Origin of the sequence: Chlorogloeopsis sp. ULAP02 (assembly GCF_038404745.2) — a bacterium.
Taxonomy (GTDB): domain Bacteria; phylum Cyanobacteriota; class Cyanobacteriia; order Cyanobacteriales; family Nostocaceae; genus Chlorogloeopsis.
In genome coordinates this window covers 1-100,537 of record NZ_JAYKTT020000077.1, presented here as the reverse complement: position 1 = coordinate 100,537, position 100,537 = coordinate 1, and the positions used below count along the sequence as shown (strand labels likewise).

Here is a 100,537-nt window from a genome sequence, read left to right as displayed (position 1 = left end):
ATTAAAAACACAGATTCCTGACTTCTGATCACAAGTCGGGGATCTTACAGGACGCATTTTACGCTTAACTTATACCAATTCTCTAAAATCTGGCAACACATTCAAACCTTGAAACTCACACCAGATCTGACTTTCTTAATTACGTAGACGCGGTAGCGGCTTCCCGGAGGATATTACGAATTGGTATAACTTCTATGTATAGTTATACTTTTGCCATTGTAGAATCTCACTAATTCGGCTCTTCTGAAACTTTAACAACCAGTTTCCCCTTCTTATTACCATCGAATAGTTTTAGGATAGCTGATGGTGCATTTTCTAAACCATCGACAATCTCAAGAGCGTACTTAAGTTTACCTTCATCGAGCCATTGTCCAATATCAGTTATGGCTTCAGATATTCGAGAAAAATAATCGAGAATAATAAACCCTTGTACACGAGCGCGCTTCATCAAAATCTGGCTGTAATTATACGGCCCAGGCACAGGCTTGGTAGCATTGTAAGTTGAGATTAAACCGCACAAGGGAATACGTGCATACAAATTAATCTTCGTTAACACGGCATCAAGGATAGAACCGCCAACATTATCAAAATACACATCAATACCATTGGGACATGATTGAGCGATCGCACTGTCTAAATCAGCAGTTTTATAGTTAATAGCTGCATCAAAACCAAGTTCTTGTGTTAGCCACTGGCATTTTTCATCACTACCAGTGATACCAACTACACGACAACCCTTGATTTTGGCAATTTGTCCGGCAATGGTACCAACTGCTCCTGCGGCTGCGGAAACAACCACAGTTTCACCTTCTTGAGGCTGCCCTATATCCAAAAGTCCAAAATAAGCTGTCCAACCAGTAGCTCCAAGTGGCCCAACAAATGCGGAGAGCGGATAAGGTGAAGGATTAGGTAGTCGTGTCAGAGAAGAGATGTTGTTTTGTGCAACAATTGTGTAATCTTGCCAACCGAGCATACCGGAAACTAAATCCCCCGATTGGAAATTAGGATTTTTAGATTCTTCTACCACACCAGCAACAATACCACGCATGACTTGTCCAATTTCGACTGGAGGCATATACTGCGGCATATCGCTCATCCAGATGCGATTAGTTGGATCTAGCGAAAGATATATAGTGCGTACTAGCACCTCACCGTTAGCAAGGTTAGGAAGAGGCTCTTTTCGGTACTCAAAATCGCTTTCTTTAATATCGCCAACAGGACGAGATACTAGGCGAAACTGTCTATTTAATCTTGTTTCCATTGGTTTCGTCTTTGCAGTTAAGTTTGCTTTAATCGAATAAATTTAAAGTTTTTCTGAACGTAAACTAGATGGAACTTCCTGCCAAAATAGTGGAATTGCGATCAGACCAGAAATTAACTGAATGCCGCCAAAAATGGCAAGAGATAGTCCAAATCCAAAGTGCAATAATTCTCCAAATATAAGGCTGCCAACGCCAAATCCAGTAAACAGGGTAAACACTTTGAGTCCCATAGTTTGACCTAAATTATTGCCATCCCCCAAGTCTGTGACAATACCCACAAACAAAGGTTGTGTAAGGTCGTACCCTAAAGACAGGACGAGAACTGCAATCGTTGTTACATAGGCGGGAATCTCAAAAATCATAACAATCCCAGCTAGGGCTGCCATCACTAATCCTGACGGAATTAACCAACGACGTCCCCAACAATCCACGGCTTTACCAATCAGGGAACTCAGTAATAATCCAGGAATACCATAGCCAAGAATAGTCAAACCAATACTCAATGCATCCATGTTGTAACGCTGCGATAAGTACAGCCCCAACCATGTATATACACCAGAGTGATAGATGCCGTTCCACAAAACATAAGCATAGGTTCGTTGTCCTCTAAAGTTGGCTAATATCTGGCTGTATCCCCTAAATATCTGGCGAATGTTGGGTAGTCTTTCGACCATAGGTGTATCAAAAAGAGCACCGTAACGTTGGAGCCGCCAAAGTACCAAAGCAGCAAGAATAGCAGTACCGACAAACAGCGATCGCCAACCCACAAACGGTTCCAGAATTGCACCACCCGCAGAACCTGCCGCCATTCCTCCTTCCATCGCTGCAAACACCAATCCTAGTTTGCTGCCTCGCTGATCGAACGGGAACAAATCACCAATCAAGGCAAAGGTGAGTGGAATGACTCCACTGGCTCCAATTCCAGTCAACAGACGCCAAGTCGCCATTTGGGAAGCCGTCTGAGCCGTTGCAGTCAACGCGGTGCAAATGACAAAAATGAAGAGCGAGATGCGAATTACAGACCATCGTCCAAATCGATCTGACAGCACACCGTAGAATAATGCCATCAGCGCGTAGGATAACATATAGGCTGGAACAATGAATCCAATTTCCTGAACTGGAACATTGAACACTTCAGCCAAACGCGGAATCAGGGGCGCGATCATGTATCCCTGAAGAAAAATTAAACCGGCAGCAATAGACAGTAAAGCAAACAAGTTTCTATGCTGCTTGAGGCGAATCGTGCGATCAGCTACTTCCGCATGAGGTAGATGCTCAAGATGCTCTTTGCGCTTTGGCATTGATTTTGGATCTCCCAACTCAATTCCCACTCTACAAGTCTGGATGCTCAAAACTTAGCAACTAGGCATCAAAAGCCAAGGTTAAAAACCAGTAGAGCAATCACTTGATAAAAGTCAAAAATTCATGACAATTATATTAACATTGATTGCTTGTGTAAAAAACTTGTTACAGAAAGGAATCTGGAATATCAGTGTAAATAACCTGCAAAGGGGATTTGGAATTAGTGACTAGAGATTAGGAACAAGCAGCGGTTTTTCTATAACTCTGCTTCCATTTAGCTGCTTGGTTTCATCAAATATCTGTTTTAAAGACAAAACTTTAATAAATATTTCAGCAGCCAGTAAATTTTATTGGCTTTTCTTAATTCTCTCATTGACCTTAGTCTGATTGAGAGCGCCCATTCCATAATTTATCTGCTTTAAACCCAATCCCCAGTACCTTTTATGAATCGCTTGTTGCGAATCTGCACAGTCATTCTTTAACAAATTGCTCGGCAGCAAGTTCTGCTCTTTGCTTTTGCTGTTTATATTCAACTTCTAATTCTTTACCTAAGAAGTAGTTCAGGAAAGTTCGGATCACAGCAATCAGTGCCAACTTAACCAATTCTTCTAAGGTTGGAGCAATCGTGGTGGCTAGGATATCAGCCCCAAGCTGGAATTCTAGTGCTAGAGCTAACCAGACGCCAAAGCGGAGTCTCAGGAGATTGAATGGGAAGGGATGATTGCGTTGGTGGCTGCGACTTAGAGCGATCGCTAGTTGTATTGTTTTTAGCAATCCCACCACTACACAGACTACGGAGATAGTTTCTAAACAAAATTGAACTAGCGTTGCAACCTTATCTAAGTTGCTTTCCAAGAGTTTAAACCATTCCATTCATTATTTCCTCTGACACAAAGGTTTCCAGCTAATGTCGTTTGAATTGGCTAAAAAGTGTGAAAGCAATTTGCACTTGGTGACAGCACAGCCTCTACGAATGCGCCATCACTGTGTATCTCTGAGCGGATAACTCTTTTCGCACGATGATATGAGAATACTTAATCTTTAAAATTAAAATCAAAAAATAAGAAATTTGTAAGCAAGCGAAGCCCAAAGCCAGGGCGATCGCTGTTCTTTATGATTGGTTCTGTTGACGTTGCCTAAGTTTCAGCAAAATTTCGGCATGCATTTCGCGAGTCATAGGATAAAAAAATGTTAAAAATAGTCCGCAAATTAAAAAAATAGCAGGTAAAGGTGCGGTGGCAATACGGATAGCAAATAAGGCTGACTCCGGTTGTGTAGGTAGTGCACTTTGCCCTGGAGTTGCCTCTATAAAACCAGATGCTTCTAGTGCTATGCCGACTACAAATAATCCAAATGCTAAACCGAACTTTTGCAGCAACACCATAAAGCCATAAAAAATTCCTTCACGGCGTTGTCCAGTTTGAAGTTCATCCAATTCAATCACATCTGGCATCATTGACCAAGGAACAAGATAAGCAGTGGAAACCCCAAATCCTGCCATCACTGCCAAAGTATACATCAAACCAATTTGACCTGGTTGTAAAAAAAAGAGTCCCGCTTGTGCTAAGATCCACAAACTCATGCCCATAAAATATACAGCTTTTTTCCCTACTCGTTGACTAAGAGCGCTCCAGACAAATAGCATCAACAAAGCAGTACCTTGCACTGCAATCAATACCGTCGGAACATCTGATTCTCTAAGGCGCATATAGTTGACAGCAAAGTAAGGAATAATACTTGCGGTTACTTGTACAGCTAACCAGGAAAAAAGATAGATACCAATAACGAACAAAAAAGGTCGATTGCTAAAGACAATTTTGAACTGTTCTTGATAAGGGATGGATGCGGGCTCTTGGGTTTGAGTGCGTTTTGCTTCAAAAGCCAAAATGCGATCGCGCACACCCCAAACGCACCAATATAATGCCAAGACGGAAATTATTCCACAAATTGCCGCTAAGACAATATACTGTTGCTCTCGGTTGGGAATTTGCTCAAAAATAATTTTTGCCAAAATTAATGACAAAATACTGCCACCAATGGAAAAAGCAAAGCGAAAGCTATTGAGACTAGTGCGTTCGTCATAGTTTTGAGTGAGTTCGGGAGTCATTGCCGTATAAGGCAAATTGACAACAGTATAAAAAACCTGAGATATTACTCCAATCGCCACATAATACCAAAACAACCACCAAACATTTGCACTCTCACTAGCACTAAATCGAGGTACAATCCACTGCAAAAAGAAGAAAATTCCAAACGGAATTGCCCCATAAAACAGCCAAGGTAAGCGGCGTCCCCAACGAGATTGAGTTTTATCTGTTAACACCCCTACAATTGGGTCATTCACTGCATCCCAAATCTTCCCTATCATTAAAATACTGCCAGCCAACCCCGCCGGAATTCCAGCTACATTAGTAAAGAAAATCATCAGAAAAAATATGGCAATATTAGCAGTAATTGCTGGGCCTAAATCACCTGCACCATAAGCTAGTTTTGTTTTTAAATCTAGTTTGTCATCATCGGTACTTAGTTGCGGATCGCCTGAAGGGGCAGAATTGCTCATATTGCCTCGCACTCATATTAAAATAAAAAGCTTGGTTGCCATCCAGTATTAGCTATAAATATTTTCCTATGTCAGACCTTTACATTTCTTGGTCAGATTACCACCACAAGATTGAACTACTAGCAGCGCAAATATATAAATCCGGTTGGAAATTTAACCAAATAGTTTGTCTTGCTAGAGGAGGGTTGCGAGTAGGAGATATTATTTCACGTATTTACAAGCAGCCACTAGCAATATTAGCAACGTCATCTTACAGCGGCTCTGGTAAACAAGAAAGAGGGAAACTCATCTTTTCCCAGCATATGACAATGACCACCGAAAACTTAGGTTCGCGTATTCTCTTAGTAGATGACTTAGTAGACTCTGGAGTAACGCTCAAAGAGACGATACCTTGGCTTCAGACTTATTCTGATTTTCCCATCGAAGAAATTCGCACTGCTGTACTTTGGTATAAAGCTTGTTCAGTCATAGCACCTGATTACTACGTTGATTATCTACCTGACAATCCTTGGATTCATCAACCTTTTGAACCTTACGAGTTAATGAATCCAGCCGAACTGTTAGAGAAAGTGAGTCAGCCATGCTAGTGGAGATGTAGCACTTTACTCATAGTTGTAGTGTGAGGACTGTATGCTTAATACTGAGTAAGAATAAGGTATGAGGAAAGTTAGGCAGTGCCTACCCTACAAACATTGCTTCTTTCTGCCTACTGCCTTATTTTTAAAATAACCATAACCATAAGGGCAGAGTAAACAATAACATCATAGACCCCATCGCCAAGGCAGTTACTGCTAGGTTGCGATCAAGATTAAAAGTCTCAGCAATGATGAGCGTAGCGAAAGCAGGAGGCATTGCCATTTGTAGAACTATTACTCGTGCTGCCGCTCCTGTTATCCCAAAAAGTGGTAGAGCGCTACCCAAAATTAAGGGAACTAACAGCATTTTAATTCCCAAGCCAAACCCTGCTTGTGGTAGGCTGTGCCAAGAATTGAGTTTGCTCAAACGCATTCCAATTAACAGCAGCGATAATGCTACAGCAGTCCAAGCTAATGTTTCCAAACCCTGGCTAATACTAGTAGGAATTGTTACTTGCCTTAACAACAAGCCAAAGCCAAAACTCCATAAAGCCGGATTAATTAAAATTGCCTTCAAAATTTGTCTAGGGTTGTAAATCCCGCTGCTGAAACGCGCTGCTAATGCTACACCTAAGCCATAAGCACCCAATGTTGTACCCAACAGATCGTAAAATAAAGCCCAAGCGAAGTACTGGGAATCAACCATTGTCAAAATCACAGGATAACCCAAATAGCCAGTGTTACCTACCATTGCCGCGAGGATAATACTAGCTTTAGTCGCTTGCTGGGGAGTTGTTTTTGCGAAAAGGGCTTGCCATTTCACCCCAATCCAAGCTAAAAATGCCCCTAGTAAAATAGCTAAATGAGCAACCAGAGGTGCAATCCAAATCTGTCCCGATAAGTCAGCTTTTTGTAAAAAAGTTACTATACTTAACGGTACTCCTACCCAGAATAGAAACTGACCTAAATGGGTGGGAATAGTGGCAGGTAGTTTGAGTCCAAGAAAGAACCCCACCGATACTAAGCCGACTAGCTTGACGTATAGTTCTAAGAGGTTTGTCAAAAGTACACCCTGAACTAATTATGTAAAATGATACTAACTAGCTTTATTTCCCTCCAGTTTACAATCTGTTATAAATCTTTTGACAAAGCAGGAGTTAACCATTGAATAACGCTGAGTTTTCTGGAAAACCGCGAAACTCATCGCCTGCCTCTGGAGAAGAGATTCCGGTAGCTTTACGCGAAGCTCCAGATGCAGAATCCAAGATGGGTTTTCGCCTTTTGGTTGTAGTGATTGGGGGATTAGTGGGAGTTATTCTGCTGGCGATAATTAGCGGTTTTTTCTTTGCCTTGACTGCACCGAAAAAAGATTCTCTATCCTCCACAAATTTAACTCCTGCTAGCCCACAGTCTGGAAATTCCTCTGCCAACCAAGTATTAGGGCATTTGGCATACCCCCAAGCACCTGAGTCAGAACTTGTACCGATCGCTGCAAATAGACGGATCAGGATGCGAAAAGCAGCCGCCCAGAAATTTCAAGAGATGGTAGCAGTAGCGCAAAGTCAGGGTGTAAATTTAGTAGCAATTTCGGGTTTTCGTTCTATCGAAGAACAGGAACAGTTATTTTTTAATGTTGGTGCTCAACGTAATCAAACACCAGCACAACGAGCTGCTTTGAGTGCTCCTCCCGGACATAGTGAGCATCATACAGGTTATGCAGTAGATATTGGGGATGGTGCGGCACCGGCGACTAATCTAGTTCCCAGTTTTGAAAATACCAGGGCTTTTCAGTGGCTACAAGCAAATGCTGCTCGTTTTGGCTTTGAAATGTCCTTTCCCCAAGAGAATGTGCAGGGTGTGAGTTATGAACCTTGGCACTGGCGTTTTGTTGGCGATCGCGAAAGCTTGGAAACTTTCTATAAGGCCAAAAATATTAAGCCTCAGCAAAATCCGTAGTTAGTAGAAGGCAGATGACAGAGGAGCCAGTGCGGTGAAGCAGCCCCCGTCTTGGCGGTTTCCGGCGATGGGGGACTGCTGAACCCGAAGGGTGGACGGGTTCCCCGGCATAAAGCACCTGGCGTCAACTGGCGTGGCAGAAGTCGCTCCACGCAAGAGCGCAGGTAGGGAAGACTTGGACAAGGAGAAGGGGGAGACGCGGGGACAAGGAAAGAAGGAGAAAACCAACTACTAACCACTGTAGGGGCAGCTTTAGAAGATAAGTTGTCTGTTTGTGCCGAAAGATCATCTACAAAACCCGCCCCTACTAACCAATGACTAATGACTAATGACTAATGACCATTGACTAATCACCATTACCCAATATTTTCTTCTGTTTAGGTAGATAATCAGGGCAGTCAATTGCCTCTGGATTAAGAACTTTAGTAGGGTGTACCGCACATTGGAGATAGCGGTTGTTTTTAAAATACTTACATTTATTACAGGGAATTAGAGAATTATGCTTAACAGTAAAAATACGGTCAATTACAGCCTTTCTTAAGTTGGGATGCCAAAAAATTGTCACCAAAGCAACAAAGATAAAACTTAAGTAAGCTAATAACACACCTCCTACTGGTATATTTGACTGATTTACAAATGTTACATCACCAGGGGTTTGATTTGAGGGTTGCTCGATGAAAACTTCTTGCTGCTGCATTTTAACTTCAAACATTACTTACCTACCTGCACACCCTGCATAAAATTGCCATTTTGTTATAACTTTCCCTGGGCAAGTAGTTTTATTCGCTGCAAACGAGGAATATGTCCTACTTGGACTTAGTTGGTAGAAAACCAACTTTAAAGTATCTTTTTTAACTATTTAAAAATATTTAGCCAAGGCGAATTAAAGACAAGCAATACTAAATCGAAACAGGGCTAATATAAATAACTAACTTCTTGGCGATAACCAATTTATCTATCTGGAGTTATGTTTACAATTGAAAAACTATACCTTGTGGACAGATGAAATTGAAATCAAAAATCGCGGAGGTTTTCTCTGCCGCGATGATACAAAATTAGTTTCTAACTATTCTTAAATTTTTTAACTTTGTCTGTTTACTAGAGTGGTGCTAGCTTGATCAACTGGCATCAGGATGACTTCATTAATATTCACGTGTATTGGTCGAGTCACGCAGAAAAATATAACATCAGCCACATCATCAGCAGTTAGAGGAGTTAATCCTTGGTAAACTTTCGTGGCACGTTGTGTATCACCATGAAAGCGTACTTCGCTAAATTCCGTTTCTACCATACCAGGATCAACAGAAGTTACCCGAATAGGTGTTCCCAGCAAATCTTGCTTTAAACCTTCCGAGATGGCTTTGACTGCTGCTTTTGTGCCACAGTAGACATTACCACCCGGATAAGTTTGATGACCGGCGATCGAACCAATATTTACCACATGACCGCGATCGCGCTTCACCATACCAGGAACAATATAGCGGGTGAGATAGAGCAAACCCTTAATATTGGTATCAATCATTTCTTCCCAGTCTTGGAAACTGCCTTCATGGAGTTTGTCTAAACCCCGACTTAAACCTGCATTATTGATGAGAATATCAATGTCAGACCAAGCAGAAGGCAGGTTGGTTACAGCAGATTCTACAGCCTTAGCGTCACGTACATCTAACTGTAACAAATGGATATCAATAGCGAACTCTTTGTTGAGTGCATCTGCCAAATTTTGCAAACGTTCCCAACGTCGTGCCGCTAAAATTAATTTTGCACCAGCACCAGCGAAGAGTTTGGCACAAGCAGCACCAATTCCACTGCTGGCACCTGTAATGAAAATAATTTTGTCTTGCACAGAAAGCATTGTTAGTTATTTGTCATTTGTCATTAGTCATTTGTCACTTGTCAGAATCCGATGACAAAAAACAAAGGGCATATGAATAAGAGCTAATAACTACTTATTCACTACTTGCATACGCTGAGTAATCATTGTCATACCATCTCCCCGCATGATCACCGCAGAAACCCATTGACTACCTGGTTTAGCAGGTGCGTTGCCAACTTTAAAAAGTCCACCAGTTGTAAGTAATTCTAAATTTACAGGTGTGGGGTTGAGATACTTGGTTGCTTGAATGGGTTCTTCCAAAGCTGCACCTAAAAGATAATCCTCTCCCAGGGGTTCTTGGACGATCGCATCAAAATTATACTTTTGACCAACTTTTACCTGTTGTGGCAATTTGACATCAACTTGGGGTGGTTTGGCTCCAGAGGTAATTTGAGTACGTTCTGACAAAATGTCTTGACGAATAACTTTTCCGCCTGCAATGCGCTGACGCGATGTGATGGTAGTTGACAGAGCTAAATTGTCATTGTTAGCGGCAGGTAAGCCAGTAATTTTGGTAACGGTGTCAGCGACAATCAGGTTCCCTTGAGGCTGCCAAGATTGCAGTTGGGTGGTGTATTTCAGCTTGGGATATCTCTTCCAAAACCCAGTTAAGGCTTGTTCCATCGTTTGGCGATTTAATCCATCTCCATGCACAAAATTGGGGCTGTAGAACTGCATTACTGCTTTAACATCACCCCGACTGGCAGCTGAATCAATTTGCGTTAAGAGATTTTTTAATTGAGCAGGTGCATTGCTAGGTGGATTGACGGCTTGAGCGGATTTCCAACTCGTTGTCAAACCAAATGTCAGCATGAATAAAATTAGCCAACGAGAGGACGAAAAGCGTGATTGGCGTTTCAATAGCAAGGCGATTAGTTTACTCATAGGTAATTAGTTAGCTTGGTTTACAAAAAATATTCCCTGTTCTCAAGTAAAACGCATACAGTAGAAACCGTAGTAAATTAATTTCTAAAACAGCCTACAAGAAAATAGGGAAATTGCTTTATCTTAGTTAAGCTAAGGGCTGACATGGTAATAGGTAGATGGCAAAAGCACCAATACGATTATTAATTGCTGCAAGCGGGACTGGTGGGCATTTATTTCCAGCGATCGCACTGGCACAGCAGTTGCCAGATTATCAAATTGAGTGGCTAGGCGTTCCCAACCGTCTGGAAACTCAACTAGTTCCCCAACAGTATAAATTGAATGTTATTTCTGTTGAAGGGTTTCAAAAAGGATTAGGAATTTCATCGCTGTTGACTTTAGGTAAACTGATCGGTTCGGTTCTCCAAGTCAGGAAAATATTAAAACAAGGTAAATTTCAAGGAGTATTCACCACGGGAGGTTATATTGCTGGGCCTAGTGTAATAGCCGCGCGATCGCTGGGCATACCAGTAATTCTTCACGAATCGAATGCTTTACCAGGAAAGGTAACACGCTTTTTTGGCCCTTGGTGTAGTGCGGTGGCACTAGGATTTGAAGTCGCAGCCAAGTATTTACCGCGTGCCAAAACTATTTATACAAGTACTCCAGTACGTTCTCAATTTTTAGAATCGGGTATTGAAGCAACATTGGATTTACCTATTCCTGAGAATGTGCCTTTAATCGTCGTTTTTGGTGGTAGCCAAGGTGCTGTAGGGATTAATAAATTTGTGCGTCAGTGTGTAAAAGTTTGGTTTGATGCTGGTGCTTGGGTTGTGCATTTAACTGGTGATCACGATCCCGAAGCGGATAGTTTACAGCATCCGCAGTATATTTCTTTGCCATTCTACAACAATATGGCAGCGTTGCTGCGAAGAGCAAATTTAGCCATTAGTCGTTCTGGTGCCGGCAGTTTAACAGAATTGGCAGTGTGCGGTACACCTGCGATTTTGATTCCTTACCCCTTTGCTGCTGAAGATCATCAAACATATAATGCCAAGGTCTTTACTTCAGTTGATGCGGCATTGATGTTTCAACAATCAGAATTAACTGCCGAGGTGTTGCAAACAGAAGTTCTGCGGTTGTTGAAGTCACCCCAAGAGTTGAAAGCGATGGGCGAAAAAGCAAAGGCGATCGCTATTCCTGACAGTGCCGAAAAATTAGCACAGTTGGTGCGTGAGGTAGTTGAGAGGTAAAGTTATATTACAAACTAAAATTTGGAACTCTCGATCGCAAGCAAACAACTATGCCAATGACTAGGACTGTCAAACAATTGGTAACTTACCCATTTATGGCTATATCGCTAATGGGATTAGTAAATTATTCAGCTATTGCTCAGACTCATAATCATCAAGTTCCGAGAGTTCTATCTTCCTCTACAATTTCTCAAGCTCCTAAAGAAATTGATGAGAAAACTGCCTTGAATTTAGTATGGAAATTGCCACAAGTGCAAAGCAAAGCAAAAACTATTGAACGGCTTTCTAAAGGAACAATACGTGTCGCCGCAGCCATTGGTAGTTATCCTACACCAGAAGAACCTTACTACACAATTCAAGTGTTTGAAAATCATATAGACTACACTGACACAATTTACTGGTTTCGTGTCTTGAGTCCAAGCGGTGATATCCAAGTTCTAGATATTTTGCAGGGCGAATATGTATCTCCAGAAAAGTGGAAACCTAACTAACCATTTGTAAATTTGTCAAATTAAATCAATGTCAGAACAAAAGCCTGTAAGCCCGTGGAAATACAAACCTTGGTGGTGTCAACCTTGGTCTATTTTGCTCACGGGTTTGACGCTAATTGGTGGTAGCTGGGTATTATTTAGAATTATTTGGCTTACAATTCTTGTCTCTATCCCTATACTCATATGGATGTGTTTTTTCTTGTTAATTTGGCCGCAATTAATCATTCGTAGCGGTATTTTGGAATCGTACCAATTATCAGAAAATGAATCTATAAATGAATAACGAAGCTATTTTTGTCTTAGTTTAAATAGGAATTTATACACTAAATACCAAATTCGTAGGGTGTGTTACGGCTATGCAAAGACTTGAAATTTTGAGAGCATCAGACTAGCCGTAACGCACCAAAAAACGCTGTGTTTATATGTAAACTTGAATAGAAGAGTATGCGCCGCTTTGCTCAAACAAATTTCTATTTAGAATAGAAACTTATGAATACTTCAACAACTTTATTAGAAGATTACTTCGAGTTTTTGTCCCCTGATGACATCCGTATTAAAGGACATCGCATTGGCATTGACAATGTGATTGATTATTACCAGCAAGGATATACACCGGAGCAAATTCAAGAACATTTCCCCTCACTTTCCTTAGAAAAGATTTACGCGACTATCACCTACTACCTGCACAACAAACAAGATATCGATGCATACATGGAGCGATTAAATACTTGGCGTTCCCAACGCTACGATGAATGGCGTTCTGCTGAACCATCGCCTACGATCCAGCGATTAAGAGCAATCCGAGACTCTAGAACTAGAGAGTAGGTAAACTGAGCGTGAAGATCCGTTTCCTGCTTGATGAAAATTTACTATTTATTGACTTGTCGTAGCCGAATGCTTTCAACAGTATAGAAAGTGATAACTACTACTAATAGAAGTTGACCTAACTGCAAAATTGGATCGAGACGCCACCCTTGATATATGAGAATCAAACCACATAGTAACCACATGGCTGCCAAAAAAGTGTCATGACCTCGTGTTAAATCTGGATTCACAAAGCGGATAAAATAGAGTGCTGACCCAGCCACAATTATGAAAATTCCTAAAAAACTTGCTGAGTTAGCCCCAAAATTTACCTGAGCCAGAATATTGGTTAAGCTCAATCCCAAGTTGACCATCTTATCCTCCAAGTTAGATTGTGGCTAGACACGATGTTTTTGTTCAAGCCTATTACCTGATTCTGCGTAGGCGGATACTTTCAATTACAGAGAACGTTCCTGTTCCGACTAATAAGAGTTGACCAAACTGTAAAATTGGATCTAGTCTCCATCCTTGGAAAATAAGAACCAAACTACAGATCAACAAAAATTGGGCAAAAAGGATGTCGTAATATCGGGCAAGGTTTGGACGAAATAAGGCCAGAGAACAAAGAGCGGCTCCAGCAAAATAAAGAAAAATACCGAGCAATGATGCCGAGTTCGCACCAATATTGAGTTGAGCTATTACACCAGTCAAATTTAATCCTAAATTGACCATATCACCTTACCAATTATCTTTAGCATTATCTTGCCAATAACAACAAGCTCACAATCAACAAAATTGGAATCAGAATAAAAGGAATAAGCCCAATTACTGCTACTAATTTTTTACGCCTATAGGATGAAGTATTGGATGGTGATTTAGTTTTTAGTATTTTTTGTGGAAGCAGATTTTGAGGGTGATTTGTCTTTTGACCCCAAATATCTTCAGAATTAAGTGGTTGAGTGGGTAGCAAAGGACTTACCAATTGTTGAAGTGCTTGTAGTACTTCACCTGCTGACTGATAGCGATCTCTTCTATAGTCGTAGCGCACCATCTGATTTAGGATGTTTGCCAAGCGATCGCTAACTTGAGCATATTGTTGCCAGAGAATTTCTCCTGTGTGTCGGTCTTCTTGTAATTGAGTAGGATATAGGCCAGTCAATGCTTGTATACCAATCATCCCCAATGCATAAATATCACTGTTAAGCTGTGGTTTACCTTGCGCCTGTTCAGCTGGCATATAACCAGGAGTGCCAATAGCAACAGTAGCAGTTATCTGAGTCTGGCCTGTTGCTATTTGTGTTCGCACTTGCTTAACAGCACCAAAGTCAATTAATACCAATCTGTCATCTTTGTACCGTCTAATTAAGTTATCGGGCTTGATATCTCGATGAATCACCCCGTAGCCGTGAACAAATTCTAAGATACCTAAAACATCTTGTAACATTTTAATAACTTGGCTTTCGCTCCAGCGTTGGCTGAGTTGCATTTCTGTACTGAGTGGATTGCCTTCAATAAAATCTTGTACCAAGTAAAACTCTTGATCTTCTTCAAAGTAAGCTAAAAGTCTGGGAATCTGGTTATGATGGTCACCCAAATTTTGTAACGTCTCCGCTTCACTATAAAATAGGCGTCTAGAGATTTGCAGATAACTAGGATCGTTACTAGCAGGCTTGAGTTGCTTGACAACACATCTGGGGTTATTTATTCGTCGGGTATCTTCAGCAATATAGGTTTCACCAAATCCTCCTGCTCTCAAAACTTGGACTATTCTGTAGCGCCCGTCTAGTAACTTTCCTAACATAGTGAACTACTAACAGATTCTACCCAATTATTTTGACACACCATGATTTGACAGCAGCCTTAGTCAAGCTATTCTAATAAATCACAACAGATGAATAATAGATAATCTGTGTTCTCACGACTTTATCCGTCGTTTTCCCAAACTTAAGGAGTTTAAGTAGCAAAGAAAACGAAACTCATCCCATTGGATGAACCGAGTGCATGAAGCGATCGCACTCTCATTAGCCGATTCTATAGCAATATTAGGTTCATATGTCCTATCCTCAATATTTTGAATTTGGTATAGAGTTAAATCAATGCCTTGCCATTGAAAATTAAGATAGAAGCTACAAGAAATAGATGTAGAAATAAGCGAAAATACTTATTAATAGCAACTTTCACTTCTGCTTCACACATAACTAACCACTTCTTAGCCAACAGGCAGTTACCGTGTTGAAGCGTGCGGATTTTTAGGTTTGCTCTTGAAAAAAACCTCACACCATGAGTACTATTACAATCGCCTGGATTGGACTACCCTTTTTTTTTGGATTCGTAATTTATCTATTTCCAAAACTTGCTAAATATCTAGCATTGGGAATAAGCCTGGTTTCTACTGGATATGCGTTACAGCTACTTTTCAACCAGTCATCACTAACACTAACATTACTAGATAATTTTGGTGTCACATTAGTCATCGATCAGTTGAGCGGCTACTTTATATTGACAAATGCGCTAGTAACTGCTGCGGTTATTCTCTACTGTTGGCACACCGATAAGACGGCTTTCTTTTATATGCAAACCGTTATTTTGCATGGTAGCGTTAATGCCGCCTTTGTCTGTGCAGATTTCATCAGTTTATATGTGGCGCTAGAAGTGATCAGTATTGCCGCATTTCTGTTGATTGCCTATCCTAGAAACGATCGCTCCATTTGGGTTGCCTTGCGTTATCTGTTTATCAGCAACACGGCAATGCTATTTTATTTGGTAGGTGCGGTGTTGGTCTACCAAGTGAATCACTCCTTTGCGTTTGCAGGTTTGCACAAAGCACCAACCGAAGCGATTGCTCTCATCTTTTTGGGACTCTTGACAAAAGGTGGAGTTTTTGTATCAGGATTATGGTTACCATTGACCCATTCCGAATCAGATACGCCAGTGTCAGCTTTACTATCGGGAATCGTGGTTAAAACTGGCGTTTTTCCCTTGGTGCGTTGCGCTTTGATTGTGGAAGAGATTGATCCTATCGTTAGGATATTTGCAGTTGGGACAGTGTATTTGGGAGTAATCTATGCTGTCTTGGAAAAAGATACCAAGCGGACGCTAGCCTTGAGTACAGTTTCACAACTAGGCTGGATTCTGGCTGCACCAATCGCGGGAGGCTTTTATGCGTTGGCGCATGGATTGGCAAAATCGGCACTGTTCATGATCGCGGGGAACTTACCCAGTCGAGACTTCAAGGAATTGCGAAAGACGCAGATCAGTACCACACTCTGGGTTGTTCTGGTTATAGCCAGCCTTTCAATTTCCGGGTTTCCCTTGTTGATCGGCTTTGGAGCGAAGATGTTAACACTAAAGAATGTACTATCCTGGCAAGCGATCGCCATGAATGTTGGGGCGGTAGGAACAGCAATAGTATATGCCAAATTCATATTTCTGCCGCATGGAGGGAGAGAAATTGTACGTTCCGGTTTCTGGCAACCGATAATACTATTAATTGCTGCGCTGATTGTCACAAGTGGGTTATATTACCAGGCGTATACAATGGCAAACATCATCAAAGCAGTCGCAATCATTGGTGTTGGTTGGTTAGCGTATTTTTTAATTTTTCAACGCTCATTACTTAGTCTGCCACGCATACTTGAACAGTTTGAGCATCTAATCGGTTTTATGAGTCTGATGTTGATTTTGCTGTTCTGGATGGTATTGACTTGATTGTGTTGTGAACTACCTGAGCGTGATGCTTGGCATAGACAGTAGGCTTCCTACCCAAAGAACCGCTTATTACTCCGTAGAATAATAAGTCTTACGTTCTGGCAATAGGCTTTACCCCTTGTTCCGAAGGTCAGAATATTTAATTACTGTACTTTTTAGCGTAGTTTAGCCCACTACGGAGGGTCAGGTTCGGCAAGTTACATCCTTCTTTCCTCTATCACTCGAATCATTAGCCCAGGTCATTACCCTGTAGACCTATCAAGTGATGTTCTTAATTTTATCGTAGAATTGTTCGTTTCCGACTTCCTTCTCTCGCCTCCGGCATTGGTCTTTTAACTGTCGTCAACTGAAGCACAATTCATCTTACCTCCTCTTCGGGTGAGACGTGAGATGAATTGCGGAACTAGCTAAATCTGGCATATTCCCAAAGTTAACTCGAATATCGAATCTACTCGCAACAATTCTAGCCTGCGGAGGCAGGCTTTGTTCTTTTAGCCCCAGGCTTCCAGCCTGAGGGGCTTTGATTTCTTACCGTTTCGCTAACTTTTTCGCCATCTTCCGCAGACGAATTGACTGGGGAGTAACTTCCACCAATTCATCAGGGCCGATGTATTCCAAAGCACGCTCCAAGCTCATTTCTACTGGTGCTTGTAACTGCACTAGTTCATCACCACTAGCTGCACGATGGTTGGTAAGCTGCTTGGTTTTGCAGACATTCAATTCCAAGTCTTGGGGACGATTGTGTTCGCCCACAATCATGCCTTTGTAGACCTTGGTGCCAGGAGTGATAAAGAATACACCTCTATCTTCGGCATTCTTCATGGCGTAGAAGGTGGAAACACCCTCTTCAAAAGCGATTAAAACGCCTTTATTACGGGCTTCAATGTCACCTGTAATCGGACGGTAATCGAGGAAGCTGTGGTTCATTATACCTTCGCCCCGTGTCATCCGCATGAATTCACCCCGGAAACCAATTAATCCACGGGCGGGGATGACGAATTCTAACTGGGTGCGTCCGTTACCACCAACTTGCATATCTTGCATTTCGCCGCGACGTTGTCCGAGGCGTTCTATACAACTGCCAACTGCTTCTTCAGGTATATCCAATACCAGGAGTTCATAAGGTTCGCAGGGTTGTCCGTTAACTTCCCGGTAAATTACTTGGGGTTGGGATACTTGAAACTCGTAACCTTCCCGACGCATGGTTTCGATTAAAATACCTAAGTGTAGTTCGCCACGACCGGAAACCAAGAATTTGTCTGGAGAGTCGGTTTCTTCGACACGTAAGGCAACGTTAGTTTCTAGTTCGCGCAAAAGGCGATCGCGCACTTGTCTGGATGTTACCAATTTACCTTCTTGACCAGCAAAGGGTGAATCGTTCACCCAAAAGGTCATTTGCAATGTTGGTTCATCCACTTTAATCAGTGGTAGAGCTTGAGGTTCATTCGGATCGGTGATTGTTTCACCAATATTTGCATCAGCGAAACCAGCTACAGCTACGATATAACCGGCAGAAGCTTCTTCCATATCCACCCGCTTCAAGCCTTCAAAGCCCATTAACTTGGTAATTTTGGCTTTGACAATGTCACCTTTTTCTGTCACCAAAGCCGCTTGTTGTCCCATGCGGATGATGCCGTTGTGAATTCTGCCAATCACAATCCGCCCCAGATATTCAGAATAATCTAGGGTTGTGACTTGCAGTTGCAGTGGTTTGTTGGGATCGCCCACTGGTGGCGGTACATGACGCAAAATGGCATCAAATAATGGCTGCATATCCTTGGGTTCATCATCCAAGTCTACTTTGGCGTAGCCTGACAACCCGGAGGCGAACAAATAGGGGAAATCACACTGATCTTCATCAGCGCCTAGTTCGAGGAATAAGTCTAATACTTTGTCAATTGCACCGTAGGGATCTGCTTGCGGGCGATCAATTTTGTTGACTACAACAATGGGGCGCAATCCTTTTTCTAGTGCCTTTTTTAACACGAAACGAGTTTGGGGCATAGGGCCTTCGTTGGCATCAACAATGAGGATGCAACCATCCACCATGCCAAGTACCCGTTCTACTTCACCGCCAAAGTCAGCGTGTCCAGGAGTATCAACAATATTGATCAGCGTCTCTTTATACTTAACCGCTGTATTTTTAGAAAGAATAGTAATTCCCCGCTCCCGTTCAAGGGCGTTGGAGTCCATAACGCAATCCGGAACGTCTTCCCCTTCACGGAAAATGCCGGATTGTTTGAGGAGAGCATCAACGAGGGTTGTTTTGCCGTGATCTACGTGGGCGATAATAGCGACGTTACGGATTGGGAGCGTCATAATAAGCGCGTTCCAGTACTCTAGTGGGGATTTTATATATAGTGGTGAACTGCTCTAACAGAATTTGGGGGGAACTGCAAATTCTGTAAATAAGCCTTAACAATTCTATCTTAATGTAAATTGACTTAGGAAAACTTCAAAACGCTGGAAATACCCAGGCAAGGGCTTCCATTCATGTAAACATCAAGAGTTTAGTTAAGTCCGGAATGAATGCTGGGCTGAGAGAGATTCATTCCGCAATCACTCTAGCATTTTTTATAAAGATGTAAATTTAATTACATTTGTGTAGATTATGATAAAAACAGTTTACAGAACATAACTCGTGGTTATGAATGGAATTTTGTCTATATACGCTATTATTGCATCAGTACATATCCTAGTTTTAATTCAATCATTTGTGCCAAAATTAACATGAATTTTATTAATTAATGAGCAATGACTTGGGCAGTTGGACATAAGTTACAGGATAGCAAGTACATCATTGAAAAAGAACTAGGCGAAGGTAGCTTTGGTATTACCTATCGCGCTAGAGATAATAATAGACGCTGCGTTGTTATTAAAACCCTAAATGATAATCTGCAAATTCGTCCTGACTTTGCCAAATTTCAGCAAGATTTTTTGAACGAAGCGATAAAATTAGCTAAATGCACTCACCCTCATATTGTCCAAATTCATGAACTAATTCAAGAGGGGGAATTATGGTGCATGGTAATGGAATATATCGATGGAGAAGATTTATACAATCTGGTTGAAAATCAAGGCGTTTTATCTGAAGTAAAAGCATTAAATTATATTCAACAAATTGGAGAAGCACTAACTATAGTTCACAATAATGGCTTACTGCATAGGGATATTAAGCCACACAATATTATGGTGCGTTCTGGTAAGTTGGAAGCTGTGTTAATTGATTTTGGCATTGCACGCGAGTTCACCCAAAATTTAACTGAGACGCATACACAAATTTTATCTGATGGTTATGCACCCATTGAGCAGTATGACAGAAGGGCAAGAAGGGGTGCTTATACTGATATTTATGCTTTAGCAGCAACGCTGTACTTTCTATTAACTGGAGAATTACCAATAATGGCTCCACTCAGAGCAATTGGTACATCAATGATACAAGCAAAGGATATTAATTCTAATATTACTGATCGAGTTAATCAGGCGATTCTTAAGGGGATGGAAATAAAGCCAGAAAATCGCCCCCAGTCCATAAAGAAGTGGTTGAAATTACTTCAATATAATCATGATTTTTGTGCTTATATTCCACAAATAGTGGGAACTTGGCATGGTGAGTTTGGTAGTGGCAAGGCTACTCTCTCTATCACTCACCAGTCTGAGAATTCGTTTGATGGAATTTTAATCCATGAACATTGGTGGAATGGTACAGCAAAAGTTGCCATTAATGGCAGCCTTAACTACAAAAATAATACAGTAAAAATACGAGAAATTAGAATAATCTCAGGTTACTGGCGGTTGGGAGAAAATCAAGGAAAATTATCATCGGATTGCAGGCAACTATCTGGCACAGGAAAAGACATAAAAGGTTCCTACTCATGGTCTTTTAAAAAAGTAGGTTAGAACAGAGTAGTATTCTGACAGAATATAAAATCCTATAAACTCATATACAAATACTCACTTTTAAAGAGAATGATTGAGCAATCGCTATTAATCAACGAGAATTCTACGTCTATAATCAAGTCATGCAGGCACAAACGAGAGTAATTAAATTACGTTAAAATGACAGAAAAAGGTGAGGTAGCGTGCGAAAAATAGAAGTTCAACTTGATACTCAAACCCTTGAGCTTGCTGAACAGTTGGCAAAGTCTCGCCAATGTACATTACCAGAACTTATTACAGAAGTAATCAAACTTTTAGCAGCGACAAAAGTGACACAAGATCCTTGGGTAGGACTATTTGCAGACGAGTCTGAGTTAGTAGATGAGATAATTGAAGAAGCTATCAAAAATCGGGCTTCCTACTCATTCAATCAAAAAATTGAACAAGGCATTACTTGACACAGACATTTTGTCTGAAATTTTCAAAGGTATAAATCAACAAGTTATAGTTAAAGCTACTGCTTATCGCGCAGTTTTTGGCTGCTATACAACTTCGGTAATCACAGTTATGGAAGTTGTCCAAGGTTGGCACAAGCGTCAACGAGAAGATAAAGTTCAAGCATTTTTAGCTACACTTGCCACTGAAGATATTTTGATACTGGAACTGCCAGATGCAGAATTGGCAGGGCGCATTTATGCTGATTTGGAACGAACAGGGCAACCTATTGGTTATCCGGATTCAATGATTGCTGCCATAGCTTTACAACGTAATTTAACCTTGGTAACTGGTAATTTGGCTCACTATAGTCGTATACAAGCATTGGGTTACCCTTTAAGACTGGATAACTGGCGAACCTAAATGACTGGAAAATATTGTTTGAGGCTACCATAGCCAAGACAAAACTATTGTTGAGCTAGCGATCGCACTCATGGCAACAAGTGATAGCTACCATCCCTACTTAATTTCACATCTCAAAGATCCCAGTCATACTGCTTTATATATCGAGGCTCTTTTAGAAGAAGAAGATCCTGAGCCGGAATTACTCCAAATGGCACTAAGTAATGTAGCTGAGGCTCTTTGTGAAGGCAGGATGACACCAGAGCAGGCTAAATATCATCAAGAAAAACTCAAAGAAATCTTATCTCAGCGCGGGAGTGAAGCAATTTATCATCTGGGAACCTGGCTCAATGCTTTGGGATTAAAACTTACTGTGGCTGTTGCAGAAAATGTAAATGAAAATAGCACAAATCTTGTCGATGAGGCGGAAATTACTGTTTCGCAATGACGGATCGCTGGTAAAATTTTTTTGTTAGCAAAGAAAATAATTAAAAAGCACATTGGAAAAGGGAGCTTCCAGAGCTGCAATTACAATACCCAATCACCAGCGTGCACCATCTAAACTTGACTCAAAAATGCTCTCACAACGCTTTATCGAAGCTCTTACCTACGCCACGCAACTCCACGCTAACCAAGTTCGCAAAGGTTCGGGTGTTCCCTACGTTGCTCACTTATTAGGTGTTGCTAGTATTGCCCTAGAATACGGAGCGAATGAAGATGAAGCCATAGCAGCACTGTTGCATGATGCCATAGAAGATCAGGGCGGTGCTGCCACAAGGGAAGAAATTCGCCGTCGCTTTGGAGATCATGTCACTGCTATTGTGGATGGCTGTACAGATGCTGACACTACGCCTAAACCACCTTGGCGAGAGCGCAAAGAAAAATATATTGCCCACCTTGCTACTGCTTCACCTTCAGTACTACTCGTGAGTGCGGCTGATAAACTCTACAATGCCCAATCTATTCTCCGAGATTACCGCGTTTTAGGCGAATCAGTTTGGCAGCGCTTTCAGGGAGGCAAAGAAGGTACGCTTTGGTATTATCGAGCCTTGGTAATTGCCTTCCAAAAAATAGGATCTAATCCTCTTTTTGACGAATTAGAACAGATAGTAGCAGAACTAGAAGTTTTGACTTCTTTGTATTCTTAAATTTGGTTAGACAGGTGCATCTTCAAATAAATAAATTAGGTTGCGCAGGCTATTTTTGCCTGCGACATTTTGCATTAAAGTAGCGGTGATGACAGTATTTTCTCGGTTTAGCGGAACATACTACTTACAGAGCTATCTTCATGAATCCGCCAGATTGTTTCCCCCAAGAGGTTAGCTACCGAAAGCACCTGTAATTGTGGGAAGCGATCGCTTTCTTTGATCGGAATTGTATTAGTGACAATTACTTCCTCAAATAAACCGCTCGATAACCGCTCTACCGCAGGTGGAGAGAATACTGCATGGGTGGCGCAGGCATATACCTGACGCGCTCCTTCTTCACGCAGCAATCTTGCTCCTTCCGAAATTGTGCCACCAGTGTCAATCATGTCATCCACTAGCACCGCTGTTTTACCTTTGACATCACCGATCACATTCAAAACTTCGGCGACGTTGTGAGCCTGACGGCGTTTATCAATAATCGCTAAGGGAGCATCATTAAGCTTTTTCGCAAATGCTCTGGCTCGTGCTACACCGCCAACATCTGGCGAGACAACCACAATGTCAGACAATTGCTTACTTACTAAATAATCTAGTATTACTGGCGAACCATATACATGATCTAGAGGTATATCGAAATATCCTTGTATTTGCGCTGAATGCAAATCCATTGCCAGAATTCTGTTGGCACCTGCTTGAGTAATTAGGTTAGCAACTAGTTTGGCAGTTATTGATTCCCGCCCTGCCGTTTTGCGATCGGCGCGGGCATAACCATAATAAGGAATTACTGCTGTTACCTGTCGGGCTGACGCTCGCCGACAGGCATCAATCATAATTAGTAACTCCATTAAATGATCATTCACGGGTTGACAGCAAGGCTGGATTAAATAGACATCACAACCCCGAATTGATTCCTGGATTTGAATATAAAGTTCTCCATCCGCAAATCGCTTGCGGATCATTGGCCCCAAGTCCATGCCCAGGTATCGAGCTACTTCTTGAGACAGCGATAAATTGGCAGAGCCAGAGAAAAGCCGCAAGCGGTGATTTTCAGTTAGTCCTGTTGCAGCTGGCAGTTTGAAAGTTGCAGTACTGAGCACAGCAGTTCCTCGATGTGCATTCATGGCAATCTTATCATCAGATATTTAGATATTTAAGAGAAATAGCCCTAAAAAAGCTTTGTGAGTTTTGTTGAAGCTTTCATAAAAACTTTAAACATACCTCCATGAAACTACAACTTCTTTATTTTCTTGTTTCTGTAGCAAATACACTCGTAATAGTTTAACTGGCATTGAAATCGTTAACTACACTTAATAGTTGAGATTTTTGCGTTGAGATAAAATACCTACACTGAGTGAGTTGCTTGATTACTTGCTTGTGGGCAAGTAATTTATAACAGGAAACAAACAATTTTGATTTTTCAGTGATATTCAAGTTGACAACTCGTGCAAGTAAAAATCAATGAAAGAATTAATCAGCAGTAGCTGAATACTTGATGATACTAGTGACAAAATAATACTTTAGCAGACTTGCTTTCTATTTTTCCATCAGACAAGAAGGCAGAGGGCAGCGTCTTACGGCGAACGCGTCTAGTGCCGACTTGTAGGCGCCGAAGGCGATTCCCGTAGGGTAGCATGTGGCGTGGCAGAGGGCAGAAGGTAAAAGATTGGTTTCGCCTGCTGTCTAGAAGATGACATTTTACATTTAATTATGTCCACCTACTTAATCAGCTTTGCTTGATATGAAAGTACAGAACAACAGCGTTCCATGTTCCTTAACTAGCAAAAAAGCTGATTCTTTTTGGAACCTCGATTTGTAAGTTGCCGTCACAAGGCTGATGCCCACTTTGAATTTGGTATGTCTGTGGTAATTGCTAGAGAATGTTTATGATCCTAAAAAGTTAATATTTCATGTTTTTTTACTTCTCGGTACTGAGAAAAGAGTGTGAGAATAGAATGGTCGAAGTCTGTAAAGGCTTGCTCTTACTATCCATTAAGTATGGCGATTGACCATATGCTGCTAGAAGTGTTGTTTGTGGGTAAATTCCTCCGAGTAATGCTATTACACTCAATTAATTAAAAGATGCAACCACCAATTTCAGTTGGCACTGTTCTGCAAAATCGTTATCGGCTAATTCAAATTCTCGGTCAAGGGGGGTTTGGTAGAACTTATCTGGCAGAAGATCAAAGGCGTTTTAATGAACTTTGTGCCATCAAAGAATTGATTCCCAACACCACAGATCCTGTCGCTTGGCAGAAGGCGCAAGAACTTTTTCTACGAGAGGCGACAACTCTATATCAAATCCAACATCCCCAAGTACCGCAATTCCGAGAAAGGTTTGAACAAGAACAGCGCTTATTTTTGGTGCAAGACTACGTTGCCGGGAAAACTTATCGCGATTTGTTAGAAGAACGCAAAATCTCTGGAGGTGCATTCACAGAACAAGAAGTCTGGCAATTGTTGTGTTCGCTGTTACCAGTATTAGACTATATTCACCATCAAGGCATTATTCACCGGGACATCTCACCAGATAATATTATTTTGCGAGAGCTTGACAACAAACCAGTTTTAATTGATTTTGGGGTAGTCAAAGAACTAGCAACACGATTCCAATCTCCTAATTCATCCTCGGCAACCTATGTAGGAAAATTAGGCTATTCTCCCAGCGAACAAATGCAAACGGGGCAAGCATATCCCAGTAGTGACTTGTATGCACTGGCAGTTACAGCGATAGTTTTGCTCACTGGCAAAGAACCCCAAGAACTATTTGATGAAAATCAACTGATTTGGAATTGGCAACAATGGGTGAGAGTGAGTCCGCGATTTACCCAAATTTTAAATCGGATGTTGAGTTATAGACCGGGCGATCGCTTCCAAAGTGCAAGGGAAGTCTTACAAGTCTTAGAATCTCCAGAACAAGCAACACTACCAGTTCAACTTCCACTATTATCTAACGTCCAAACAGTTCCCATCGGTCGTCCCGATCAAGTATCACCACCAACACCCAATAAATCTGCTCGCGTAATTCCAGAACCTAATACTAGATCGGTTTTAGATAATCCTTTGGCGATCGCAGCAATTGGCATCGCTGTAATTATTCTGGCGGGTTTTGGTTCTTGGGCATTAGTTCGTTCTCTGCGCAGTCAATCACCACCACCAGAGGCACCACCGCAAACTTTCCCTTCACCAGTTGTGACTGGTGGCGAAACAAATTCACCCACACCTACAGAAGCACCTACAGAAGTTCCCACAGAAATTCCCACTACTGCACCACCTGCAACACCTGTCATCAAAATCAAACGCCTCAACTTTGATGCATCTAACACATTTAAGGTTGACGATACAATCAAAGCAAATGAGATTGTTCGGTATACTTTTAGAGGTCAAAAGGATCAGCTACTAACTGTCCTGTTAGCACAAGAAAGCGGCGTTTTGCTTACAGTCTCAAGTTCAAATGGGGAGCCACTTGACAACAGTGCTAAAGCAGTCACTTTCTATCAAGGAAGATTACCACTTACTGATACGTATACTATTGAATTAAATTTAAGCGAAGGAATTGCCGAGAGTGATTATAGCCTCAATGCTAAATTAGAAAACCCAATCGAACCAACACCTATACAAACTCCTACAGAAGTTCCTACCCAAACTCCTCCCCCAATTCCTACAGAAACTCCTACAGAAGTTCCCACCCAAACCCCTATAGAAACTCCAATCCAAATCCCCACAGATTTTCCCACAACAACGCCAATATTTCCTGAGCCAAATCAAAACAATCCTTCTGGTGATGACACAAGCTCCACAGGCAATATAAACCCTGCCAAATTCGGAGACAATCAAGTATGAAAAGTATAAGGCAGAGGGCAGAGGAGGCAGAGCGTCTCCGGCTCCGCTCCGTTGTAGCACCTGCCGTGGCAGAAAGCAAAAGTTTTTATCAGTTGACAGTTACCTTATTTCTCTGTATCCTGTGGCAAACCGATACGCAGCTACACTAATTACTGTCCCCAGTCACCTGTTCCGTACTTTCAAATGAATTTGCGGACAAAGTATGTATTACATTGGTAGTAGTTAATTGCTAACCACTATACGGGCGGGTTTAAAAGATAAATTATCTGTTTCAACCCAAAGATGATCAGTAAAACCCGCACGGCAGTCGCTACAACCGGGGGAACCCGCGCAACGCGCTGCCTCCCCTACTAACTACTAACCCTCCGGGTTCGCCAGTCACCTGCGGAGGGAAACCCTCCCGCAGTGCTGGCTCACCACTAACTACTAACTAATACTATTGAACGCATTACTAATTACTGGAACAGATACAGAAGCTGGCAAAACTGTTTTGACAACAGCATTAGCAGCTTACTGGCAAAAATATTGCTCTGCCCGCAGCTTAGGAATCATGAAACCACTGCAATCGGGTGTTGGCGATCGCGAATGGTACCAAAAGCTTTTTTCTCTGGAACAATCTCCAGAAGAAATTACGCCTTTATACTTTCAAGCACCTTTAGCACCTCCTATTGCCGCAGCCAAGGAAAATCGCCAAGTAGATTTAGCGGTTGTCTGGCAAGCTTTGACAAATTTGCGCCAACGTCGAGATTTTATTCTCGTAGAAGCATTAGGAGGATTAGGTTCACCCGTAACAAATGAATTAACAGTAGCAGATTTAGCAGGTGAATGGCGCTTACCCACAGTCTTGGTAGTACCAGTAAGATTAGGTGCGATCACTCAAGCCGTGGCAAATATGGCATTAGCGAGGCTAAGACGAGTGCAACTTGTGGGAATTGTTCTTAACTGCGTACAACCACGTACTGATACCGAAATTACTGACTGGGCGTCAGCAGATTTAATTCAATCTTTAACAAATATTCCTGTTTTAGGCTGCTTGCCTTTTTTGGAAAATCCCACAGATTTAAACAAACTTGCAGAATTAGCATCAAATTTGGATCTAGAACGCTTGTTACCTTTTACTAAAGTTTGACGAGTCACAATGAAAATACCCGAATAGTAATTTAAAAATGTGAGCAATGGTTTCGACATTTCCCAACTCAACTACTGTTGATTTATCTCGCGTGCGACTCTCGATTCGCTCATTACAGCCATTACTTGTGGAGTGGCGGCGACGATTTCACCAAAAACCTGAACTGAGTTTTCAAGAAAACCTGACTGCTGAGTTTGTCTCCCAGAAATTGCAAGAATGGGGAATTGAGCATCAGACTGGTATTGCCAAAACTGGTATTGTTGCCATTATCAAAGGGAAAAAGCCTGGCTTAGAGAGAGTTCTAGCAATTCGGGCAGATATGGATGCTTTACCAATTCAAGAACTCAACGAAGTACCGTATCGTTCCCAGCATGATGGAGTAATGCATGCTTGTGGACATGATGGACATACAGCGATCGCTCTTGGCACAGCTTATTATCTCCAACAACATCGCGAAGAATTTCCTGGCACTGTAAAAATTATCTTCCAACCAGCCGAAGAAGGGCCGGGAGGCGCAAAGCCAATGATTGAAGCTGGCGCACTCAAAAATCCTGATGTTGATGCGATCGTTGGTTTGCATCTGTGGAATAATCTGCCTTTGGGAACAGTGGGTGTGCGTGCAGGTGCATTAATGGCAGCTGTAGAGTTATTCGACTGCACAATTTTTGGTAAAGGTGGGCATGGAGCAATACCTCATCAAACTGTAGATTCTGTTGTCGTTGCTGCCCAAATAGTTACTGCCTTACAAACTATTGTTGCTCGTAATGTCAATCCCATTGATTCGGCAGTGGTAACTGTTGGCGCACTCCATGCTGGTACTACACATAATGTGATTGCTGATACAGCAATTATGAAAGGTACTGTTCGATATTTTAATCCTTCTTTAGAAGGCTTTTTTAAGCAGCGAATCCAACAGGTTATTGCTGGTATTTGTCAGAGTTATGGTGCAAATTATGACTTTAAATACTGCGAACTTTACCCAGCAACAATTAATGATGCCGGTATGGCAGAATTAGTGCGATCAGTAGCCCAAGAAGTAGTAGAAACACCCGTGGGTATTGTGCCAGAGTGTCAAACTATGGGCGGGGAAGATATGTCCTACTTCTTGCAGGAGGTGCCTGGTTGCTATTTCTTCCTTGGTTCTGCTAACCCAGCGAAAAACTTGGCATATCCCCATCATCATCCCCGCTTTGATTTTGATGAAACTGTGTTGGCGATGGGTGTAGAAATGTTTGTTCGATGTGTAGAGAAGTTTTTGAGTTGAAAAAGACAGAACAGATAGACTTTCTGTAAGGAGTGGTTAAACGCTATCTTTATTTAGCTTCTGAATTGAAATTTATACCATTTCTCTAAAATCCGGCAATACATTAATCTCCGCGTCTTCCTGTCTGGTGTGTCCCCGCGTCCTCATCTGTTGCTTCCTTGATGAGAATTGGTATTATCTCACCCTTTCCTACTATAGGACTCAGATTTGATTTTTGAAAAACACGTAGGGTGTGTTGTCGCGAAGCGTAACGCACCGTTTTCAAGGGTTGGGTACGTTAGACTAAACTCCTAACACAACGGCAGTTTTGCGGGAAGAAAATCTACACCGTAAACTGCTTCCCCTACAAATACTTAATTTTTTCAATAATCAAACCGGATTTCTACTAGATACTTCCATCATTAACTAAAAAAGAGGAAAGAGGTGAAGTTTCTTTATGCTTGGTTTAAGTTTTTTATTGAGACTGTTTCTGTCTACTATCTAATTATTCTCAGCCATTTTCCGATTAAGTTCTAAACATTTAGCCTCAGCTTCCTGATAAGCTTTTAAGTAATCTTTACCACCTAACATCACGTCACCGTAATATTCATATGGTGCTTCACCATATACTGGCAGAGGATCATCTTCTGGATAATCTTCCTTAGATTCTTCAATAATCGCTTTCAGTTGCTTTACCGTTAAGTGTTGTGCCGGAAAGTACCAAATTTCCTCTGTATTTTTATGAAGGTGCGGTAGTGTTGGATCGACAATGCGATCGCCTACTTCAATCCAACTATGTTCAACAGGTTGGTAGGGTACACCTTTGCTAGCCAAAAACCCTTGGACGTAAATAGCTCCCTCCGTCGCTAATGCTGCTTTGTAAGCATTGTCAAACGGTTTTTTAGCTTTACTTTTTATACGAGTGGCAATGTCAATAGAAAGGGCTTCATCCAATGATTTATTCATTAATAGCAAGGACTACAGCAGCTACTAGAAGATCCTAGCATTTGTATTTACCGTAAACAGCATTGACTGAGTATCTATTAGATTTGTTTAACTACACACTAAAAATTACTCTGATCAGTTTCAGTTATTTAAGACTGTTGACTCTACCATCTCAAAATAAAGCAGCAGCATAACTCAAACATTGCAGCAAATATGGTTTGTGATCAAAACTAAAACGAGACACTAATACTTGTCGCAAATCATTCAGAGGACTATTCGCTAAAACTCCTACACCAAAAAGGGCGAATGCTATCAATTGAGAATCATCTTCTGTGGTGGTAAAAGAGTTGGTAGCACGAAGGTTTTTGAGAATGCGATCGCCTTCTAAACTTCGATGTATGGGTATAGATAGAAAGCAAAAACCAAGGGTAATAGCAATTGTACATAGCAGCACTAACAAACTAACTGGTCGTCCTTGAGAAATATCTAAAATAATCATACCCATGCCCACAATTGACAGGACAAATATTGGTAGCACAGACAAAAACTGTAAGCTTTTTGCTTGATCTATAGACATCAATAGACCAAGATTAATTAAGCGTCTATAGATTGGAAATGTAGCATGGGTAACGGATGTTGTAATTTGACTGATGCTACCATTGAATCTAACAAGATGTGATATCTCTGTTTCCAAGACAAAGCAATCTTTAGGTAAAGTAGCTTTCAATTTTAAGGCTCGTGTTTCTGGATACGCTTGTAAATACCCATGCTGTACCAAGCTTACGATGGCAGTATCTATTGCTCGCTGTTGACCACCAGCTAGATAAGCAATTTCGTAGGCATTCAGAGAAGGCAATTCATACTCATAACTGTTATGAGTTCTTCGCAGATTAGTACGTAAAATGTAAGCAATTATATTTGTAGCAGCTGCTAACAAAATAAAAATATATAAATTTAAATAATTAAATGTTAACATCAGCGAGTTAGAAACCATAAATATACTGTTGGCAAAAAACAAGATAAAAAGCCGTACTATTTCAATACAATCTTGCCTTAGCAAGACTTCCTAAAACTTTACTGAGTATTTAAATCTACAAAATACACAATAAATAGACAACATATATCTGCATTTGACCAAAGAACTGGCCTTGCTTGTAATTCATGAGCGCTACTCCTGATAAAGATTATCCAGTTGTAATATTTATATTCCTTCTCATTGCACTAATGTATAAAATTTTATTCAGGTAAATAAGTTTGACTGCTCTAGTACCTTCAATCGTATAAGTAGAAATAGAAAATGGATAAATTGATTACAAATTTTAGTCTCTTGGTATTGATTATCCGTTACTGGCGGCTAAAGATACTTACCTAAGGGTAGAAATAAGTTGTCTTCATGAAAAATTTAAAACCGATACTAAATTTGTTCAGAAATTTATAAAAGTAGATACAAAAATGTATTAGCAAAATAATTAAATAAAAATTTTATTTGTACTAAAACCAATCTACAGTAATTTTTGAATAAGAAAATTTATCCTTAGTAAATTTCTTTATTTCTATTTTCTTTTAACATTAATCTACAAGTCTAGATAGTACACAGCGCAAAACTATTGTTTTTTACAAAACTGCCTAAATTCTAATGATTAATAGTAATTTTCACAGCCTAAGCGATTTTCAATGTTTACAAACAAACATATAATTGCTCAATCTTAAGTGGCAACAAAACACATGGCTTGAAAATAAGGCAGAGAGCAGGAGGTGAGGCAGCCCCCCTCTTGGACGCCACGTGCTACCCTACGGAAAGTCGCCTTCGGCGCCTACAAGTCGGCACTAGACGCGTTCGCCGTCAAGCGTTGCGTTAGCTAGCGGCTTCCCGCCAGGGCAGGGTACCCGTTCGGCGAAGCCGTTCCCGAAGGGTAGGGCAGAAGGCAGAAGGAAAGACAGTTTTCATTCCTCGTTGTGTGATTTAATCACATGGGCGTCTGTCTTGAAAATGGGTGTGGGGGTGTAAGAGTGTAAGAACACGTTCCTTCCCTTTGTCTCCCCACGCCAGTCGCTGCGCTCGTGTTACCCGTCAGCACAGCCGATTCACCACAGCGCTGGCTCCTTGTCCTCTTTAAGTAAGCAGTTTAGCAATGTCTACTTTAGACTTACCTCAGAGCAGTTATTTTTATGCAATTTATCCAAGCTTCTATTTTTGTTAGTCAGAATAAGCTCTAAAATTTTTGGCAATCCAATATAAGGTAAACACCGACAATACACAAAAAACCTTAAAATAGGTCAGAAAGTAAATTTATGAAATTCTGTAACAAATATATATGCCTCCTCGTTGGCCTCGTCAACCCGATCGCAATGATCCTGCTTACCGTAAACTAGATGACCGAATGAATTTTGCTGTACACGTGGCAATATTTGCGGCATCTAACTCTGGCTTATGGTTTTTTCATAACTTCCTCAAAGCTAATTGGGAGTGGCTACCTTGGCTAACAACAGTCTGGTTGGTAATACTGTTGACACATCTAATTTACATTGCTGCGATCGCCAACTATTCACAGACACCACCGAAATCCACCTGAAGACTGAGCAATCGAATTTAAAAGATTGTAACTTGCGACGGTAGAGTTAACTCGATTACTTAAGCGATAATTCTTATCAAAATAGAAACTGATTCCAGTTAATCAGGGTATTACTATGGCCAAAACTAACACCTCAGAACTACTGGAAAACTTAGCAGCTGAAATAGGCGAAAACATTTACATAGACATTGCTAAATGGCATCTGTATTTATCGGATGCCAAGATGCATACTGTTGTTGCAGAACAGATGTACGCTTTAATTACTGGGAGTAAGCCAATAGATGAAGAAGATGTCATCCAGGTACTAGAATCCATTCCAGTCAAGCTGGGCGGTGGTAGGAAAGAACTTCCTCTAATTGATTTATTACCTCTGCAATGTCAGGTCAATTTAGTAGACATATTAGAGAAGTATCAGCGCGAAATATAATTTTCCCCCGAAGTTAGCTATCTTTTTAACTCGGTGTTTGGGGGCGTTAGAGCTGCATCTAGCTAGTCATTCTCACAGTCGCTGAGAATGAAAATTAAAGATGCCTTATTTTTATTTTTCTGATTTTGACAAGCCAGTAAAATTACGGAGACAGCTTTAGATGTTACTACAAATTAAAGACAGTGGTGAACTAATCAAAATTGTCAATGTTCAAGAATTAATTGATCCTACTGTAGAAAGTATTCAAGCCCAGGAACAAAGAGGGCAAGAAGAACAATCTCCAGAATCTTATCAAAAAGAAAGCCTTGTTTTTCCTTCTGGTGAAAATCTACCCCGCTGTTGGGTAGATGCAAACTATAGAAATGCGAAAGCCTCTTAGAAAGTTGACTAGAAACTAGCAATTAGTTTTCTTGCCTAGAGTAAATACTAGTTATTGCTGTGTCATTTCCATAAACAAAGCCTGGGCAGAGCGTTCAGGCTCATCTTTGTTAGGACGACGTTGCATATAGGAACCATCAGATTGAAGTTCCCATGCATGGCGGTTATCTTGAAGTAAGATCTGCAAAATATTTTGTAACTCTTGAATAATCTCAAGCTCTTCAACAGGAGTAACAGCTTCAACTCTTCGATCTAAATTGCGAGGCATCCAATCGGCACTACCAATGAACACTTCATTTTCGCCATGATTGTGGAAGTAAAAAATACGGGAGTGTTCTAAGAAACGACCAACAATACTAATTACTTGAATCTTCTCACTAACTTGTGCCACCTGAGGACGCAAACAGCAGATACCCCTCACAATCAAATCAATTTCTACCCCAGCTTGAGATGCTTGATAGAGAGTAGCAATAATTTGAGGGTCAACCAACGAATTCATCTTGGCAATAATATGCCCCTTGTGACCATTTTTACAATGTTCGATTTCTCTTTCAATCAGCGCAATGATGCGATCGCGCATATTTACTGGAGAAACTAGTAGCTTGCGATAAGAACTTTGACAGGAATAGCCCGTCAAATAATTGAATAAATCAGTTAAATCTGCACCTAACTCTTCTCGACAGCTCAACAGCCCTAAGTCAGTGTATAATTTTGCTGTTTTGGAATTGTAGTTACCAGTACCAATGTGGACGTAACGACGAATATTCTCTCCTTGTCTGCGTACTACCAGCGCAGTCTTAGTGTGAGTTTTCAATCCTACCAAACCATAAATTACATGAATACCAGATTTTTCTAGCTTTTGCGCCCAAGTAATATTGTTTTCTTCATCAAAACGAGCTTTTAACTCTACAAGTACAGCTACTTGCTTGCCACTTTCGGCAGCGGCAATCAGAGAATGAACAATTTCAGAATCGCCAGAGGTACGGTATAGTGTCATTTTTATTGCTAGTACATCTGGATCACGGGCGGCTTGAGCAATAAATTCTTCTACAGAGGCACTGAAGGATTCGTAAGGATGATGTACCAGCAAATCTTTTTGCTCAATGACTGAGAATATGCTTTTTTCTTCGTCATCTAAGTTGGCAATTTTACTCGGTTGATGAAAGTGACGCAGACGGGGTGGTATGACTGATGAGAAAGGTGGATCTTTCAACTCAGGTAATGGCAGCGCCATTAATGACATCAAATCTTTTAAATTCAAAAGTCCTTCAATTTCGTATACATCGAACTCGCTCAATTCCATTTCTGCCATTAGCATTTGTCGCACTGATTGTGGCATTGATGGTTGAATTTCTAAGCGCACTACTGAACCGCCAAAGTGGCGTTTACGCAGCTCTTGCTGAATTGCTAAGAGTAAGTCATCGGCTTCTTGTTCTGCTACTTCTAAATCTGCATCACGAGTGAGTCGAAACAAGTGATATTCCTTGATGATCATCCCTGGAAATAAGGCTTCTAGGTTATGAGCGATCGCCTGTTCTATTGGTACGCCACTCCAGTGATTTGATTTGTTGTTATCTGTGGGTGACTTTTGGGGTAAGGGTATAAATCGAGGTAAGATGTTGGGTACTTTGACTCTGGCAAATTTTTCTTCTTTGGTATTTGGCTGTTGGACTACGACTGCTAAATTCAGACTCAGATTTGCCATTAAAGGAAATGGATGGCTCGGATCTACTGCTAGGGGAGTCAGAACTGGAAAAATTTTCTGTTGAAATATTTGTTTGAGATAACTACGTTCTTGAGTGGTGATATCGCTGTAATTGAGAATGTGAATGCCATTTACTGCCAACTCCGGGCATAGGACTTGCTGAAAGTGGCGATGCTGTTCAATTACCATTGGACGAAGTTGTTGAGCGATCGCTTCTAGCTGTTGTTGTGGTGTACGTCCATCTGGGCTGCGCTGACTCAGTTGTGCATTGACTTGTTCTTTGAGCAGTGCTACCCTCACCATAAAAAATTCATCTAGATTGGAACTAAATATGGCACTAAATTTTAGTCTTTCTAGTAATGGTGTGCGTACATCTAGTGCTTCGTGCAATACTCGTCGATTAAATTCCAACCAGCTCAGTTCTCTATTCAAGTAATATTGAGAATCACTGAGATTTATTACTTTGTTAACATCTTTGGTTTTGGTCATAAATTTTATGAATTAATTACCATTAAACAAGAGTTTAGGCAGTAGTGAACCATATCAGAATAAATTCAAATTTCTCATAAGAAATATTGCTAATTAATCAGATTAAATTGATAAATATTTAAACAAAAATTAGTACTTAAAGAACGTGTAATGTTTTTATTTATCTTATTTTTATAATGACTAATTGCAAAGTAAGCTCGCTATAAATTTTCGGCAACCATACTGATAGGCGGTTTATAAGCAGCACTTTTAAATAAAATAATCATTCTTTTTCACTATCTCTCTAATCTCATTATTTTGTAATTAAAGAATATTAAACATTAGGTTAACAGTAGTTTAAATAATTTCAATCTTATTAAAATACCCATCTAGAAGTTCTCTAGATGGGACTTTCAGGTATTGAGTCTTTAAACCCATCAAATATCCTAGCTAAAGGTCACATGATTGCGATCATAAAGCACCCTTGCCATATGACTTAGCTTTCCTTGAATTGGGTTCCAGTAATTAGCTATTTCAGCAGGCATACCAAGTTCTTGTCCTGTACGTCCAAGCATTGATTGTTGACGATGCTTGACCTGTTGATAATGACGCTGCATTAAGGCACGAGCCTTCTCTTGAGTAGACATATTAAAGTTTTCCTATTGTTTAAGTTCTGTCTTGTCTGTTGCCCAATTACAAAGATATCCAAAAATTCTGTATTCAAAGTTACGAAATAGTTAAGATAAAGCTGATTTTTATAAAATTTTCTTCCCTTCTGAATTGAGAGAGGGTGTAGGGGTGTAGGGAAACCTTCTGACTCCTACCTTCTGCTACAGACTAACTATTCCCCGCTTGAACGCCATAATTACTGCTTGTGTGCGATCGCTAACTCCTAACTTGCCCAAAATATTATTGACATGAAATTTAACTGTACCTTCTGCTATGGACAAAGTAATACCAATCTCTTGGTTGCTCTTGCCATTTGCCATTAGCTGGAGCACTTGCAACTCTCGTTGACTTAATTGTGGCGCACCCATCCGCTCTAGCAGCTTTGCTCCCACTATAGGCGGAATATACTTTTGACCGTTGTAAACAACTCGGATTGCTTCCAAAAGTTCATCTGGTTCAGCCTCTTTGAGTAGATAGCCTTTCGCACCAGCTTGTAATCCACGATAGATGTCTTCATCACCGTCGTAGGATGTAAGAACAATAATCCGCGCGTTTTCAAACTCTGTTTTGATCGCAAAAATTGCCTCAACTCCTCCTATTTCTGGCATCCGCAAATCCATTAGCGTTACATCAGGCTGAAGTTGACGGAAAGCTTCTAGCACTTCACGTCCATTATGAGCCTGACCGATAATACTCATGTCCTGCTCAGACTCAATAATTGCCATCAATCCCTGGCGTACAACAGGATGATCGTCCGCAATCAGGATGCGAATGAGATTTGACTGATTCATGATGAAGTTAATTTCGTTTTACCGAAACCATGACTTGTGTTCCCTTTCCAGGCAAACTCTGAATTGTCAGTTGTGCTCCGATTTGCTTGGCACGCTCCTTCATTCCTAAAATGCCAAAGCCTTGCTCAAAAGAAATATCGTTTATTTCAAATCCTTGACCATTATCTTTAATGCGCAAGACAAACAATGCTTTTTTATACATTACATCAATCTGAATTTTGTCAGCATTAGCATGCTTAATAGCATTAGTCAGTGCTTCTTGAGCGATTCGTAACAAGTTACTTTCTACATCTGACGGCAGAGGATATGCCATACCAGTTACCTTACAAACAGCAGGATGATCTAGATCTGAAACCATCTGCTTTGTAATGTGTTTGAGTGCGCTGCATAAATCGCTCTGTGCTAGCAATTGTGGACGTAGTGCTTCCACCGAACGGCGAGTTTCAACAAGTCCACAACGAGCTAAATCACGTACTTGAATAATGTGCACTTGTGCTGTTTGTGAATTATGCATCATTAATCGGGAGGCTGCTCCCGAATGTACTAAGATACCTGTGAAGGTTTGGGCGAGGGTATCGTGGATTTCCCTTGCCATACGAGTACGTTCTTCCAAAACAACAGTTTGCAAGAGTTCTTGGTGCTGGTGTAATATCTCTTCTACTCGCTTACGTTCTTCAATCTCCTTCAAAAGCTGTTTATTTTGCTCTCGCATCTGTTTAGATAACCGACTAAGACGTAATTGATTCTCGATGCGAGCTAATAGCTCTGATGGCTCAAAGGGTTTAGTAATATAATCTACTCCACCCACAGAAAAGGCTTTTGCTTTATCAAAATCTTCATTGAAGTCGCTAATAAAAATAATTGGAATTTCTTTAGTTTGTTCGGCGGCTTTTAGCTTTTGACAAACTTCATAGCCATCCATTTCTGGCATCATGATATCCAGCAAAATTAAGTCAGGTATATTTGACTGAATAGATTTAAACACCATTTTCCCGCTTAAGGCAGGTAAGACTCCATATCCATTTTCAGACAATAAAGAAACTAAAAGGTTTAAAGTTTCCAGTTTATCATCAACAATCAAGATATTCCCTTTACTGAGATGTGTTTGCTTTATACTCATGATTCCTCGGTTGATAATTGTGTCAAATTTAAAAAGCGAGTCACTTATTCAGCACAATTTCACCAGAAATCGCTTATTATCAAGCTAATATTGACGATAAATTACCTTGACAAACAGTCATGGTTTCTTGTTGAGTGATCGCTTTTCACCATTCACTTTCAAGGCATAGCATAATGTCACTCATTCCCTGCTAGCTACATCAGACAGCATACAACTCTGTGTCTTGACGTTTTAGACTATCTCTAATTTAAGCTTACAACTAAATCAATTGGTAACCATAGAGCGATCGCCTCAATTAGCTGGCTTGAAATCCAATTGTTAATGTGCTAGCTATCCGAAAATTTTTATCTATTTCCATAACCGCTATTAAAGAAAGCTTATACAGACAACAAAAAGCCAAAACTTGTATATGATGAAACCACAAGAGGCTCTGTTTTTCGTAGATTGACTTTTAATAGAAAAAATACTGACAAAGCTAAAGTTTACAATTTTACCTTAATATCAATTTATTTAAGCTATCACAAAAATATAAGAAAGAAATAAGATATAACAATAAATCTATCAATATTCTAAAATTTTATTATCTATCCTCAAAACGTTAAGATCATGAGGCTTTATGAGCCTAACATTAGGCTAAAAATAGTTTATAAAATTATGATTATTTAACAATTGCTTATATATTTTTACAGATTGATACAAGTATTTCTCTTAAAACAGTGTTGAGATAAAAAATCTTCCTTTTGGAAGAAATCTTCCTCTATCTAATGGCATAACTATAGATTTTATTTTCAAGGTATTTTACTTTCAGCTAATAACTAGATGGACTTACTCTGTTTGTCTGTTTGTGACAAGTACTATTCAATTAGCTTGTTTTAAACAGTTATATCACTTTTATTTTTTCTAATTTTAGTGAGAGAAACTAAGGTATGCCACAACTAAATCAGATTAAAATTTGGCTGGTAGGAGGAGTGACTTTGGTAGCAAGTTTAACCGTACCAGTCTTAGCTCAAAAACCACCTACCCCCAAGCTACCCACTCAGCAAAAACTACCTACTCAAAATCCACCTGCACGCACTTACAATCCTGGCTACTGGCAACCGATCGCACGGGTGAATCCAAAACAAGCAGTAACCGTTATCCTCATTAATGAAACTAATTCACCTTTGAAATACAATTTCCTAGACGGACGTGCAGATAATGACTTACCTGTAGGGGGTAATGCAAAACTTAACAATGTTACTCTACCTGTCAACATTGCTATTTATAATCCCTCACAAGAAGCTGCTGCTGGAAAAGCTGGTGGTTTAAGGTATGAAACTTCTGCCCAAGATAATACGATTGAGGTCAGGGTTAGACCTGTTGATGCTGCTGGTTACCGTGTACTAAATATTTCTAAAGCGGGTGGTGTTTACGCTTATTAGCATGATGAATTACATCAACCACATTGGTATTTGAGCAACTGAGCAACTTTAGTACCATTGTTAATATTTTCTGTATGGATAATAAAAACATCACCCCACTACATATAATGGGTTGCTACCAACTTGTGGTGGGGATTTAATGTCTTACAAATTTCCAAAACCCACTTGAAATTCTCTGGTTGAGAGTAACTCATTAGATATAAAGAGGTGGACTGTGAAGCAGTGGAAACGATGTGCAGCTGGTATCGGAGTAAGTCTTCTAGCTGTGTGTTTAGCTAGCACTCCCAGCCGAGCAGACAGAAAAACGACAGGAGCGCTGATTAGTGGTGCAGCTGGAGCCATTTTTGGTGATGGATTAGGTGATGCGCTTGAAGGGGCTGCAATTGGAGCTGGTACTGCTGCGGTGACTGAGGGAGGAAAACGTGGTGAACGAGCACGTGAAACTGCCGCAACAGGTGCAGCAGTGGGAGCCGGGATTGGATTACTCACGGATGGATTGGATGGAGCCATCAGAGGCGGAATCTATGGTGGTGCGGCTGGCGGGATTGTCGGTGGTAGCGGTAGAAATAAATAACTAGTAAGTAGTTAGGCAAAATTAAATTTACGGCTGGAGGCAGGCAACAGGGAACAGCACAGAGAATGTGTAACTAATTTTGTTTAGGTACTTAACTCAAAAGATTGCAGAAATGAGGAGGAAATGAAGATGAAGTCGCTAATTAGCCGGATGGTGGTCATATCTGCTCTTACTGCCACATCAAGTGCAGGGATATTCTCAACAAGTTTGAAAGCAAATGCAAATTCGCCTCAGCAACTAGTCCAAAATCAGACTACTCAACAAACGTGGAACAACAACGAACTTACCACCATAACGGTAAAAGAAGCTTGGCAGAAGAGCGGGAAGAACTACGACTCCTTTGTCCGTATGGTTCAGCAACTTGTGGCGTTATCAGTAGAGAAGCGAGGATATCAACTGCGTCCCTCTAAAGAAACGGGTAAAGAAATTGGGCAGATGATCAGAAAAAAGGCAGAAAACGACCCGGATCAACTCCTCTACGCCGTTGTGGACTCATCAGTTCGCGAATATGCGAAAAAATACAAGCTGTAAGGTAAATGCTACAGATGAGCTTGATAGTACTAAGATTTACAAAACAGACATGAGAATATAACCATGTCCACAACTGATGTCAATCAACTTTGGGAATTATTGGCAGGAGTATTTAGCTTTAATGCAGAGGTCTTCCAGCAAATTAGCATCTTACCCAATGGGTTTACCCTAGCGCTTTTGATTGTCCTCATCTCTGGTTTATCTCAGGCGATCGCCGAGAGCATCATTCTTTTTATCAATCGTGTTCAGCCTGTACGCTTCATTTTTAGCCTGTTAATAAACGCAGTTTTATATACATTTGGGTATCTATTTCTAGTATTTAGCTCTTGGCTGATTTGTCTGATCTCTTCGTCTATCAATTTTCCCTTCAATACCTTAGCAAGGGTGCTAGGGCTAAGTTATGCGCCCCTGATGTTCAGCTTTTTGGGAGCACTACCCTACCTGGGAGTTCCGATTTTATGGCTGTTGTCAGTCTGGCACTTGCTGGCAATGGTTGTTGGCTTTGGAGCTGTTGCTCAGGTATCGGCAGGAACTGCTTTTTGGTATGTTGCATTTGGGTGGGCAATGCTGCAAATATTACAGCAAACTATTGGTCAACCGATCGCTAACTTGGGGCGTTGGTTAGCCAATAAGGTGGCTGGAGTTGAGTTAGTAACCCATCGGCAGGAAGTAACTGAATTAGTTGGCACTGGCTTGAATCGAACTTCTTCGCCAACAACAGCTCCAGATATTCAGCAGTTAATTGCCTCAGCTAGACCAAGGGTAGAGGAGGAAAATTTAACACCACGAGTTAGTGATTATACGACAAGTGGTACTAGGGCTGAAACTTCTGCTGTGGCTAATAATACATTCAACAAACAGCAGCTAATACTATTTCTCCGTCTACTGGGCATGGTAGTTCTTGCCTTTGTAGTAGCAATTCTGCTCAGGCCTGTCCGTGAAGGATTATTTGGATGGTATACCCGACTGCCAGGGATGTTTCGATTTGTTTTTGATTTAGTATGGATTGGCATTGTCGGACTCATCTTTGCAGGGCTTTTAGCTCCCCTAGAAACTTTAGGATGGTGGGCAGGATGGTATAACGATGAAGTCAATACAACCATTAACACGGGAACCTTGGTGGAACCTGTTGCAGACTCCCGAAACATTTCTCGTTACATCATTTATCTGGACGGCATTTGTCAATCTACTTCTGAATATCTTCCCGACATTGAAGATTTTTTAGATGCCTTAGTTCCTGCCCTACCTAATGATGTAGCACTGATTCGAGGGTTAATGGTATATTCCGTCTTTAACAAACCTCTTGTTGAAGACCGTCCTCTTGGCTTTCTCTGGCGACTTGCTGATAGACTACGCTTTGCCAACCCTACTAACTTACTGGGTTATTTGGTTAATCTTCGGAACGTCTTAATCGTGTGCGTTTCAGCTGATCGACGTTACGGCCCTCTCTACAACCAAGGCATAGCTCAGGTCATGTACAATGCGCTAATTAACAATGGTTACCAGCCTGGCAGTAGTGTTCCTGTCACCTTAATTGGCTATAGTGGTGGAGGGCAAATGTCTGCCGCATCTGCGCATTTCCTCAGACGAGCAACTGGTGCTCCTATTGATGTAATTTCCTTAGGTGGAGTTATCAGTGGTAACTGCAATATTCTCAAGCTTGAACACCTCTACCATTTAGTTGGTGAAAAAGACACAGTCGAACAACTTGGGCCGATTCTTTTTCCCGGACGGTGGAAACTACTTCCGCTCTCTTACTGGAACCGAGGCAAACGACTCGGTAAAATTAGCTTTATTTCTCTTGGGCCTGTCGGTCATCAGGTTCCTGGTGGAATGTTAGATCCAAAAGAATATCTACCAGATGGACGCAGCCATTTGGAACAGACTGTAGACTATATTATCCAAATTCTGCGCGGTAAATTATTGGTTGCTGAACAACACATCACCAGAAAACCGAGTAACTACGGACTTTACCAGGAAGCTGACTTTAATCACCCTGATTATTATCCACTCCACCAAACGGTTGATTTGAACTGGTATCGTCCGCTCGGACGCTGGATAGGTCGTTTAATTTTGCCACAGAAACAAGAACGACACACCGTTCGAGGATGTCTGTTTGAAGTTCATTATGCTGATGCAGGTTATGAACACTTAGTAGGACAAGTTGTAAACTTGCGTTGGGTGGATGACCAAAATGTACAGAACTGGGTGCGGGCAGTGACACACGATGTTCACTTCAGCGCTGATGCAGAGTACACCAGTAAATATGGGGGATCGATTCATCCGGTGCGCTTAAATCATTGGCGACAGGTCGATCCGCTCGAATCTCTTGCAGGTTCACGTCCAAATGATGATGTGATTGTGATGCTAAATGACGATATTATTATCGAAGCAGTAGCAGCAAATATTACACTTCGCATCCGCACTCAACCAGTGCAAATCACCGGGCGATACTACGGTTTAATTCAGTTTTTCCAGCCTGTTAAAGGAACTGATCAGTTTCGAGTGGTGCATTTCAATCCTAGCTCTCGACAATTTGATGGTATAGAGGAAATTGTCCGCCTACCGCCACCAGTTGCCGATCGCAATGACTGTTTTCCCTCCACCAGCCGCCACATAGAAAAATCTCTACTTAATGAAACAGGTTGGTATATCTATGGTGCTAAAGATGCATCGGGGTATTTTGTGGTACAGTCCCTTGCTCCACGCGCCCTGATGCGACTCCAACCAGAGCGAGTGATTTTCGGCCGCAAGCCAGCGTATAAATACATTCGCAAACAAGCTTGGGCTGATATTCTAGCTCAGAAAGGCAAAATTAGTTCGGTGTTGCTGAGTTGCCAAAATCAATCAATTCAAGATGCGCTCGCCGAGTGGCAAGAAGGTGAGCGCGCCTTATTATTGCATACCTATGGTGGCATTGGAGGTAACAAGAAAGAACCCGCTGCTGCTAGTCCCATATTTTTTGGTCACTTTGCCTACGGATTAGCCCAAGTCGTGCGCGAACCGCTCGCAGATGAACTCCAGTTTGATATAAACTACTATCAGATTTACACCCATAACACGGATGGATTAATCGCAGGAACCTTGCACTGGTCACGTTACATGGGCGATCGCCAATTTGGTTGGACAGGTATTCGTCCTGTGTGCGATATTCTGGTGAAGCTTGATGCGTTCACCGGAGACTTTGAGTTCAATGGCATGAAACGCTCTGTCTTAGATATCATGCTAACCCAACTTCAAGCCATGACCGCTCGTTATCGGATTGGTGATGGTACTGGTGGAACCTATGTTGGGCCAGCATATAACTGCGCCCAAGACTCCAACAAGGCATTGTTTGCCAGTCTTCGTAGCTTACAGCGAGCAATTCAATCAAATGCCTCTTTATTGGAAAACTGGCTATTACATAATCCTGAGCAAGCTAGACAATATCAACAGTTATTGGAACTGGACGAAGCTTTGAAACGTGAACTTCAGCCATTTGGCACTGTGCGTTCCGACTGGGAAAAAAATGAATACAATTTAGGCAGTACTTTAGAAGATGACCCCTTACAAAACTTGCTAACTGGACTGGCAAGCTGGAAAACTCTGTTGCCTCGCCTAGCAAGTGATACGATTGTGCACGTTTTTCTCAAACATAATGCTTATGTGTGGGTACTTCGTACAAATCAAATTGGTGGCAATGATCTTGATATTGAACCGATTGCACCGATGACACTCTAAAATCTATGCCGATGCCCGAATCATACCAATTGCTTATCTTTTAGCTCAAATCTTTGTAAATCTGTTAACCTTAGTTAAAGCTCTTGACTATGTTCCCAAATCGGAAAACTAAAGCAGGCATTGGAACTCAAGACTAAGTGATTGCAAATATCAAGTTACCTTTGTCCATTTTTCATATTTGAGGCATGAAAAGATGACTGGCTTTCTCATTTCTATCGTAGTGATAGCCATTAGTTTATTAATCATATCTAAGCTACCTTTAGGTGTTGAAGTTGACAATCCTTGGATCGCTCTGATTGCTGGAGCAATAATTGGTGCCTTCAATGGATTTTGGAGTTTGTTTCCAGGGTGGTTTAGGACAACAAGTGCAGTTGTGAGTTTAGGATTGATTCCCTTGATTGGGAGTATCATTGTGTTTGGTTTAGCTGCTTGGCTAGTTGAAGGATTTCGGTTGCGATGGGGAATTGGAAGTGCAATTATTGGGGCTATTGCACTCAGCATCGTGAACTCTATTCTCTTATTTATCTTGCGGCAAATTGGATTAATTCCAGTTTATTAATCAGAGCAAAGATACATAATGTTTTGGTCGCAGATGTCATCATTTAGTGACATTTTGTAGAGTATTTTAACTACATTTATCAATATTTTCTTACCAGCGCTTCTAGAGTAACTTAGTTATTCAAAAGTATGCGGTGGTTTTTTGTTGCTCATAGCAAATTTCATGTATTTCAAGCACAATTTTTGTCGGGGGCGGGTTTAGCCGCCCTTTCTAAAAATGGCTGTAAATTTACAGCAGAATACCCCGCTAAGGCGCAGTTTCCGTCACGTTGACATGGTAGACGGCTTCGCGTAAGGGTAGGGGACTAGTCACACCTATTCCCTTTCTTACCACTCATACGACTTTGAGACTAAAGTTTTGTATCTCACCAACTTTAAATCCGGTGCATATATAATTTTTATTATTTTTTCTTATTATTTACTGATTTTTCTGATTCTGAACTTTTTTACAATTATTCTTATTTATTTCTTATTTGTTTCTTATTTCCTTTTTATATTTTAAAATTATGCTAGCTCAGATAACTCAATTGCAGTAAAATGAAAAATAAAAAAATTTATGAATTTTTTATTTATAAGTGATTATAAAGATGGTCTTTATCAATATAAAATAATCCACAGTTAGTATGTTGTTACTTTACGCTTCTTTCAACTGTGGGGTAGTAAATAATGGTGCATTACCACTTGTCGGACAGTGAATTGTCCATCCTCATGCAGGCTCCTTTACAAGCCATCATGGCACTAACCCTATCTGACAAGATTGATCCGGTTTCTTTTTTTAAAGAAGTACAAGCCGGAATTCAAATTATTGCAGCAGAACAACAACGCCAAGACATATCAAATGACTTGGTAGAATTTTTAGTTGCTTCTTTCAATGCAGTTGACGACAAAAAAATTGTTAAAGATGAAAAGTCAGTATACAAAAAGGAGATTGAATTACTAAGATTAATACAAAACCTTGATAATCCGGCACAGGGACGTCAGCAAGCGATCGCTCATTTTGAGAAAGTTGCGTTGATTATGGCAAATAAGCTTACTGCTGCACAGGCATCTGAGTTTAAGACTTGGCTAATGTCGATTGCGCGTAAAGTTGCAAAAACTGTTGAGGAGAAAGAAGCTATTCTCTGTGTTGGTGGTGAGCGAGTTAATTATGTAGAAGCATTCATGATCAAAAAATTAGAGCATGCTTTGACATTGTAGGCATAATTATTTTTTGATTTTGCACTTTTATTAAGCACAGCAGCAGATAAACAAAGAAAAAAGATTCTGCTGTTTGTTGTCTTGGGTGCTATACCAAATGAATGCAACTTCATCAGTTAATTTTTGCTAACCGTTCAATTGCATCTGAAACATAGGAGAAAAGTCATGGCTGATTTGATTGCGATCACTCATTAAATTTTTATCTTTGTAAGTTTAAGCATATTGATGAGACAGAATTATATCTCTACAAATAATAAGTTCCAAGAGTTTAATTTCATCTATCTTTGTAGAGATTTAGCAATATTAATACCAATTCTCCAAATTAAGACTACACATAGTTTGTAGTAACGCTTAAGCGCAATTACAAACCTTTTTCCATCTGTAGCCACAATTTAGGGAAATTGTATAAGTTCATGATGACAACTAAAGGAGTAGAATATCTACAATGGAAGCTGCAAAGCGTAATGTAGAAAAGCTGAGACTGCAAGAGGCTCGTGAACAAAATATACTTTGGAGAAAGTGGGGGCCTTATCTAAGTGAACGGCAATGGGGAACGGTGCGCGAAGATTATAGTCAAGCGGGAAACGCTTGGGATTATTTTAGCCACGATCAGTCTCGTTCTCGTGCATATCGTTGGGGTGAAGATGGGTTGGCAGGTATTTGTGATGATCGCCAACAACTATGTTTTGCAATAGCTTTGTGGAATGGCGTCGATCCGATCTTAAAAGAACGATTATTTGGACTGACAAACAGTGAAGGAAATCATGGCGAAGATGTCAAAGAATATTACTTCTATCTTGACAGTACGCCTACCCATTCCTACATGAAGTATCTGTACAAGTATCCTCAACTAGCCTACCCTTATGCAGATCTAGTAAATACGAATCGGCGAAGACATCGCTTGGAATGGGAATACGAATTACTTGATACAGGGGTATTTGACGATAATCGCTACTTTGATGTGTTTGTAGAGTATGCCAAAGCATCCCCAGAAGAGATTTTAATTAAAATTAGCATCTGGAATCGAGGGCCACAAACAGCATCACTTCATATTTTACCAACCTTATGGTTTCGCAATACCTGGTCATGGTTTGGTAAACAACCACCCAAGCCTTTTATCAAACAACTAAATGATCAAACTATAGCTGCCTCTCATTCCGAACTTGGTGAACGGTATTTATTGTATTGCGATCGCACGATTCCGTTTTTGTTCACCGAGAATGAAACTAATCGGGAACGGATATTTAACCTTCCAAATCAATCTCCTTATGTCAAAGATGGAATTAACAACTACGTTGTGCATGGCAAGCATGAAGCTGTCAACCCCGAAAAAATCGGGACAAAAGCCGCAGCCCATTATTTACTAGAAATTCCTGCCAACGGTGTAGAAGAAATTCAGCTATGTCTAAGCAATCGCTTATTAGATGCTGCTTCTTTTGGCGATAAGTTTGAGGCAATGCTGCAAACTCGTTCTTCGGAAGCAGATGAGTTTTACAACGCCATTATTCCTGTGAATGTTTCAGAAGATGAGCGCAATGTCATGCGACAGGCATTGGCTGGAATGTTATGGACAAAACAGTTTTATTACTATCCAGTCTATGATTGGCTCAAAGATGAGATTTTGCCACCAGATTGCCAACAGCGCTACCCAAGTCGAAACAAAGAGTGGTTTCATCTTGAGAGTGCTGATATCCTCTCAATGCCAGACAAGTGGGAATATCCTTGGTTTGCTGCCTGGGATTTAGCATTTCACTGTGGTGTTTTGGCGCTCGTGGATATAGACTTTGCCAAAGATCAGCTCAGACTGATGACTAATCAAGTCTACCTCCACCCGAATGGACAAATTCCTGCCTACGAGTGGAATTTTAGCGATGTTAATCCCCCTGTTCATTGCACAGCGACTTGGCAAGTTTATTTAATAGACAAAGCAATGCGGGGTGGAGTGGGCGATCGCCTGTTTCTCGAAAGTATGTTCCACAAACTACTAATGAATTTTACCTGGTGGGTAAATCGTAAAGATGCACACGGTAACAATATATTTGAAGGCGGTTTTTTGGGCTTAGATAATATTGGTGTTTTTGATCGCAGTGCACCCTTGCCAACTGGTGGAACGCTCGAACAGGCAGATGGTACAAGTTGGATGGCGATGTTCTGTTTGGATATGTTGGCGATCGCCCTGGAGTTAGCACTGTTGAATCCGGCTTATGAAGAACTCGCCTGTAAATTCTACGAACACTTCATGTATATTGCCGCAGCGATGGATCGGATTGGCGAGAATGAAGATGAATTGTGGGATGAGGAAGACGGCTTCTTCTACGACGTATTGTGCTTTCCCAATGGCTCGTCTCGGCGCATCAAAGTGCGATCAATGGTAGGACTAATTCCGTTATTTGCCTCAGCAGTTTTCGACACGGATGTGCTAGAGAAATTACCTACCTTTAGAAAACGAATTACTTATTTCACGCAAAAATTTGCTCCACACTTGCACAATATCAGCAATCCAGCGCAACCCGGCGTTGCTGGCAGGCGTTTACTCTCCCCCGTGAACCAGGAAAAACTACGCCGGATCTTAGAAAAGATGCTGGATGAATCGGAGTTTTTAAGTGATTACGGCATCCGCGCCCTCTCTCGCTATCACAAAGATAATCCTTACATTTTTACAGTGGGTAGTAACGTTTACCGTGTCGATTATGAACCCGCAGAATCATCAACGGGACTATTTGGTGGTAATTCTAACTGGCGCGGGCCGATTTGGATGCCAGTAAATGCCTTGTTGATTCAATCCTTGAGGAAAATGTATTCCTACTATGGTGATGACTTCAAGGTTGAATGTCCGACTGGATCTGGTAATCAAATGACACTGTGGGAAGTTGCTAATGAAATTAGTAACCGCTTAACTAAAATCTTTCTCCGTGATCAACAAAATCGCCGTGCTGTTTATGGGCATACCAAGAAATTTCAGAACGACTTACACTGGAAGGATTTAATACTATTTTATGAGTATTTTCACGGTGACAATGGTGCGGGAATTGGTGCTAGCCATCAAACAGGATGGACAGGTATTGTGGCACGGTTGATCCAGGCTAATGCCAATTTGAATCCACAAGATGTTCTGGAAAAAGGATTTCTGTCTGTTTCCTCCTCAAGTTTTGTGCGATCGTAAAGCATGAAATTGTTAAAATTGGAAAAAGTAAGTTCTAACACCTTCCTCCAGTGGCAGGAAATACTGAACATTAAAGAGAATCACGATAGTTTCTTTCTCTGAAGTGAAAGATATTTCCATCAAATACTTGGGTTGATTTCTAGACCATGTTTATAAAACTAGGTCAAGTAACGAGAGAGTGACACTTTCAAATTGCTGGAGGAAATGCCTCAAAGGTAAAGCAGTAGCCTGAACAAACTGTCCTTGCAATGTTGAGATGAATCTCTCAAGTAATTGCCACAATTGGTGAGGAAAAAGTGAAAAGAACAAAAAATGCGCTATTTTATCTGGTACTTATTTCAGTATCTAGCTGTTTAATAGCTTGTAATCGAGTTCGCAATAACAGTAGTGCTCCAGTGCCTGATACTGGTAATGCTACTAATAATTCTGCAACCACTCCTAGTACTAGGATTACACCCAATCCCGAAAGAACATCTAGTAAATTTGAAACTATTCCAGATACCGTAAATATACCAAGTGGATATCCTATAGATCCACCAGTTGACCTAGAATTTCCTAATATGCCACCGATCGCTCCTGGTAGTCAGAATATTCCAGGTGTATCTCCCAATACTACTGGTAGAGCGATCGCGCCTGGTGGAGCAGTTCCTAACCAAACTTCCATTCTTCCTAGAATGCCAACTACACCTAACCAGGCTTACACTACTCCCAACACTCAAATTATCCCACGTCTACCTTCCAGTAATATAAATAGGGCGAGTGTGCCTAGTCGGACTGTAATTCCTAGCCAGCCCTCACCTCCTGTGTTGCCAAATCTACCCAGCCAGGCTACCCGTACTGTTGCGAGGACACCAGTATCTAGTGCAACTACAGTTCCTCCCGTGATCCCAACCACATCTAGCAGAGCTTTCACCCCGCCCAGTAGTACCATCCCATCTAGACAGATTTATACTACCCCCAAAATACCTACTGCTAGGGTGCAACCAAAACGTACTTCAACTACCGCCAAATCATCTCCAAGCCAAGAAGTTCAGTACTCACAAGAGTCGATTAGTGATGCTAATGCGGTTGTTCGCGGGTTGGTGGTAGCAAGGCGTGAAGGTAAAATCAAGCCCCATACTAGAACGTGGAGACAAACTCAAGATGCAATTATTTTATTGCGTCGAGGCAAAACCAGACAGGAAGCTGCCACTAGAGCTAAAGTTCCTATGTCTTTACTCACGCAATTAATTGAGTGGGGACAAAATCAACCAAACATCGGCAGTGTCATGAATTTACAAAATTCTCAGCCCTTAAGTGAACAAGTAAGATAACAATTAGAAGGCAGTAGACGAGGTACGGCGTATTCGTTGGTAGGCAGATGGCAGAGAGCAGCGCACCCTTGTGGGTTAAGCGCGTTGTAGCAACTGCAAAGAGGCAGAAGGACACGGGGAATATTTTTGATAAATTCTCCGCGTCGCCCCCTCTTTGTGTCACCGCGTTTTCATGTCCTCTTTACCTATCCCCTTTTTCCAAGTAAGCGATCGCACAGATCGAAAGAACACTTGTAGTCGAGCCACTGCAAAGCGATAATTGACGAGAATAAAACGGCTTTAGCAACTTGTCGTAAGTATTGGCTATTGTTTTTGGGACAAAAGGGGAGAAAACTTATGGAGCAAAACTTTAAAGAACTCGCTGAACTTTACAAAAATGCGCTCCTCAATGACGTACTAATCTTTTGGGAAAAACACTCGCTTGACTGGCAGCAAGGCGGCTATTTCACCTGTCTTGATCGCCAGGGTAAAGTTTATGACACAGACAAATTTATCTGGTTGCAAAATCGCCAAGTGTGGACTTTTTCCATGCTTTGTAACCAATTAGAAAAGCGCGAAAATTGGCTGAAAATTGCGAGCAACGGTGCTAATTTTCTTGCCCAACATGGCAGAGATACCGATGGTAACTGGTACTTTGCCCTCACCCGTGAAGGCAAGCCATTGGTTCAGCCCTACAATATCTTTTCTGATTGTTTTGCAGCCATGGCATTTAGCCAGTACGCTCTTGCTTGTGGCGAAGAGTGGGCAAAAGACGTAGCAATGCAAGCTTACGACAACGTTTTGCGCCGCAAGGACAACCCCAAGGGCAAATATAACAAAACTTATCCTGGTACGCGCCCGATGAAATCGTTGGCAGTGCCGATGATTTTAGCCAATTTGACTTTAGAAATGGAATGGCTGCTGCCGGGTGAGACTCTTGAGCAAGTCTTAGCTGCGACAGTTCAGGAAGTAATGAGCGATTTTCTCGATCCACAACGAGGATTGATGTACGAAAATGTTGCTCCCGACGGTTCTGATGTTGATTGTTTTGAAGGAAGACTGATTAATCCTGGGCATGGCATCGAAGCGATGTGGTTTATTATGGACATTGCCCGTCGCAAAAATGATACCAAAACAATTAACCAAGCCGTTGATGTGGTGTTAAATATTCTCAATTTTGCCTGGGATAGTGAATACGGCGGATTGTATTACTTTATGGATGCAGACGGACATCCCCCACAACAACTGGAATGGGATCAAAAGTTGTGGTGGGTACACTTAGAATCTTTAGTTGCATTAGCAATGGGCTATCACTTGACGGGGCGTGAGGCGTGTTGGGAATGGTATAAAAAGATGCACGATTATGCTTGGCAGCACTTTGCCGATCCAGAATACGGTGAGTGGTTTGGCTACCTCAATCGTCGTGGCGAAGTTTTATTGAATCTTAAAGGTGGTAAATGGAAAGGCTGTTTTCACGTGCCACGGGCGTTGTATCTTTGTTGGCAGCAGTTTGAGGCGTTGAGTGTAAAGTCAAGATAATCTCTGCTAGCTTACAAGTAAAAGATGTCTCATGAATATTGTCACCCCGAAGCGATTCACAATTGACGAATATCATCGGCTGATTGAACTCGGATTTTTGACGGAGGGCGATCGCATTGAATTGATTCGAGGAGAACTGATTCAGATGACTGCAAAGGGAACGCCCCATACCGTCTGTGGTTCAATTCTGTGCCGTCAACTGGATCGGCTTTTAGAGGATAGCGCAGTCATCCGTGGGCAAGATCCCATCACCCTTCCCAATCACAGCGAGCCTGAGCCAGATGTCGTGATTGCACGTGGGAAGGATGAAGATTATCTAGCTCATCATCCTTATCCCGAAGATATTTTGTTGGTAATCGAAATTTCGGATACTACTGTAGATTACGACCAAAACACAAAACTAGAATTGTACGCAGAAGCTGGAATTTTGGATTATTGGATTGTGAATTTAAATTCTCGCCAATTAGAGCGTTACAATCAGCCGTATCAAAATGCTCAAGGTGAGTTTAACTATCTGAGCAAACAAATTTCTCTCCCTCATCAATCAGTGGTTATTCCTGGGTTTGAAGATGTTTCATTGCACTTAAATCGGATTTTTCCAATAAGTGAGTAAGTTGTGCAATTTTGGATTAAGAAGTGCTTGATTTACACTTTGTTTTACCCGAAATAAGAAACTTAATAGACTGAAAATTATAGATTAAAGTCAGCAATTATAACTCACAAGGGTTTTAATTACTCTGGCAACAGCAGCGCGATCGCTATCTTGTCTAAACTCAAATAACCTTTCAGCTTGTTCAAGATGCGTAACTGCCTCTTTTCGATACAGCCGATTGTTCAGGTAGTACAGCGAAATTCCCAAGTCTTGATGAATGTCTGCATCATCCTGATTTTGCTCCAATTGTTGCCGTAAACGCTCAACTTTATTCTCTAGGTATTGCCAAGAAAATTGCCAAGGTTCTAAGTTTTCCCAAATTTCTTTATCAATTGTTGAGGTAGGTGCTTTCGATTTATTAGAAAAATAAGGAATGTCTAGAAATTGTGCAATGGTTTTGGCAACTTTGACAGCACTTTCATAACAACCATCAGACTTGAGAGGAATGCGCCAGTAGATTGATGCCAGAATTAATCTGGGATAAAAGGCTATTCCACCTTCGGAATTACTCACATCTTCGATTTCAATGCCACAAATAAGATGACAAGGAAACTCAACAGACTTTGTGTGTAACTTTCTTAGCCAATTTTGTCTCTCCCAAATAATGGAATCTTTGGTTTTATCAAAGGTGTAAGTGGTAATTTCTGTATCTGTGATTATAGTGTATAAACCACCTGCAACCATCACGCATCCGCTGACTACGGCTATAATTCCAGGATGGTAATTAACACGCTGGAGTGCCAGCCCAAGCAAATCAAGGAAAAGACCAAAGTAAATTAAAGTTATGCTAATAAGTAATACACTCCAAAGTGATTTTTGAAAGCGCAAAGTAAGTCTATCCTGATTTTGTTCAACAATCGTCATATTTGAGTCATAGGGCTGGAGAAGCGAAACTTATCGAACATCCTACAATGGATATGAATATAGGGTAAAAACCACAGTTGGTTTATCAAGAAAACTATGACTTTAGCTGTATTTGGAAGTGGAGCAGTAGTTGGAAGTTTTGTTGTAATTTTGACTGTAACTTTAATTTGGTTTTTAGTTATTACCAAAAAAACAGATTGGTACGTGCCTGCGAGTTGGTTTTTAGTTTGTCTAACACTGGGAACATTGTTTACGCTTTCATACTTGCGTGGGCTTGGAGCCGCAGCTGGTTTTTTGACGGCTTACGTAGCTTTATCCTGGATTCCTCCATTCATGGGTTTCCATGTGGGAATGGAAGCTTTATCAATTTTGATTGTAACTTCAGTGATTGCCGCAATTGAATTTATTATTTTGGTTCTATTTCAGATTTTCTTGACATTTAAAATTTCTACAATATTCTCTCCTTGCGATCGCTAGCTGTCGTCTCTAGCAATTATCACTGTGGTTAAAATGATGGAGTCTTTGCCAGAAGATGTACAATAAACCTCTTACGCTCATTCTATTTTCAAATAAATCGACCACAGATGGACACAGATAAACACAGATAAAATCTCTGTTTATGTGTGTTTATCTGTAGTTGTAATTAACCTAGATCCTGATTTTGCAAGAAGTCTAATACTAACTTCTCACTAATTGTTTAGCAGGCTTGGCTCTACTCCAAACAGATTGCCCTGTAATTAGTTCAGCAACATCCATCCCATTACCAATTACGCCCGGTACGCTAGGATAACCTGCACTAGCTCCGACAAAAAACAAGTTCGGTAGTTCGGTTGTGTAGCCCAAGCGATTTAAACCAACCTGACGCGGCACCAGTTTAGCACCGTAAATATTACCTTGTGGTTGCCCTAAATAAAATTCGCTTGTAGTTGGCGTTCCGTAAACTTTCATGCGGGCATAAGCATCCACATCCGGAATTAAATGCCGCACGCTAGCCATAAGTGCTTGATAAACTTCTCGCTTCTTGGCTTTGTAAGCTTTGGGATCAGTTTCGTGCAATTGTTTAAACGGCTCATAGGGGCAGACAGTGGCAATTTCTAACACGTGATGTCCTTCTGGAGCCATTCCCGGTTCGCGAGATTTCATAGTTGGGCAAGACAAAAAGATCCAGGGATTTTGGAAGTTGCCTTGTAGTTGTTGCTGATATTCGTGATTGAGATCGCCTGTTGGATAATACCAGATATTCCAGTTGCCAATGCCATAGCGTTGCGGCTCGAAGCGACTGTCTAATCCCAAATATATGTTGAAGGCGCTAGCTGAGTATTCGTAACTGGTGAGGCGATCGCGCTCTTTTGCACTTAAGGCGTTGGCATCATGCATTAACTGAACTGTTAATTTTGGATCTAGATCGCTGATATAGGCTTTTTTCGCTGCATAGGATGTTCCCAAAGCAGTGACAAATTGTACGGTGCGATCGCGTACTTCAATGTGTTCTACTGGGGTTGAGAACTGAACTACACCCCCACCAGCAGTAATAGCTTCGACAATTGTGTCCACGAAATGCTTAAAGTGATGCTTGGGATAGTAAGCACCTTCGGAATAATCCCAAACCAGAGAAGTGTGGGTAAGCAAGGCAATTTCATTTGGAGGTAGGGCATAATCACCGCTTTGCCCTGCTAGAAGTGCTTGCAATTTAAGTGATAAGCCAATGCGATCATAAAGATCTTGCAACGTCCAGTTGCGTCTCAAGAACATATGCCAGTATTTTGGCAATTTTAACCAGTCACTCCATTTCTGATCGTACCAGCGCACCTCTCGTACCAAGTCATGAATCTGTCGATGCAAATGCTTAATTTCGTCACAATATAAATTAATGGCTTCTGCCTCATCTGGAAAAGTTATCAAGAGGCGATCGCGAAAAGCTTCCCATCCTAAAGGAATACGAAAATCAACTTCAGGTGTAACGATGCGATCAATGCAGTCTGGATCAAGAGAGTTAAAGGGTACATTCCGTTCTATATAATTGAGAAATTGCCCAATAGTTTCCCCAGAACCACATTGAGAAATGTAGTGAACATCCGCACAGAAACGATAGTCACCATAGTCAAAGGTGTGGCAACATCCACCCGGTAAATAATGTTTTTCTAAAACAGCAACTCGATAGCCTTGTCGCGTTAGACAAGCTGCTGCCGCAAGTCCACCTAATCCTGCCCCTAAAATCACATAATCAAAGCTTTCCATATGCAGTCTCCTTCAAGACAAATATCTAAGAGACTTGTATGGCAGGCACTGCTTGGAATTGATTATTGATGATACAGTCGATACTGGTAGAAAATGCCCACCCTACAACCTAATCGTAATTAGATGTATGCAGTTGTGCCTTACACCTTATGCATAGTTTTTTTTATTTTATTTGGATTCCGGGAAAATTTTTAGATTCACAAGGCATAGGATACTGGCAAGAGTTATCTTTGTGGTTGCCCTCATCACTGCAGAATACCTTTCCTTGCTTGAACAACAGTAAAGCGATCGCAGATTGTTTGAGTTTCCGCCCCTTAGCCAAAACTGTTTATGATATTTGGCAATGGGATCAACTTGAACAACCAGAATATCCTAGTAGATTGTCGCCAGAGAAAGAAAAGAATGTTCTGCAAGCATGGCGTAGAACGGCTGAATAAGGCATACATCACTCATTATGAAAAACGTAAATTGGTTAATTGAAAAAAATATTTATGATGCCGAAGAACAGTTTTTAGAAGAATTGAGAAAACAAGGATACATTTACAAAGAGACAAAATATCTTCACTTTCGTCCCCAAGAGGCAAATAAATATTTCCCAGATCATGATTGTGTTTTATTCAGAGGAACTCTAAATTTAGGACGAGATATATTCCAAAGTTATAGCAGTCCCAATGGAATTGTGAGAAAATATATTTTCAGGATTTACTTGCATCTTAAGGATGCTCAAATATTTCTTATATAAAAATCAAATTTGGATAAATATTTTATATGAACTTTACTCTTTTGCTGTTTCAAATTAAACATAAAATCGGCACATTCATCAATCCTAAACCGCGGATTTCACTGCTAGGATTTTTTTTGAGTATTTGTTTACTCTTATTTGGTTGTCAAGCTGCGCATAATGATAGTGGAGTAATTCATCTCACATTATGGCAGGGAATTAATCCTCCTACAAATCGTGATGTATTTCAAAAACTAGTAGACCGCTTCAATCAAACTCATCCTAAGATTGAAATTGAATCAATTTATGCTGGACAACTCGAACAACAAATACCTAAAGTATTAACTGCGGTTGTTGGCAACGTTCCGCCAGATATCTTGTTTTTTAACCCACAACTTACAGGGCAACTTGTAGAGCTTGGGGCAATTTTACCCCTAGAAAATTGGTTGGACAAATCGCCACTGAAATCAGAAATTATTCCGAATTGCTTTGGCGAAATGCAATTAGGTGGTCATATTTGGTCAATTCCCTTATGGACTGGTAATATTGGTATATTTTACAGACCGGATTTATTTAAAGCTGCTGGAATTACTGAGTTACCAAAAACTTGGGAAGAGTTACGGCAAGTTGCAAAAAAACTAACAATAGATCGTAATGGGGATCGCCGCCCCGATCAGTATGGGATGTTAATGCCTCTAGGAAAAGGAGAATGGACTGTCTTTACTTGGTTTCCTTTTTTATTAGCTAGTGACGGGACAGTTGTTAAAAATAATCGTCCCGATCTAGTTAATCCAGGTGCGATCGCTGCTTTGCAATTTTGGCAAGACTTGATTAAAGACGGCTCTACTAAATTCTCTGCGCCGGAAAGGGGATTTGAAGAAGATGATTTTCTTAGCGATCGTGTTGCTATGCAGCTCACGGGGCCTTGGACATTTATCATGAAAAGTAAGGTTGATTATAATGTACTTCCTATTCCTGCCAATATTCACCCAGCGAGTGTAATTGCTGGCGGCAATCTGTTTGTGATGAAAACTACACCCCAAAAAGAACAGGCGGCGCTGAAATTTTTAGAATACGTTATCAGTGAAGAATTTCAAACCGAATGGAGTATTGGCTCAGGTTTTTTGCCCATCAACATCAAATCAGCCCAGAGCCAAGCTTATCAAGAATTTATTCAACAAAAGCCTGTAATGAAAGTTTTTCTGGATCAAATGTCTGTGTCAGGGACTCGACCGATTATTCCTGGTTATAATCGTCTATCCGATAGTCTTGGGCGAGCAATTGAGGCAACTATGTTGGGAGAATCTCCCCAAAAAGCCCTCCAAACAGCACAAAAGCGTTTAGATTTGATTTGGGATGAATAGGGGATGGTGATAGGTTAAAGGGAACAGGGATTAGAAAGAAGACAAAGGGACACAAAGATAAGGAGAGGAATTGTACCAGACGCGATTAATCGCGTCTCTACCCAATCCCCAATCCCCAATCACCTAACAGGTAACGTAAACCAAAAAGTTGCCCCTGCTTCCGAATTATTTTTCACGCCTATTTCTCCACCGTGAGCGTTAACTATTCGCTTGCACAAATATAATCCCAATCCCAAACTTACAGAATTACGATTGTTAGTACCTCGGAAGTAAAGCTCGAACAGCTTTTCACTCTGTTGTGGATTCAAGCCTACACCATTATCAGAGACAGTGCAGTATATTTTATCACTTTCAATTTTAGCGCTAATAATAATGTTCAATCCTGGTGGATTGTGTTTGACAGCATTGACAATTAAGTTAGAGAATACTCGCCATAGTTGCGTTGGATCGGCGTTAACTAACGGTAAATCTGCTGTGACTAAATTTGTTAAATGAGCTTGATTTTCTGTAAGTATGGGTTGTAAGTCTGCGATCGCATCTTCTACTATTGTGTGCAGTTCCACTGGTTGAAGTTGTAAGCCAACGCCTTGAACTTCGCTGACATGAGCTTCCATTAACGAATTAATTAAATTTAGCTGGCGTTCGCTGCTTTGCACCATTCGCTCTAAGATGGAGCGAGCAATAGTGATTTTCTCTTCTGAGCGTGAGAGTAAATTCTTTAGCACCATTAACGTCCCCAGTACCGGATTGCGTAAATCATGGGAAACCGCATGGAAAAAGACTCGCAGTGCTTCCTCCGTGCGCTTGCGATCGCTAATGTCCAAAATTACTCCAACTAACCCACCAAGGGAACCATCTGCTTTTGAAAATATTGCCTTATAAAAAATCACATCATGCTTCTTGCCATCCTTATAGACTAAGGAACCTTCATAACTTTGAACGCCACGCTGCTCAAACAGTTCAATATCTGCTTGATGATATTGCTCGGCAAGTTCCTGAGGTGCTAAATCATATACAGTCTTACCCAGAATCTGTTCTTTTCTCAAACCTAATGCTTCCTCAAAAGCTTGGTTACAGCCGATATACAAACCTTGAGTATTTTTATAGAAAACTGGAGCAGGAATAGTATCAATTAAAACTTGTAAAAAATCCAACTGTTCTTGTAAAGCTGCCTCTGCTTGCTTGCGTTTGGTGATATCTTCAATCAGTCCTTCGTAGTACAGCAGTTTTCCGTTTTCGTCACGCACTGCATAAGCCTTCTCCGAAATCCAAACAATGCTGCCGTCTCGGCGATAAATCTGAGACTCAAATTCTGACACGCTACCGTACTGTTCGATTAAGCGCACAAACTCTGCACGCCGCCGAGGATCTACATAAAGTTGATGTTCAATATCAGTAAAATTCTCTGTTACCTCTTCCGGTAAAGAGTATCCATAAATACGTGCCAATGCAGGATTCGCAGTGATATAACGTCCGTCGGGAGAGCTTTGGAAAATACCTTCCACTGCATTTTCAAATATACTGCGATATTTAACCTCTGCTACTCTGAGTTTCTGATATGCAAACTCTAATTCTTTGCGAGCGTAAAACTCAGAGCGCTGCAAGCGATCGTACAAGAAGACACTAATGTCGCATATAGCACATAACCAGAATAAGTATAAAATCAAGGTAACATTGTATAATTCTGGATGTTCTGGAACTGGCAATTGTAAACCAAGTGCTGTATTAACACCAAAATAGTAAAGTAACAAACCTAGCTGAGACAAAAAATGAAGAACCCAGCATACTGGCATAAATGTAGCTTGGCTGAGAAATAAAAGTGACCAAGCTAGGGTATCGGGGAGTGCAAAACCTTTGAGAGTAGTGAAAATCTGCGGTACTATACCGATCGCCCAAGATGATCCCAAAAATAATATTCCTGGATAGGAACGACCAAACTTAGTTTTGCGTAAAGCCAAGCAGATCGCAAGACTCAGCAGCATGGCAAAATCCATGACAATAACCTGAGTTCTTAGTGTCTCTGGTAGGTTTTGAAATTCCTTCAGTGGGAAGAAAAAGTTGTAAATATCACGTAAGCTAAACGTAAAAACACATATCAACGCTAGCCACAACCATAAGCGCAGCCTCTGCCACAAAAAGCCATTACGCCAATTTTGGTATTCATTGGCAATGTCATTTGTTGTCAGATTTGTATCACCGTAAACAGCTTTTCTGAGCCAATTCTTTGCTATTTTCAACACGGTCTTCATTAGCTTCTGACCAAATCTTCCCATCATAGAGAAGATGCTTGACTCTTCACGATCGCAAATACACTCTTAAGTTTAATTGTGGATTCTCCATGATACAAATAGTGCTCTTCCTAAAGGAGGAGGAGAATGTTGATTTTTATTGCTGAATAGGTAATGTTAGGCAAATTAAAGATTCATTACAGGCGATCGCCGATGACGGTAAATTCTATTTTTCAGTATGTTTTTAGCAAAGACTTTACAGCTAGTAGCAGCTGCTGAGTCTTGATTTTTACTGCCTTGTACTTAACTTAGGATAGTTAAAGTGACTAGGTAGTTAATTATCTCAACTAACCAAGTGCGTTCACGCTGCGATCAATTGTTTTGTGTTTGTTGGCTGAGTTGACTTTTAAAGCCAAGTTACACATTTACAGAAAGTAAGGGAATACTCTCAGCCAGAGCATCGTGAATACTGGTACCTTGTTTTTTTGCCCAATATTGACTCAGAAAATGAATTTGTCTCAATCCAACAATCAAATTTAAACCTGGTACAAGAAGCCACCAAACTACAAGTGGTTCTTTCATACCTGCTTGTACATACAATTCGTTTAATGTTCTATAAAGCCTAAACTGGACAATATAAATCCAAACTATTCCCAGCAAAGAAAACCAGCCAAACCAGCCTGGAACATCTGGATCGAAGATTCGCAATGCTTGGGGAACTACCACACCCAAAACAAAAGGTGCTAAACACATTATTCCTGTCCAACCATAACCATTGTAGCGGCGTAGTTCCTCTTGAATAATATATTTGTACCAGCCGTAGTACAGCATCCCTGTCGCCACAGATAAAAGAATTACTCGCCCTAGAGGGCGGGGTTTACCCAGAGATTGATCGGACATATTTATGCCTGAGATGTCAAAGATATTTTGTTTACATTTCTTAATCTAAGGCATCTCAGACAAAATTAACTAAGCTTGTTCTTGAGGAACTTGTGTGATTTGTGCTAATTGCTTCTCTTGATCGAGTCTGCGCTTTCTGGCATAAAGCTGAATAGTCACAGCCATGAAAATAATCAAGCCAAAAACTACCCAGACTGTTAGATCTGTAGGCAAATTATTCTTGAATACCGCTAGCATGACAATTACTACTAGCAGCACAGTCGGAGCTTCATTCATGGCACGCATTTGTTTGCTATTCCATTTACATCTATCTTCTGCCAACTGTTTCATCAAACGAGCGCAGTAATGATGATAAACAAGTAAAAGCGCTACAAATCCGAGTTTGAAGTGTAACCAACCCTGCTTTAAATAATCAGGTACAGTTACCAGCAAGCCAATAGCACACACCACTGTCACTAACATTCCCGGAGTAGTGATAATGTTGTAGAGGCGTTTTTCCATGATTTGATACTGATTTTTGAGTATCGTCTTGGCTGGTTCAGATTCTTGATTGGCTTCTATGTGATAGATGAAAAGACGTACTAGATAAAATAACCCGGCAAACCAAACGACAACGCCGATGATATGAAATGCTTTAAACCAGGAGTAAGCCATGTAATGATACCTGCCTTTGTTAACTTATGCTAAAGCAGCGATCGCCTCTGTCGCTACCAATCCCCTCAAATAACAGGTTACGGCAAAACTTTGTATCCCAATTACTAGCTAGGCGGTGCAATGATAAAGAAGTGTGAAGCCTACTGATCAGGCACTTGCTCAAAATTTTACATAGTAAATCCCAGAACTACATTTACCGCTATACGAATTTCTTCCCAGTATTCTTCTTCTAAAACACCCACTCAAACCAAAATACGGCTTTGAGCCACAGCACGAATTTGTCCGACATCAATAAAACGGTCTTGGTTTAATCCATGAGTAGGTGTTGGTTTTACATCTACAATGATGGTAAGGGGCTAGAAGCGATCGCTTTTCCCTAAACAACTTTACAGCGCACATCTGTGATTTCTCATCAACTACCTAACTAAGTAGTTTTCTATACCTGCAAACTGTTAACGAGACTCCGCACAACGCACAAAAGGCAACAAGTCTAACAAGATAGTCTCATGATGATGTTCTTGAGGATAATGCCCGACATCATTAAGTTTAATTAATTCTCCATCTGGTACAGTAGTGGCAAATTTTTCTGCCATATCTAAACTCAGCCAAGGATCATTTTTTCCCCATTGAATCAGAAGAGGCTTTTGCCACTGTTGAAAACCAGATTCTATTTCTTGCATTGCTTTTAACAATTGTAAATTGCGAATGCTTGCCAGCAAAGCGCGTCCGGCAGATGAACTTTTCAAATAGGGTTTACGATAAACATCCAAATCGGCATCAGAAATAACATAACGACTACCACCTTCTAAGGTTCTATCTACCAACAGGGGATCTTGAGTCATGATCTCACCTGCTAAAGGTAAACCCATTTGTTGAATTTTCCAAGGTAGCTTTGCAGTCGTAGAAATTGGTGTATTGAGAATAGCAATATTGGCGATTTGTTCTGGGTGACGTAAGGCGTATTGTAGTCCTACAGAACCTAAAAATCCTTGTACAACTAAGGAAAAACGCTCTAACTCTAAGGCTTTAACAAATCCTTCTAAAGCGGTAATAAATGCCTCAGGAGTGTAAGCAAAATCTCTTTTTTCCGGTTTGGAGGAAAAGCCAAAACCAATCCAATCGGGTGCGATCGCTCTTGTTCCTTGTTGTCCTAAAGCAGGCATAATTTTACGCCAGCTGTAACTTTGCGATACTAAACCATGTAAAAAAACGACAGGTAGCAAGTCAGTTCTACCGATAGGTTCAGCTATTCGATAAAACCACTCTAGGGAATTTACTGTTATTTTATGTTCGGATAGTGACATTTTTATTTTAAAATTTGTACAAAGATGCGAAAAAATCAAGTAGGCGGGTGAATGAAGCTTGTGTAGCAGCAATCTTTATCACTCGGTTAAAAAGATATTAAAAATCTAAGTTTGATTAAGAAATAATCATCTCACGAATTGCGTGAGCTGTGGCAGGTGCAAGTAAAACGCCATTGCGATAGTGTCCAGTTGCAAGGAGAATGTTGCTAAACCCTGGCAGTTTGCTAATAATTGGTGCTGTACTTCCTTCGGGGCGAGGGCGTAACCCATGCCAAGTACGGATGGTAGTTGCATTTGCTAACTCTGGGCAAAAAGCGATCGCTTGCTGTTTTAAAGACTTCAAAAGTTCTTTATCCGCCAGTATCTCTTCACTACGTTCTTTAGTAAACTCAAGCGTTGCACCCACCCAGTAGTCTCCACCACCAATAGGAACAATATGGACATCATTACCAGTAATCACCGGCTGAAATTGTGGATCGCCTAAAGGATGCTCCAACCGTAGATGCCACGCTTGCCCCAGTACAGGACGAATCGTAATCAACTGGTTCAATTGTGCTGAGAGTGGTGACGAACCCAGCCCTGCTGCGAGGATAAACCAGTCACTTGCTATTGTGCCTTCTGTTGTTTCTAGTTGGTGGCAAAAATTGGCAGTAGTATCTTTCGCCTTCCCATTTAAGGAGAGGGGATAGGGGAATGAGGACATCCCTAAAACTTTTACTCCAAATTTAAAAGTCACACCATTCTGACTTGCTGCCTCAACTAAAGCTAACGTTAGTGCTGTCGGATCGAGTTGACGATCTTGAGGAGAATAGATAGCACCTATTAATTGTTTATCTTCTATCTGAGGACAGAATTTTTTGAGTTTCGCCATGTCCCAAATTTCCAACTCATAACCTTGAGAGTGGCGAACTTTTACCAGCTTTTCCCAACTCTTAAGTTCATCATTTTCTGGGGCTTCTGTGTTGGAGATTTCTAAACTCTCAGGCAAAAGCATGAGAATTCCCTGCTTATTAAAGGGAATTTTGCGAGTGGTAATTTTCTCTAATTCTGGAATTAAGGTTTCATAGCGCTGCATACTAGTTTGGCGCATCTGCCAAGCTTTGCCCTTAGTTTTGCGGCTAATGACACCCATCAAGACACCTAAGGCTGCTCCTGTGGAAGCTTGTGCAGGTAGTTGTTTATCTAGGACAGTGATTTTTAAATTTTTGAGTTGGCTGAGTTCATAAGCGATCGCTGCACCAACAACACCACAACCGATAATGACTACGTTCATAGCTTTTGAGAAGGGACTAGAAGAGGGGGAGGGGAGGAGTGGGAGAGAGGGGGAGTGGGAGAGGGGGGAGTGGGAGAAATTATCATTTACATTCCCCTTGTCTTTTTGTCCCCTTGTCACCTGTACCCTATCCCTTGTCCCCCAGTTTTCCTAACTAGCCTTTGCTTGAGTACTATTTTCAGGAAGTAAGTTGAGGAAATTGTCAATATCTGCAAATGCAGCGTTGGCATTACTCAAGGCTTTAAGAGTATTGCCAGAGTCAGCGGCTTGATCAATTTTAATTAAATGATCAAACAATTCCCGTGCTATTTGACGTGCTTTGGGTTGATCGCTAGGCAGGAGGTTGGGAACGACGTAGTTCATATGCAACCTTGCTTCTGCCATAGGGCCGTGTATAAAATTACCAACGTTGATCCAATCATTTTTTTGGATCAAATCTTGTAATTCTTGTGAGCGATCGCGCACAATCTCTATTTCAGGTAAGTATCCCTGAATTTTTTGAACCTGTGCGTAGGTATAAGTTGGAGGTGCTGTGGCGACGGAAGGACTACCACAACTAATCAGAAATGTTGCTAAAAGAACAAGGAGTAATGATAAGAAAGAGCGTTGACGCGCCATAAACCAAGCTTATGTGTTGCCGATTACAGTGTCATTTTAGATCGGAGTGTGTAACTTCTTGTTCCGATTAACAAGGGATTTTGTTGAAATTCTTCAATCGTTACTTGGTATCTTCCAATATAGACAGAGATTACCCGCTTTTTCTTGACATTTTGAGTATATTTACTTAAGATTTTCTTTTCAAAGCTAATATTCATTAATTGTCAGAAAAGCTTGATTTAAAGTTGCTAAATTCAAAAGATATTGATAGGGTAAAATTCCAATACAAAGTGCCTTCTGGCGGTTTTTATGTAATCCCATCATTCATTAGCAGACACCACTTGAGGGGAGTGTTTTCCGTGAACGCAGCTGAGATGGCAACAAATCTGGAATTCGCCAGCAAGATTGCAGCAGTGGTGAATTTATTTAAATTCGAGTTTCCCGACGCCAGATCGGATCTTAAACCCTGGACAAATGATCCACAAACCAGAGAGTTAGTCGATCCGGATTCCATAGATATCGGTTTTCACTTCCCTGGAATCAGTAAATCTTGGCACAGTCGCAGTATTTTGATTCAAATCCGTTTTTATCAAGATCCTGTTAACGGCTCACATCGAGCAATTGGCGTCGAGATAGCAGGATTTACTCATCTTGGCGAACAGTGGCGACTGTCTACGGTGGAAAATTGGAATTTTGTCGGTGCAACTCAACCTTCAGAAGAAGTGAGAGACAAGCTCAAGAATTTTTGTCGGCAGATTTTGGAGTTGTTTAATAAACTGAGTGAATAGGGACTAGGAAGAGGACACTCAAACGCGAGGACACAAAGACACGGGGAATATTGTTGATAAACTCTCCCCCTCTCCCCTCTTCTAAGTACAGCTTTGGTAGGATGCGTTAGAACTACCGTTCGTAACGCACCGAAAATCTAGGTTGGTGCGTTGCGCTTGGCGACAACATACCTTACAAAACGAAGAAAGAGCATAAATTCACACTTTGCACCCACCTTCTTCACAGTACACAGATTTATAGGTGTTGGAACGCTTGCCAAACAGAGTGTAACGATTGTCGCGAATTTGTTCGTAGACGCGATCGCCTACCCATTTCACACCCGGTAAAGCACGATAAGCATCCACAAATACACTGCCCAAAGGTAACAATCGCCCAATTTCTTCAGCTGCTGCACTGCCTTGCCAGCGTTTTTCTGGCACATTGGCATCAATTAAAATCATACCTAACTCACAATCCTGGGGCGTAATTTCCCACTGTTGCAGCCTCTGAGAGTCTTGCATGGGAATGTAGCGAAATAGCTTCCCTTGATCTAAAGTTTCTAGTAGTTGCACTAAAGTAACGCAGAGATTGCAATTACCATCGTAGACGACGTAGTATTGTATGCTCACAACAGATGTAGGATAAAAAATTAGTGTATATTATTACTATTTGTAAATCTAATTATCTACTTTTGACAAATAACATCAGTGCTGTTTAGTCGAGTCAGCATGGGCTAATACCCAAAACCCAATTTTTTCTAAGGCTAGAACAATGGCAGAAGAGAAAATATTTAGTGTTGATTTTGCACAAGAGAATCCTTATACAAACATTCTGCCGCGATCGCCTGTGATTTCTAGCTACAAAGCCAGATGGAATGGTATACGTCTAGACTTTCATCGCCAGCCTGGGAGCGAGACTCCAGAACATAGTCCTACACAGCACGCGCTTAGTATTAGTCTTGCAAATAGCCCGATCAAAGCTGAACGAGTTTTGGATGGACGGATTCAAACTGAGAACATCAAGTATGGTGACATAGTTGTCGTCCCAGCTAATATCAATCATAAATTATGTTGGGAATCGGAAGCAGAATTTTTGGTCATTAGCTTAGATGCTGAACTGTTTGATCGTGTTAGTTACGACACTATTGATTTACAACGCTACGAGATTATTCCTCATTTTGCTTCTCCCGATCCTTTGATACAGCATATTGGATTAGCACTTAAGTCGGAACTTGAATCAGTAAATATGGGAAGTATTTTATATATAGATTCTTTGGCTGTAACCCTATGCCTTCATCTGCTGAAAAAGTATTCTAAATTCTTGGCAGCAATTCCCACGTATTCTGAAGGACTTCCTCAGATGAGGTTACGAAAAGCAATTGAATATATTGATGAGAATCTCGATCAAGATTTATCACTCGTAGAAATTGCTGATGTAGTGCAAATGAGTATGTATCATTTTTCACGGCTTTTTAAACAGTCAACGGGGTTGTCACCTCATCAGTACGTCACAAATTGTAGAATTGAGAAGGCTAAAAGATTACTAGCACGAACAGAGGAAGCAATCAATCAAATTAGCCAGCAAGTTGGATTTCAAAATCAGAGCCACTTCACTAACGTTTTTCGCAAGCATATCGGCATAACACCAAAAGCCTACAGAGAACAAGTAAAAATTTAGGTAATTGTTGTGATTAGGTTGTTAGAAAGTGAATGTTTAGCTCTTAGGAAATAAGGCAGTCGCTATAAAACAAGTTTTATTACCAGGCATAAAAATGGGCATTGGGCATTGGTATAAAAAATTTTTCCCCTACACCCCACAACGCACTTCTATATGCGGAGGAAGCCTCCGCATCCAGCGCTCCCCTACACCCTCTACAAAAAAGACGTGATTCACACAAGCAAGATAAAAAGCGATCGCCCTCATGCATACCCTTGCCAAAATGCGATCGCTTAAGCTGTCTTGATTGACGCCATTGGTTTTCAAGGGCTTTGTATTTGTTGTTGAGGAGGAATTTGTCCTTGTGGTTGAATTGGTGTTTGTTGTTGAGGGGGAACTTGTTGTTGAATTGGTGTTTGTTGTTGTGGATTAAGTAAAGTTTGTGGAAGCTTCAGTAATGGATCGGTGACTAAATTCAACACAGAGCCAAAGTTAGATAGTAACGGACTTGATTCCCCAGATGATAACTGCCTAGCTGTATGCTGGAAACCTGTACCAATGGCATCCAAAGCCAAGGCAGCAACTAAACGCACAGACTTATCTGGATCTTGCAAATTACCTAATAAGTTAGGAACCGCAGATGTGGCTCCTTCTCCGATACAGGCAAGAGCAGAAGCAGCAAAGAAGCGAACAATTTCGTCTTGATTGCTTAATCCTTGAATTAGCCCAGGTACGATAGACGCTGGATTTGTTACTACACAATTTCCTGCTACTTTTGTCCTTGGTTTAGGTTGTGATTGAGGTTGCACTTGAGCTTGAGGTTGAGCTTGTGGTTGAGCTGGTGAATTTTCACCCTGCAACGCTTTAATTATTCCAGGCATCGCAGAAATAGCTTGTGTGCGCACATCTGGACTACCACCCTGTAACCCCTGAATTAACACAGGTATTGCAGAACTAGCATCAAAGCCCGCCTGCGGTTGCCTGCCTTGCAAAACCTGAAGTAAAACTGGTATTGCAGGAGAAACTTTATCAGGAGCAACACTAATAGAAGGCTGAGAATTATTACCCTGTAGAGGTACAGATATTTTAACGTCAGGAGAATTTGTGAGTGGTACTTCCGATGCCTGCTGCGCCCAACTAGCGCTAGTTACAACGAAAGGCGATGAAAAGAATAATAAACCCACTGCTATTCGAGAAGTAATTGCACTCAAACGAGATTTAGTCGGGAATTTTTGGTTCGTAAATTGAGTCATAAATATATGGGTGAATAAATTTATCTTTAAGATGAATACACAACTCACCATCTCAATTACGAACGTCACGCAAACAATTCAACTAAAAAGTTTTAACCAAAATTTTTTCATCACTGTACAGAGGTATGGTAATTGAGAACTGTAATTTCACAGCGATCGCGCAGATACATTTACCTGATTGAAAGTCAGGGGAAAATCCTGTATACTTATTGAAAATTATTATTATTTGTCTTGCAAAACTTTTGTTACTTCTGTTTTGCTAATTTTCCATGTCAAACACCATTTTACAGCCAGATAATACAAATCCATTTCCCCCAGTGGCAGAAAATCCAATTCTTAATGCAGGTAATTATTTTTCAGAAAACCTCATAGAGTATCCCCATGAATTAGCTCATGGTTATATTAAAGATATTAAACTACATCAGGGATTTTCTCTCATCATTGGAGATTATCAAATTCACGGAGATGTGACTGAATATTCTCCAGAAGAACCAGAGCATCCTTTACAGTTTTATTTTCAGCTAGTAGGTGATAGTGTTAGTAATTTTGAATATGCCTCGCAAAAGGCTGGTGAAACGGCTTTATGCGGTTGTGGAATGTCTCCGAGGAAATTATATTATACTTCTTCACCACAAAAAAAACAGGACATTGATATTCACATTCAACCAGAATTATTTAAAACATTATTTGGTATTCACAATGACACGATTCCACATCTGTTGAAGCATCTATTTCGCCAACCAGATGAGGAATATTCTGTACGTACTGGTACAATTACTACTCAAATGCAGGTGAGTTTGCAGCAAATTTGGCAATGTCCCTTTCAAGGTTTGGTTAAACAGATTTATTTAGAATCTAAAGCGCTGGAACTAATCGCTTTACGATTGCAACAGGATATAACGGGAGAAGCTATCCAATGTCACCCACACAAACCAAAGCGAACTGTAATTGAGAGAATTTATCAAGCCAAGGAGCTTTTAGAAAGCCGGATGGAAAATCCTCCATCTATGATGGAATTAGCAGAAAATGTTGGACTCAGCCCTTATCAGTTAAAACAGGGTTTTCAGAAAGTTTTTGGGAAAAGTGCTTTTCAATATTTACATCAATACCGCATGGAACAAGCACGTCTTTTGCTGTATGAAGGTAATATGCGCGTAGCTGATGTGGCAAATTGTGTAGGATATTCCCACTTGGGGCAATTTTCGGCAGCATTTAAACGGATGTTTGGAATTAGTCCCCGTGATTGTCTCAAGGGCAAGGTGTGAGTAATCTAGACTTTGTGATTTGCTTGTAGCCAGTTGAGTAAGTCAGCGATCGTCCTAAAATCTAATAAAGCCTCTCCCAGTGCTTCCAACTGTTCTAGCGAAAGACTGTGAATCTGTTGTTGAACTTCTTGGGGTAAATCTCCCACTCGTTTTTGCAGTAACCGTAGGACAAGTGCTTGCTCACCTTCGAGTTTGCCTTCGAGTTTGCCTTCGAGTTTACCCTCTTCCTTACCCCGCTCGTAGCCAATGCGCTCACCTGTTGTTATGTAACTCATACGAAGCTCCTGCTCAAATTGTTTAAACTCTTGCCAAAATTCTGCTTCTAATGCTTTTGGTAAAATCATAACCCAATCAATAAATCGATAGAGGTTACGAATCTCCCTTTCTTGCAATCCTTGTTCATACAATCGTCGAATTAAGCTAAACTTCCAAGCCTTGCGTTCTAAGAGCTGTTTGGTGGTTTGCTGCGTCTTCAGATGCGCCATTACCACTGTTGCAAACACATTATCACTATCTTGTAATTCACTCCATCGATTTTGATAATCCAGCAGTTTGACTGTTCCAAATCGAAAGTGCAGTCCACAATCAGGGTAATTGTAACTGTATTGATTTGGTCGCCATTTCAAGTCTGCATCGCACAAAATTGCTAGGCTAATGGCTGGTTTGGCAAATTTATCAAAAATTCGCAGGTTGTAGGAAAACATCCTTTGTGCAAAATTATCTTCTGGTGTGGCTTGGATTTCGACATGAATTAACAGCCAAATCTCCTCTCCTTGAAGTTGCCAAACTTTGACTAACTTATCTGCATATCTTCTACCGAGTTCGGCTTCGCGGGCAATTTGTTGAAATTCTTTATCGAGAAACTCGTAGGGACTTTCCCAATCAATCAGTGCAGATGTTTGAGGAAAGAAAAAATGCATGGCTTGGGGAAAGTAGGCTTCTAGGATTTCTTTCCACGGCGAATCATTATCGGCTCTTTGGAGTTCCTCAGTCATGAGTTGATTGGTAGAGATTCAATCATAGGGGATGGTGCGCTGCCCGTCGCCCACTGTCAAAAAAAATTATAGCCAAATGTCACCAGAGATAGATTTTGGAACTAAAACTACTTTTTTGGGATAATTAACCGCCATTTTTAGATAGACTCGCAGCCTGAAAAAACTCTAAACTCACCTTAATTTCTACTTGAGAAGATTTCTCTATAGCAATAGTCTTCCTAAAATACAGGTGTGAGAGTCATCAATGAAGTTACAAAAGTTACTATCAATATTATTTGTCTCTGGATCGGCTTGGGTGGTGGCTATCAATGTTGCGATCGCTGAAAATGCCCAAATATCTAGCAATAAGATTCCATATCTCAATCAAGTAGAATTTTTTAGTAACAGCGCGTATCAGTTAGTACAAACTCCAAATCTAGAGACTGTAACCATTACCGCTGTGAAAGCAAATCCCACAGATAAAGGTGTGGAGGTAATTTTAGAAACAGCACAAGGGGAGAAACTGCAAGTTACAAATCGCAGTGCAGGTAATAATTTTATTGCAGATATATCTAATGCTCAGTTACGTTTACCATCGGGAGAAGCTTTCACATTCCGTTCCGAAAAACTAAATAGTGAAATTACTAAGATAACAGTTACAAATCTTGATGCAAATACTGTGCGGGTAGTTGTGGCTAGTGAGAAGGCTTTACCTACAGTTGAGTTATTTGATGATAATGCAGGGCTGGTTTTTGAGATTACTTCTGCTGCAACAGCAACGCAGCCACCACAGCAGCCGGAAACACCACAATCAGAGGAATCGGCAGCACAGCAAGATGAGCCAATTGAGTTGGTGGTGACGGGAGAGCAAGACAACTATCGCATACCAGATACCTCAGTGGGAACAAGAACCGATACACCTTTGCGAGATATTCCCCAATCGATTCAAGTTGTGCCGCAACAAGTGCTGCGAGACCGTCAAGCTAGAAGTATCACAGATGGATTGGAAAACATCAGCGGTGTAACCTCAATTAGTCCTGGTTCTGCTGGAAGCAGAGATAATTTTTCCATCCGAGGCTTTGAAAATTACGGCAACAGTCTTGTAAACGGTATACCCGATGACATATTTAGCGATGGTGGCTTTGTCAATGTAGAACGACTAGAAGTGTTGAAGGGTCCAGCCTCCGTTTTGTATGGCGAAACTGGATTCAGTGCTCTTGGTGGAATTATTAACTTTGTGACCAAACAACCACTGCGCGATCCGTTGTATGAAATCAGTGCAACGATTGGGAGCTTTAATGATTATCAGGGGACAATCGATCTCACTGGGCCGTTGAATGATTCTAAAACTGCTCTCTACCGCTTTATTGCTGGTTATCGGAGTGCTGAAACGTTTGTTGACTTTAATGAATTTACAAAACTTTCCATTGCGCCTAGTTTAAGCTTTCGTCTGGGGCAAAATACAGACCTAGTGCTAGAGGGTGATGTCAATATTCAGGAAAGAAATAACCAGCAACCTAATGGACTGCCAGCTGTAGGTACTGTGCTACCAAATCCGAATGGAGAAGTACGCCGTAGTTTTAATTCAGTAGGACCAGTAGAAGATAAGGTAACCGCCGTTGGCAGAGTTGGCTATCGCTTTGAGCATCGATTCAATGAAAACTTGAGGCTGCGAAATGCCTTCCGTTATAGGTTTTACGATGCTGATGATCGCGGTGTGACTATCATTCCCACTAGTCTAGCGGCTGATAATCGCACGCTGAATAGAAGGGCGATTATTGGCAGTCAATTTTACGATAGCTATTATCTAGATACCAACTTATTGGGTAAATTCAACACTGGTTCAATCAATCATCAACTGCTATTTGGCTTTAGTTTGAGTCGAAATACAAGTGATTTAAGCTTTGAAAATAACATTTTTTCTGTTGCCCCAGTAGACATCTTCGATCCAGTCTATAACAACACCATTGCTCCAACTGGTGTTCGTAACTCAGACAGCTTCACAACTAGAGATACGCTTAGTATTTACCTCCAAGATCAAATCACTCTTGCTGAAAACTTGAAACTTCTGCTAGGCGGACGGGTGGATATATTTAAGGAGCGCACAACGGATCGACTAACAAATGTAGAAACCAGCCAATCGGACACTGCATTTAGCCCACGAGTGGGGATTGTTTATCAGCCGATCCAGCCCATTTCTTTGTATGCCAGTTTTGCTCGATCATTTGCTCCTACAATCGGTATATCTGCCACGGGAGAAGCGTTCCAGCCAGAGCGCGGAACCCAGTATGAAGTCGGGATCAAAGCTGACTTGACTAGCAAACTTTCTACCACCCTCGCCTTCTATGATTTAACCCGCTCCAATGTGACGACAACTGATCCAAATAATCCTGATTTTTCAGTTCAAACTGGAGAACAAAACAGTCGAGGAATTGAATTGGATATCAGTGGCGAAATTTTACCAGGATGGAACATTATTGGCGGTTATGCCTACAACGATGCCAGAGTCACGAAAGATAATACAATTCCAGAGGGTAATCGATTATTTGCTGCTCCCGAACACTCATTCAACCTATGGACAACTTACAGAATTCAACAAGGTGATTTGCAAGGACTGGGGTTTGGTTTAGGCTTCTATTATTTTGGAGAGAGAGCAGCAGATTTGGCTAATACCTTAGAGCTACCCAGTTACTTCCGTACCGATGCTGCCATTTTCTATGAGCGTGACCAATTCCGCGCTGCCATCAATTTCCGCAATCTCTTTAATGTAGATTACTATAACAGTCGATTTGGATCTGGAACACTTGTTGCTCCAGGTGAACCTTTCACCGTTCAAGGTACGATTTCCTGGAAGTTTTAGGGTGTTAGATGTTGACAAGTATCTCTTTGCGTCGCCTCACTCATCTGATGCTTTTGAGTATCTTAACAGTCATACTGGTTTCGGCTTGCAACACAACTAACGATACCAGTATTACTAGCTATAAACAGCCTGTTGAGGATTGCCGAATCGTGCAACACGTAATGGGTAGCACTTGCATTCCTCGCAACCCTCAACGAGTCGTGACCCTTAGACAAGATACTTTAGCCAATAGTTTGGCACTGGGTATACGACCTATCGCCGCAGCGTATGTTCCAGGTTTTCCCCTTCCAAGGTATCTTCAAGGTAAAGTAGACCAAGTAGAGTCTGTAGGAGGCTTAAATTCCCCTGATATCGAAAAAATATTACGACTGAAACCTGACTTAATTATATCTAGCTCTGGTTTGAAAGGTATCTACAAACAGCTATCATACATTGCACCTACAGTTGTATTAAACATACCTTTTCCTCCCCCAACCTGGAAGGAGCAATTGGAGGAACTTGCTACTGTTTTGGGGAAACAAGAGGTTAATAAACAATTAATGGATGAGTATTGGCAACGGGTGGAAAACCTGAAGCAAGCTTTGGGGAACCGCCTCAAAACTGTGGAGGTATCCATTGCAAATACATCTTCAGAATACGGCATTTGGTCTTATGGAGAAAAGCATTTCTCTGGATCAGTTTTGCAGGATATTAGTCTACAACGTCCCAAATCACAGAGAAGGGATATATTCTATATCGAAAATATATCTAAGGAAAAAATATTTGATATTGATGGGGACGTTCTCTTCTTTGTATCTTGGGAAAGGGAAGATGATAAGAAGACGTTAGAGAAACTCAAACAAAGTCCTTTATGGTCACAACTCGAAGTTTTTCAAAAAAATAAAGTTTATTTTGTAGGCGGACATTGGCATAGTTCAGATATTTTTGCGATTAACGCTATCCTTGATGATCTGGAGAAATATCTTGTCAACACTCCTTAATTCTCATAAATAAACACATCTTATTCACCTGTAAATCCTACCACCGTTAATCTGAAGAACAACCAGAAAACCTACCTCTAGATGACACGACTTTACCTATTCATTAGCATCATACTAATTATCACCTCCAGAACCAAACTTCCATGCATCAACCCAGCGATGCCAATAGTATTTAGTAGTGTTGGGTAAATTATTTTCCCAAGGTTCTAACTTTTTGCTCAATCGAAACAACAGAGAATAAATCCCTAAATTCCCATAATGAATCATCCAATCTAGCAAAGCTGCTAAACCTACTTGTGGAATAATTTTGACAACTATTTCCGGATGTGCAAAATTCGTCTTTAATAATGTTTGCGTTAGTCCCGAAAAGTTGACTACATCTTGCAAAAATGGTTTTAATACGGGTTCGCCCAAGCTTTGCATTTCTGCAAATACTGCTGAGAGCAATTGATTAATTTGATCGGGAGCAATTTTTTGCTCTACACCAACACTCATTGCTTTTTGAAATAGCCAAGTAACACTTAAATTCGGTTGATATGGTTGTAGTAATCTTAGCGCCTTAGCAGATAATTGATTGGTTTGCAGTGCTTCATAAATGCCCTGAGTTAAACGCTGCAAGTGACGTATCATTGCACCAAAACCCCCAAAACTCAGAGGTGATTGACTGCCGCTGCTATCTCCTACTGGTAAAATGCGGCTCCAAGGGGTTTGAAGTGGGCTTTGGCGATAGGAAGGAAAGAAGCCAAATAGCGCTCTTTGAAATGTTAGCTGGTTTAATTTTACACCTTGATATTTCGGCATTAAATGCAGATAATCCTCAAATAGAGCTTCTAAACCCAAGCGTTGTGGATCTGCATCCATGTAGGTAAACATATACGTAGTTCTGCCATCTCTAGCAGGAAAAGCTTCCCAAAAGTATTGGCATTGATTTTGTATAGGTGTAAACGACAACAATAAATCACCTGTGCTGTTGTTAGGAAAGCCTTGAGCGCAACTTCCGACAACTAAGCATATGGCATCTGGTTTTTGTCCTTGTCGTGCTTGTTGAGCGATCGCTGAAAGATGCCCCATCGCATCAATTAATAATCTGGCTTTGTATTGGTTGTTGACAATTACTCCGTCTGGGTGAACTACTACCTCATCAAAGGGCGTGTTTTCAAATAACTTGCCACCAGCAGCAAGAAATCTTTGTTTTAAAGTTTCCAGTAAATACACTGGATCTACACCAATATTCAAGACATCTTGCACCCAAACTTCTATGCCATTGTGAAAGCCCACTCTAGCGGGATTGTATTCTGTGGCGATCGCTGTTTCTAATTCTGCGTCTGTTAACAAGCCCAATTGCACAAAAACTTGTAATTCATGGCGAGAAATATTCCATTCTTGCTCTCTTCCCCGCAAAATTCCCCGCTCAATTAATCCTACTCGCACCCCTTGCAAAGCTAAGGCACAACCAATGAAAATCCCCAAAGTACCACCGCAAACTAAAACATCCCAATCTACAGCACCTAAATTTTGCTGACTTTCTTTAACTACCATTGGCACTGGTGCGGTTCCTGACTTGATGGATGATAAAACTTTATCTGCGCGACGCAAACCTCCTAAAACATCACCCGGTAGTTGAGAAAGAATTCCTTCAGTCAAAGACATAGAGATTAACCAAGAATACACACAACACTATTAACAAGTATCGCGTTCCTGTCGCCTAAATAGACTTTTTTATACCAAATCCGGTTGTTCAACCCTTTTTCTGTGTAGCCCGCGTAGGCGGGCTTTATTTGTGTAGCCACACCCTTCCAGGGTGTAGGGTAAAAGGAGATATTAGATTTGGATGTAATATTACTCTAGAGGAGCATAGTTGCAAGCAAACAAAACTAATCAAGAAGACTGAGGCACTTGTCGGAACGAGTCATGTTTTGGACAAAGACTTGTATAAATCATTGAATAAATATAAATTTGTCACCATCACATCAGTAGGATTGCATATTATGCGATCACGTCTGAAAGTTACATTGGTAAAATTTTAACTTTGTACTTTTGTAACCAAAATATTTACCGATGTACTAATCACCCTAAACAGGGAGGTATCAAATGTCTAAGATCCAGCTTTATACTGCAAAGAAAACTAAATCCTCTGCATTGTCATCAGGAAAACTGTATATAATAATTGCGTCTGTAGTTTGCTTAGGGCTACTAAGTTCTACTGATCCAGTTTTAGCCCATCACGCCTTAAGTGGTAAAGTTCCGTCTAACTTCTTTGAAGGATTCATATCTGGTTTAGCGCACCCAGTTATTGGACTAGACCATTTTGCTTTTGTTGTAGCTATAGGTTTACTTAGCATCGGTCAGCAGAATAGTTTTTTAATTCCCGCAGCTTTTGTATTAACTGCAATGACAGGAACAGGTATTCACGTTCTCAACTATGATTTACCATTTCCTGAAATTATTATTGCTTTTTCTGTAGTTGCCTTTGGAGTGATGCTGCTATTGTCTCGCAAACCCAACTGGTTAGTACTAGCAGGATTAGGTGCGATCGCAGGTTTATTCCACGGCTACGCTTACGGCGAATCCATCGTTGGTGCTCAAATGACACCTTTGATTGCTTACTTAGCAGGCTTTAGTGTGATTCAGTACGTAGTTGCAATTGGTGCTTTACTGATTGGTACTGCTATTAGTAACAAATTTAGTGGTATAAAAATGTTACGGTTTGCTGGCTTGGCTATCGCTGCTATTGGTACTGTCTTCTTAACTACAGCTATTATCGGTTAATCTCAACGTACAAATTCGCCAAATTAATTTCCTGCTATTCCCAGCCCAGAAATACCAGCCAGAGCAATCATCAACATACCTCCCATGTGTTGGAGTTGTACTAGTTGCTACTTTCTGTGACTGGGTTACTTTTTTGAATAAATATTTTTCTGAAGCCACAGCAAGTTTCTCAGAATGAGTAGACAAACAAACGCGCTCAGGCGGAGAATACTATTGATTGTTAACTTTGATAAACTATTAAAAGTAAGTTAGTAAACACTAAATGAAACGCTCAAAAATTGTTGCCATTATTACAGGTGCTATCTCAATTATTTTAGCGATCGCCTACCTTCTGCTTGTCCAAATACTAGACTTTCGTGGGGAAATGAAACCTGCTCCTATCAGTGAGGTTGAGCAACCAGTATCGATAGTGACTCAGTACTATCCTATTAGTTGATGCAAAATTAAGCTGTTACTAAATTATTGAGCTGCGATTCACACTGTTGGAAGACATAATTAACAGCAGCAAAGAGTTTTTCTAGCTCATAAATTGTGTATGGAGCAATATTTCTAGTAAATGAATTACCTTCAAGTTTGCCAAACTGCCATAAGCCTCCATTAGAAACAATACCATATATAGTAATTTGCAGCTCATTATTAAGTCTTTCAGCAGCAATCATTTCTGCTAGGCATTGCGCCCAACCAGCTTCAAAGTTATCTTGTTTGGCTTCTACTAAAATAAAGTAAGATTTATCAAATACAACTTTTCCTAAAGGTGACCTTTTCGCCAGAATATATTCAGGAAAACCGGATAATTTCTCATAGTAATTGAGAGACTGATGGCTCCACAAAATAAATTTGCTGCTGTAGCGCTTCCAAACTTCTTTCAGTACTGGGTAAATTAGATTTTCACAGATTGCAAACTCTGAGTTATCAACAACACCTTCGCGCATGACTGTTTCTAAGTCTTCACGAAAGTAGTTAGAGATATCAAATGGAATTTCGACAACAAAGTTTGCTTCTTTATAAGTGACTTGAAAAGCTTTAAGAACTTCGCCTATGGTTTTGTAGCCACTAAAAGCCATATCAACCTCATAAGGAATTACCAAAAAATAAATTATTCAATCAATGTAGAGGAGGCAAAAAGCGAGGATACTGCGTTGCGGGGATCTCCCCCGTTGTAGGAACTGTCCGTTGGAAACCCGTCCGCAGTGATGGCTTACCACGGCCCTCAAAGCCCCCCGTTATAGCAAGTGTCCGGGTGTGGATGTTCCTCCCGCTTATTGCCGTTGGGTTAGCGAAGCGTAATCCGCCATTTTTAGAGGAGTTGATGGTGCGTTACAGACTATTGTCCTAACATACCCTACTATAAATTGGAGATTTTTTTAATTGGAAGTTCCTAATAAACAATTTTAGATGAATTAGCCCAAACCAAATAGCTTGTACCGATTCAAAAAGTGTTTGCAACACATCCTGATGTACAGACGTGCAATGGCACGTCTGTACAATGTCTATTTGTCGCATTCTTTTTTCAAATTGGTATTAGAAATCGCAGGTAGTAGCTTATTCGCCGCTTCTACTAATGTGGCAACAGCAGTTTCAAGACTCATCGTTGAGGTTCCAATACTCATCATCGAGATTCTGGCGATCGCAGCTATGTCAAGATTATCCTGTATAAATTTATATTAGTAAATTATGTATAGAGTTAAAACTATGGTAATCATTTGAGAATCAAAATATAAGAATTTATTAGAGCAAATATCGTTTAATTATCTAGGTTAGGTAATTCCATTTTTGGACATATAAGGTTAATCTATCTTTAATAGAGATTAAACAAAAATTAAATTTTTTTCATACTTTACTTTGCTTGGAAGCAACGGTTGTGTTTTCACGACCGCTCTTTGTTTTTCTGCATATTTAGAGGTAGATGAGTCTATGGCTCAATTCTTGCTTGAAACTGTTTGGCTGGTGCCTTGTTACGCTTTGATTGGTGGATTGCTTGCTGTGCCTTGGTCGCCTGGAATTATTCGCCGCACCGGGCCAAGACCTGCGGGTTATGTCAACTTAATTATGACATTTCTCGCTTTCCTGCATTCTACACTGGCATTTCCAGCCGCGTGGAGTCAGCCACCTTATGAAGTGTCCATACCTTGGTTGAGTGTTGCTGGTTTAAACCTCTCTATAGATTTAGAAATTTCCTCGGTAAGTGTAGGTGCAATGGTGGTTATTGCTGGCTTGAATTTGCTGGCGCAGATTTTCGCCATTGGTTACATGGAAATGGACTGGGGTTGGGGACGCTTTTATTCTCTGCTGGGTTTATTTGAAGCAGGACTTTGTGCTTTAGCCCTTTGCAACAACTTATTCTTTAGCTATGTAATTCTGGAAATCTTGACTTTAGGAACCTACTTGTTAGTCGGGCTGTGGTTTAGCCAGCCTCTAGTAGTTACTGGTGCTAGAGACGCTTTTCTAACGAAGCGGGTAGGCGACTTATTTCTGTTAATGGGGGTACTGGCGATATGGCCTTTAGCTGGAACTTGGAATTATACCGAATTAGCTAATTGGGCGGCTACTGCCAATGTTGATCCTACAGTGATGGCATTGGTTGGTTTGGCACTAATTGCCGGGCCGATGGGTAAATGCGCTCAATTTCCTCTACATTTGTGGTTAGATGAGGCAATGGAAGGGCCTGTTCCCAGTACCATTTTACGTAACTCGGTGGTAGTGGCGAGCGGTGCTTGGGTACTAATTAAACTGCAACCTGTTTTGAGTCTGTCGCCGATCGCCTCTGCTGCAATGGTAGCTATTGGTGGAGTAACGGCACTTGGTGGTTCAATAATTGCGATCGCTCAAATAGATATCAAACGCTGCTTATCCTATTCAGTAAGCACTTATATGGGTTTGGTGTTTATTGCTGTAGGTACGCAACAAGATGAAGCTGCGCTGTTATTGGTACTTACCCACGCCCTCTCGGCAGCATTGTTGGTAATGAGTACTGGTGGAATTATCTGGAACAGTATTACTCAAAATGTTACTCAACTGGGTGGATTGTGGTCACGCCGTCCGATGTCAGGACTTGCCTATATAATTGGAACTTTGGGATTAATTGGTTTCCCACCTTTAGGAAGCTTTTGGGCATTGTTGGAATTAGCTTCAGGGCTGTGGGAAATACAACCTTGGCTGGTAGGAGTGGTAATTGCAGTCAACGTTTTAACAGCTTTTAGTTTGACAAGAGAATTTTGTTTGATTTTTGGTGGTACACCCAAGCCAATGAGCGAGCGATCGCCAGAAGTTCATTGGCCTATGGCTCTGCCCATGATGATTTTATTTGGTTTTGTTCTACATTTGCCTTTGGTGTTGCAAAGTTTATCACTTTTACCAAGTTGGGTAAGTCTAAATAAAGATGTTGCTTTACTACTGATGTGGTCGAGTATTTTTGGTTGCAGCATCAGTTGTGTTGTCTATCTAAGCAATCTTATTCCCAAACCAATTCGTTTGCCTTGGCAGCCTTTGCAAGATTTGATTGCCTACGACTTTTACACTCCAAAACTCTATCGGATGAGTATTGTTTTGAGTGTTGATCTGCTTTCTAAACTAGCCGATATTGTTGACCGCTTTGTCGTTGATGGCATTGTTAATTTAGTTGGTTTGGCTTCTATTGGTGGTGGTGAAAGTCTCAAGTACATAACCTCCGGACAAACTCAATTTTATGCTTTTACAGTTCTGCTTGGAGTTGGCGTTTTGGGAATGTTTGTGACTTGGCCGTTTTGGGGAAATCAGTTTTTGGAATTGATGTTTTGAGTAAAAGGCAAAAAGCAGGAAGCAGGAGGCAAAGGGAAAAAGGCTTTTTCAATTTAGTTTCTAAACATAAAATTTTTATGTTTAGTTTTGTCTAGATATCTAGTTTTAGTCAGAATGGAATTAGCAATTAAAAACTAGTAATTTGTCTGTCATTTTTAAAGAGTGAGAAGAATGCTGTGAACAAAAATTTTTCAAGAAGAAACTTACTGAAATTAGGTGCGGCAACAGTAGGTACGGGTGTAGTAACTGCGGGATTAGGCTCAGAGTTAGTTTTCTCACCAAAAGCAGTTGCAACAAATGATATTTCTCCTGACAAAGCACTCAAAGAACTGCTATCAGGTAATGAAAGGTTTGTCAAAAGAAAACGGAAAGATTTGAATTATCAACGACTAGTAGAAGTTGCTAAAACTCAGAAACCATTTGCTTCTATTCTCGGTTGTGCAGATTCACGGGTACCTTCAGAGATTATCTTTGACCAAGGATTTGGGGATTTATTTGTATGCCGTGTAGCAGGCAATATTGCAATACCAGAAGAAATTGGTAGTCTCGAATTTGGCAGCCTAGTATTAGGTTCAAAAGTAATTATGGTACTAGGACATAAAAGATGTGGTGCGGTAGATGCCACTATTAAAGGTGCTCAAGTTCCAGGTTACATTGGTAGCTTACTGGAGGCCATCAAGCCTGGGATAGAAAAAGCCAAAAATCTACCTGGAGATAAGTTAGAAAACTGTAGTAAAGCCAATGTTGTAGCACAAGTAGAAAAATTAAAAAAATCTCCAGTTCTTGCTCAATTAATAGCAGATAAAAAGCTGATAGTTGTTGGTGGCTATTATGATTTAGATACTGGAAGAGTCACTATGCTAAGTTAATATTTAATAAACAAAAAGTAGGGTGATACAAACTTTAAAATTCTCAATTAACCATGCTCAGTGTTTTGATTTGGCTCCCAATTATTACTGCCGCTTTAATAGCATTATTACCTGGCAATATTCCTGCTAATCGCATCCGTTTAGGAGCATTAACTCTGGCTGGGATAGTTCTTCTGTGGAATCTTTTCATTCTCTTCAAATTTGATATCAACAATCCAGGGATGCAATTAAAAGAGTATTTACCCTGGAACGAAACTCTTGGTTTAAGTTATCAACTTGGAGTTGATGGAATTTCCATCTTAATGCTGATTCTAAATAGCTTACTTACTTGGATCGCTATTTACAGCAGCAGTCAGCAGACAGAACGTCCCCGGCTTTTTTATTCCCTAATTTTATTAGTGAGTGGTGGAGTTGCGGGTGCATTTCTAGCAGAGAATTTATTACTGTTTTTCCTGTTTTACGAACTTGAATTAATACCCTTTTATTTGCTGATTTCGATTTGGGGAGGGCAAAGACGAGCCTACGCTGGAATTAAATTCCTCATTTATACTGCTGTTTCCGGAGCCTTGATTTTAGCTACTTTCTTAGGTATAGTTTGGCTAACTGGTTCCCCCAACTTCAATTACGATTCCCTCTCTACCCAAGCTTTATCAACGGTACTGCAAATCACTCTACTGCTGGGAATATTAATAGGTTTTGGGATTAAAATTCCCCTAATTCCTTTGCATACCTGGTTACCAGATGCTTACGTCGAAGCTTCCGCCCCGATCGCGATTCTTCTCGGTGGTGTATTAGCAAAACTAGGAACCTATGGTATTTTGCGCTTTGGCATGATGTTGTTTCCCCAAGCTTGGAGCATTCTCGCCCCATCATTGGCAACTTGGGGAGCAGTAAGTGCTATCTATGGAGCTGTCGTCGCGATCGCTCAAAAAGACATCAAGCGCATGGTGGCATACAGTTCCATCGGACACATGGGTTACATACTTCTAGCTGCTGCTGCCAGCACCTCGTTAGCACTTGTTGGTGCAGTTGCCCAAATGGTTAGCCACGGTATTATCCTCGCTATCCTCTTCCATTTGGTGGGAGTTGTAGAAGCAAAGGTGGGAACTCGCGAATTAGATAAACTTAATGGCTTGATGAGTCCGATCCGAGGTTTACCCTTTATTAGCGCCTTACTTGTCTTAGGCGGAATGGCTAGTGCAGGTATTCCTGGGATGACAGGATTTATTGCTGAATTTATCGTCTTTCAAGGCACTTTTTCTGTCTTTCCTATTCCAACATTAATGTGCGTAGTCGCTTCTGGCTTAACAGCCGTTTATTTTGTCATCCTCCTCAACCGCACCTGTTTCGGCAAACTCGACAACAACCTTGCCTACTATCCTAAAGTTCAGTGGTATGAAAAAATGCCAGCTCTAATTTTGGCAGCTTTAATCTTGTTCTTGGGAGTACAACCTACTTGGTTAGTGCGTTGGATAGAACCAACAACAACAGCGGTTGTTGCAACAATTCCTGCCTTAGAAAAAACAGTGACTCCTCAACTAGCCCTCAAGGAATGAAGGGGAGAAAACCATCAACTACCAACTATTGTACGGGCGGGTTTAGAAGATAAATTATCTGTTTCAACCTAGAGATGATCAGCAAAACCCTCACGGCAGTCGCACTCGACGCGCTTAACCCGCAAGGGCGCGCTGCCTCCCCTACTAACTACTAACCACTAACAAATGACTAATGACTCTCAAAGGAAATTTAAATGGTACAAACTCCAGATAAACCTGTAACTAAATTACCGCCTTCAACTCATGAATTTGCAGAAATAATTCATCGCTTAGAGGCTGGCGGTTCGATGTTGCCAGATACGCCAGAAAACCTGATGCAAATTATCGGTATTTATAAAGCTTATGCAGTGCCGATGGATTTTTATTGGCGTGACTTGCTTTATATTGCCGAACGTGTATTTTTAAACCCGTTAGCCTTTTTTAAATACTTCTTGCCCAAAGAGTATTTAGAGCGCCACAATCACTATGCTGGTGATGATGCCGATTTACGAATTTGGCGTGGTGAAGCAACTGCCCATCCCGAACTTTTGGCATTTATGGAAAAAGGTGAAACCTTCAAAATGCCAAAGTTATTGCATCACTTGTTCCATGATCGCATCAATATGGAATTTGCTGAAGCTTGTATGCGGGCTATGCTCTGGCATCGTCATATGTATGCGCCAGTGAATCAATTTGATGCTTATCTGGATAGCGAAGAGTATAAAGCCAATGCCGACAGAGCAATTAAGGCATACTTTCAAGGCAATCCTGTGATGTTGGGACTTTACAAACTGTTCCCTGATATGTTTTTGGAACAGTGCCGCCAAATGTCTTACTATGCCAATCTTGGTTTATTCTGGGAAGTCATGGCTCCCGTTTTCTTTGAAATGTCAGACATTTACGACGAAGGCGGGTTTAAAGGTGTACCCGATGCTATGAATTTTTTGGTGAATGGAATTTTTGCGATCGCCGGACGTCCCATTTACCATCATGTTTATATTCGAGGTGAATGCTACGAAATCATCCCCAAATCTAAAGGCTTCACCTGGCTTTACGAAGCAGCATTACCTTATGTAGAAGCTGTTTTTTATCGTACTGCCCCTTTCCGTGGTACAAAATCTTATAATGCTCAAGTCGGGCAAGTACCTGACAAGCAAGAAGATTTTCACTATGGAATTCTCTATGCTGACGTGTTTCCTGTAGGTACAGCAGGTATTCCACCGACATTACTAATGCAAGATATGTTACATTTCTTGCCTTCTTATTTAGTTGAGTATTACAAAAAGCATTGCCGGGGTGAAGATGATATGTTGATTCAGTTGGGAATCAGTTTCCAACGGTCAATGTATAATGTCACCTCTGCGGTAATTCAAGCTTTGCGAACAGCACTTTTATATCCTCTAGACGATCAAAATCCCAAGCATTTACAAGCCAATCGAGAATTTTTTGAAGCGCAATTAAATCGTTTTTGTCGTCCTGAATATGGTATGCGGGATGCAGCTCGTTTGCGTCAAATTCAGCGACAGGATTATCGCTAAGATATTTCCATAAAAGCCTACCTGCTCACACCAGTCGTTGAATCCCCGCCCACAAGGGCTTGGGGACTACCTTAACCATACTAACAGCTAAGAAAACGAATACGCTCGCCATCCCCATCTCTAGAATTATTACCTTTTTTTGCTGTTAGCTTTTGCGGAAACTTTACGGTGAAGGTGATTTGATTATTTGCACTCTCCACTAGCATTGAGGCTCCTAACCGCTGCACTAATTTTTGCACCATCACCAATCCTAATCCAGTTTCCTCTCCCTGCCAAGGATTCAAAATTCGAGTCTGTTTATCGGCTGCAATTTCAACACTAGAATGACTAACACTCAGTTGTGTAGTGTTAGTTGTCGTATATGCACAGACAACGATCGCTTTACCAACAGGCGTGTAATTGCAAGCATTTGTTAGTAATTTAACAAAAATCCGCTCTAAGTCAGAGATATTGGTTGTTAATAAAGGAAGCTCGGCAGTTGTTACTATATACAATTGTTTTTGTTGGCTGCAAATACGTTCTTTAAACAACCGGACGATAGAGGGAATCCAAATTTGCAAATCAATTGTATCCATTGCCAAAGGTGCAATCTCTGTATCGAGATTAGCTGGCATCACAGATACTTCTATTGCATTGTCAACGCTGCTTAATAACGGTAATTTCAATTCACTCTGGTGCCAACAGGCAACCGGGTTCAGGTAACAACTATTAGTTTGTGGAAAGAGATCGGCGCTCATCCAAAATTCCTGCCTTTTTACTGGCTATAAAGGTGTTTGTAAGAAGGGCTGGTTTGCGTTCGCCCTTTTACATTGAATTAGATTGCCAAGACACGAGATTCCGCAATATCCCGAATCAGCGTTGTTCTAGAGGCAATGTAAGTGTACAATGCACAGACTTCTTCTCCGTTCAATAGAATCTTGCTAGCAATTTGTTGCAGGATTAGCTTGATTAACCCAGTATCCGTAAGAGTAAGCAGTTCGCTACTTGGGGTATCTTCAATTACAGACCAAGTCAAACGCAGCATCGAAGAGTTGATATGCATTGTTTTATCCCTGTATATTTATGAAAAATTTTAATATTTTCTTTAGATTTTGTTAATTGCCATTCTTTAAATCCTATCTCCTTTGAAATAATTTAATATTTTATTTAGATTGTTGCAGGGATCTTAATTAATCGAAATATTTTTCGATCAACTGTAGTCCAAATTAGAGCAGCAAATGCTAATGGTTGAGCTTCTGTGTTACCAGATCGACTCCAAAAACTGCTGTATTTACGGGCATCCCGGAGCTTGTGCCGTTCAAAAATGTTTCGATATGTTAAGCCATGAGCGAGTTTGAAATTACTACTGCCCAAACAGGGAGTTCGATGAGTCACGATCGCGAATTAATTTATTTTTCTATTTCAATTCAGCCTCATGGCATTCTTTTAGTGTTATCGCATCCTGAGCTAAGGATTCTACAACTAAGCGCTAATACTCAGGCTCATTTAGGAATCCCCCATCAGAATTTGCTCGGACAAACTCTTGATACATTGCTAGCTAAATCACAAATTCAAGCAATTAACAAGTGCTTGTCGAAAGATTTTAGTGGCATAAATCCGCTCAAAATCTTAATTCGTACCCCAATAGGCGATCGCTTCTTTAACGCTCTGCTACATCGAACAACAAATGTTCTTGTTCTAGAACTTGAGCCAATTGTTCCACCCAAACAAGAAAATTTCTTTAGTATTTCTGCTCTCCTCAAAGGAGCGATCGCTCAACTGCAACAAATATCCAGTACTAGCGAATTTTTACGGTTAGTGACTCAAGAAATTCGGAATCTGACTGGGTTTGATCGAGTCATGGTGTATCAATTTGACTCCCAAGGAGCAGGGAAAGTAATCGCTGAGACAAAGCAGGATCATTTACCGTCCTATCTGGAGTTACACTATCCTGCCACAGATATACCAGAGTCAGTCAGGGAAGCCTACAAACGCGGTATGTCACGATTCATCCCCGATTTGGGTGCGCAAGCAATAGAGTTGATTCCGCCAAAAAACCTAGCGACTCAGCAACCACTCGATTTCAGCTTGGCAGTGCTGCGGAGTGTTGATCCTTGCTGTGTTGAATACCATCAAAATATTGGTGTAGCGGCCATTATGGTCATTTCCCTAGTCAAAGGTCAAACCCTGTGGGGATTAATTTCCTGCCATCATCAGACACCGAAATTTGTCCCTTACGAAATTCGCGAAGCCTGCGAATTATTAGCGCAATTCGTAGTCTCGGAATTAACCAATAAAGTTGATCGCGAAGAACTAGACTACATAGTTAAGCTGAGAGCACTGCAATCAGATTTTATAGAATCAATTTCCCAAGCCAATAATCTTAAACAAGCACTCGTTAATCCTGCGCCTCGTCTGCTGGATTTAGTAAATGCCCAAGGAGCAGCTGTTTGTTTGGAAGATGAAATCACACTGGTGGGGTTAACACCAACAGTTGAACAGGTGCGTGACTTAATTGATTGGGCTGATACTCGTGTTAGCAATCCCCTATTTCACACCAATTTGCTACCAAGACTTTATCCAGAAACTCTGGCATTGAAAGATGTTGCGAGTGGCTTGCTGCTGCTGCAAATTTCCAAGGTGCGGCGATATTATATTCTCTGGTTCCGTCCGGAAGTCTTGCAAACAGTTAACTGGGCAGGCAATCCACATACTTATACTTCTACCACTGTAAAGGCAGATGGCACTGTAACACTATTTCCCCGCAAATCATTTGAACAATGGCAAGAAACAGTTCGATTCACATCACTGCCTTGGAAAGCGTGTGAGTTGGAGCAAGCGTTAGATCTCAGGAATGCGATCGTCGGTATTGTCCTCAACAAAGCAGATGAATTAGCCCAAATCAATCAAGAATTAGAGCGTAGCAACCAGGAACTAGATTCTTTCGCCTATGCCGCTTCTCACGATCTCAAGGAACCTTTGCGAGGCATTCATAATTTCTCGACGCTGTTGTTAAGAGGTTATGAGTCGGTATTAGATGACGTAGGTAAATCTCGCTTGCAAACTTTAATTCGTCTTACCCGTCGCATGGAGTCTTTGATAGATGTCTTACTCAAGTTTTCACGACTGGGGCAAGCACAGCTACATTTTGTACCTACAGATATCAACCTTATTGTCAATAGGGTATTGGAAGATTTACGCATTAGCCGTCAAGATTTTCAAGCCCAGATTCGCATTCCGCGACCTTTACCTATAGTTAACTGCGATCCTGTCCTCATTAGTGAAGTTTTTACTAATCTTCTTAGCAATGCTCTCAAGTATAACAACAAGGCAGAGCAATGGATCGAAATTGGCTACTTGGAAAAAGAGGACACGGAGAATATCTCAATTCAATTTCCCCGCGTCCTTGAAGCTGCGTCTTCTTCCTATGCCCTAATTACTTTCTACGTCAAAGATAACGGCATCGGCATTCGAGAACGACATCTCGACATCATCTTCCGGTTGTTTAAGCGGTTGCACGAACAACACCTATACGGTGGTGGTACAGGAGCAGGGTTGACAATTACCAAAAAAATTATTGAACGTCATGGCGGACGAATTTGGGTGGAGTCTACCGTAGGTGTTGGTTCAACTTTTTACTTTACTATCGCATAATTAAGATACATTAAATAATGTAAAGTATTGTAAAATCATATGAGATAATATCAAACTTTAAATGATCCCAATGGCAACCAAGCAGTGCGAGCCGTTATTAATCGCTGAGGATAGTGATGAGGATTTTGAGGTGTTGCAGCTACTAATGCAGCAAATGGAAGTACAAAATCCTATTTATCGCTGTACCAATGGAGATAAAGTTTTAGATTTCCTTTATCAAGAAGGGGATTATGGTAATCAAGATAGTGTGCCACGTCCCTCTGTGATCTTGCTCGACCTAAATTTACCGGGTACTGATGGGCGTGATGTGCTAGAGCAACTCAAGCAAGATCGGAATTTGAGAGAAATTCCAATCGTCGTCTTTACAACTTCCTCAAATCCCAAAGACATTGAATTTTGTTATCAAAAAGGAGCAAATGGTTATCTGATTAAACCAGTGGACTCTACTGAATTAGAGAAAACAGTTCAAGCATTTGTAGAGTACTGGTTGGAAGTTAATATTTCACCAATTTCTAATTCAACTCAATGAAAAGGGTGCTTTCTCGACACTGTACGGTAGCCGTATGCAAAGAGAGTTTACTGGGGGAGGCAGCGCTCCCCTCATCTTGTAAAACCTTGTAAAGGCGGGAAATATCGCGTTTATCCTGAAAAATTTGATATAATTAGAAAGTATAAAAAATTTTTTACACGTCAATTTTATTTATAATTTGCAATCTACGACTTTTTTAAATCAAGGAGATTTCTCCTGTTTTCTTCATGTCAAATGTTTGGACACTCCTGATTGCTGATGATTGTGCGGAGGATCGAGAAGTTTATCGTGAATACCTTTTAAGCGATCCTCACCAGTCTTACCAAATTTTGGAAGCTGCCTCAGCAGAGGTGGGGCTTGAGCTTTGCCAAAAAAAACACTGTGATGCAATTCTGCTTGACTTTTGTCTGCCTGATATGAGCGGGCTTGAGTTTCTAGATGAACTAAAACAACAACATTTGGAAGTCAAGCTCCCTGTGATCATGTTAACTGGACAAGGTGATGAACGGGTTGCTGTACAAGCAATGAAACTGGGCGCTCAAGATTACTTGGTAAAACAACATCTACAACCAGATGTGCTGCAACTGACTGTTCGCAATGCGATCCAAAAATCACATCTGCAAAACCAGTTCAGCAAGATGCAAAAACAACAGCAATTAGCTGCAACGATCGCTGTACGCATTCGTCAATCATTCAACTTAGAACAAATCCTACAGACGACTGCCCAGGAAGTACAGCAACTTTTAGAGTGTGAGCAACTCACAATCTACCAAGTCATTTCTAATTCAGATCACAACTTCACAAGCAAACCCGCTCCATTCAATCTCAAGAAGCTATGTGAGGCTGGCTGGAGCAGTTTCCGTACTCCACTCGAAAAAATCAGGGCTTTTGTTGAGGAATTCCAAGCAAGAAAAGAAAACAACACTCAAGCTTCAATACTAATATGTGATCATCACAAGAAAGTCCCCAAAAAAACATATATACTAGTTCCAATTTTGCTGAATGATGACTCTGAGGAAACTTTTACCAAGCTGTGGGGCTTGTTAGTTGTCTCTCAAAGTTCAGACAAGCAGCAGTGGCAGCCAGATGAAATAGACATTCTCAATGAATTAGTGGAGCATCTAGCGAGTACTATTCATCAGGCAGAAAGATTTACCAAAGCACTTGTAGACTTGGAGAATCAAAAGCAACTCAACGCTTTTAAATCTCAGTTTGTCACAACAGTTTCTTGTGAATATCGAACTTTCTTAGCATCTATTCTGGTAGCAGCATCAACGCTTTTGCAACATCATCAAAAGTTGGATGAGTCGAAAAATCAGCATTTCTTGGAATTGATTGAAGACAAAGCCAGACAAATGAGTCAACTAGTAGATAACCTGCTGGTGATTGAGAAACTTGAATTTGGCAAAGTAAGTTTTACACCATTGCCATTTGAATTATTGCAATTCTTCTGTGACATTATTGAAGAACAGCGAAAAAAAATTAGCGATCGCCACCAATTAACTTTCAAAATTACAGGAAATACAAGGGGTTTTTGGGGCGATGCTAAACTATTGCGCCCAATTTTAGCTAATTTACTCTCAAACGCCATTAAGTCTTCCCCAGAAGGTGGAAATATTGAAGTTCACCTGATGGGAGATGATTCGTATATCCTTTTTGAAGTTAAAGATGAGGGAATTGGTATACCAATCGAGGATCAACAAAACTTGCTGGCATCTCTGAGTCAGGGTAATAAAGTTGGTAAAATTCCGGGAACAGGCTTAGGATTAGCCATTGTCAAAACTTGCGTCGAGTTGCATGGTGGTGAAATTAGGTTAGAAAGTCACCAGGAGCAAGGGACAAAGATAACTGTAACTTTACCAAAGCGCCTAACTCAAATTTAGAATACTGGACTTTCACGAAATTGCATAGATACTAAGGCTTACACCCTGATGTTAAGAAAATGTTACGTAAACTCAAGTGTTTAACTTGATTTATGTAAATAAATATTTAAATCATTAAAACAAACATAAAGATTAGCTAAACTTTTATCATTCTTTAGATTTCCTTAACATTCTGCTATCTGCGCTTCCAATCAAGTTTTTCACGAGTATTCATACCCGTGGAATTTCTCTGATTTGGAAGGCAATCAACATGGATTTCCAAGAATAATTTTTTAATTTCCTCTCAAAATCTCTAATTTTTCATAAGTTTCTATGACTATCATTCCAGGTACACTTGTCCAACTCCCCAATGGGAGTAACGGTATTGTTATTCCTTCTACTTGGTGGCAACCTGGTCGTGTTTTAGTAAAAATGCGACGTGGTAAGAGACGATGGTTTAAAGTCGATGAGTGTACTCTCATCCGCTCAAACTATTGACGATTGAGGTAAAAACTAATCAGCCGATTTCGGAAGAATAAGAACTAGCAAATGAGGTTGCTGTGAAAAAAGTACTTGCAATCATTCTGGGTGGAGGTGCTGGTACCCGACTTTATCCCTTAACCAAGCTCCGTGCCAAACCAGCTGTTTCTCTAGCAGGGAAATATCGCCTCATTGATATTCCCGTTAGTAACTGTATAAATTCCGAAATCTATAAAATCTATGTGCTAACACAATTCAATTCAGCATCTCTCAATCGTCACCTTGCCCATGCTTACAACTTCTCTGGCTTTCATGAAGGATTCGTTGAGGTTCTAGCTGCTCAACAAACTCCACAAAGTTCTAACTGGTTTCAAGGGACAGCAGATGCCGTTCGTCAATATCTGTGGCTATTTAAAGAATGGGATACTAGCGAATATCTAATTCTCTCTGGGGATCACCTATATCGCATGGATTATAGCGATTTTATACAGCGCCACCGGGAAACCAACGCTGATATCACGATCGCTGTTGTGCCAATGGATGAAAAGCACGCCTCTGCATTTGGCTTGATGAAGATGGATCGTGCTGGTAGAATTCTCAGCTTTAGTGAAAAACCCAAAGGTGAAGCATTGCAAGCAATGCGTGTTGACACGACTCTACTAGGTTTAACACCAGAACAAGCCAAACAAAAGCCCTACATAGCCTCGATGGGGATTTATGTCTTTAAGCCAGAGGTGTTAGTAGATTTGTTGGAGAAATTTCCCACTCAAACTGATTTTGGTAAGGAAATTATTCCAGCAGCGGCAACAACTCACAACATTCAGGCTTACCTATTTGATGGCTACTGGGAGGATATTGGCACGATTGAAGCTTTCTATGAGGCAAATTTAGCACTGACGAAGCACCCACAGCCACCATTTAGTTTCTACGATGAAAAAGCACCCATTTACACCAGAGGGCGATCGCTACCCCCAAGTAAATTTCAGAATTGCCAAGTCACTGATTCTATGATTGGGGAAGGTTGCATTATCAAAGATAGCCAGATTCACCACTCTGTTTTGGGCATCCGCACGCAAGTAGAGGCAGGGTGTACAATTGAGGACACTCTGATTATGGGTGCAGATTACTATCAAACACATACAAAACAGCAAAGTAATGTAGCTCCTGAGAGTGTACCCATCGGTATTGGAGAAAATACGATCATTCGCCGTGCGATCGTTGATAAAAATGCACGCATCGGTAGTAACGTACAACTGATTAACAAACAACAAATTGAAGAAGCAGATCAGTCAGAGCGGGGCTTTTATATTAAGAGCGGTATCATTGTGGTGTTAAAAAATGCCACTATTGCGAATGGAACAGTAGTTTAGCATCATCAGAATTTTAATGATTAGTCAATGATCCTAACACAAGCAATTTCAACGCCTCTGAGGCGAATGTGGGGAATAATAATGTAAGAATAGCCTGGATGGATAACAATAAACTTGTCAACGCCGATATCTAGATCGGCTATTGCTTTCGCATCCTTAAGTATCGCAGTTCTTCTACCAGGAGTCAGGCAGTGGACATAAATTGTTCTTGTTTCCGGAACAAAGCTTAAGTGACAAACACCCCAAAAAGGGAATTTATAAGCTAAGAACTGGGAAACAGCTTCCATAAAGGTCATTTAGCCACAACCTCTAACCGATGTAAAGCTTTTTACTTGCATTTGGATACAATCGATGCGATCGCACACAAGAGCAGTTACCATCTCTGGTGTATAAATTTCTAGACAAGCATTTGGTGGTGCTTGGAAAATCAGCCGTTGTCCTGGAAACACAACACGCTCAAAGAACCAGCCTGGAATATTAGAGATGCGAGCAATTTGAATCTGGCTGGTATTGTTGGCAAAGTGACAGAGGATGTGATTGAAATCAGTAGACAGTAAGGGATTGAGTAATTGAGTCATATCTATAACTTTTTTGAAAAATAGCGCCAAACTCATTTGCGGTGAGACTGACGCTAAATCCACAGGGTTTTTATATTCAGGGTCTTTATGAAAGCTGACCCCGTTTAATAACGAAATTTAAGCTTATATTTAGATTTTCATCTAATTAGCAAAAAATCGTAATATTTAATATTTTTTTAAGATTTGCACTCAGGTATTTTTTTAGTGCTTTAATACGACTATGAACATCGGCGCTCGTGCGATCGCATAATTCAAAAATTAAACTAAGGTGCAGTACTGAAAGTAACTAGCCGTGTCAGCTTTTCTCAAAAGATTTCGGTGTTGAGTATGAGCCAAAAAATAGGGATGAACAGGATGCCCATCCCAAAAGCTTGGATAATCTATTTTCTGGTGCTCCTTGAAGCAACAAAAACTTAACGGCAATAAAGCTGTGTCATCTCCAACAACCGCTGACTTAATTCTGGAGTTAACTGTTCAGAACTGCTGTAACGCCAACGCCAGTTACCTGCATTCACACTTGGATCGTTCATTCTGCCACTGCCATCCAAGCCCAAAATATCTTGGAGTGGAATAATTGCCAGATCTGCAACTGAAGCTAAAGCCATGCGGATGAATAGCCAATTGATTTCTTTAATTTCCTCTGGCAAAGTGTAACCCAAGTATTTTGCAACCATCTGCTTTTCTTGTGCTGTTGCCTGCTGCCACCAACCGATCGCAGTATCGTTGTCGTGAGTGCCTGGGTAAACTACACAATTTTTGACATAATGGTGTGGCAGGTAAGCATTGTCAGAATCACCACTGAAAGCAAACTGCAAAATCCGCATACCTGGAAAATCAAAGCGATCGCGCAGTTCTTCTACTTCTGGGGTGATAATTCCCAAATCTTCTGCCATCACTAGTAAACTACCCAAGGTTTCACCAAGGGTTTCAAAAAATTCGACTCCTGGAGCTTTAATCCACTCGCCATTAATCGCAGTTTCTTCCCCCGCAGGTACTCGCCAGTAAGCCTCAAAACCCCGGAAATGGTCAATTCTCACGATATCTACATATTGTAATGTAGCTCTAAATCGCTCAATCCACCAAGCAAAGTTAGTTTGCTGCAACTTATCCCAATCGTAAACCGGATTTCCCCACAACTGCCCGGTAGCACTGAAGTAGTCTGGCGGAACCCCGGCTATATAGGCAGGTGCTAAAGTCTGCGGATCAAGTTGAAAAATGTCTGGAGTTGCCCACACATCTGCGCTGTTATGGCAGACATAAATAGAGATATCACCAACTATTTTAATATTTTTGTCGTTGGCGTAAGTGCGCAGCCTTGACCACTGCTGGAAGAATTTAAATTGTAGGAACTTATGGTAGAAAATTTCTTCCTGGAATTTCTCAGTAGCAGCTTGCAAAGCACCGGGTTCACGGCGGGCAAGAGTACTTTCCCAGTCACTCCACGCTTTACCATCATTAGCTTCCAGTAGCGCCATAAATAGCACGTAATCATCGAGCCAAGCCGACATCTCCTGACAAAATTGCTCAAACTCTGGGTTTGATTTCTCGTTTAAAGTTTGCTGAAAACGTTTAAAAGCAAGGCGGAGAAATTTCGTTTTGTGAGGAATTACTGCATCAAAATGCACTTGGTTAGGATTTTGAGAGGCACTTTCTGGTAAAGGTGTCAATTCTTCCTCAGATAGTAAATTCTCTTTTACCAACTCCTCTAAGCTAATTAACAGGGGATTGCCGGCGAAAGTACTAAAATTCATGATATACGGCGAGTGTTCGTAACCTGTAGGCCCCAAAGGCAGTATTTGCCAGAGTTTCTGTCCACTCCTGTCTAAAAAATCTACAAATTCATAAGCCGATTTACCTAAATCCCCAATTCCAAATTGACTTGGTAAAGAAGTAGGGTGTAACAAAATTCCACTTGCTCTTGAAAAACTCATGAGACATTACTGAAAAGCATTTTCTTTATGTTTGCAAAATATCGGTGCTATTCTTGCCCCTCTTAAGAGAGAAGGTTTGGATGACTACTTGTGGTTATTATGTGCTGAAACCATATAAGCACATCGGACAAAATTTTTTGCTCAAAAAATTTTAAACAACAGTAAGCAAGTCTGATGATTACAATAACTGAGGGAAATAAGCAGCATAGACTATGCAACATCCATTATTAAAAGACGATCCACTTTGGTTTAAAGATGCGGTCATTTACGAAGTGCCTGTACGTGCTTTTGCTGATAGTGATGGTGATGGCATAGGCGACTTTCGTGGTTTAACAGAAAAATTAGATTATCTACAAGATTTGGGAGTAACGGCAATTTGGGTGTTGCCTTTTTTCCCTTCGCCGCTGCGCGATGATGGTTATGACATTGCTGACTACACTAGTGTCAACCCCATCTATGGTAATCTGGAAGACTTTGAGGCTTTTTTGAGTGCTGCCCATGAGCGCGGCATTCGTGTCATTATTGAATTGATCATAAACCATACCTCCGACCAGCACCCTTGGTTTCAACGCGCCCGCCGTGCACCCGCAGGAAGTAAGGAAAGAGATTTTTACGTTTGGAGTGATACGCCTGAGAAATATCAGGAAGCACGGATTATCTTCAAAGATTTTGAAACTTCAAATTGGTCGTGGGATCCTGTTGCCAAAGCATATTACTGGCATCGCTTCTATTCTCACCAGCCAGATTTAAACTTTGAAAATCCAGAACTACAGCAAGCGTTATTTGATGTGGTGGATTTCTGGTTGGAGATGGGTGTTGATGGACTGCGCTTAGATGCAGTGCCATATCTTTACGAACGTGAGGGAACTAACTGTGAAAATTTACCAGAAACCCACACGTTTTTAAAGAGACTGCGACAGCACGTAGACGAAAAGTTTCCCAACCGGATGTTGTTGGCAGAAGCAAACCAATGGCCTGAAGATGCTGTTGAGTATTACGGGGAGGGGGACGAATGCCACATGGATTTTCATTTCCCTTTGATGCCACGTTTATACATGGCAGTACATATGGAAGACAGTTTCCCCATCATTGATATTTTACAGCAGACGCCGCGTATTCCCGATAATTGTCAGTGGGCATTATTTTTACGCAACCACGATGAACTGACTCTAGAAATGGTCAGCGATGAAGACCGGGACTATATGTATAAAGTCTATGCCCAAGATCCACAAGCCCGGATCAATTTGGGCATCCGTCGCCGTCTTGCGCCTTTGATGGGTAATAGCCGTCGCAGAATCGAGTTGATGAATGCTTTATTAATGTCCTTGCCAGGAACACCCGTGCTTTACTACGGCGATGAAATTGGTATGGGGGATAATATTTACTTGGGCGATCGCAATGGTGTGCGTACTCCCATGCAGTGGAGTCCTGACAGAAATGGCGGTTTTAGCAGTGCAAATCCCCAAAAGCTGTTTTTACCAATTATTCTAGACCCGGAATACCACTTTGAGGCGATTAATGTGGAAGCACAAAGAGAAAACCCAAATTCTCTTTGGTGGTGGATGAAACGGCTGATTGCGATTAGGGGACGTTATCAAGCTTTTGGACGCGGTACATTTGAGTTCTTGTATCCAGAAAACCGCAAAGTACTTGCTTTTACCCGTACCTATGATGGCGAACACATTTTAGTAATAGCGAACTTGTCACGCTTTGTCCAAACTGTGGAACTGGATCTATCTGCTTTCAATGGTTTGGTTCCTGTAGAAATTTTTGGTAGAACAGCTTTCCCTGCTATCGGCGAGTCTCCTTACTTCCTTTGTTTGGGGCCACACTCATTCTACTGGTTTACCCTGCAATTACAGCCGAGTAGTATCACCTGTACGATTAGAAATCCTAATCAGATACCAAAACTTGTAGTGAGTGGCAAGTGGCAGAATGTTTTTGTCAAAGGTGAAGCCAGAACAGCTCTAGAAGCAACACTACCAGATTTTTTGTGTAGTTGTACTTGGTTTGATAGTAAAACACGAGTAATTCAAGCTGCCCATATTAAAGAAGCGATTCCTATCTCTGCTCAAGGTACTGAAGCTTATATTGTCTTAGTACAATTGGACTTTACAGAAGGCGATCCCCAAACATATGTCTTGACTTTGGCTTATGAAACAGATGGCATTGGTGGCGATCGCTTCCGCACTAACACCGAACAAGTAGTAGCCCAGATTTACGTCCAAGGAAAAAATGAAGCAGGAGTGTTATTTGCGGCTCTAGCAGACAAAGATTTTCTGAATATCCCCTTAGATGCGATCGCCCATAACCGCATTTACAAAGGAATGATGGGCGAATTGGTAGCAACCAAAACAAAGGATTTCCCAGAAATTTTGAGTAACGTTACCGACAATGAAAGCGAAGTTAACTTAGAACCACATTTATTGAAGGGAGAACACACCAACACAGGCATTATTTATGGCGATCGCCTCTTCTGCAAACTCTTCCGAAAAGTTGAGACGGGCATCAACCCTGATTTAGAGCTTGGGCGTTTTCTTACCAAAACTTCAGCCAAAAGAGGCATACCCCAACTAGAAAATCTTGCTCCTGTTGTTGGAGCCTTAGAGTATCGTAGTAAAGGGGTTGAACCAATAACATTGGCTATATTACGAACATACATCCCCGAAAGTACCGATGCCTGGTCGTACACTTTAGACAATTTGCGTGACTTTTTTGAGCAAGTGCTGCCAAAACATGTAGATATCAGTGATATTGAGCTTCCTCCTTCTTTGCTACAAGCAGCATTAGATGTTCCGATTCCGGAAATGGCGCAAGAATTCATGGGGAACTATCTGCGCAGTGCCGAATTATTGGGACAACGTACTGCTGAAATGCACATGGGGTTGGCATCCGACATTGATGATAGTCATTTTGCACCCGAACCTTTTTCCTCTTTCTACCAGCGCTCAATCTATCAATATATGCGCAATCAGGCAGGGCAAACATTGCTGCGATTGAACAAACTTTTGGGAGAATTATCTGCTGATGTCCAACCTCTAGCAAAAATGGTGCTAAACCAGCGAGAGTTGTTATTGGGGCGATTTCAGCAGATTTTGAATCAAAAAATCACTGCCATGCGGATTCGCTGTCATGGCAACTATTCTCTAGAAGAAGTGCTGTTCACAGGCAAGGATTTCATCATCATTGACTTTGAAGGCGATCCAAAACGCCCCCTGAGTGAACGCCGGATCAAGCGATCGCCCTTGCGTGATGTCGCTTCGATGTTAGAATCTTTTTACTATGCCAGCCGTGTTGCCCTGCGCAATGAAAAAGAAAGCGGTATACTTCGTCCTGATGATTTGCCAACAATGGAGCATTGGGAGCAATTTTTCTTCTGTTGGTCTAGTGCAGCCTTTTTAAAGTCTTACCTTGCAACTTCCGATCATGCTGCCTTTTTACCAAAGCATCCATCAGAGTTACAAGTACTTTTAGATGCCTTCCTTCTAGAAAAGGCAATTCTTGAGTTAGACTACGAACTCAAAAATCGTTTGACTTTGGTAGAAATTCCTCTCCAGCGGATTTTAGAGCTACTACAACACGCTAAGTAATAGCTTCTTTTCAATTACTCCCGCTATGGCGCAACTGTAGCGGGAGTTTTTATTTGCTCTTTGTTGAGTTAGTAAGATAACTTTAATTTTGCCTCACCGCTAATCAAATGGGCATTGCTGATTTAGGGTATGAGAATGATTTTGTTAAACACTAAAACCATTATATGGGCGATATGGGCGAGTATGCCGTAAGCGTTCCTAGAGGTCAATTTCGCATATTTACATCTAGATTAAAAAATCTAATTTAGCAACGTCTAATATTTTTACTTTATAACAAAACAAAGTTATTGTAAGGAAATTCTCCTTAGAAGCGCCTAAAAAGCTAGAAATGAGCAACATCATGATAAGGTTTTAATTGCTAAAGATAACAAAAATTAATGTAGTTTTTCTGAAATAAATGTATCTTTTTGTACCAAAATTTTGTGAGTGCTTTTTCTTCTCTCATTTCGGCAAATATATTTAAAAGTTCTAAAGTTAACTTCGATAAGAAAACCTAATTGTAAAAAAATGTCTTAGCTAATTAAGCACTTTATTTAAGCTATCACTACATGAGCTTTCAAATTATGTTGTTTTAATGAAATTCACGTAAATTTTACTTATAAACAGTCTCGTAACAGCTTTTTAACTTGCTTTTAATCGATTTTTTTACAAATAACATAATATCTTGTAATGTAATCTCAAAGACTAGTGGTGTAATAAGTAAAAAATGCCATCAGTCTTTTTGCTTATCTGCAAAATGCAGAAAACTACAACACACGTACTAGCAAGTTAAACATGATGGTAGTAACTCTAGCAAAGCTGAAACGTATACCTTATAAAATTAAGAGAAACTTTTTACAATTACCTGTCCTAAAACTTGCATTCGAGTATGCCCATAGACAAGAAATTAAAAAATATGTTGATTGTCTACCTAAAATTTACCCAGAAGACAGAGTTCTGATAGAATCTTTGCATCATAAAGGAGTTTTTGTGACTTCTTTACAAAACTTAGGAATCTCCTCTACATCTTTGCTAATGGCCAATGCCAAAAAGCTCTTACCAGAATTTCAAGCATTTTCCACAAAAAATCAATGTTCAATTACTCTGCCTACATCCATATGTATGCAGTATCCAGAAATTTTTCTTTGGGGACTCGAAGAAAGATTAATTAATATTGTTGAAAACTACATTGGCCTTCCAGTTTTTTATCACGGTGCAGATTTTCGTAAAGAAATTGCCAACGGTAAACTCACAGATGTAAGGCAATGGCACCTAGACGTAGAAGACTATAAGATGGTCAAAATCATAGTCTATTTAAATGATGTAAGTATAAATGGCGGCCCGTTTGAATACATTTGCAAATTATCAACCTCATTGTTACGTCAAAATATTAGATATAGTGGCGGTTTTATTCCAGATCAACTCATTGAAAAGTCTGTACCTGTATCAGATTGGAAACCCTGTCCGGGAAGTTGTGGCACGGTTATTTTTAGTGATACCTGTAATGTTTTTCACCGTGCCAAGCCGCCTGTAGAAACAGATCGATTTTCAATCACTTTTGCCTATACTTCTAGACAACCCATAACAAGATTTAGTAAATCTGCATTACCTAGAGAGGAATTGCTGAGAATTTCACATAGATTATCCAGACGTCAAAGAGAATGTATTTTAGGATTTAGTGATTTGTAATAACCAGTAACATTTGCTTATGAATAAGTTATTTTGTATAAGCGATCGCCTAAATAATT

General features: G+C 40.8%; 89 protein-coding genes and 1 pseudogene. 52 read left to right on the top strand and 38 right to left on the bottom strand.

All coding sequences use genetic code 11. The features are described from left to right. Positions 1–229 precede the first annotated feature (229 nt). From U2718_RS27600 to U2718_RS27585, 4 genes are all read right to left on the bottom strand, one after another. Complete coding sequence (locus U2718_RS27600) at positions 230–1,261, bottom strand: NADP-dependent oxidoreductase (protein WP_341993102.1); 1,032 nt, start codon at positions 1,259–1,261, stop codon at positions 230–232. Positions 1,262–1,303: 42 nt separating this feature from the next. Then, positions 1,304–2,563 (bottom strand): MFS transporter, encoded by a 1,260-nt coding sequence (locus U2718_RS27595; RefSeq protein ID WP_341993103.1) that lies wholly within the window; start codon positions 2,561–2,563, stop codon positions 1,304–1,306. A gap of 472 nt (positions 2,564–3,035) precedes the next feature. After that, on the bottom strand, positions 3,036–3,437 hold the full coding sequence (locus U2718_RS27590) for a DUF1622 domain-containing protein (RefSeq protein WP_341993104.1): 402 nt from the start codon (positions 3,435–3,437) through the stop codon (positions 3,036–3,038). Between the two features lie 238 nt (positions 3,438–3,675). Continuing rightward, complete coding sequence (locus U2718_RS27585) at positions 3,676–5,124, bottom strand: MFS transporter (protein WP_341993105.1); 1,449 nt, start codon at positions 5,122–5,124, stop codon at positions 3,676–3,678. Positions 5,125–5,192: 68 nt separating this feature from the next. Between U2718_RS27585 and U2718_RS27580 the strand changes: the two genes are divergently transcribed. After that, positions 5,193–5,711, top strand: coding sequence for a phosphoribosyltransferase (locus tag U2718_RS27580; protein WP_341993106.1), 519 nt, complete (start codon positions 5,193–5,195; stop codon positions 5,709–5,711). Between the two features lie 133 nt (positions 5,712–5,844). Here the strand turns inward: U2718_RS27580 and U2718_RS27575 are convergent, their stop codons facing one another. Further along, a complete protein-coding gene (locus U2718_RS27575; RefSeq protein WP_341993107.1) occupies positions 5,845–6,762 on the bottom strand; it encodes an AEC family transporter in 918 nt (305 codons plus the stop codon). A gap of 101 nt (positions 6,763–6,863) precedes the next feature. Between U2718_RS27575 and U2718_RS27570 the strand changes: the two genes are divergently transcribed. Continuing rightward, positions 6,864–7,655: a M15 family metallopeptidase gene (locus U2718_RS27570; RefSeq protein WP_341993108.1), complete on the top strand. Its 792-nt coding sequence runs from the start codon at positions 6,864–6,866 to the stop codon at positions 7,653–7,655. A gap of 346 nt (positions 7,656–8,001) precedes the next feature. Here the strand turns inward: U2718_RS27570 and U2718_RS27565 are convergent, their stop codons facing one another. The 3 genes from U2718_RS27565 to U2718_RS27555 form a co-directional block, all read right to left on the bottom strand. Continuing rightward, positions 8,002–8,367 carry a hypothetical protein gene (locus U2718_RS27565; RefSeq protein WP_341993109.1) on the bottom strand — a complete coding sequence of 122 codons (366 nt, stop codon included), beginning with the start codon at positions 8,365–8,367 and terminating at the stop codon, positions 8,002–8,004. Between the two features lie 369 nt (positions 8,368–8,736). Next, positions 8,737–9,510 carry an SDR family oxidoreductase gene (locus U2718_RS27560; protein ID WP_341993110.1) on the bottom strand — a complete coding sequence of 258 codons (774 nt, stop codon included), beginning with the start codon at positions 9,508–9,510 and terminating at the stop codon, positions 8,737–8,739. A 90-nt stretch (positions 9,511–9,600) separates the two neighbouring features. Further along, on the bottom strand, positions 9,601–10,416 hold the full coding sequence (locus tag U2718_RS27555) for a nuclear transport factor 2 family protein (RefSeq protein WP_341993111.1): 816 nt from the start codon (positions 10,414–10,416) through the stop codon (positions 9,601–9,603). Positions 10,417–10,574: 158 nt separating this feature from the next. On the opposite strand from U2718_RS27555, the gene murG reads away from it, so the two are divergent. The 4 genes from murG to U2718_RS27535 all read left to right on the top strand — a co-directional run bounded on the left by murG (position 10,575) and on the right by U2718_RS27535 (position 12,964). After that, on the top strand, positions 10,575–11,648 hold the full coding sequence (gene murG / locus U2718_RS27550) for an undecaprenyldiphospho-muramoylpentapeptide beta-N-acetylglucosaminyltransferase (protein WP_341993112.1): 1,074 nt from the start codon (positions 10,575–10,577) through the stop codon (positions 11,646–11,648). Positions 11,649–11,704: 56 nt separating this feature from the next. After that, positions 11,705–12,139, top strand: a complete 435-nt coding sequence (locus tag U2718_RS27545) for a hypothetical protein (RefSeq protein WP_341993184.1) — start codon at positions 11,705–11,707, stop codon at positions 12,137–12,139. Between the two features lie 28 nt (positions 12,140–12,167). After that, positions 12,168–12,422, top strand: coding sequence for a DUF6737 family protein (locus U2718_RS27540; RefSeq protein ID WP_341993113.1), 255 nt, complete (start codon positions 12,168–12,170; stop codon positions 12,420–12,422). A 206-nt stretch (positions 12,423–12,628) separates the two neighbouring features. Beyond that, positions 12,629–12,964, top strand: coding sequence for a DUF433 domain-containing protein (locus tag U2718_RS27535; protein WP_341993114.1), 336 nt, complete (start codon positions 12,629–12,631; stop codon positions 12,962–12,964). 53 nt (positions 12,965–13,017) lie between these two features. Here U2718_RS27535 and U2718_RS27530 read toward each other — a convergent pair. The 3 genes and pseudogenes from U2718_RS27530 to U2718_RS27520 form a co-directional block, all read right to left on the bottom strand. Beyond that, positions 13,018–13,317 (bottom strand): annotated as a pseudogene (locus tag U2718_RS27530) (Ycf66 family protein); the annotation flags it as partial. A 52-nt stretch (positions 13,318–13,369) separates the two neighbouring features. Next, on the bottom strand, positions 13,370–13,675 hold the full coding sequence (locus tag U2718_RS27525) for a Ycf66 family protein (RefSeq protein WP_341993115.1): 306 nt from the start codon (positions 13,673–13,675) through the stop codon (positions 13,370–13,372). 25 nt (positions 13,676–13,700) lie between these two features. Continuing rightward, positions 13,701–14,744, bottom strand: coding sequence for a serine/threonine-protein kinase (locus U2718_RS27520; protein WP_341993116.1), 1,044 nt, complete (start codon positions 14,742–14,744; stop codon positions 13,701–13,703). Positions 14,745–15,223: 479 nt separating this feature from the next. Here U2718_RS27520 and U2718_RS27515 point away from each other — a divergent pair, with 479 nt between their 5' ends. After that, complete coding sequence (locus U2718_RS27515; RefSeq protein ID WP_341993117.1) at positions 15,224–16,651, top strand: cation:proton antiporter; 1,428 nt, start codon at positions 15,224–15,226, stop codon at positions 16,649–16,651. A gap of 528 nt (positions 16,652–17,179) precedes the next feature. Here U2718_RS27515 and typA read toward each other — a convergent pair. Further along, positions 17,180–18,970, bottom strand: a complete 1,791-nt coding sequence (typA, locus tag U2718_RS27510) for a translational GTPase TypA (protein WP_289787504.1) — start codon at positions 18,968–18,970, stop codon at positions 17,180–17,182. A 435-nt stretch (positions 18,971–19,405) separates the two neighbouring features. Here typA and U2718_RS27505 point away from each other — a divergent pair, with 435 nt between their 5' ends. The 5 genes from U2718_RS27505 (at position 19,406) to U2718_RS27485 (ending at position 22,515) form a co-directional block, all read left to right on the top strand. Continuing rightward, positions 19,406–20,551 (top strand): serine/threonine-protein kinase, encoded by a 1,146-nt coding sequence (locus tag U2718_RS27505; protein WP_341993118.1) that lies wholly within the window; start codon positions 19,406–19,408, stop codon positions 20,549–20,551. A 182-nt stretch (positions 20,552–20,733) separates the two neighbouring features. After that, complete coding sequence (locus tag U2718_RS27500) at positions 20,734–20,988, top strand: hypothetical protein (protein ID WP_341993119.1); 255 nt, start codon at positions 20,734–20,736, stop codon at positions 20,986–20,988. Further along, complete coding sequence (locus U2718_RS27495) at positions 20,969–21,388, top strand: type II toxin-antitoxin system VapC family toxin (RefSeq protein ID WP_341993120.1); 420 nt, start codon at positions 20,969–20,971, stop codon at positions 21,386–21,388. Before U2718_RS27500 ends, U2718_RS27495 begins: the two co-directional genes overlap by 20 nt. A 70-nt stretch (positions 21,389–21,458) precedes the next feature. Then, positions 21,459–21,815: a transcriptional regulator gene (locus tag U2718_RS27490; RefSeq protein WP_341993121.1), complete on the top strand. Its 357-nt coding sequence runs from the start codon at positions 21,459–21,461 to the stop codon at positions 21,813–21,815. 127 nt (positions 21,816–21,942) lie between these two features. After that, positions 21,943–22,515, top strand: coding sequence for an HD domain-containing protein (locus tag U2718_RS27485; protein WP_341993122.1), 573 nt, complete (start codon positions 21,943–21,945; stop codon positions 22,513–22,515). Between the two features lie 107 nt (positions 22,516–22,622). Here U2718_RS27485 and U2718_RS27480 read toward each other — a convergent pair whose 3' ends face one another. Beyond that, positions 22,623–23,636, bottom strand: coding sequence for a ribose-phosphate pyrophosphokinase (locus U2718_RS27480; RefSeq protein WP_016873841.1), 1,014 nt, complete (start codon positions 23,634–23,636; stop codon positions 22,623–22,625). Between the two features lie 958 nt (positions 23,637–24,594). Between U2718_RS27480 and U2718_RS27475 the strand changes: the two genes are divergently transcribed. The 4 genes from U2718_RS27475 to U2718_RS27460 all read left to right on the top strand — a co-directional run bounded on the left by U2718_RS27475 (position 24,595) and on the right by U2718_RS27460 (position 28,748). Then, complete coding sequence (locus U2718_RS27475) at positions 24,595–26,355, top strand: protein kinase domain-containing protein (protein WP_341993123.1); 1,761 nt, start codon at positions 24,595–24,597, stop codon at positions 26,353–26,355. Then, complete coding sequence (locus tag U2718_RS27470; RefSeq protein WP_341993124.1) at positions 26,352–26,504, top strand: hypothetical protein; 153 nt, start codon at positions 26,352–26,354, stop codon at positions 26,502–26,504. The genes U2718_RS27475 and U2718_RS27470 overlap by 4 nt, the downstream gene beginning before the upstream one ends. Before the next feature lie 290 nt (positions 26,505–26,794). Continuing rightward, on the top strand, positions 26,795–27,484 hold the full coding sequence (gene bioD, locus U2718_RS27465) for a dethiobiotin synthase (protein WP_341993125.1): 690 nt from the start codon (positions 26,795–26,797) through the stop codon (positions 27,482–27,484). Positions 27,485–27,530: 46 nt separating this feature from the next. Further along, complete coding sequence (locus tag U2718_RS27460; protein ID WP_341993126.1) at positions 27,531–28,748, top strand: M20 family metallopeptidase; 1,218 nt, start codon at positions 27,531–27,533, stop codon at positions 28,746–28,748. Between the two features lie 480 nt (positions 28,749–29,228). Here U2718_RS27460 and U2718_RS27455 read toward each other — a convergent pair whose 3' ends face one another. Together U2718_RS27455 and U2718_RS27450 are read right to left on the bottom strand one after the other, a co-directional pair. Next, on the bottom strand, positions 29,229–29,693 hold the full coding sequence (locus tag U2718_RS27455; protein ID WP_341993127.1) for a hypothetical protein: 465 nt from the start codon (positions 29,691–29,693) through the stop codon (positions 29,229–29,231). Positions 29,694–29,844: 151 nt separating this feature from the next. Next, positions 29,845–30,666, bottom strand: a complete 822-nt coding sequence (locus U2718_RS27450; protein ID WP_341993128.1) for a TIGR04222 domain-containing membrane protein — start codon at positions 30,664–30,666, stop codon at positions 29,845–29,847. Between the two features lie 1,321 nt (positions 30,667–31,987). On the opposite strand from U2718_RS27450, the gene U2718_RS27445 reads away from it, so the two are divergent. The 3 genes from U2718_RS27445 to U2718_RS27435 all read left to right on the top strand — a co-directional run bounded on the left by U2718_RS27445 (position 31,988) and on the right by U2718_RS27435 (position 33,051). Beyond that, complete coding sequence (locus tag U2718_RS27445; protein WP_341993129.1) at positions 31,988–32,245, top strand: hypothetical protein; 258 nt, start codon at positions 31,988–31,990, stop codon at positions 32,243–32,245. A 115-nt stretch (positions 32,246–32,360) separates the two neighbouring features. Beyond that, positions 32,361–32,672, top strand: a complete 312-nt coding sequence (locus U2718_RS27440; protein WP_289787490.1) for a DUF3181 family protein — start codon at positions 32,361–32,363, stop codon at positions 32,670–32,672. Between the two features lie 160 nt (positions 32,673–32,832). Beyond that, a complete protein-coding gene (locus tag U2718_RS27435) occupies positions 32,833–33,051 on the top strand; it encodes an acetyltransferase (protein WP_341993130.1) in 219 nt (72 codons plus the stop codon). 51 nt (positions 33,052–33,102) lie between these two features. Here the strand turns inward: U2718_RS27435 and ppk1 are convergent, their stop codons facing one another. From ppk1 to U2718_RS27415, 4 genes are all read right to left on the bottom strand, one after another. After that, positions 33,103–35,244 carry a polyphosphate kinase 1 gene (gene ppk1 / locus U2718_RS27430; protein ID WP_341993131.1) on the bottom strand — a complete coding sequence of 714 codons (2,142 nt, stop codon included), beginning with the start codon at positions 35,242–35,244 and terminating at the stop codon, positions 33,103–33,105. Positions 35,245–35,669: 425 nt separating this feature from the next. Beyond that, the gene (locus tag U2718_RS27425; RefSeq protein WP_341993132.1) at positions 35,670–35,870 is read right to left on the bottom strand and encodes a hypothetical protein; all 201 of its coding nucleotides are present in this window, start codon (positions 35,868–35,870) and stop codon (positions 35,670–35,672) included. A gap of 183 nt (positions 35,871–36,053) precedes the next feature. Further along, positions 36,054–36,683: a response regulator transcription factor gene (locus tag U2718_RS27420; protein WP_341993133.1), complete on the bottom strand. Its 630-nt coding sequence runs from the start codon at positions 36,681–36,683 to the stop codon at positions 36,054–36,056. A gap of 7 nt (positions 36,684–36,690) precedes the next feature. After that, entirely contained in the window at positions 36,691–37,803 is a 1,113-nt protein-coding gene (locus tag U2718_RS27415; protein ID WP_341993134.1) for a response regulator, read from the bottom strand. Between the two features lie 926 nt (positions 37,804–38,729). On the opposite strand from U2718_RS27415, the gene U2718_RS27410 reads away from it, so the two are divergent. The 10 genes from U2718_RS27410 (at position 38,730) to U2718_RS27365 (ending at position 52,411) form a co-directional block, all read left to right on the top strand. Further along, entirely contained in the window at positions 38,730–39,224 is a 495-nt protein-coding gene (locus U2718_RS27410; RefSeq protein ID WP_341993135.1) for a hypothetical protein, read from the top strand. Positions 39,225–39,438: 214 nt separating this feature from the next. After that, positions 39,439–39,798 (top strand): glycine zipper family protein, encoded by a 360-nt coding sequence (locus tag U2718_RS27405; RefSeq protein WP_341993137.1) that lies wholly within the window; start codon positions 39,439–39,441, stop codon positions 39,796–39,798. A 129-nt stretch (positions 39,799–39,927) separates the two neighbouring features. Continuing rightward, positions 39,928–40,329: an acyl-CoA synthetase gene (locus U2718_RS27400; RefSeq protein ID WP_341993138.1), complete on the top strand. Its 402-nt coding sequence runs from the start codon at positions 39,928–39,930 to the stop codon at positions 40,327–40,329. Positions 40,330–40,392: 63 nt separating this feature from the next. Beyond that, positions 40,393–44,049: a CAAX protease gene (locus tag U2718_RS27395; protein WP_341993139.1), complete on the top strand. Its 3,657-nt coding sequence runs from the start codon at positions 40,393–40,395 to the stop codon at positions 44,047–44,049. A 193-nt stretch (positions 44,050–44,242) separates the two neighbouring features. Then, positions 44,243–44,608: a phage holin family protein gene (locus U2718_RS27390; protein ID WP_341993140.1), complete on the top strand. Its 366-nt coding sequence runs from the start codon at positions 44,243–44,245 to the stop codon at positions 44,606–44,608. A 665-nt stretch (positions 44,609–45,273) separates the two neighbouring features. Further along, positions 45,274–45,804 carry a hypothetical protein gene (locus U2718_RS27385; protein ID WP_341993141.1) on the top strand — a complete coding sequence of 177 codons (531 nt, stop codon included), beginning with the start codon at positions 45,274–45,276 and terminating at the stop codon, positions 45,802–45,804. 445 nt (positions 45,805–46,249) lie between these two features. Next, positions 46,250–48,967, top strand: a complete 2,718-nt coding sequence (locus U2718_RS27380) for an MGH1-like glycoside hydrolase domain-containing protein (RefSeq protein ID WP_341993142.1) — start codon at positions 46,250–46,252, stop codon at positions 48,965–48,967. A gap of 296 nt (positions 48,968–49,263) precedes the next feature. Beyond that, the gene (locus U2718_RS27375; RefSeq protein ID WP_411813376.1) at positions 49,264–50,280 is read left to right on the top strand and encodes a hypothetical protein; all 1,017 of its coding nucleotides are present in this window, start codon (positions 49,264–49,266) and stop codon (positions 50,278–50,280) included. Positions 50,281–50,616: 336 nt separating this feature from the next. After that, positions 50,617–51,798, top strand: coding sequence for an AGE family epimerase/isomerase (locus U2718_RS27370; RefSeq protein ID WP_341993143.1), 1,182 nt, complete (start codon positions 50,617–50,619; stop codon positions 51,796–51,798). Positions 51,799–51,829: 31 nt separating this feature from the next. Beyond that, positions 51,830–52,411: a Uma2 family endonuclease gene (locus tag U2718_RS27365; protein ID WP_341993144.1), complete on the top strand. Its 582-nt coding sequence runs from the start codon at positions 51,830–51,832 to the stop codon at positions 52,409–52,411. A 90-nt stretch (positions 52,412–52,501) separates the two neighbouring features. Here U2718_RS27365 and U2718_RS27360 read toward each other — a convergent pair whose 3' ends face one another. Further along, entirely contained in the window at positions 52,502–53,314 is an 813-nt protein-coding gene (locus U2718_RS27360) for a hypothetical protein (RefSeq protein WP_341993145.1), read from the bottom strand. A 96-nt stretch (positions 53,315–53,410) separates the two neighbouring features. Between U2718_RS27360 and U2718_RS27355 the strand changes: the two genes are divergently transcribed. Beyond that, positions 53,411–53,791: a hypothetical protein gene (locus U2718_RS27355; protein WP_341993146.1), complete on the top strand. Its 381-nt coding sequence runs from the start codon at positions 53,411–53,413 to the stop codon at positions 53,789–53,791. Positions 53,792–53,992: 201 nt separating this feature from the next. Here U2718_RS27355 and U2718_RS27350 read toward each other — a convergent pair whose 3' ends face one another. Continuing rightward, complete coding sequence (locus U2718_RS27350; RefSeq protein WP_341993147.1) at positions 53,993–55,552, bottom strand: NAD(P)/FAD-dependent oxidoreductase; 1,560 nt, start codon at positions 55,550–55,552, stop codon at positions 53,993–53,995. A gap of 149 nt (positions 55,553–55,701) precedes the next feature. Between U2718_RS27350 and U2718_RS27345 the strand changes: the two genes are divergently transcribed. The 3 genes from U2718_RS27345 to U2718_RS27335 are packed head-to-tail and all read left to right on the top strand — an operon-like array spanning position 55,702 to position 57,637. After that, a complete protein-coding gene (locus tag U2718_RS27345) occupies positions 55,702–55,989 on the top strand; it encodes a hypothetical protein (RefSeq protein ID WP_341993148.1) in 288 nt (95 codons plus the stop codon). Between the two features lie 17 nt (positions 55,990–56,006). Next, positions 56,007–56,294: a hypothetical protein gene (locus U2718_RS27340; protein ID WP_341993149.1), complete on the top strand. Its 288-nt coding sequence runs from the start codon at positions 56,007–56,009 to the stop codon at positions 56,292–56,294. Between the two features lie 26 nt (positions 56,295–56,320). Further along, positions 56,321–57,637, top strand: coding sequence for an ABC transporter substrate-binding protein (locus U2718_RS27335; protein WP_341993150.1), 1,317 nt, complete (start codon positions 56,321–56,323; stop codon positions 57,635–57,637). A gap of 119 nt (positions 57,638–57,756) precedes the next feature. On the opposite strand, the gene U2718_RS27330 is transcribed toward U2718_RS27335, so the two are convergent. From U2718_RS27330 to psbQ, 6 genes are all read right to left on the bottom strand, one after another. After that, complete coding sequence (locus U2718_RS27330; RefSeq protein ID WP_341993151.1) at positions 57,757–59,886, bottom strand: PAS domain S-box protein; 2,130 nt, start codon at positions 59,884–59,886, stop codon at positions 57,757–57,759. A 396-nt stretch (positions 59,887–60,282) separates the two neighbouring features. Next, entirely contained in the window at positions 60,283–60,765 is a 483-nt protein-coding gene (locus U2718_RS27325; RefSeq protein ID WP_341993152.1) for a hypothetical protein, read from the bottom strand. Positions 60,766–60,834: 69 nt separating this feature from the next. Then, positions 60,835–61,419, bottom strand: a complete 585-nt coding sequence (gene hemJ, locus U2718_RS27320) for a protoporphyrinogen oxidase HemJ (RefSeq protein WP_341993153.1) — start codon at positions 61,417–61,419, stop codon at positions 60,835–60,837. 452 nt (positions 61,420–61,871) lie between these two features. Continuing rightward, a complete protein-coding gene (locus U2718_RS27315) occupies positions 61,872–62,723 on the bottom strand; it encodes an alpha/beta fold hydrolase (RefSeq protein ID WP_341993154.1) in 852 nt (283 codons plus the stop codon). Between the two features lie 115 nt (positions 62,724–62,838). After that, entirely contained in the window at positions 62,839–63,996 is a 1,158-nt protein-coding gene (locus tag U2718_RS27310) for an FAD-dependent oxidoreductase (RefSeq protein WP_341993155.1), read from the bottom strand. A 150-nt stretch (positions 63,997–64,146) separates the two neighbouring features. Next, a complete protein-coding gene (psbQ, locus tag U2718_RS27305; protein WP_341993156.1) occupies positions 64,147–64,614 on the bottom strand; it encodes a photosystem II protein PsbQ in 468 nt (155 codons plus the stop codon). Between the two features lie 338 nt (positions 64,615–64,952). On the opposite strand from psbQ, the gene U2718_RS27300 reads away from it, so the two are divergent. Continuing rightward, a complete protein-coding gene (locus U2718_RS27300; protein ID WP_341993157.1) occupies positions 64,953–65,381 on the top strand; it encodes a hypothetical protein in 429 nt (142 codons plus the stop codon). Positions 65,382–65,579: 198 nt separating this feature from the next. Here the strand turns inward: U2718_RS27300 and U2718_RS27295 are convergent, their stop codons facing one another. Beyond that, the gene (locus U2718_RS27295) at positions 65,580–65,984 is read right to left on the bottom strand and encodes a thiol-disulfide oxidoreductase DCC family protein (protein WP_341993185.1); all 405 of its coding nucleotides are present in this window, start codon (positions 65,982–65,984) and stop codon (positions 65,580–65,582) included. Positions 65,985–66,132: 148 nt separating this feature from the next. Here U2718_RS27295 and U2718_RS27290 point away from each other — a divergent pair, with 148 nt between their 5' ends. After that, complete coding sequence (locus U2718_RS27290) at positions 66,133–67,038, top strand: AraC family transcriptional regulator (RefSeq protein ID WP_341993158.1); 906 nt, start codon at positions 66,133–66,135, stop codon at positions 67,036–67,038. A 129-nt stretch (positions 67,039–67,167) separates the two neighbouring features. Here U2718_RS27290 and U2718_RS27285 read toward each other — a convergent pair whose 3' ends face one another. Further along, positions 67,168–67,344, bottom strand: coding sequence for a hypothetical protein (locus U2718_RS27285; protein ID WP_341993159.1), 177 nt, complete (start codon positions 67,342–67,344; stop codon positions 67,168–67,170). After that, on the bottom strand, positions 67,341–68,270 hold the full coding sequence (locus U2718_RS27280; RefSeq protein ID WP_341993160.1) for a HEAT repeat domain-containing protein: 930 nt from the start codon (positions 68,268–68,270) through the stop codon (positions 67,341–67,343). The genes U2718_RS27285 and U2718_RS27280 overlap by 4 nt, the downstream gene beginning before the upstream one ends. A gap of 269 nt (positions 68,271–68,539) precedes the next feature. Between U2718_RS27280 and U2718_RS27275 the strand changes: the two genes are divergently transcribed. After that, on the top strand, positions 68,540–69,535 hold the full coding sequence (locus U2718_RS27275) for an AraC family transcriptional regulator (protein ID WP_341993161.1): 996 nt from the start codon (positions 68,540–68,542) through the stop codon (positions 69,533–69,535). 5 nt (positions 69,536–69,540) lie between these two features. Here the strand turns inward: U2718_RS27275 and U2718_RS27270 are convergent, their stop codons facing one another. Beyond that, complete coding sequence (locus U2718_RS27270) at positions 69,541–70,530, bottom strand: DUF4351 domain-containing protein (protein ID WP_341993162.1); 990 nt, start codon at positions 70,528–70,530, stop codon at positions 69,541–69,543. A gap of 244 nt (positions 70,531–70,774) precedes the next feature. On the opposite strand from U2718_RS27270, the gene U2718_RS27265 reads away from it, so the two are divergent. Further along, positions 70,775–73,369 (top strand): TonB-dependent siderophore receptor, encoded by a 2,595-nt coding sequence (locus U2718_RS27265; RefSeq protein ID WP_341993163.1) that lies wholly within the window; start codon positions 70,775–70,777, stop codon positions 73,367–73,369. Positions 73,370–73,377: 8 nt separating this feature from the next. Beyond that, positions 73,378–74,349, top strand: coding sequence for an iron-siderophore ABC transporter substrate-binding protein (locus U2718_RS27260; protein WP_341993164.1), 972 nt, complete (start codon positions 73,378–73,380; stop codon positions 74,347–74,349). A 114-nt stretch (positions 74,350–74,463) separates the two neighbouring features. Here U2718_RS27260 and U2718_RS27255 read toward each other — a convergent pair whose 3' ends face one another. Further along, positions 74,464–75,999, bottom strand: a complete 1,536-nt coding sequence (locus U2718_RS27255) for an FAD-binding oxidoreductase (protein WP_341993165.1) — start codon at positions 75,997–75,999, stop codon at positions 74,464–74,466. Between the two features lie 441 nt (positions 76,000–76,440). Here U2718_RS27255 and U2718_RS27250 point away from each other — a divergent pair, with 441 nt between their 5' ends. Next, positions 76,441–77,118 carry a HupE/UreJ family protein gene (locus tag U2718_RS27250; RefSeq protein WP_341993166.1) on the top strand — a complete coding sequence of 226 codons (678 nt, stop codon included), beginning with the start codon at positions 76,441–76,443 and terminating at the stop codon, positions 77,116–77,118. 262 nt (positions 77,119–77,380) lie between these two features. Next, positions 77,381–77,554, top strand: coding sequence for a hypothetical protein (locus U2718_RS27245; RefSeq protein ID WP_289793853.1), 174 nt, complete (start codon positions 77,381–77,383; stop codon positions 77,552–77,554). A gap of 7 nt (positions 77,555–77,561) precedes the next feature. Here U2718_RS27245 and U2718_RS27240 read toward each other — a convergent pair whose 3' ends face one another. Continuing rightward, positions 77,562–78,182, bottom strand: a complete 621-nt coding sequence (locus U2718_RS27240; RefSeq protein WP_341993167.1) for a hypothetical protein — start codon at positions 78,180–78,182, stop codon at positions 77,562–77,564. 406 nt (positions 78,183–78,588) lie between these two features. Between U2718_RS27240 and U2718_RS27235 the strand changes: the two genes are divergently transcribed. The 5 genes from U2718_RS27235 (at position 78,589) to U2718_RS27215 (ending at position 84,837) form a co-directional block, all read left to right on the top strand. Further along, the gene (locus U2718_RS27235; RefSeq protein WP_341993168.1) at positions 78,589–78,786 is read left to right on the top strand and encodes a hypothetical protein; all 198 of its coding nucleotides are present in this window, start codon (positions 78,589–78,591) and stop codon (positions 78,784–78,786) included. Positions 78,787–79,032: 246 nt separating this feature from the next. Beyond that, on the top strand, positions 79,033–80,895 hold the full coding sequence (locus U2718_RS27230; RefSeq protein ID WP_341993169.1) for an NAD(P)H-quinone oxidoreductase subunit F: 1,863 nt from the start codon (positions 79,033–79,035) through the stop codon (positions 80,893–80,895). A 176-nt stretch (positions 80,896–81,071) separates the two neighbouring features. Further along, positions 81,072–81,764 carry a carbonic anhydrase gene (locus tag U2718_RS27225; RefSeq protein WP_341993170.1) on the top strand — a complete coding sequence of 231 codons (693 nt, stop codon included), beginning with the start codon at positions 81,072–81,074 and terminating at the stop codon, positions 81,762–81,764. A gap of 53 nt (positions 81,765–81,817) precedes the next feature. After that, positions 81,818–83,320, top strand: a complete 1,503-nt coding sequence (locus U2718_RS27220) for an NADH-quinone oxidoreductase subunit M (RefSeq protein ID WP_341993171.1) — start codon at positions 81,818–81,820, stop codon at positions 83,318–83,320. A gap of 194 nt (positions 83,321–83,514) precedes the next feature. Then, on the top strand, positions 83,515–84,837 hold the full coding sequence (locus U2718_RS27215; protein ID WP_341993172.1) for a CO2 hydration protein: 1,323 nt from the start codon (positions 83,515–83,517) through the stop codon (positions 84,835–84,837). An 80-nt stretch (positions 84,838–84,917) separates the two neighbouring features. Here U2718_RS27215 and U2718_RS27210 read toward each other — a convergent pair whose 3' ends face one another. Together U2718_RS27210 and U2718_RS27205 are read right to left on the bottom strand one after the other, a co-directional pair. After that, positions 84,918–85,574 (bottom strand): HAMP domain-containing sensor histidine kinase, encoded by a 657-nt coding sequence (locus U2718_RS27210; protein WP_341993173.1) that lies wholly within the window; start codon positions 85,572–85,574, stop codon positions 84,918–84,920. Between the two features lie 77 nt (positions 85,575–85,651). Further along, positions 85,652–85,879 carry a hypothetical protein gene (locus tag U2718_RS27205; RefSeq protein ID WP_341993174.1) on the bottom strand — a complete coding sequence of 76 codons (228 nt, stop codon included), beginning with the start codon at positions 85,877–85,879 and terminating at the stop codon, positions 85,652–85,654. Positions 85,880–86,160: 281 nt separating this feature from the next. Here U2718_RS27205 and U2718_RS27200 point away from each other — a divergent pair, with 281 nt between their 5' ends. The 5 genes from U2718_RS27200 to U2718_RS27180 all read left to right on the top strand — a co-directional run bounded on the left by U2718_RS27200 (position 86,161) and on the right by U2718_RS27180 (position 92,711). Next, a complete protein-coding gene (locus U2718_RS27200) occupies positions 86,161–88,470 on the top strand; it encodes an ATP-binding protein (RefSeq protein ID WP_411813375.1) in 2,310 nt (769 codons plus the stop codon). 70 nt (positions 88,471–88,540) lie between these two features. Next, positions 88,541–88,999, top strand: coding sequence for a response regulator (locus tag U2718_RS27195; protein WP_341993175.1), 459 nt, complete (start codon positions 88,541–88,543; stop codon positions 88,997–88,999). Positions 89,000–89,226: 227 nt separating this feature from the next. Further along, complete coding sequence (locus tag U2718_RS27190) at positions 89,227–90,882, top strand: ATP-binding protein (RefSeq protein WP_341993176.1); 1,656 nt, start codon at positions 89,227–89,229, stop codon at positions 90,880–90,882. Between the two features lie 312 nt (positions 90,883–91,194). After that, the gene (locus tag U2718_RS27185) at positions 91,195–91,359 is read left to right on the top strand and encodes a hypothetical protein (RefSeq protein ID WP_341993177.1); all 165 of its coding nucleotides are present in this window, start codon (positions 91,195–91,197) and stop codon (positions 91,357–91,359) included. A 62-nt stretch (positions 91,360–91,421) separates the two neighbouring features. Next, positions 91,422–92,711: a glucose-1-phosphate adenylyltransferase gene (locus tag U2718_RS27180; protein ID WP_341993178.1), complete on the top strand. Its 1,290-nt coding sequence runs from the start codon at positions 91,422–91,424 to the stop codon at positions 92,709–92,711. Positions 92,712–92,731: 20 nt separating this feature from the next. Here the strand turns inward: U2718_RS27180 and U2718_RS27175 are convergent, their stop codons facing one another. From U2718_RS27175 to malQ, 3 genes are all read right to left on the bottom strand, one after another. Next, positions 92,732–92,998, bottom strand: coding sequence for a hypothetical protein (locus U2718_RS27175; RefSeq protein ID WP_411813374.1), 267 nt, complete (start codon positions 92,996–92,998; stop codon positions 92,732–92,734). A 9-nt stretch (positions 92,999–93,007) separates the two neighbouring features. Next, on the bottom strand, positions 93,008–93,289 hold the full coding sequence (locus tag U2718_RS27170; protein ID WP_341993180.1) for a DUF1830 domain-containing protein: 282 nt from the start codon (positions 93,287–93,289) through the stop codon (positions 93,008–93,010). Between the two features lie 413 nt (positions 93,290–93,702). Next, a complete protein-coding gene (gene malQ, locus U2718_RS27165) occupies positions 93,703–95,220 on the bottom strand; it encodes a 4-alpha-glucanotransferase (RefSeq protein ID WP_341993181.1) in 1,518 nt (505 codons plus the stop codon). A 212-nt stretch (positions 95,221–95,432) separates the two neighbouring features. Here malQ and treS point away from each other — a divergent pair, with 212 nt between their 5' ends. Both treS and U2718_RS27155 read left to right on the top strand, forming a co-directional pair. Beyond that, complete coding sequence (treS, locus tag U2718_RS27160; RefSeq protein ID WP_341993182.1) at positions 95,433–98,810, top strand: maltose alpha-D-glucosyltransferase; 3,378 nt, start codon at positions 95,433–95,435, stop codon at positions 98,808–98,810. 774 nt (positions 98,811–99,584) lie between these two features. Next, complete coding sequence (locus tag U2718_RS27155) at positions 99,585–100,478, top strand: hypothetical protein (RefSeq protein ID WP_341993183.1); 894 nt, start codon at positions 99,585–99,587, stop codon at positions 100,476–100,478. Positions 100,479–100,537: the final 59 nt, after the last annotated feature.

Coding starts and splice junctions, on each gene's coding strand:
- U2718_RS27260 (WP_341993164.1), top strand. CDS start 73,378: ATGTTGACAAGTATCTCTTTGCGTCGCCTCACTCATCTGATGCTTTTG.
- U2718_RS27595 (WP_341993103.1), bottom strand. CDS start 2,563: ATGCCAAAGCGCAAAGAGCATCTTGAGCATCTACCTCATGCGGAAGTA.
- U2718_RS27545 (WP_341993184.1), top strand. CDS start 11,705: ATGACTAGGACTGTCAAACAATTGGTAACTTACCCATTTATGGCTATA.
- typA (WP_289787504.1), bottom strand. CDS start 18,970: ATGACGCTCCCAATCCGTAACGTCGCTATTATCGCCCACGTAGATCAC.
- U2718_RS27380 (WP_341993142.1), top strand. CDS start 46,250: ATGGAAGCTGCAAAGCGTAATGTAGAAAAGCTGAGACTGCAAGAGGCT.
- U2718_RS27565 (WP_341993109.1), bottom strand. CDS start 8,367: ATGTTTGAAGTTAAAATGCAGCAGCAAGAAGTTTTCATCGAGCAACCC.
- U2718_RS27340 (WP_341993149.1), top strand. CDS start 56,007: ATGAAAAACGTAAATTGGTTAATTGAAAAAAATATTTATGATGCCGAA.
- U2718_RS27475 (WP_341993123.1), top strand. CDS start 24,595: ATGCAACCACCAATTTCAGTTGGCACTGTTCTGCAAAATCGTTATCGG.
- U2718_RS27215 (WP_341993172.1), top strand. CDS start 83,515: ATGGTACAAACTCCAGATAAACCTGTAACTAAATTACCGCCTTCAACT.
- malQ (WP_341993181.1), bottom strand. CDS start 95,220: ATGAGTTTTTCAAGAGCAAGTGGAATTTTGTTACACCCTACTTCTTTA.
- U2718_RS27250 (WP_341993166.1), top strand. CDS start 76,441: ATGTCTAAGATCCAGCTTTATACTGCAAAGAAAACTAAATCCTCTGCA.
- U2718_RS27190 (WP_341993176.1), top strand. CDS start 89,227: ATGTCAAATGTTTGGACACTCCTGATTGCTGATGATTGTGCGGAGGAT.
- U2718_RS27505 (WP_341993118.1), top strand. CDS start 19,406: ATGACTTGGGCAGTTGGACATAAGTTACAGGATAGCAAGTACATCATT.
- U2718_RS27520 (WP_341993116.1), bottom strand. CDS start 14,744: ATGTTAGGAAAGTTACTAGACGGGCGCTACAGAATAGTCCAAGTTTTG.
- U2718_RS27310 (WP_341993155.1), bottom strand. CDS start 63,996: ATGAACGTAGTCATTATCGGTTGTGGTGTTGTTGGTGCAGCGATCGCT.
- U2718_RS27370 (WP_341993143.1), top strand. CDS start 50,617: ATGGAGCAAAACTTTAAAGAACTCGCTGAACTTTACAAAAATGCGCTC.
- U2718_RS27365 (WP_341993144.1), top strand. CDS start 51,830: ATGAATATTGTCACCCCGAAGCGATTCACAATTGACGAATATCATCGG.
- U2718_RS27435 (WP_341993130.1), top strand. CDS start 32,833: ATGTTACTACAAATTAAAGACAGTGGTGAACTAATCAAAATTGTCAAT.
- U2718_RS27410 (WP_341993135.1), top strand. CDS start 38,730: ATGCCACAACTAAATCAGATTAAAATTTGGCTGGTAGGAGGAGTGACT.
- hemJ (WP_341993153.1), bottom strand. CDS start 61,419: ATGGCTTACTCCTGGTTTAAAGCATTTCATATCATCGGCGTTGTCGTT.
- U2718_RS27455 (WP_341993127.1), bottom strand. CDS start 29,693: ATGAATAAATCATTGGATGAAGCCCTTTCTATTGACATTGCCACTCGT.
- U2718_RS27420 (WP_341993133.1), bottom strand. CDS start 36,683: ATGAATCAGTCAAATCTCATTCGCATCCTGATTGCGGACGATCATCCT.
- U2718_RS27345 (WP_341993148.1), top strand. CDS start 55,702: ATGCATAGTTTTTTTTATTTTATTTGGATTCCGGGAAAATTTTTAGAT.
- psbQ (WP_341993156.1), bottom strand. CDS start 64,614: ATGGCGCGTCAACGCTCTTTCTTATCATTACTCCTTGTTCTTTTAGCA.
- U2718_RS27555 (WP_341993111.1), bottom strand. CDS start 10,416: ATGAGTAAACTAATCGCCTTGCTATTGAAACGCCAATCACGCTTTTCG.
- U2718_RS27415 (WP_341993134.1), bottom strand. CDS start 37,803: ATGAGTATAAAGCAAACACATCTCAGTAAAGGGAATATCTTGATTGTT.
- U2718_RS27280 (WP_341993160.1), bottom strand. CDS start 68,270: ATGACTCAATTTACGAACCAAAAATTCCCGACTAAATCTCGTTTGAGT.
- U2718_RS27195 (WP_341993175.1), top strand. CDS start 88,541: ATGGCAACCAAGCAGTGCGAGCCGTTATTAATCGCTGAGGATAGTGAT.
- ppk1 (WP_341993131.1), bottom strand. CDS start 35,244: ATGACCAAAACCAAAGATGTTAACAAAGTAATAAATCTCAGTGATTCT.
- U2718_RS27325 (WP_341993152.1), bottom strand. CDS start 60,765: ATGTCCGATCAATCTCTGGGTAAACCCCGCCCTCTAGGGCGAGTAATT.
- U2718_RS27470 (WP_341993124.1), top strand. CDS start 26,352: ATGAAAAGTATAAGGCAGAGGGCAGAGGAGGCAGAGCGTCTCCGGCTC.
- U2718_RS27525 (WP_341993115.1), bottom strand. CDS start 13,675: ATGGTCAATTTAGGATTAAATTTGACTGGTGTAATAGCTCAACTCAAT.
- U2718_RS27560 (WP_341993110.1), bottom strand. CDS start 9,510: ATGCTTTCTGTGCAAGACAAAATTATTTTCATTACAGGTGCCAGCAGT.
- U2718_RS27175 (WP_411813374.1), bottom strand. CDS start 92,998: ATGGAAGCTGTTTCCCAGTTCTTAGCTTATAAATTCCCTTTTTGGGGT.
- U2718_RS27540 (WP_341993113.1), top strand. CDS start 12,168: ATGTCAGAACAAAAGCCTGTAAGCCCGTGGAAATACAAACCTTGGTGG.
- U2718_RS27245 (WP_289793853.1), top strand. CDS start 77,381: ATGAAACGCTCAAAAATTGTTGCCATTATTACAGGTGCTATCTCAATT.
- U2718_RS27390 (WP_341993140.1), top strand. CDS start 44,243: ATGACTGGCTTTCTCATTTCTATCGTAGTGATAGCCATTAGTTTATTA.
- U2718_RS27290 (WP_341993158.1), top strand. CDS start 66,133: ATGGCAGAAGAGAAAATATTTAGTGTTGATTTTGCACAAGAGAATCCT.
- U2718_RS27400 (WP_341993138.1), top strand. CDS start 39,928: ATGAAGTCGCTAATTAGCCGGATGGTGGTCATATCTGCTCTTACTGCC.
- U2718_RS27445 (WP_341993129.1), top strand. CDS start 31,988: ATGCCTCCTCGTTGGCCTCGTCAACCCGATCGCAATGATCCTGCTTAC.
- U2718_RS27385 (WP_341993141.1), top strand. CDS start 45,274: ATGGTGCATTACCACTTGTCGGACAGTGAATTGTCCATCCTCATGCAG.
- U2718_RS27315 (WP_341993154.1), bottom strand. CDS start 62,723: ATGTCACTATCCGAACATAAAATAACAGTAAATTCCCTAGAGTGGTTT.
- U2718_RS27425 (WP_341993132.1), bottom strand. CDS start 35,870: ATGTCTACTCAAGAGAAGGCTCGTGCCTTAATGCAGCGTCATTATCAA.
- murG (WP_341993112.1), top strand. CDS start 10,575: ATGGCAAAAGCACCAATACGATTATTAATTGCTGCAAGCGGGACTGGT.
- U2718_RS27585 (WP_341993105.1), bottom strand. CDS start 5,124: ATGAGCAATTCTGCCCCTTCAGGCGATCCGCAACTAAGTACCGATGAT.
- U2718_RS27335 (WP_341993150.1), top strand. CDS start 56,321: ATGAACTTTACTCTTTTGCTGTTTCAAATTAAACATAAAATCGGCACA.
- U2718_RS27235 (WP_341993168.1), top strand. CDS start 78,589: ATGGCACGTCTGTACAATGTCTATTTGTCGCATTCTTTTTTCAAATTG.
- U2718_RS27490 (WP_341993121.1), top strand. CDS start 21,459: ATGGCAACAAGTGATAGCTACCATCCCTACTTAATTTCACATCTCAAA.
- treS (WP_341993182.1), top strand. CDS start 95,433: ATGCAACATCCATTATTAAAAGACGATCCACTTTGGTTTAAAGATGCG.
- U2718_RS27170 (WP_341993180.1), bottom strand. CDS start 93,289: ATGACTCAATTACTCAATCCCTTACTGTCTACTGATTTCAATCACATC.
- U2718_RS27480 (WP_016873841.1), bottom strand. CDS start 23,636: ATGAATGCACATCGAGGAACTGCTGTGCTCAGTACTGCAACTTTCAAA.
- U2718_RS27440 (WP_289787490.1), top strand. CDS start 32,361: ATGGCCAAAACTAACACCTCAGAACTACTGGAAAACTTAGCAGCTGAA.
- U2718_RS27265 (WP_341993163.1), top strand. CDS start 70,775: ATGAAGTTACAAAAGTTACTATCAATATTATTTGTCTCTGGATCGGCT.
- U2718_RS27155 (WP_341993183.1), top strand. CDS start 99,585: ATGATGGTAGTAACTCTAGCAAAGCTGAAACGTATACCTTATAAAATT.
- U2718_RS27450 (WP_341993128.1), bottom strand. CDS start 30,666: ATGGTTTCTAACTCGCTGATGTTAACATTTAATTATTTAAATTTATAT.
- U2718_RS27230 (WP_341993169.1), top strand. CDS start 79,033: ATGGCTCAATTCTTGCTTGAAACTGTTTGGCTGGTGCCTTGTTACGCT.
- U2718_RS27355 (WP_341993146.1), top strand. CDS start 53,411: ATGACTTTAGCTGTATTTGGAAGTGGAGCAGTAGTTGGAAGTTTTGTT.
- U2718_RS27590 (WP_341993104.1), bottom strand. CDS start 3,437: ATGGAATGGTTTAAACTCTTGGAAAGCAACTTAGATAAGGTTGCAACG.
- U2718_RS27580 (WP_341993106.1), top strand. CDS start 5,193: ATGTCAGACCTTTACATTTCTTGGTCAGATTACCACCACAAGATTGAA.
- U2718_RS27515 (WP_341993117.1), top strand. CDS start 15,224: ATGAGTACTATTACAATCGCCTGGATTGGACTACCCTTTTTTTTTGGA.
- U2718_RS27200 (WP_411813375.1), top strand. CDS start 86,161: ATGAGCGAGTTTGAAATTACTACTGCCCAAACAGGGAGTTCGATGAGT.
- U2718_RS27275 (WP_341993161.1), top strand. CDS start 68,540: ATGTCAAACACCATTTTACAGCCAGATAATACAAATCCATTTCCCCCA.
- U2718_RS27255 (WP_341993165.1), bottom strand. CDS start 75,999: ATGTCTTTGACTGAAGGAATTCTTTCTCAACTACCGGGTGATGTTTTA.
- U2718_RS27485 (WP_341993122.1), top strand. CDS start 21,943: ATGCTCTCACAACGCTTTATCGAAGCTCTTACCTACGCCACGCAACTC.
- U2718_RS27220 (WP_341993171.1), top strand. CDS start 81,818: ATGCTCAGTGTTTTGATTTGGCTCCCAATTATTACTGCCGCTTTAATA.
- U2718_RS27210 (WP_341993173.1), bottom strand. CDS start 85,574: ATGAGCGCCGATCTCTTTCCACAAACTAATAGTTGTTACCTGAACCCG.
- U2718_RS27185 (WP_341993177.1), top strand. CDS start 91,195: ATGACTATCATTCCAGGTACACTTGTCCAACTCCCCAATGGGAGTAAC.
- U2718_RS27350 (WP_341993147.1), bottom strand. CDS start 55,552: ATGGAAAGCTTTGATTATGTGATTTTAGGGGCAGGATTAGGTGGACTT.
- U2718_RS27460 (WP_341993126.1), top strand. CDS start 27,531: ATGGTTTCGACATTTCCCAACTCAACTACTGTTGATTTATCTCGCGTG.
- U2718_RS27330 (WP_341993151.1), bottom strand. CDS start 59,886: ATGAAGACCGTGTTGAAAATAGCAAAGAATTGGCTCAGAAAAGCTGTT.
- U2718_RS27205 (WP_341993174.1), bottom strand. CDS start 85,879: ATGCATATCAACTCTTCGATGCTGCGTTTGACTTGGTCTGTAATTGAA.
- U2718_RS27600 (WP_341993102.1), bottom strand. CDS start 1,261: ATGGAAACAAGATTAAATAGACAGTTTCGCCTAGTATCTCGTCCTGTT.
- U2718_RS27270 (WP_341993162.1), bottom strand. CDS start 70,530: ATGACTGAGGAACTCCAAAGAGCCGATAATGATTCGCCGTGGAAAGAA.
- U2718_RS27240 (WP_341993167.1), bottom strand. CDS start 78,182: ATGGCTTTTAGTGGCTACAAAACCATAGGCGAAGTTCTTAAAGCTTTT.
- U2718_RS27360 (WP_341993145.1), bottom strand. CDS start 53,314: ATGACGATTGTTGAACAAAATCAGGATAGACTTACTTTGCGCTTTCAA.
- U2718_RS27395 (WP_341993139.1), top strand. CDS start 40,393: ATGTCCACAACTGATGTCAATCAACTTTGGGAATTATTGGCAGGAGTA.
- U2718_RS27535 (WP_341993114.1), top strand. CDS start 12,629: ATGAATACTTCAACAACTTTATTAGAAGATTACTTCGAGTTTTTGTCC.